The 107,239-nt window shown below is 74.4% G+C and carries 93 protein-coding genes (1 of these 93 only partly in view); 21 read left to right on the top strand and 72 right to left on the bottom strand.

Annotated features, from left to right (window positions below; all coding sequences use genetic code 11):
- Positions 1 to 409 precede the first annotated feature (409 nt).
- The 17 genes from tyrS to infC all read right to left on the bottom strand — a co-directional run bounded on the left by tyrS (position 410) and on the right by infC (position 17,885).
- Positions 410 to 1,678, bottom strand: a complete 1,269-nt coding sequence (gene tyrS / locus AB0637_RS07265; protein ID WP_366170801.1) for a tyrosine--tRNA ligase — start codon at positions 1,676 to 1,678, stop codon at positions 410 to 412.
- A gap of 14 nt (positions 1,679 to 1,692) precedes the next feature.
- Entirely contained in the window at positions 1,693 to 2,319 is a 627-nt protein-coding gene (locus AB0637_RS07260) for a DNA-3-methyladenine glycosylase (RefSeq protein WP_366170799.1), read from the bottom strand.
- Complete coding sequence (gene argH / locus AB0637_RS07255) at positions 2,304 to 3,749, bottom strand: argininosuccinate lyase (RefSeq protein ID WP_366170797.1); 1,446 nt, start codon at positions 3,747 to 3,749, stop codon at positions 2,304 to 2,306. Before argH ends, AB0637_RS07260 begins: the two co-directional genes overlap by 16 nt.
- The gene (locus AB0637_RS07250) at positions 3,746 to 4,330 is read right to left on the bottom strand and encodes an arginine repressor (RefSeq protein ID WP_366170795.1); all 585 of its coding nucleotides are present in this window, start codon (positions 4,328 to 4,330) and stop codon (positions 3,746 to 3,748) included. The genes argH and AB0637_RS07250 overlap by 4 nt, the downstream gene beginning before the upstream one ends.
- Complete coding sequence (gene argF, locus AB0637_RS07245) at positions 4,327 to 5,247, bottom strand: ornithine carbamoyltransferase (protein ID WP_366170793.1); 921 nt, start codon at positions 5,245 to 5,247, stop codon at positions 4,327 to 4,329. The genes AB0637_RS07250 and argF overlap by 4 nt, the downstream gene beginning before the upstream one ends.
- Positions 5,244 to 6,503, bottom strand: a complete 1,260-nt coding sequence (locus AB0637_RS07240; protein WP_366170791.1) for an acetylornithine transaminase — start codon at positions 6,501 to 6,503, stop codon at positions 5,244 to 5,246. Before AB0637_RS07240 ends, argF begins: the two co-directional genes overlap by 4 nt.
- A gap of 17 nt (positions 6,504 to 6,520) precedes the next feature.
- Positions 6,521 to 7,423, bottom strand: coding sequence for an acetylglutamate kinase (gene argB / locus AB0637_RS07235; RefSeq protein WP_366170825.1), 903 nt, complete (start codon positions 7,421 to 7,423; stop codon positions 6,521 to 6,523).
- Between the two features lie 8 nt (positions 7,424 to 7,431).
- Positions 7,432 to 8,583, bottom strand: coding sequence for a bifunctional glutamate N-acetyltransferase/amino-acid acetyltransferase ArgJ (gene argJ, locus AB0637_RS07230; protein ID WP_366170789.1), 1,152 nt, complete (start codon positions 8,581 to 8,583; stop codon positions 7,432 to 7,434).
- Positions 8,580 to 9,638, bottom strand: coding sequence for an N-acetyl-gamma-glutamyl-phosphate reductase (argC, locus tag AB0637_RS07225; protein WP_366170787.1), 1,059 nt, complete (start codon positions 9,636 to 9,638; stop codon positions 8,580 to 8,582). The genes argJ and argC overlap by 4 nt, the downstream gene beginning before the upstream one ends.
- A gap of 59 nt (positions 9,639 to 9,697) precedes the next feature.
- Positions 9,698 to 10,555 carry an SDR family oxidoreductase gene (locus AB0637_RS07220; RefSeq protein ID WP_366170785.1) on the bottom strand — a complete coding sequence of 286 codons (858 nt, stop codon included), beginning with the start codon at positions 10,553 to 10,555 and terminating at the stop codon, positions 9,698 to 9,700.
- Positions 10,548 to 13,112 (bottom strand): phenylalanine--tRNA ligase subunit beta, encoded by a 2,565-nt coding sequence (pheT, locus tag AB0637_RS07215; protein ID WP_366170783.1) that lies wholly within the window; start codon positions 13,110 to 13,112, stop codon positions 10,548 to 10,550. Before pheT ends, AB0637_RS07220 begins: the two co-directional genes overlap by 8 nt.
- A complete protein-coding gene (gene pheS / locus AB0637_RS07210; protein ID WP_366170781.1) occupies positions 13,112 to 14,245 on the bottom strand; it encodes a phenylalanine--tRNA ligase subunit alpha in 1,134 nt (377 codons plus the stop codon). The genes pheT and pheS overlap by 1 nt, the downstream gene beginning before the upstream one ends.
- A gap of 71 nt (positions 14,246 to 14,316) precedes the next feature.
- Entirely contained in the window at positions 14,317 to 15,432 is a 1,116-nt protein-coding gene (locus AB0637_RS07205) for an ATP-binding protein (protein ID WP_366170779.1), read from the bottom strand.
- A 106-nt stretch (positions 15,433 to 15,538) separates the two neighbouring features.
- Positions 15,539 to 16,309 (bottom strand): RNA methyltransferase, encoded by a 771-nt coding sequence (locus tag AB0637_RS07200; protein WP_366170777.1) that lies wholly within the window; start codon positions 16,307 to 16,309, stop codon positions 15,539 to 15,541.
- Positions 16,310 to 16,401: 92 nt separating this feature from the next.
- Complete coding sequence (gene rplT / locus AB0637_RS07195) at positions 16,402 to 16,788, bottom strand: 50S ribosomal protein L20 (protein WP_366170775.1); 387 nt, start codon at positions 16,786 to 16,788, stop codon at positions 16,402 to 16,404.
- A gap of 114 nt (positions 16,789 to 16,902) precedes the next feature.
- Positions 16,903 to 17,097: a 50S ribosomal protein L35 gene (gene rpmI, locus AB0637_RS07190; RefSeq protein ID WP_366170773.1), complete on the bottom strand. Its 195-nt coding sequence runs from the start codon at positions 17,095 to 17,097 to the stop codon at positions 16,903 to 16,905.
- Positions 17,098 to 17,216: 119 nt separating this feature from the next.
- Positions 17,217 to 17,885, bottom strand: a complete 669-nt coding sequence (gene infC, locus AB0637_RS07185; RefSeq protein WP_366170823.1) for a translation initiation factor IF-3 — start codon at positions 17,883 to 17,885, stop codon at positions 17,217 to 17,219.
- A gap of 308 nt (positions 17,886 to 18,193) precedes the next feature.
- Here infC and AB0637_RS07180 point away from each other — a divergent pair, with 308 nt between their 5' ends.
- Positions 18,194 to 18,559, top strand: coding sequence for a DUF1844 domain-containing protein (locus tag AB0637_RS07180; RefSeq protein WP_366170771.1), 366 nt, complete (start codon positions 18,194 to 18,196; stop codon positions 18,557 to 18,559).
- Here the strand turns inward: AB0637_RS07180 and AB0637_RS07175 are convergent.
- Positions 18,540 to 19,769, bottom strand: coding sequence for an MFS transporter (locus AB0637_RS07175; RefSeq protein ID WP_366170769.1), 1,230 nt, complete (start codon positions 19,767 to 19,769; stop codon positions 18,540 to 18,542). The genes AB0637_RS07180 and AB0637_RS07175 overlap by 20 nt on opposite strands.
- A 133-nt stretch (positions 19,770 to 19,902) precedes the next feature.
- Here AB0637_RS07175 and AB0637_RS07170 point away from each other — a divergent pair, with 133 nt between their 5' ends.
- Positions 19,903 to 20,418 carry a DoxX family protein gene (locus AB0637_RS07170; protein ID WP_366170767.1) on the top strand — a complete coding sequence of 172 codons (516 nt, stop codon included), beginning with the start codon at positions 19,903 to 19,905 and terminating at the stop codon, positions 20,416 to 20,418.
- 39 nt (positions 20,419 to 20,457) lie between these two features.
- On the opposite strand, the gene AB0637_RS07165 is transcribed toward AB0637_RS07170, so the two are convergent.
- The 7 genes from AB0637_RS07165 to AB0637_RS07135 all read right to left on the bottom strand — a co-directional run bounded on the left by AB0637_RS07165 (position 20,458) and on the right by AB0637_RS07135 (position 26,709).
- Positions 20,458 to 21,153, bottom strand: coding sequence for an SseB family protein (locus tag AB0637_RS07165; protein WP_366170765.1), 696 nt, complete (start codon positions 21,151 to 21,153; stop codon positions 20,458 to 20,460).
- Between the two features lie 56 nt (positions 21,154 to 21,209).
- On the bottom strand, positions 21,210 to 21,965 hold the full coding sequence (gene priA, locus AB0637_RS07160; RefSeq protein ID WP_366170763.1) for a bifunctional 1-(5-phosphoribosyl)-5-((5-phosphoribosylamino)methylideneamino)imidazole-4-carboxamide isomerase/phosphoribosylanthranilate isomerase PriA: 756 nt from the start codon (positions 21,963 to 21,965) through the stop codon (positions 21,210 to 21,212).
- 309 nt (positions 21,966 to 22,274) lie between these two features.
- The gene (gene hisH / locus AB0637_RS07155) at positions 22,275 to 22,913 is read right to left on the bottom strand and encodes an imidazole glycerol phosphate synthase subunit HisH (protein ID WP_366170761.1); all 639 of its coding nucleotides are present in this window, start codon (positions 22,911 to 22,913) and stop codon (positions 22,275 to 22,277) included.
- Positions 22,910 to 23,509 carry an imidazoleglycerol-phosphate dehydratase HisB gene (gene hisB / locus AB0637_RS07150; protein ID WP_366170759.1) on the bottom strand — a complete coding sequence of 200 codons (600 nt, stop codon included), beginning with the start codon at positions 23,507 to 23,509 and terminating at the stop codon, positions 22,910 to 22,912. Before hisB ends, hisH begins: the two co-directional genes overlap by 4 nt.
- The gene (locus tag AB0637_RS07145; protein WP_366170757.1) at positions 23,506 to 24,618 is read right to left on the bottom strand and encodes a histidinol-phosphate transaminase; all 1,113 of its coding nucleotides are present in this window, start codon (positions 24,616 to 24,618) and stop codon (positions 23,506 to 23,508) included. Before AB0637_RS07145 ends, hisB begins: the two co-directional genes overlap by 4 nt.
- A gap of 88 nt (positions 24,619 to 24,706) precedes the next feature.
- Positions 24,707 to 25,720 (bottom strand): Gfo/Idh/MocA family oxidoreductase, encoded by a 1,014-nt coding sequence (locus AB0637_RS07140; RefSeq protein WP_366170821.1) that lies wholly within the window; start codon positions 25,718 to 25,720, stop codon positions 24,707 to 24,709.
- A gap of 8 nt (positions 25,721 to 25,728) precedes the next feature.
- The gene (locus tag AB0637_RS07135) at positions 25,729 to 26,709 is read right to left on the bottom strand and encodes a Gfo/Idh/MocA family oxidoreductase (RefSeq protein ID WP_366170819.1); all 981 of its coding nucleotides are present in this window, start codon (positions 26,707 to 26,709) and stop codon (positions 25,729 to 25,731) included.
- A 218-nt stretch (positions 26,710 to 26,927) separates the two neighbouring features.
- On the opposite strand from AB0637_RS07135, the gene sthA reads away from it, so the two are divergent.
- Positions 26,928 to 28,334, top strand: a complete 1,407-nt coding sequence (gene sthA / locus AB0637_RS07130) for a Si-specific NAD(P)(+) transhydrogenase (RefSeq protein WP_366170755.1) — start codon at positions 26,928 to 26,930, stop codon at positions 28,332 to 28,334.
- Positions 28,335 to 28,493: 159 nt separating this feature from the next.
- Here sthA and AB0637_RS07125 read toward each other — a convergent pair whose 3' ends face one another.
- Together AB0637_RS07125 and hisD are read right to left on the bottom strand one after the other, a co-directional pair.
- Positions 28,494 to 28,982 (bottom strand): hypothetical protein, encoded by a 489-nt coding sequence (locus AB0637_RS07125; RefSeq protein WP_366170753.1) that lies wholly within the window; start codon positions 28,980 to 28,982, stop codon positions 28,494 to 28,496.
- A complete protein-coding gene (hisD, locus tag AB0637_RS07120; RefSeq protein WP_366170817.1) occupies positions 28,979 to 30,265 on the bottom strand; it encodes a histidinol dehydrogenase in 1,287 nt (428 codons plus the stop codon). Before hisD ends, AB0637_RS07125 begins: the two co-directional genes overlap by 4 nt.
- 101 nt (positions 30,266 to 30,366) lie before the next feature.
- Between hisD and AB0637_RS07115 the strand changes: the two genes are divergently transcribed.
- Together AB0637_RS07115 and ybaK are read left to right on the top strand one after the other, a co-directional pair.
- On the top strand, positions 30,367 to 31,092 hold the full coding sequence (locus tag AB0637_RS07115) for an LON peptidase substrate-binding domain-containing protein (protein WP_366170751.1): 726 nt from the start codon (positions 30,367 to 30,369) through the stop codon (positions 31,090 to 31,092).
- Between the two features lie 12 nt (positions 31,093 to 31,104).
- Complete coding sequence (gene ybaK, locus AB0637_RS07110; protein ID WP_366170749.1) at positions 31,105 to 31,608, top strand: Cys-tRNA(Pro) deacylase; 504 nt, start codon at positions 31,105 to 31,107, stop codon at positions 31,606 to 31,608.
- Between the two features lie 110 nt (positions 31,609 to 31,718).
- Here ybaK and AB0637_RS07105 read toward each other — a convergent pair whose 3' ends face one another.
- Positions 31,719 to 33,131, bottom strand: a complete 1,413-nt coding sequence (locus AB0637_RS07105; RefSeq protein ID WP_366170747.1) for an OFA family MFS transporter — start codon at positions 33,129 to 33,131, stop codon at positions 31,719 to 31,721.
- A 189-nt stretch (positions 33,132 to 33,320) separates the two neighbouring features.
- Here AB0637_RS07105 and AB0637_RS07100 point away from each other — a divergent pair, with 189 nt between their 5' ends.
- Positions 33,321 to 34,196 carry a glycoside hydrolase family 16 protein gene (locus AB0637_RS07100; protein WP_366170745.1) on the top strand — a complete coding sequence of 292 codons (876 nt, stop codon included), beginning with the start codon at positions 33,321 to 33,323 and terminating at the stop codon, positions 34,194 to 34,196.
- Here the strand turns inward: AB0637_RS07100 and AB0637_RS07095 are convergent.
- The 3 genes from AB0637_RS07095 to AB0637_RS07085 form a co-directional block, all read right to left on the bottom strand.
- The gene (locus AB0637_RS07095) at positions 34,181 to 34,777 is read right to left on the bottom strand and encodes a hypothetical protein (protein WP_366170743.1); all 597 of its coding nucleotides are present in this window, start codon (positions 34,775 to 34,777) and stop codon (positions 34,181 to 34,183) included. The two genes, AB0637_RS07100 and AB0637_RS07095, sit on opposite strands and share 16 nt — an antisense overlap.
- Before the next feature lie 283 nt (positions 34,778 to 35,060).
- A complete protein-coding gene (locus AB0637_RS07090) occupies positions 35,061 to 35,669 on the bottom strand; it encodes a hypothetical protein (protein ID WP_366170741.1) in 609 nt (202 codons plus the stop codon).
- 89 nt (positions 35,670 to 35,758) lie between these two features.
- Positions 35,759 to 36,625: a glycosyltransferase family 2 protein gene (locus AB0637_RS07085; RefSeq protein ID WP_366170739.1), complete on the bottom strand. Its 867-nt coding sequence runs from the start codon at positions 36,623 to 36,625 to the stop codon at positions 35,759 to 35,761.
- A 482-nt stretch (positions 36,626 to 37,107) separates the two neighbouring features.
- On the opposite strand from AB0637_RS07085, the gene AB0637_RS07080 reads away from it, so the two are divergent.
- From AB0637_RS07080 to AB0637_RS07070, 3 genes are read left to right on the top strand one after another with little or no spacing between them, the layout of a single operon-like run.
- Positions 37,108 to 38,541: a glycosyltransferase gene (locus AB0637_RS07080; RefSeq protein WP_366170737.1), complete on the top strand. Its 1,434-nt coding sequence runs from the start codon at positions 37,108 to 37,110 to the stop codon at positions 38,539 to 38,541.
- Positions 38,538 to 39,539, top strand: coding sequence for a glycosyltransferase family 2 protein (locus AB0637_RS07075; RefSeq protein WP_366170735.1), 1,002 nt, complete (start codon positions 38,538 to 38,540; stop codon positions 39,537 to 39,539). Before AB0637_RS07080 ends, AB0637_RS07075 begins: the two co-directional genes overlap by 4 nt.
- Positions 39,532 to 40,770 carry a glycosyltransferase gene (locus AB0637_RS07070; protein ID WP_366170733.1) on the top strand — a complete coding sequence of 413 codons (1,239 nt, stop codon included), beginning with the start codon at positions 39,532 to 39,534 and terminating at the stop codon, positions 40,768 to 40,770. Before AB0637_RS07075 ends, AB0637_RS07070 begins: the two co-directional genes overlap by 8 nt.
- Before the next feature lie 83 nt (positions 40,771 to 40,853).
- On the opposite strand, the gene AB0637_RS07065 is transcribed toward AB0637_RS07070, so the two are convergent.
- From AB0637_RS07065 to rfbB, 7 genes are all read right to left on the bottom strand, one after another.
- A complete protein-coding gene (locus tag AB0637_RS07065; protein WP_366170731.1) occupies positions 40,854 to 41,855 on the bottom strand; it encodes a hypothetical protein in 1,002 nt (333 codons plus the stop codon).
- Positions 41,852 to 42,139 carry a hypothetical protein gene (locus AB0637_RS07060; protein WP_366170729.1) on the bottom strand — a complete coding sequence of 96 codons (288 nt, stop codon included), beginning with the start codon at positions 42,137 to 42,139 and terminating at the stop codon, positions 41,852 to 41,854. Before AB0637_RS07060 ends, AB0637_RS07065 begins: the two co-directional genes overlap by 4 nt.
- A gap of 40 nt (positions 42,140 to 42,179) precedes the next feature.
- Complete coding sequence (locus AB0637_RS07055) at positions 42,180 to 44,612, bottom strand: serine/threonine protein kinase (RefSeq protein WP_366170727.1); 2,433 nt, start codon at positions 44,610 to 44,612, stop codon at positions 42,180 to 42,182.
- Positions 44,613 to 44,796: 184 nt separating this feature from the next.
- Positions 44,797 to 46,281 (bottom strand): oligosaccharide flippase family protein, encoded by a 1,485-nt coding sequence (locus AB0637_RS07050; protein WP_366170725.1) that lies wholly within the window; start codon positions 46,279 to 46,281, stop codon positions 44,797 to 44,799.
- Positions 46,282 to 46,309: 28 nt separating this feature from the next.
- Entirely contained in the window at positions 46,310 to 47,080 is a 771-nt protein-coding gene (locus AB0637_RS07045; protein ID WP_366170723.1) for a family 16 glycosylhydrolase, read from the bottom strand.
- Positions 47,081 to 47,206: 126 nt separating this feature from the next.
- The gene (locus AB0637_RS07040; protein ID WP_366170721.1) at positions 47,207 to 48,409 is read right to left on the bottom strand and encodes a glycoside hydrolase family 16 protein; all 1,203 of its coding nucleotides are present in this window, start codon (positions 48,407 to 48,409) and stop codon (positions 47,207 to 47,209) included.
- A gap of 82 nt (positions 48,410 to 48,491) precedes the next feature.
- Entirely contained in the window at positions 48,492 to 49,463 is a 972-nt protein-coding gene (gene rfbB / locus AB0637_RS07035) for a dTDP-glucose 4,6-dehydratase (RefSeq protein ID WP_366170719.1), read from the bottom strand.
- A 29-nt stretch (positions 49,464 to 49,492) separates the two neighbouring features.
- Here rfbB and rfbA point away from each other — a divergent pair, with 29 nt between their 5' ends.
- Positions 49,493 to 50,371, top strand: coding sequence for a glucose-1-phosphate thymidylyltransferase RfbA (gene rfbA, locus AB0637_RS07030; protein WP_366170717.1), 879 nt, complete (start codon positions 49,493 to 49,495; stop codon positions 50,369 to 50,371).
- On the opposite strand, the gene rfbD is transcribed toward rfbA, so the two are convergent.
- Entirely contained in the window at positions 50,364 to 51,266 is a 903-nt protein-coding gene (gene rfbD / locus AB0637_RS07025) for a dTDP-4-dehydrorhamnose reductase (protein ID WP_366170715.1), read from the bottom strand. The genes rfbA and rfbD overlap by 8 nt on opposite strands.
- Before the next feature lie 121 nt (positions 51,267 to 51,387).
- Here rfbD and rfbC point away from each other — a divergent pair, with 121 nt between their 5' ends.
- On the top strand, positions 51,388 to 51,990 hold the full coding sequence (rfbC, locus tag AB0637_RS07020) for a dTDP-4-dehydrorhamnose 3,5-epimerase (RefSeq protein ID WP_366170713.1): 603 nt from the start codon (positions 51,388 to 51,390) through the stop codon (positions 51,988 to 51,990).
- Here the strand turns inward: rfbC and AB0637_RS07015 are convergent.
- Positions 51,941 to 52,984, bottom strand: coding sequence for a glycosyltransferase family A protein (locus tag AB0637_RS07015; RefSeq protein ID WP_366170711.1), 1,044 nt, complete (start codon positions 52,982 to 52,984; stop codon positions 51,941 to 51,943). The two genes, rfbC and AB0637_RS07015, sit on opposite strands and share 50 nt — an antisense overlap.
- A gap of 233 nt (positions 52,985 to 53,217) precedes the next feature.
- Here AB0637_RS07015 and AB0637_RS07010 point away from each other — a divergent pair, with 233 nt between their 5' ends.
- Genes AB0637_RS07010 through AB0637_RS06980 form a run of 7 tightly spaced genes read left to right on the top strand, consistent with a single transcriptional unit; the run spans position 53,218 to position 60,909 of the window.
- The gene (locus AB0637_RS07010; RefSeq protein ID WP_366170709.1) at positions 53,218 to 54,039 is read left to right on the top strand and encodes a CDP-alcohol phosphatidyltransferase family protein; all 822 of its coding nucleotides are present in this window, start codon (positions 53,218 to 53,220) and stop codon (positions 54,037 to 54,039) included.
- A gap of 44 nt (positions 54,040 to 54,083) precedes the next feature.
- The gene (locus tag AB0637_RS07005) at positions 54,084 to 54,533 is read left to right on the top strand and encodes an adenylyltransferase/cytidyltransferase family protein (RefSeq protein WP_366170815.1); all 450 of its coding nucleotides are present in this window, start codon (positions 54,084 to 54,086) and stop codon (positions 54,531 to 54,533) included.
- The gene (locus AB0637_RS07000; protein WP_366170707.1) at positions 54,530 to 55,579 is read left to right on the top strand and encodes a DUF6492 family protein; all 1,050 of its coding nucleotides are present in this window, start codon (positions 54,530 to 54,532) and stop codon (positions 55,577 to 55,579) included. The genes AB0637_RS07005 and AB0637_RS07000 overlap by 4 nt, the downstream gene beginning before the upstream one ends.
- Before the next feature lie 32 nt (positions 55,580 to 55,611).
- On the top strand, positions 55,612 to 57,120 hold the full coding sequence (locus tag AB0637_RS06995; protein WP_366170705.1) for a Wzz/FepE/Etk N-terminal domain-containing protein: 1,509 nt from the start codon (positions 55,612 to 55,614) through the stop codon (positions 57,118 to 57,120).
- The gene (locus tag AB0637_RS06990; protein WP_366170703.1) at positions 57,117 to 58,442 is read left to right on the top strand and encodes an O-antigen ligase family protein; all 1,326 of its coding nucleotides are present in this window, start codon (positions 57,117 to 57,119) and stop codon (positions 58,440 to 58,442) included. Before AB0637_RS06995 ends, AB0637_RS06990 begins: the two co-directional genes overlap by 4 nt.
- Positions 58,439 to 59,932: a lipopolysaccharide biosynthesis protein gene (locus AB0637_RS06985; protein WP_366170701.1), complete on the top strand. Its 1,494-nt coding sequence runs from the start codon at positions 58,439 to 58,441 to the stop codon at positions 59,930 to 59,932. The genes AB0637_RS06990 and AB0637_RS06985 overlap by 4 nt, the downstream gene beginning before the upstream one ends.
- Positions 59,929 to 60,909, top strand: coding sequence for a glycosyltransferase (locus AB0637_RS06980; protein WP_366170699.1), 981 nt, complete (start codon positions 59,929 to 59,931; stop codon positions 60,907 to 60,909). The genes AB0637_RS06985 and AB0637_RS06980 overlap by 4 nt, the downstream gene beginning before the upstream one ends.
- Here AB0637_RS06980 and AB0637_RS06975 read toward each other — a convergent pair.
- The 28 genes from AB0637_RS06975 to mraZ all read right to left on the bottom strand — a co-directional run bounded on the left by AB0637_RS06975 (position 60,864) and on the right by mraZ (position 96,503).
- The gene (locus AB0637_RS06975; protein ID WP_366170697.1) at positions 60,864 to 62,009 is read right to left on the bottom strand and encodes a glycosyltransferase; all 1,146 of its coding nucleotides are present in this window, start codon (positions 62,007 to 62,009) and stop codon (positions 60,864 to 60,866) included. The two genes, AB0637_RS06980 and AB0637_RS06975, sit on opposite strands and share 46 nt — an antisense overlap.
- Positions 62,006 to 65,236: a PKD domain-containing protein gene (locus AB0637_RS06970; protein ID WP_366170695.1), complete on the bottom strand. Its 3,231-nt coding sequence runs from the start codon at positions 65,234 to 65,236 to the stop codon at positions 62,006 to 62,008. The genes AB0637_RS06975 and AB0637_RS06970 overlap by 4 nt, the downstream gene beginning before the upstream one ends.
- A gap of 58 nt (positions 65,237 to 65,294) precedes the next feature.
- Complete coding sequence (locus tag AB0637_RS06965) at positions 65,295 to 66,047, bottom strand: hypothetical protein (protein ID WP_366170693.1); 753 nt, start codon at positions 66,045 to 66,047, stop codon at positions 65,295 to 65,297.
- A gap of 5 nt (positions 66,048 to 66,052) precedes the next feature.
- On the bottom strand, positions 66,053 to 67,423 hold the full coding sequence (locus AB0637_RS06960; protein WP_366170691.1) for a DUF1972 domain-containing protein: 1,371 nt from the start codon (positions 67,421 to 67,423) through the stop codon (positions 66,053 to 66,055).
- A 513-nt stretch (positions 67,424 to 67,936) separates the two neighbouring features.
- Complete coding sequence (locus tag AB0637_RS06955; RefSeq protein ID WP_366170689.1) at positions 67,937 to 69,973, bottom strand: alginate lyase family protein; 2,037 nt, start codon at positions 69,971 to 69,973, stop codon at positions 67,937 to 67,939.
- A gap of 209 nt (positions 69,974 to 70,182) precedes the next feature.
- Entirely contained in the window at positions 70,183 to 70,668 is a 486-nt protein-coding gene (locus tag AB0637_RS06950; protein WP_366170687.1) for a hypothetical protein, read from the bottom strand.
- Positions 70,665 to 74,219, bottom strand: coding sequence for a DNA polymerase III subunit alpha (gene dnaE, locus AB0637_RS06945; protein WP_366170685.1), 3,555 nt, complete (start codon positions 74,217 to 74,219; stop codon positions 70,665 to 70,667). The genes AB0637_RS06950 and dnaE (AB0637_RS06945) overlap by 4 nt, the downstream gene beginning before the upstream one ends.
- 91 nt (positions 74,220 to 74,310) lie before the next feature.
- Entirely contained in the window at positions 74,311 to 75,234 is a 924-nt protein-coding gene (locus AB0637_RS06940; RefSeq protein ID WP_366170683.1) for an RluA family pseudouridine synthase, read from the bottom strand.
- Positions 75,227 to 75,808 (bottom strand): signal peptidase II, encoded by a 582-nt coding sequence (lspA, locus tag AB0637_RS06935; protein WP_366170681.1) that lies wholly within the window; start codon positions 75,806 to 75,808, stop codon positions 75,227 to 75,229. The genes AB0637_RS06940 and lspA overlap by 8 nt, the downstream gene beginning before the upstream one ends.
- Before the next feature lie 89 nt (positions 75,809 to 75,897).
- The gene (locus tag AB0637_RS06930; RefSeq protein ID WP_366170679.1) at positions 75,898 to 76,344 is read right to left on the bottom strand and encodes a TraR/DksA C4-type zinc finger protein; all 447 of its coding nucleotides are present in this window, start codon (positions 76,342 to 76,344) and stop codon (positions 75,898 to 75,900) included.
- Positions 76,345 to 76,622: 278 nt separating this feature from the next.
- Positions 76,623 to 77,294 carry a DivIVA domain-containing protein gene (locus AB0637_RS06925; RefSeq protein ID WP_366170677.1) on the bottom strand — a complete coding sequence of 224 codons (672 nt, stop codon included), beginning with the start codon at positions 77,292 to 77,294 and terminating at the stop codon, positions 76,623 to 76,625.
- Between the two features lie 154 nt (positions 77,295 to 77,448).
- A complete protein-coding gene (locus AB0637_RS06920; RefSeq protein ID WP_366170675.1) occupies positions 77,449 to 77,754 on the bottom strand; it encodes a YggT family protein in 306 nt (101 codons plus the stop codon).
- 49 nt (positions 77,755 to 77,803) lie between these two features.
- Positions 77,804 to 78,382 (bottom strand): cell division protein SepF, encoded by a 579-nt coding sequence (gene sepF / locus AB0637_RS06915; protein ID WP_366170673.1) that lies wholly within the window; start codon positions 78,380 to 78,382, stop codon positions 77,804 to 77,806.
- 93 nt (positions 78,383 to 78,475) lie between these two features.
- Positions 78,476 to 79,231, bottom strand: coding sequence for a YggS family pyridoxal phosphate-dependent enzyme (locus AB0637_RS06910; RefSeq protein WP_366170672.1), 756 nt, complete (start codon positions 79,229 to 79,231; stop codon positions 78,476 to 78,478).
- Positions 79,228 to 79,965: a peptidoglycan editing factor PgeF gene (gene pgeF, locus AB0637_RS06905; RefSeq protein WP_366170670.1), complete on the bottom strand. Its 738-nt coding sequence runs from the start codon at positions 79,963 to 79,965 to the stop codon at positions 79,228 to 79,230. The genes AB0637_RS06910 and pgeF overlap by 4 nt, the downstream gene beginning before the upstream one ends.
- Positions 79,966 to 79,983: 18 nt before the next feature.
- Complete coding sequence (gene ftsZ, locus AB0637_RS06900) at positions 79,984 to 81,330, bottom strand: cell division protein FtsZ (RefSeq protein WP_366170669.1); 1,347 nt, start codon at positions 81,328 to 81,330, stop codon at positions 79,984 to 79,986.
- A gap of 341 nt (positions 81,331 to 81,671) precedes the next feature.
- Entirely contained in the window at positions 81,672 to 82,616 is a 945-nt protein-coding gene (locus tag AB0637_RS06895) for an FtsQ-type POTRA domain-containing protein (RefSeq protein WP_366170668.1), read from the bottom strand.
- Positions 82,616 to 84,016, bottom strand: a complete 1,401-nt coding sequence (murC, locus tag AB0637_RS06890; protein ID WP_366170667.1) for a UDP-N-acetylmuramate--L-alanine ligase — start codon at positions 84,014 to 84,016, stop codon at positions 82,616 to 82,618. Before murC ends, AB0637_RS06895 begins: the two co-directional genes overlap by 1 nt.
- Positions 84,013 to 85,113 (bottom strand): undecaprenyldiphospho-muramoylpentapeptide beta-N-acetylglucosaminyltransferase, encoded by a 1,101-nt coding sequence (gene murG / locus AB0637_RS06885; RefSeq protein WP_366170666.1) that lies wholly within the window; start codon positions 85,111 to 85,113, stop codon positions 84,013 to 84,015. The genes murC and murG overlap by 4 nt, the downstream gene beginning before the upstream one ends.
- Positions 85,110 to 86,471, bottom strand: a complete 1,362-nt coding sequence (gene ftsW / locus AB0637_RS06880) for a putative lipid II flippase FtsW (RefSeq protein WP_366170664.1) — start codon at positions 86,469 to 86,471, stop codon at positions 85,110 to 85,112. The genes murG and ftsW overlap by 4 nt, the downstream gene beginning before the upstream one ends.
- A 2-nt stretch (positions 86,472 to 86,473) precedes the next feature.
- Positions 86,474 to 88,051, bottom strand: coding sequence for a UDP-N-acetylmuramoyl-L-alanine--D-glutamate ligase (gene murD / locus AB0637_RS06875; RefSeq protein ID WP_366170662.1), 1,578 nt, complete (start codon positions 88,049 to 88,051; stop codon positions 86,474 to 86,476).
- Positions 88,048 to 89,139 (bottom strand): phospho-N-acetylmuramoyl-pentapeptide-transferase, encoded by a 1,092-nt coding sequence (mraY, locus tag AB0637_RS06870; protein ID WP_366170660.1) that lies wholly within the window; start codon positions 89,137 to 89,139, stop codon positions 88,048 to 88,050. Before mraY ends, murD begins: the two co-directional genes overlap by 4 nt.
- Positions 89,136 to 90,611: a UDP-N-acetylmuramoyl-tripeptide--D-alanyl-D-alanine ligase gene (murF, locus tag AB0637_RS06865; RefSeq protein ID WP_366170658.1), complete on the bottom strand. Its 1,476-nt coding sequence runs from the start codon at positions 90,609 to 90,611 to the stop codon at positions 89,136 to 89,138. The genes mraY and murF overlap by 4 nt, the downstream gene beginning before the upstream one ends.
- Entirely contained in the window at positions 90,608 to 92,161 is a 1,554-nt protein-coding gene (locus AB0637_RS06860; protein WP_366170813.1) for a UDP-N-acetylmuramoyl-L-alanyl-D-glutamate--2,6-diaminopimelate ligase, read from the bottom strand. Before AB0637_RS06860 ends, murF begins: the two co-directional genes overlap by 4 nt.
- A 112-nt stretch (positions 92,162 to 92,273) precedes the next feature.
- A complete protein-coding gene (locus AB0637_RS06855) occupies positions 92,274 to 94,175 on the bottom strand; it encodes a penicillin-binding protein 2 (protein ID WP_366170656.1) in 1,902 nt (633 codons plus the stop codon).
- 37 nt (positions 94,176 to 94,212) lie between these two features.
- Positions 94,213 to 94,686 (bottom strand): hypothetical protein, encoded by a 474-nt coding sequence (locus AB0637_RS06850; RefSeq protein WP_366170654.1) that lies wholly within the window; start codon positions 94,684 to 94,686, stop codon positions 94,213 to 94,215.
- Entirely contained in the window at positions 94,686 to 95,816 is a 1,131-nt protein-coding gene (gene rsmH, locus AB0637_RS06845) for a 16S rRNA (cytosine(1402)-N(4))-methyltransferase RsmH (RefSeq protein WP_366170652.1), read from the bottom strand. The genes AB0637_RS06850 and rsmH overlap by 1 nt, the downstream gene beginning before the upstream one ends.
- Positions 95,817 to 96,071: 255 nt before the next feature.
- Positions 96,072 to 96,503 carry a division/cell wall cluster transcriptional repressor MraZ gene (gene mraZ / locus AB0637_RS06840; protein ID WP_366170650.1) on the bottom strand — a complete coding sequence of 144 codons (432 nt, stop codon included), beginning with the start codon at positions 96,501 to 96,503 and terminating at the stop codon, positions 96,072 to 96,074.
- Between the two features lie 477 nt (positions 96,504 to 96,980).
- On the opposite strand from mraZ, the gene AB0637_RS06835 reads away from it, so the two are divergent.
- From AB0637_RS06835 to AB0637_RS06825, 3 genes are read left to right on the top strand one after another with little or no spacing between them, the layout of a single operon-like run.
- On the top strand, positions 96,981 to 98,000 hold the full coding sequence (locus AB0637_RS06835) for a MoxR family ATPase (RefSeq protein ID WP_366170648.1): 1,020 nt from the start codon (positions 96,981 to 96,983) through the stop codon (positions 97,998 to 98,000).
- A gap of 10 nt (positions 98,001 to 98,010) precedes the next feature.
- Positions 98,011 to 99,318 (top strand): DUF58 domain-containing protein, encoded by a 1,308-nt coding sequence (locus AB0637_RS06830; RefSeq protein ID WP_366170646.1) that lies wholly within the window; start codon positions 98,011 to 98,013, stop codon positions 99,316 to 99,318.
- Positions 99,315 to 101,615 (top strand): DUF3488 and transglutaminase-like domain-containing protein, encoded by a 2,301-nt coding sequence (locus tag AB0637_RS06825; protein WP_366170644.1) that lies wholly within the window; start codon positions 99,315 to 99,317, stop codon positions 101,613 to 101,615. Before AB0637_RS06830 ends, AB0637_RS06825 begins: the two co-directional genes overlap by 4 nt.
- Before the next feature lie 155 nt (positions 101,616 to 101,770).
- On the opposite strand, the gene AB0637_RS06820 is transcribed toward AB0637_RS06825, so the two are convergent.
- The 4 genes from AB0637_RS06820 to dnaE (AB0637_RS06805) all read right to left on the bottom strand — a co-directional run.
- Positions 101,771 to 102,169: a DUF3040 domain-containing protein gene (locus AB0637_RS06820; RefSeq protein WP_366170642.1), complete on the bottom strand. Its 399-nt coding sequence runs from the start codon at positions 102,167 to 102,169 to the stop codon at positions 101,771 to 101,773.
- Between the two features lie 212 nt (positions 102,170 to 102,381).
- Positions 102,382 to 103,608, bottom strand: coding sequence for a DNA polymerase IV (gene dinB, locus AB0637_RS06815; RefSeq protein ID WP_366170640.1), 1,227 nt, complete (start codon positions 103,606 to 103,608; stop codon positions 102,382 to 102,384).
- 42 nt (positions 103,609 to 103,650) lie between these two features.
- A complete protein-coding gene (locus tag AB0637_RS06810; RefSeq protein WP_366170638.1) occupies positions 103,651 to 104,472 on the bottom strand; it encodes a methyltransferase domain-containing protein in 822 nt (273 codons plus the stop codon).
- 88 nt (positions 104,473 to 104,560) lie between these two features.
- Positions 104,561 to 107,239, bottom strand: the 3' portion of a protein-coding gene (dnaE, locus tag AB0637_RS06805) for a DNA polymerase III subunit alpha (protein ID WP_366170636.1). It continues 1,335 nt past the right edge of the window; only the last 2,679 of its 4,014 coding nucleotides appear in the window; the start codon falls outside the window, past its right edge; its stop codon occupies positions 104,561 to 104,563.

Genomic DNA, 107,239 nt, shown 5'->3' with positions numbered 1-107,239 from the left:
TGACCCTTGGACTCCAAACCCCACCCCGAGCTGGCAAGCCGAGATGAGGGTAGATCCCAAAGGAATCCCCGATCCCCACCCACTGTGGAGTGAAGGACCATTGGGGGTTGATACATATGGCATCAACATATTTCTAGCGCACTGTTGAGTTCTCAAGAACCGGACGCACCCACCCCGACAAACCCACACCAAGCGGGCCAGCGGAAGAGGGGCAACTTTCCCACCTTAACCGAACACCAGGCCAAACCTCAACCCGACACCGATCAAGACTTCCGGCGCCACCACCTCGAGGCGCGGATCACCCTCGGCCAGAAGCTCCAGGTGTTCCGCCCCGCTCGGGGCGACATGAAGAACAGTACGCGGCGACCGGACCGAGAGGCAAATCCGCTCGGCGCCGGCCGCCGATCCCCTACTGCGGCAACGGAACAGCGACCGCAGCCAGGGACTTCTTGCCGCGGCGCAGCACGGCGTACCGCCCGTGCAGCAGCTCCACGTCGGCGAGCGTGGCCTCCGGGTCGGTCACCTTGACGTTGTTGACGTACGCCCCGCCCTCACCGATGGTCCGACGCGCCCCGCTGAGGCTCGGTGCGAGACCGGTGTCCGCGAACAGCTGGGCCAGGCGGACAGCAGGCTCGGTCGGGGCCGCGGTGGGCAGTTCCTCGAGAGCTCCCCGCAACGTCCACTCGTCGATGCCGTCCAGCTCCCCCCCGCCGAACAGGGCCGACGACGCCTGCTCGACGGCCACTGCGGCGGCCTCACCGTGGACGATCGCCGTCACCTCGTGAGCCAGGGCCCGCTGGGCGGCCCGAGCGCGCGGGTTCTCGGCCACCTGCCGGCCCAGCTCCTCGATCTCCTGCGGGCTGCGGAAGCTGAACGCCTTGAGGTAGTCCACGACCTTCGCGTCCTCGGCGTTGAGCCAGAACTGGTAGAAGGCGTACGGCGACGTCAGCTCCGGGTCCAGCCAGACCGCGCCGGACTCCGTCTTGCCGAACTTCGTCCCGTCCGCCTTCGTCAGCAACGGCGTCGCCAGGGCGTGCACCGTCTGCTGGTCCACGCGGCGCACCAGTTCGCAGCCGGCGGTGATGTTCCCCCACTGGTCGGACCCGCCGAGCTGCAGCGAGCAGCCGTGCCGGCGGTGCAGCTGGAGGTAGTCGTTGCTCTGCAGCAGGACGTAGCTGAACTCGGTGAAGGAGATGCCCGTCGTGGCCAGCCGCTTGCTGACGGCCTCGCGGTCGAGCATCCGGTTGACGCTGAAGTGCTTGCCGACGTCGCGGAGGAACTCGATCGTCGACATGGACTGCGTCCAGTCGAGGTTGTTCACCATCGTGGCCGCGGCCGGTCCGTCGAAGTCGAGGAACGGCGCGATCTGCGCCTGCAGACCCGTCACCCAGCCGGCGACGACGGACGGGTCGTTCATCGTCCGCTCCGCCGACGGCCGCGGGTCCCCCACCAGACCGGTCGCGCCGCCCACGAGGATGAGCGGCCGGTGCCCGGCCTGCTGGAGCCGGCGGGCGGTGAGGACCTGGACGAGGTGCCCGACGTGCAGGCTCGCGGCGGTCGGGTCGAAGCCGACGTAGTACGTGAGCGGACCCGTCGCCAGAGCCTCCCGCAGCGCGGCCTCGTCGGTGGAGTGCGCCACCAGGCCTCGCCACTGCAGTTCGTCCCAGACGTCGTTCACGACTCGTCGGCTCCTCAGGTTGTCCGTGTGGGCGACCGTCGCCCGCCGACACGGTACGCGGACACGGTGGGCTCGTTCACGAGGAAAACGCGCCAGGGGGTGGGAGCGCCGGCCCCCGCCACGCCCACCCGCGGACCCCACGCGACCTCGGCGTCGCCGACGGGCGCACCCGGCAGCACCGTCAGGGCTCCCCCGGAGCAGACGTCGACGCCGTCCTGGGCGCGGTCGACGCCGAGGGCCTGCGTGAGCCGCGCCGGCCCCCGGGCGAGGTCGACGTCGCGCCGGGCGGCGGTCCGCCGCGCCCGGGCGAGGTCCAGCCCGTCGACGACCTCCCCCGCGCGCAGGAGCACGGCCGAGGCCGTCCCCGCCGGCCCGCACACGAGGTTCATGCACCAGTGCATGCCGTAGGAGAAGTAGACGTAGGCGTGGCCGGGCGGTCCGAACATCACGCGGGTCCGCGGCGTCGGCCCCCGGAACGCGTGGGAGCCGGGGTCGGACTCCCCCGCGTACGCCTCCACCTCGGTGAGGCGCACGGCCACCACGCCGTCGGCCGTCTCGTGGCGCACCACCCGGCCGAGCAGGTCGCGCGCCACCACGAGGACGTCGCGGTCGAAGGACGACCGCGTCAGGGGCGCGCCCACGCCAGGTGCTCCGCCAGCGCGTCCTGGGCCGCCTCCAGCTGCTCGGCCACGCGGACCGGGGCGGTGCCCCCGATGCCGTCCCGCGAGCTCAGGGAACCCTCCGTGGAGAGCACGTCCTTGACCGCCGGCGTCAGGTGCGTCGAGATCCCGGCGAGGTCCTCGACGGTCAGGTCCCACAGTTCGACGCTGCGCCCCTCCAGCACCGAGCGCTCCTCGCACCGCCGGACGCAGGCGCCGGAGATCTGGTGCGCGTCGCGGAACGGGACGCCCTGCCGCACGAGCCACTCCGCGATGTCCGTCGCCAGGGCGAACCCCTGCGGGGCGAGGGAGGCCATCCGGTCGGTGTGGAAGTGCAGGGTCGCCACCATCCCGGCGACGGCGGGCAGCAGGAGTTCGAGGGTGTCGACGGCGTCGAACACCGGCTCCTTGTCCTCCTGCAGGTCGCGGTTGTAGGCCAGCGGGAGGCCCTTGAGCGTGGCCAGCAGACCGGTGAGGTCACCGATGAGGCGTCCGGCCTTGCCCCGGGCCAGCTCGGCCACGTCCGGGTTCTTCTTCTGCGGCATGATGCTCGACCCCGTCGACCAGGCGTCGTCGAGGGTGACGAAGGAGAACTCCTTGGTGGCCCAGGCGATGACCTCCTCGGAGATGCGCGACAGGTCCACGCCGATCATCGCGGCGACGAAGGCGAACTCGGCGGCGACGTCGCGCGAGGCGGTGCCGTCGATGGAGTTCTCGACGCTGCGGGTGAACCCCAGTTCGCGGGCGACGGCCAGCGGGTCCAGGCCGAGCGAGGACCCCGCCAGCGCACCCGAACCGTAGGGGGAGACCGCGGCGCGGGCGTCCCAGTCGCGCAGGCGCTCCACGTCGCGCAGCAGCGGCCACGCGTGCGCCATGAGGTGGTGCCCGAGGAGGACGGGCTGGGCGTGCTGCAGGTGCGTGCGACCGGGCATCGCCGCGGTCGGGTGGGCCGCGGCCTGCGTCAGCAGCGCCTCGACGACGTCGAGCACGAGACCGGCGACGACGCGCGCGTGGTCGCGCAGGAACATCCGCAGGAGCGTCGCGATCTGGTCGTTGCGGGACCGGCCGGCGCGCAGCCGGCCGCCGACGTCGGCGCCGACCCGTTCGACGAGCGCGCGTTCGAGGGCCGAGTGGACGTCCTCGTCGTCGGGGGCCGGGAGGAAGGCGCCGGAGACGACGTCGGCCTCGAGCACGTCCAGACCCGCCAGCAGCGCCTGCAGCGTCGCGTCGTCGAGGAGCCCGGCAGCGTGCAGGACGCGGGCGTGGGCGCGGGACCCGGCGAGGTCGTAGCGCGCGAGCCGGAAGTCGAAGTGCGTCGACTTCGACAGCGCGGCCATCGCCTCGGCGGGGCCGGTCGCGAAGCGGGCGCCCCACAGGCCCTTCTCGCCCTGCTGCGGGGGGTTCTGCGTCATGGCACGTCCACTTCGGTCTCGGGGGCTGGTGCGGTCTCAGGATCGTCGAAGGCGGCGGTCCGGCGCGCGAGGGCCAGGAACCGGGCGGCGACGGCGTCCCCACCGAGGGGGTCGCGGGTGATGACGAGGACGGTGTCGTCCCCGGCGATGGTGCCGAGCAGCGAGGGGATCACCGAGTGGTCCACCGCGCTGGCGAGGAACTGGGCCGCGCCCGGCGGAGTGCGCAGGACGACGAGGTTCGCCGACGCCTCGGCGCTCACGAGCAGTTCCTCGCACCAGCGAGCCAGCCGGGCGTCGAGGACCTCCTGCCCGATCCCGCTGCGCGGCGTCCGGTCGCCGCCCTCGGCGGGCAGCGCGTAGACGAGGCCGCGGTCGCCGTCGCGCACCTTGACGGCCCCCAGTTCGACGAGGTCACGCGACAGCGTCGCCTGCGTCACCGCGACGCCCTCCTCGGCCAGGTGGGTGGCGAGCTCGGTCTGCGAACGGACCGGGTAGCGGGCCAGGACCGCGGCGATCCGGTCGTGGCGGAAGGCCTTCGTGCCCGCCCCCGGACCGGGGGCCGGGGTGGGGACGGAGGTCACCGGGACTTCTCGAGCAACCAGACGAGCAGCGCCTTCTGGGCGTGCAGCCGGTTCTCGGCCTCGTCCCACACGACCGACTGCGGACCGTCGATGACGTCGGCGTCGATCTCCTTGCCCCGGTAGGCGGGCAGGCAGTGCAGGACGACGGCGTCGGGGGCGGCCTGGGCGAGCAGGGCGCTCGTGAGGGAGAACGGCCGGAACCGTTCGTACTCCTGCCCCTCCTGGCCCATGGAGATCCACGTGTCGGTCGCGACCACGTCGGCCCCCGCGACGGCTGCCGCGGCGTCGGACGTCACCGTCACGGAGCCACCGGTCGTCGCGGCCACGGCCTGGGCGCGCGCGATGACGGCGGCGTCGGGCAGGTCGGAGGCGGGGGTCCCGATGCGCACGTGCATCCCCGCCGTCGCGCCCCCGAGCGCGTAGGAGTGGGCCATGTTGTTGGCCCCGTCCCCCACGTACGCCAGGGTCAGACCGGCGAGGGTCCCCTTGTGCTCGGCCACCGTCTGCAGGTCGGCGAGGATCTGGCACGGGTGGTAGAGGTCCGTGAGGGAGTTCACGACGGGCACCCGCGAGTTCGCGGCCATCTCGGCCAGGGAGTCCTGGGAGAACGTCCGCCAGACGATCGCGGCGACCTGGCGTTCCAGGACGCGCGCGGTGTCGGCGACGGGTTCCCCGCGGCCCAACTGGGACCCGGCGGCGTCGACGACGAGCGGCACCCCGCCCAGGTCGGCGACGCCGACGCTGAACGAGACGCGGGTCCGCGTCGAGGGCTTGTCGAAGAGCAGGGCGACGGTCTGCGGACCGGCGAGGGGCTTCTCGGCGAACCGGTCGGCCTTGAGGCGGGCGGCGAGGGCCAGCACCTCGGCCTGTTCGGCGGGGCTCAGGTCGTCGTCGGCGAGGAAGTGCCGGACGGTCACGGGGTCGCTCCCTTCAGCGCGGTGTCGAGGATCTCGGGCAGGGCGGCCACGAACGTGTCGGCCTGGGCGGCGGTGAGCACCAGGGGCGGCGCCAGCCGGACGGTGTCGGGACGCGCTGCGTTGACGATGAACCCGCGCTCCAGCGCCGCCCGGACGACGTGCGCGCCGACGGGCTGCGTCAGCGCGATGCCGAGCAGCAACCCCTCCCCGCGCACGCCCTCGACGAGGGGGTGGCCCAGGGCCTCGACCGCCGTGCGCAGGTGCCGGCCGACCGTGCTCACGTCGTCCAGCAGGCCGTCGCGGGCGATGGCGTGCAGGACGGCCAGCCCCGCCGCCGACGCCACGGGGTTCCCGCCGAACGTGGACCCGTGCTGGCCCGCCCCGAGCAGCGCCGCGTTGCGCGGGCCGAAGGCGATGACCCCGCCCACGGGGATGCCACCGCCGAGCCCCTTGGCGACCGTGACGACGTCGGGGACGACCCCGGCGTGCCGGGGGTTCTGGAACGCGAACCACTCCCCCGTGCGCCCGATGCCGCTCTGGACCTCGTCGAGGACGAGGAGCGCGCCGTGCTCGGCGGTGATGCGCCGGGCGGCCGCCAGGTACCCGTCGGGCGCGGGGACGACACCGTTCTCGCCCTGGACGGGTTCGAGGAACACGGCGGCCGTCGCACCGTCGACCGCGCGTCCGAGGGCCCCGACGTCGCCGTAGGGGACGAACTCCACGCCGCCGGGCAGCGGTTCGAAGGGCGCCCGGTAGGCCTCCTTGGCCGTGAGCGCCAGGGCTCCCATCGTCCGGCCGTGGAACGCGCCGTACGTCGAGATCACCTTGGTGCGGCCGGTGCGGCGCGCCATCTTGAACGCGGCCTCGTTGGCCTCGGTGCCCGAGTTCGCGAAGAACACCGCGGACCCCTCGGGAGCACCGGACACCTCCAGCAGCCGTTCGGCCAGGGCGACCTGCGGGGCGGAGGCGAAGAAGTTCGACACGTGGCCCAGCGTCGTCAGCTGCGTCGTCACCGCGGCGACGAGCAGCGGGTGGGCGTGGCCGAGGGAGTTCGTCGCGATGCCGCCGAGCAGGTCGAGGTAGCGGTGGCCGTCGGCGTCCCAGACGTAGCAGCCCTCACCGCGGACGAGGACGCGCTGCGGGGTCCCGAACGTCTGCATGACCGAACGGGTGTAGCGCTCGATCCAGGCCTGGCCGCTGCCGTCGGTGAGGGGCAGGGCCTCGGCCCCGCTCGCGCTCGTCGTGGCGAGTTCCATCGGTTCTCCCTGCTGCATCACGGCACGACCATCGTGCCGTTGCCGGAGGTCGTGAAGACCTCCAGCAGGACCGAGTGCGCCTGCCGGCCGTCGATGACCGTCGCCCGCGGAACCCCGCCGCGGACGGCGCGCAGGCACGCCTCCATCTTCGGGACCATCCCCGACTCCAGCGAGGGCAGGAGGTCGGCGAGGTCGGTGGCCGCGATCTCCCGGACGAGGGAGTCGGTGTTCGGCCAGTCGCGGTACAGGCCCGCGACGTCGGTCATGACGACGAACTTCGCCGCGCCGAGGGCGACGGCGATCGCCGAGGCCGCCGTGTCCGCGTTCACGTTGAGGACCTGTCCGGGGACGAGGTTCCCGTCGTCGTCGACCTCGGGGGCGACGGTCGAGATCACGGGGATGCGACCGGCGTCGAGGATGTCGACGACGGCCCGCGGGTCGACGCCCACGACGTCGCCGACGAGCCCGACGTCGACGAGTTCGCCGTCCACGAGGGCCCCGCGCCGGGTCGCGCGCAGCAACCCCGCGTCCTCCCCCGACAGCCCGACCGCGAGTGGTCCGTGGGCGTTGAGCAGACCGACGAGTTCCCGGCCGACCTGCCCCGTGAGCACCATCCGGACGACGTCCATCGTCTCCGGCGTCGTCACGCGCAGGCCGCCGCGGAACTCGCTGCGGATGTCGAGCTTCTTCAGCATCGTCGAGATCTGCGGGCCGCCGCCGTGGACGACGACGGGGCGCAGACCGGCGGTGCGCAGGAACACGACGTCCTCGGCGAACGCCCGCTTGAGCTCGTCGTCGACCATGGCGTTGCCGCCGTACTTCAGGACGACGAGGGCGCCGTGCCACTTCTGCAGCCACGGCAGGGCCTCGACGAGGACGGCGGCCTTGTCCTGGGCGCTGAGTCCCACGAGGTCGCTCACGGGGTCGCTCACGAGGAGTACGCGCTGTTCTCGTGGACGTAGGCGTGGGTGAGGTCGTTCGTCCACACCGTCGCCGTCGCCGGACCGGCCTTGAGGTCGATGCGCACCCGCACCTCGCGCGGGTTCAGGTCGACCGTGGCCGGGTCGGCGTGCGGGGTGCCGTCGACGCACACGGCGACGCCGTTGAGGCTGACGTCGAGCGTCTGCGGGTCGAACTGCGCCGACGTCGTCCCGACGGCCGCCATGACGCGACCCCAGTTCGGGTCCTTGCCGAACACCGCGGCCTTGAAGAGGTTGTTGCGCGCGACGGAGCGGGCCACCTCGACGGCCTCGTCCTCGCTCAGCGCACCGACGACCTCGATGGCGATGTCGTGGTCGGCACCCTCGGCGTCGCCCACGAGCATCCGGGCGAGGTCGGCGCAGACGTGCCGGACGGCCTCGTCGAACGCGGCCGGGTCCGGGGTCGTGCCGCTGGCGCCGGAGGCGAGGAGCACGACGGTGTCGTTGGTGGACATGCACCCGTCGGAGTCGACACGGTCGAACGTCGTCCGCGTCGCCGCACGCAGCGCGCGGTCGAGGTCGGCGGCCTCGACCGCCGCGTCGGTGGTCAGCACGACGAGCATCGTCGCGAGGCCGGGGGCGAGCATGCCGGCGCCCTTGGCCATGCCGCCGACGACGAAACCCGCACCGCTGGCGATGGCCTGCTTGGAGACCGTGTCCGTCGTCATGATGGCCGTCGCGGCCGCCGTCCCGCCGTCGGTCGACAGTGCGGCGGACGCGGCGCGCACCCCGTCGAGGACCTTCTCCCGGGGCAGTTCCACGCCGATGAGACCGGTCGAGCAGACGACGACGTCGGCCGCCCCGGACCCGAGGAGCTCCCCGACGAGTTCGGCCGTCGCGTGCGTGGTCTGGAAACCCTGCGGGCCGGTGAAGCAGTTGGCGCCGCCGGAGTTCAGGACGACCGCCTTGAGGTGGCCGTCGGCGCTGGCGCGTTCGCTCCACAGCACCGGGTGCGCCTTGCAGCGGTTGGAGGTGTAGACGGCGGCGCCGGCGTCGAGCGGACCGTCGTTGACGACGAGGGCGACGTCGGGGCGGCCGGAGGCCTTGAGGCCGGCGGTGACCCCCGCGGCGCGGAAACCCTTGGCGGCGGTGACGCTCACGGGGCCACCCCCACGGCGGTCAGACCGGCGTCCTCGGGCAGACCCAGGGCGATGTTGACGGACTGCACGGCTCCTCCGGCGGTTCCCTTGACGAGGTTGTCGATGGCGGCGACGACGAGGACGCGACCGGCGTGCTCGTCGACGGCGAGCTGCAGGACGCAGGCGTTGCTGCCGTGCACCTGCGCCGTGGAGGGCCACTGCCCCTCGGGCAGGAGGTGGACGAACTGCTCACCCGCGTAGGCGTCCACCCACGCGGTGCGGACCTGCGCGGCGCTCACGCCGTCGGCGAGCCGCGCCGTGCAGGTGGCGAGGATGCCGCGCGACATGGGCGCCAGCGTCGGGGTGAAGGAGACCGTGACGGGGGTGCCGCCCGCGAGGCCGAGGTTCTGCTCGATCTCGGGGGTGTGCCGGTGGCCGCCGCCGACGCCGTAGGGGCTCATGGACCCCATGACCTCCGACCCCAGCAGGTGGGGTTTGAGCGCCTTGCCCGCCCCCGACGTGCCGGAGGCCGCGACGACCACGACGTCGTGCGGTTCCAGGAGCCCGGCGGCGAAACCGGGCGCGAGGGCGAGGCTGACGGACGTCGGGTAGCACCCCGGGACCGCGATCCGCCGCGTCCCGACGAGGTGCTCGCGCTGACGGGCACCGCCGGCCAGCGGCAGTTCCGGGAGGCCGTAGGGCCAGGTGCCGGCGTGGGCGCTGCCGTAGAAGCGCTCCCACGCGGACGGGTCGAGGAGGCGGTGGTCCGCACCGAGGTCGACGACGAGGACGTCGTCCCCGAGCTCGGCCGCGACGGCCGCGGACGCACCGTGCGGCAGGGCCAGGAAGACGACGTCGTGCCCCGCGAGGACCTCCGTCGTCGTCGGCTGCAGCACGCGGTCGGCCAGGGGCAGCAGGTGCGGCTGCAGCTCCCCGAGGCGCGTGCCCGCGTTGGAGGCGCCGGTGAGGGCGCCGATCTCGACGTGCGGGTGGTCCAGCAGCACCCGCAGGACCTCGCCACCGGCGTAGCCGCTGGCCCCTGCGACGGCGACCGAAAGCCGCTTCCCGGGTTCCATGTGCATGACCATACACCTGCTCGGCTAGCCATGCAGCGCCCGGGGCGGACCGCGCGGCGTCAGGCGAGCGGGTCGTCCGGGCCGTAGGGGGTGACGACGAGCTTGCGGGTCGTCGGGCCGAGGCGGGGTTGCGCGGCGCGCAGGGCGGCGGGCGTGTCGACGCCGACGCGCAGGAACCGGCCCGACCAGGCGTCGAGCTGGCCCGAGGCGATGACGCGCACCATCTCCACGACCGCGTCGGGGTCGGTCCACTCCGTGCGGTCGGCGTGCCGGCTCATGCTCGTCGACATCGCCGTCCGCACGACCCCGGGGGACAGCTCGAACGCCAGCACCCCGAGGGGAGCGCCGGCGGCCGCGACCGCCCCGCCGAGGCGGAACAGCGCCGCCTTGCTCGCCGCGTAGGCGAAGTACGTCCCCGAGTCCTGGGACGCGGCACCGGAGCTGAGGTCCACGACCCGGCCCGCACCGCGCGCCACCATGCCCGGCACGACGGCGCGCACGACGTGGAACGGGCCGAGGACGTTGGTCTCCAGGACCGCGCGGACGTGCGCCGGGTCGGCCTCCCACGGCGGCACCTCCTGCGGCTCGATGCGGCCCGCGGCCTGGACGAGGAGGTCGAACCCGCCCACCTCGAGCTCGAGCGCGTGCACCCCGGCCGCGACGGCGGCCGCGTCGGTCACGTCGAACGCCGTCGCCACCGCCCGGCCGCCGTCGGCCGTGATCTCCTCGACGAGCTCGTCGAGGGCGCGGGCGCTGCGGGCCACCGCGGCGACGGTGAACCCCGCCTGCGCCAGGCCCAGGGCGACGGCGCGGCCGATGCCCTGGCTCGCGCCCGTGACGAGGACCCGCACGGGCTGCACCTGCGGGAGGTCGTCGCGACCGGGCACCAGGTGGTCGGGCACGCTGTCGTCAGGCACGCTGCGTCGCTCCCGTCCGCTCGGCGGCGAGGGCGACGGCCGCGTCGCGGGCCGCGCTGGCCTCCTCCGCCGTCAGGGTGCGGTCCGGAGCCCGGAAGCGCAGCGCGAAGGCGAGGGACTTGCGGCCGTCCCCGACCTGGGCGCCGGTGTAGACGTCGAACAGGTGCACGTCCTCCAGGAGCGGGCCGGCCCCCTCCCGCAGCGCCTCCTGCACGACCGACGCCGGGGTGCCCACGTCCACGACGAGCGCGACGTCCTGCGTCGCGGCCGGCAACCCCGACAGGGACTCGACCTGGGGCGCCGCCCCGACGAGGGCGAGCAGGACGTCGAGGTCGAGTTCGAAGGCCGCCGCCCGGGCGGGCAGTTCGAGCGCCGCGACCGCGGAGGGGTGCAGCTCCCCCGCGTACCCGACGAGGTGCCCCTGGGCGGTGAGGACGCGGGCGCACCGGCCGGGGTGCCAGGGGGCGTGCTCGCCCGCCTCGACGACGACCTCCACGCCGACGGCCGCCGCGACCGTGCGGGCCGCCTCGACGGCGTCGGCCCAGCCCGCGGGTTCGGCGGTGCGGGCGAACCCGTCCGCGGCCGCGCCGGGCCGGCGGCGGACCCCGGTGAGGACCCCGGCGACGTGCAGCGGCTGGGCGGGGACCGCCGCCTGCAGCGCGGCCAGCTCCTCCTCCGACGGGCGTCGCTCCACACCGAGGACCTCCGCCCGCGCGGCACCGGACCGCGGGTGGGTCACGGACCCCAGCTCGACCAGCGCCAGGTCGCGCAGACCCCGGGACACGTTGCGCCGCACCGTCTCGACGAGGGAGTCGAGCAGGCTGGTGCGCATGACCGGCTGCTGCTCGGACAGCGGGTTCGCCAGGCGCAGGGCGCTGCGGCGGGGGTCGTCGGCGGGCAGCTGCTGGGCGTCGAAGACCGAGGCCGCGACGAACGGGTAGCTGAGCACTTCGACGAAGCCGTCGTCCGCGAGCGCCCGGGCGACCGAACGGCGCGCGCGCTGCCCCGACGTCAGCCCGGTGCCGGCCGGGGCCGGCGGCAGGACCGACGGGATGGCGTCGTACCCCGTGAGGCGGGCGACCTCCTCGACGAGGTGGACGCGCCCGGTGAGGTCGGGACGCCAGCTCGGCGGCGTCACCGTCAGGGTCGAACCGTCGACCGTCACGGAGCAGCCGATCTCCGTGAGCGTGTCCACGACGACGTCGGCGGCGTACCGGACCCCGACGACCCGTTCGGGGAACCCGGCGTCCATCGAGAGCGGCTGCGGCGCAGCGGGGGCACCGACGTCGGTGGCCGCGGTGTCGGCCGTCCCGCCACCGTGCTCGACGAGGAGGCGGACGGCGAGCTCGGCGGCCTGTGCGCACACGGCCGGGTCGGTGCCCCGCTCGAAGCGCTTGGCCGCCTCCGAGGGCAGCCGGTGCCGGCGGGCCGTGCGGGCGACGGTGACCTGCGCGAAGTGCGCGGCCTCGACGAGGACGTCGCGGGTCGAGGCGGAGACCTCGCTGGCGGCGCCGCCCATGACCCCGGCCAGGCTCAGCACGCGTGACGTCGACGGGTCACCCGGCACCTCGTCGGTGATGAGCAGGTCCTCGGGGTGCAGCACGCGCTCGACGTCGTCGAGCGTCGTCAGCCGCTCCCCGGCGCGGGCCCGGCGGACGACCAGCTCGCCCTGCAGCTGTTCGAGGTCGTAGGCGTGCAGCGGCTGACCGGTGGCGAGCATGACGTAGTTCGTCACGTCGACGGCCAGCGAGATGGGCCGCATCCCGCTCTGCCGCAGACGGTCGGCGATCCAGGACGGCGTCGGGCGAGAGGGGTCCACCCCGCGGACGACACGCGCCGTGAAGCGGTCGCAGCCGACCGCACCGCGCACGGGGGCGTCGTCCTCGAGGCGCACCGGGTACCCCGGACCCGACGGCAGCGGCACCTCGACGTCGACGGGGTCGCGCAGGACCTCGGCGACGGGCCGGCGGGTGCCGTGGGCGTACTCGCGGGCGATGCCGCGGATGCTGAAGCAGTAGCCGCGGTCGGGGGTGACGTTGACCTCGACGGTCTCCTCGGCCAGGCCGAGCAGCGCGAGCGCGTCCTGTCCGGGGGTCACCTCCACCCCGGGGAGGTGCTGCGAGAGCACGATGATGCCGTCGTGGTCCTCGCCCAGACCCAGTTCGCGGGCCGAGCAGATCATCCCGTCCGAGACGTGCCCGTAGGTCTTGCGGGCGGCGATGCCGAACCCGCCCGGCAGCTCGGCGCCGGGCAACGCGACGACGACGAGGTCGCCCGCGACGAAGTTGTGGGCACCGCAGACGATGCCGCGCGACCCCTCGGCACCGTTGTGCTCGGGCCCGACGTCGACGTGGGTCCAGTTGATCGTCTTGCCGTTCTTCTGCGGCTCCTGGACGAGGTCCAGGACCCGGCCCACGACGACGGGTCCGGTGACCCCGGCCGTGTGGATGCCCTCCTCCTCCAGGCCCACGCGGACGAGGGACGCCGCGACGTCGACGCCGCGCGCCCCGGGTTCGAGGTCGACGTGCTCGGCGAGCCAGCTCAGGGGGATGCGCATCAGAGGTCGCCCTCCCCCGCGGCCACGGCCGGGACCGCGACCCGCGCCACCCCGGACGCGGACAGGTCCTCGACGCCGAACGCCCGGCTGAACCGCACGTCACCCTCCACCAGGTCTCGCATGTCCGTCACCCCGTTGCGGAACATCAGCGTCCGCTCGATCCCCATGCCGAAGGCGAACCCCTGGTAGCGGTCGGGGTCGATGCCCGCGGCCCGCAGCACGTTCGGGTTGACCATCCCGCAGCCGCCCCACTCGATCCAGCCGCGTTCGGCGTCGCGCCCCAGGGAGAAGCGCAGGTCCAGTTCCGCGCTGGGCTCGGTGAACGGGAAGAACGCCGGCCGCCAGCGCGTCTCGACGCCGTCACCGAACATGGCCCGCGCGAAGTGGTCGAGCGTGCCCTTGAGGTTGGCCATCGTCAGGCCCTCGTCGATCGCGATGCCCTCGAGCTGGTGGAAGACCGGTGTGTGGGTCGCGTCCAGCTCGTCGGTGCGGAAGACCTTGCCCGGGCAGACGACGTACAGCGGCACACCGCGGTGCAGCAGCGACCGGCTCTGGACCGGGGAGGTGTGGGTCCGCAGCACGAGACCGGACTCGGCGCCCCCGGCCGGGTCGGCGACGAAGAACGTGTCCTGCATCTGCCGCGCGGGGTGGTCCGCGTCGAAGTTCAGGGCGTCGAAGTTGAACCACTCGGCCTCGACCTCGGGGCCTTCGGCGACCTCCCAGCCCATGGCGGTGAAGACGTCGCTCACGCGCTCGACGAGCAGCGGGATCGGGTGCCGCGCACCACGGTCGGGCCGGGCGACCGGCAGCGTGACGTCCACGACCTCCTCGCGCAGCACCCGCTCGACGTGCTCGGCCTCGAGCACGGTCGTGCGCTGCGCCACGGCCGCGTTGACCCGGCCCCGGGCCTGGCCGACGCGTTTGCCGGCGGCGGCCTTCTCGGGTCCGGGCAGGGCACCGATGGCACGGTTGGCCAGGGCCAGCGGGCTGCGGTCACCGGCGTGCGCCAGGCGCGCGGCCTTGAGCTCGTCGAGGTCGGTGGCCGCGGCCACCGCGGCCAGGGCGGCGTCGAGGGCGGCCTGCACGCTCGCCTCGTCCACCGCGCCCTCGGGCACGTCGGGCTGGTCGGACATCGGGGGTGCGCACTCCTCGGTCGTGGATCGGTGGATCGTCCCGCCCGATCTTCCCAGACGCGGTGCCGGGCTCAGGCGACGGTGGCGACCGGCTCCCCCGCCGGCAGCCGGACGGTGAACCGGGCACCGCCGGTGGGGGCGGCGTCGACGTCGACGTCGCCGCCGTGGGCCTCCACGAGACCGCGGGTCACGTACAGCCCCAGGCCGGTGCCGCTGCGGGTGCCGCCGTGCCAGAACTTGGAGAAGACGTAGGGGCGGTTCTCGACGGGGACGCCCTCGCCGTTGTCCTCGACGGTGAGCACGATCCAGGACCCCCCGTCGGGTGCGGTCTCGGCGCTGACGCCCACGGCCACCGTGCCCGCCCCGTGCCGCACGGCGTTGTCGACGAGGTTCGTCACGACCTGCGCCATCCGGTCGGGGTCGGCCCACAGCTCCGGCAGGTCGGCGTCGACGGTCAGCTCGAACCGCTCGTCGTCGTACCCGGCGAACCGCAGCCGGTCCACGTGCTCGCGCACGAGGGTGGCGAGGTCCATGGGCCGGCGGTGGACGGTGAGGCGCCCGGCGTCGACGCGGGCCACGTCGAGGAGGTCGCCGACGAGCCGGCTGACGCGGTCGGCGTCGGCCTGGACGGTGGAGAGCATGAGCCGCTTCTGGTCGTCGCTGAAGCGGTCCCAGCGGCGCAGCAGGCTCGCGGTGAACTGCTTGACGGAGGTCAGCGGCGACCGCAGCTCGTGGGCGACGGTGGCGATGAGGCTCGCGGTGTCGGTCTCGGCACGGCGTCGTTCGTCCGGGGTGCGCAGGGCGAGCACGGCGCGCAGCAGCGTCCCGGTCTCGTCGCGGTGGAAGCGCGCGGTCACGAGGAGCTCGGTGCCGCCGGGCAGCAGGAGGAGGCGTTCGCCGTGCCCGTCCTCGCTGACCCCGACCGGTCGGCGCGCGGTGTCGAGCAGGACGTCCCACCAGCGCCGGCCGGAGGTGTCCTGCAGGGGCAGCGCCCGCCGCAACGGGGTCCCGAGCAGGTCGGCCCGTGGCCGGTCCAGCAGGCGTTCGGCGGCGACGTTGAGGTCGGCGATCGCGCCGTCGCCATCGGTGACCACGATCCCGTCGGGCAGGTCGTCGAGCACGAGCGGGGGCAGCACTCGGGGACGGGCCGACGACGCGGCCCCGGCGCTCCCCCTCGCCTCGGGCACGGGGGCGACATTAGGGCATCGGATGAGCGCATCGCGCGCTCAACCCGGACCCGGCGACGGGTCGGGGCGTGCGTCCTGCGGGACGGGTGGGGCGTGCCCGGTCGCCTCAGCGGTGGGCGCGGGCGCTCGCGTAGAGGCACACGACGGCGGCCGTCGCCAGGTTCAGGCTCTCCGCGCGACCGTGCAGCGGCACCCGCACGACGGCGTCGGCGAGGGCGCGACCGGTGTCGTCCAGCCCGGCGGCCTCGTTGCCGAAGACCCACCCCGTGCGGCGGCGCAGGTCGATGCGGCCGGTGTCCCCGCGCGCGGCCTCGTCGGCGAGGTCGTCGAGGTCGAGGTCGCCCGTCCCGTCCGCCGCCAGGACGGTGGACCCGCTGCGCTGCAGGCCTTCGACGACGTCCTGCAGGCTGCGCCCGACGACGACGGGGAGGTGGAACAGGCTGCCGGCGGTGGACCGGACGCACTTGGGGTTGAAGACGTCGACGCTGCTCGTCGTGAGGACGACGGCGTCCGCACCGGCGGCGTCGGCGGCCCGCAGGACGGTCCCCGCGTTGCCGGGGTCGCGCACCCGGTCCAGGACGGCGACGAGGCGCGGCTGGCCGGCCAGGACGTCGTCGAGCTCGGCCGTCGTCGTCGGGCACACGGCGACGAGGCCCTGCGGGGTGACGGTGTCGCTCATGGCCGCGAGGACCTCGTCGGTGACCGTCCACACCTTGGGCGCGCCGTCGACGACGTCGGGGTGGCGCTCGGCGGCCTCGGCCGTCGTGTAGAGCTCCAGCGCCGCGCCCGCGGCGACGGCCTCCCGGACGGCCTGGGGGCCTTCGGCGAGGAAGCGGCCGTGCCGCTGGCGCGCCGAACGCCCGGTCAGGGCCCGCACGGCGCGCACCCGTTCCGCTCGAGGGTTCGAGAGGAGGGGGGCGTCGACGTGGGGCACTGCCGGGCGTCCGGGGTGTTCGGTGGGTCTGCGGATCAGGCCGCGGAGCCCTCGGCCACCGGGGCGGCCGGGAGGGAGGCCTTGGCCGTCGCGACCAGCGCCGAGAAGGCGGCCGGGTCGGACACGGCGAGCTCGGCCAGCATGCGGCGGTCGACCTCGATCTCAGCGGCCTTCAGGCCCTGGATGAAGCGGTTGTACGTCATGCCGTCGGCACGGGCCGCAGCGTTGATGCGCTGGATCCAGAGGCGGCGGAAGTCGCCCTTGCGCGCCTTGCGGTCGCGGTACGCGTAGACGAGGGAGTGGGTGACCTGCTCCTTCGCCTTGCGGTACAGGCGCGAGCGCTGGCCGCGGTAGCCGCTGGCCTGCTCGAGGACGGTGCGGCGCTTCTTCTGGGCGTTGACTGCGCGCTTGACGCGTGCCACGGGTACTCCTTGAAAGTCGGGCGCGGGCGGCCGGGTCGATCGGCGGTGACCAGGTGGTCACGCACCCGCTGGGTTCGGTCGAGGGGTGCCGGCCCGCGAGGGGCCGGCCGCGGATCAGATGCCGAGGAGCTTCTTGATCTTCTTGGCGTCCGCGGGCGAGACGACCTGGTCGACCGAGAGGCGGCGGGTGCGCTTGCTCGACTTGACCTCGAGCAGGTGGCGCTTGTTGGCCTGCTCGCGCATGACCTTGCCGGTGCCGGTGGTGCGGAACCGCTTCTTGGCGCCGGAGTGGGTCTTGTTCTTGGGCACGTCTTCTCCTGTGATCAGAGCCGGAGGGGGTGCCCTCCGGCGTGGTCTGGCGTGCGGCCCGCGGGAGCGTGCCTCCCACGGGCCGTGTCAGTCGTGCGTCCGTCGTGCGACGGCCGACGTCAGGACGCCGTGGCGGCCGTCTCGTCGGTGGTGCTGTCGACCGGCGCCGCCTCGGTCGGGGCGGCAGCCGCCTCGTCCTGGGCCGGGACCGGTGCGGAGGTGCCGGCGGCTTCCGCCTCGGCGTCCTTGCGGCGACGCTCCTCGGCCTTGGCCTCGGCCTTCTTCTTGTGCGGGCCGATCACCATGACCATGTTGCGGCCGTCCTGGCGCGGCGAGCTCTCGACGCTGCCGAGGTCGGTCACGTCCTCCGCGAGGCGCTGCAGCAACCGGAAGCCCATCTCGGGGCGGGACTGCTCACGACCACGGAACATGATCATGACCTTGACCTTGTCCCCCGCCTTGAGGAACCGCTCGACGTGGCCCTTCTTGGTGGCGTAGTCGTGCGGGTCGATCTTCAGACGGAAACGGATCTCCTTGAGGATCGTGTTCGTCTGGTTCTTGCGGGCTTCGCGGGCCTTCATGTCGGACTCGTACTTGAACTTGCCGAAGTCCATGAGCTTGCAGACCGGCGGCCGCGCCGTCGGAGCGACCTCGACCAGGTCGAGACCTGCTTCGTCCGCCAGCCGCAGCGCGTCTTCGACGCGCACGATGCCGACCTGTTCGCCGTTGGGGCCCACGAGCCGCACCTCGGGAACACGGATGCGGTCGTTGATGCGGGGCTCGCTGATGTGCTGCTCCTTCGTCGTCGTGTGGGGCCGCCGGACACGAGGAAGGCCCCCGTGCTCGGACGCGCAACGGGGGCCACCAAGTCCGACGACGCACCCACCACGGCCCGTCCGCGAGGACGAGCACGACGAGGGTCGTCGCGTGCACCCCTCCGGGGAGGAGCGCGGACCAGGAACCTGCGGTGCCGTGGGCACCGAGGTGGGAGGAGGCCTCCGCTTCACGTGCCGGCCCTGTGGACGCCGGGTCCCGCGGTGCTGCTGGAGCGGGATCCGGTGACGTGTGCCGGTCGGTCGCCTGACAGGGTATCAGCATGCAGTCACAGACCCCTCCCGACGCCGTCGACCCCGGCGCGCTGGCCGCGCGCGACATCGCCGACGTGCCGGCGGCCGAGCTCATCACGACGACCGCGGTCCACCTCATGAGCGCCGCCGCCGTCAAGTGCGGGCTGGCCGAGGGACCGGACGCGGCCGACCACCTCGACCTCGCCGAGGCGCGCATCCTCATCACGGCCCTGGCCGGGCTCGTCGTGACGTCGGCCCCCGACATCGGCGGTCAGCACGCCCGGTCGCTGCGCGACGGCCTCCGCTCCCTCCAGCTGGCCTTCCGCGAGGCCTCCGACGTCCCGGACGAACCGGGCAAGGGCCCCGGCGAGCGCCTCACGGGAAGCGTGGTCTGAGGTCGGTCCGGGCGGCGACCACGGCGGTCGCCGCCCCGCCCACCGCGCCGAGGGCTCCGACGACGAGGAAGGGCGTGCCCACCCCGGCCGCGTCGCTCACGGCACCCGCCAGCGGGGCCCCGAGCGCAGCACCCACCGTGGTCGCCGCGGCGTGCCACCCCATCGCGCGACCGCGGACCGACTCGTGGACGCCGTGGGCGACGAGGTCGACGGTGGCGCTGATGACGGGTGCGCAGAACAACCCCGCGACGAAGGTCCCGACGGCCAGGGCCACGGGTCCGCTCAGCAGGGCCAGCGGGGTCGTGGCCAGGCCGAGGCAGACGACGAGCAGCCACGGCGGGACCGGCCGCGGCAGCACGCCGTGGACCAGTCCCCCCACGACCGAGCCGGCCGCCCAGACCGCCAGGACGAGCCCGGTCCAGCGGACCTGCCCCTCCTCACGCAGCTGCGCGACGACACCGAGGTCCGTCGCCGACAGGACGAGGTCGGCGGTGAAGGCGCACGCCATGGCCAGCAGGAGCGCGCTCGTCCACACGGCGTGCCGCTGCGGGGGCGCCGCCCCCGGCACCGCGTCCGCGCCGGCCGCGGGCTCGCTGCGCAGGGGCGGGTCGAGGACGAACATCGCCACCGCGGCGAGGCACTGGCAGACGCCGACGACGACCATCGCGGCCGTCGTCGACCACGCGAGGGCCACGGCCGTCCCGGCCGCCGGGCCCACCATGTAGGAGAACTCCACGAGGACCGCGTCGAGGGAGAAGGCCGTCCGGCGACGGTCGGCCGGGACCACGACGGCCAGCGACTGCCGGACCACGGTGAAGACCGGCGGGCCGAGGGCGCCGGCGACGAACGCCGTCACGAGCAGCCCCTGGTAGGGCAGGAACGGCGCGATCGACCAGCACACCGCCTGGGCCACGATCGAGGGGACGAGGGCGCGCCGCAGGCCGTACCGGTCCACGACCCACCCGCGCCAGGGCGAACTGACCGCCGTCCCGACGGTGGCCACGGCCCCCACCAGACCCGCTGCGCCGTACCCCATCCCGAGGTGCTGGACGACGTGCAGGATGCAGACGATCCCGGCCATGAAGGCGGGGACCCGCCCCAGGGACCCGACCAGCTCGAGGACGAGGACACCGCGGACGGCCAGGACGTCGCGGTAGGGACCGAAGGCGCGCAGGAGCCGGGGACCCGGCCGGGGTGGAGCGGTGGACACGCCCTGCACTCTGGCAGCCGGCACCGACACGACGCCGCCCGGTTCCCCCGACGAACCACCCGCCGTGGCCGAGGTCGGAGCGGAGTGGTCGAATGGCCCACGACCTTGAAGTCGCAAGCACTGGAGGACACTCGTGGCGAACAACGACCTGGGCCTGCTGGCCCTGCGCCTGGGCATCGGCGGCACCCTCGTCGCCCACGGCGCGCAGAAGCTCTTCGGCGCGTTCGGCGGCGGCGGGATCGAGGGCACCGCGGGCGCCATGCACGCGATGGGCTTCCGCCCCGGCAAGCGCAACGCCGTCCTCGCGGGCCTGTCCGAGGCGGGCGGCGGTGCGCTGCTCACCCTCGGGCTGGCGACGCCCGTCGGCGGGGCCTCGGCCGCCGCCGCGATGGCTGCGGCCTCCGTCGTGCACAAGCCCAACGGGTTCTTCGTGACCTCCGGCGGGTTCGAGTACCCCGCCGTCCTCGGGCTGGCGTCCGTCGCCCTGGCGATCGGCGGCCCCGGCCGCTACAGCCTGGACGCGGCCACCGGGCACGTGTTCAACAAGCGCTGGACGACCGCCCTCGCGCTGGCCGCGGCGGGCGTCGGTGCGTACGCGACCATCAAGGCCCGTCAGGAGACGGTGGCCGCCGAGGCCGAGCAGGACTGATCCGCGGCCCGGACCGCCACCGGGCGGTCCGGGCCGTCCTCACGCCGGCAGGACCTGGAACTCCAGCGACTCGGCGCGTTCGGCGACGACGCCGGCCGCGAGGCGCTCCCCGACCGTCCGGAGCAGGCCGTCGAGCCCCTCGCGGTCCAGGCCCGGGCTCACCCCGAGGACGACGCGCAGCTCGGCCCCCCGCCCCGGTTCGCAGCGCGTTCCCCGGACCACCGGCAGGTCGCGGACGGCGTCGGCGACGGCGGCCGCCAGCGTCGCGTCCAGGGCCGCCGGGATCCACGACTCCCCGCGGGCCAGGGCCCAGAAGGCGCTGCGGCGCACGACGAAGCGCACGGGTCCGGCAGGGTCGAGGACGAGCACGTCGCACTCCTCCTGAGCTCCCGACAGCGCCGCCTGCGCGGCCGGCACCGGCACCGGTCGGGCGTCCGGGCGCCACGCGGTGAGCGCCGCGAGGTCGGTGAACAGCGGCAGCCCGCGGCGGCCGTCGGGTTGGGTGAGCAGGGCGAGGGCCATGTCGGCGCTCTTGTCACCGCCGTCCGGGCCCACCTCCCCCAGCTCGGCGACGACGGGGGCGAACACCCGGCCGCCCGCGAGCGCGGCGACGACGGCCCGTTCGGCGTGGACGCGGGCGACCGGGTCGTCGCCGACGGCGTCCCACGCACGCAGCGCCTGCTCCAGCTCCGGGGACCGGGACCCGTCGTCCCCCGTGAAGGCGTTGGGTTGCAACGTGCGCCCCGCCCACGGGACCCCGGCGGAGTCGCTCGTGCGGGGGTCGTGGGCGGTCAGGGCCGGCCGGCCACGTCGAGCGCCTGCGGCAGCGTGAAGTTCCCGGCGTACAGGGCCTTGCCGACGATGGCGCCCTCGACGCCCGTGTCGACGAGGTCGCGCAGCACGCGCAGGTCCTCGAGGCTGGAGATCCCGCCGGAGGCGACCACCGGGGCCTTCGTCCGCGCGCAGACCTCGCGCAGCAGGTCGACGTTGGGGCCGCGCAGCGTTCCGTCCTTCGTCACGTCGGTGACGACGTAGCGGGAGCACCCGTCGGCGTCCAGGCGCGCCAGCACCTCCCACAGGTCACCGCCCTCGCGGGTCCAGCCGCGCGCCGCCAGCGTCGTGCCGCGGACGTCGAGCCCGACGGCGATGCGGTCGCCGTGCCGGGCGATGGCCGAGCGCGTCCAGTCGGGGTCCTCCAGCGCGGCGGTGCCGAGGTTCACGCGGCGGCAGCCGGTGGCGAGGGCCGCTTCGAGGGAGGCGTCGTCCCGGATGCCACCGGACAGCTCGACGGCCACGTCGAGACGGCCGACGACCTCGGCGAGCAGCTCCCGGTTCGAGCCGCGACCGAAGGCGGCGTCGAGGTCGACGAGGTGCACCCACTCCGCGCCCGCCTCCTGCCAGGCGAGCGCCGCGTCGAGCGGTGCGCCGTAGAAGGTCTCGCTGCCGGCCTCGCCCTGGACGAGGCGGACGGCCTGGCCGTCGGCCACGTCGACCGCGGGGAGGAGTTCGAGGCGGCGCGCGGCGGTGGAGGTGTTCTCGCTGGTCACGGGGGGCGAGTCTACGAGGGGTCGCGGGGTGGGTCGGGGCGGCGGGAGCGGGTGGGTCCGGTCCCGTGTCGGACCAGGTGCGGGGACGGCGCGGCGGGGGTGGGGACGACGCGTGCGCCGGTCCCACGGCCGGTCCGACGTGGGACCGGGCGTGGGGACGGGCGTGGGACCGGGCGTGGGACCGGGCGCGGGGACAGGTGTGGGTGTCCCGGGGGCGACGCGACGGGGACACCCACGGGTGTTCCCACGTGGTGACACCGATGGGTGTCCCCGTGGGTGTTCTCGTGGGAGTCCCTGGCGTGCGGGCTCTCAGGTGAGGGAGTCGACCCAGTTCCGCAGGAGCTGGGCGCCGGCGTCGCCGGACTTCTCGGGGTGGAACTGCGTCGCGGACAGCGCGCCGTTCTCCACGGCCGCGACGAAGCGGGCGCCGTGCTCGGCCCAGGTGATCTGCGGCAGCGGCACGCGTCCGGCGGTGGTGTCGAGCATCTCGAAGCGCTGCACGGCGTAGGAGTGCACGAAGTAGAACCGTTCGTCCTCGACGCCGGCGAAGAGCCGGGACGCCGCGGGCGGTTCGACGGTCGACCAGCCCATGTGGGGCACGACGTCGGCGGGGAGCCGCTCGACCGTGCCGGGCCACTGGGCCAGGCCGTCGGGCAGCCCGTCACCGGGTTCGGTGGACGTCTCGAACATCACCTGCAGCCCCACGCAGATCCCGAGCACGGGGCGGCCCCCGGCGAGGCGTCGGTCGACGATCGCGTCGCCCCCGATGGCCTTCAGCCCCGCGTTGACGGCCGCGAACGCGCCGACCCCGGGCACGAGGAGACCGTCGGCCTCCAGGGCCTTCTTCCGGTCCGACGTCAGCTCGACCGAGGCGCCGACGCGCTCGAGGGCGCGGACGGCGGAGCGGACGTTGCCGAAGCCGTAGTCGAGGACGACGACGGACGTCACAGCGCGCCCTTGGTCGAGGGGATGCCGACGACGCGCGGGTCGGGTTCGACGGCGTACCGCAGCGCCCGGGCCAGCGCCTTGAACTGCGCCTCCACGACGTGGTGCGGGTCTCGGCCGGCGAGCACGCGCACGTGCAGGCAGATCTGGGCGTGGAACGCGAAGCTCTCCAGCACGTGCCGCGTCAGCGACCCGGTGAAGTGGCCGCCGATGAGGTGGAACTCCTGACCCGCGGGTTCCCCCTCGTGCACGCAGTACGGGCGACCGGAGACGTCGACGACGGCGTGCGCGAGTGCCTCGTCCAGGGGCACCGTGGCGTCGGCGAAGCGGCGGATGCCGGACTTGTCGCCGAGGGCCTGCCGGAACGCCTGACCCAGGACGATGGCGGTGTCCTCGACGGTGTGGTGCACGTCGATGTGGGTGTCACCGCTCGCCCGGACCGTCAGGTCCATGAGCGAGTGCTTGCCGAGCGCCGTGAGCATGTGGTCGTAGAACGGCACCGTCGTGTCGATCTGCGTGCGGCCCGACCCGTCGAGGTCGAGTTCGACGAGGACGGAGGACTCGCTCGTGCTGCGCTCGATGCGCGCGGTGCGGCTCACTTGTCTGCCACCACTTCCTGGAGTGCGGTTCGGAACTGCTGCATCTCGTCGGCCGTGCCGATGCTCACCCGGAGCCAGCCCGCCGGACCCGTCTCGCGGATGAGGACACCCCGGTCGAGCAACCCCTGCCAGACCGCGTGCCGGTCGGCGAAGCGGCCGAAGAGGACGAAGTTCGCGTCGGACTCGGCAACGTCGAAACCGTTGTCGCGCAACCAGACGACCGTCTCGTCGCGGCGGGTGCGGAGTTCGTCGACGGTGGAGAGCAGGGCCGCGGAGTGCGCGAGGGCGGCCCGGGCCGTGGCCTGCGTGACGGCCGACAGGTGGTAGGGCAACCGGACGATCCGCAGGGCGTCGACGAACGCCCGCGACGCGGCCAGGTACCCGACGCGCGCCCCGGCGAGGGAGAACGCCTTGCTCATGGTGCGGCTGACGGCGAGGTTGCCGTGCCGCGGCAGGAGTTCCAGGGCGCTGGGCACGCCGGCCCGGCGGAACTCCCCGTACGCCTCGTCGACGACGACGATCCCGCCGACGGCCGTGACCTCCTCGAGCACGCCCTCGACCGTCGCGAGCGGCAGGGCCGTCCCCGTCGGGTTGTTCGGGCTCGTCAGCAGGACCACGGAGGGCCGGTACCGGCGGACCTGCTCGCGCGCGTGCTCCACGTCGACGGTGAAGTCCTCCTCGCGCCGGCCGGTCACCCACGTCGTCAGGGTGTCCCGCGCGTACTCGGGGTACATCGAGTACGTCGGCGCGAAGCTCAGGGCCGTCCGGCCGGGCCCGCCGAAGGCCTGCAGCACGTGCAGCATGACCTCGTTGGACCCGTTCGCCGCCCACACCTGCTCGGGTTCCAGCACGGCGCCGGACTCGGTGCGCAGGAAGGCTGCGAGGTCGGCGCGCAGGTCGAGGAACTCGCGGTCGGGGTAGCGGTTGAGCCCGACCGCGGCCTGCGCGACGGCGGCGGCGATGTCGGCGACGACCTCGGGCGCGACCGGGTAGGGGTTCTCGTTGACGTTGAGGACCACCGGCACGTGCAGCTGCGGGGCGCCGTAGGGGTGCTCGCCCCGCAGGTCCTCGCGCAGCGGCAGGTCGGCCAGCGTGGTCGTCTCGGTCACGGCAGCAGTGTCCCAGACGCGCGGGACCGCCCGCCCCACCCCGGCGGGGGTGGGACGGGCGGTCCGGGTGGTGCGGGGTGGGCAGGCGTCAGACGCTGAGGACCTTGGCGATCGTCCCGGTCCGCGCCCCCTCGTAGGCCGCGAGCAGGACACCGAGGACGGCGATGCCCTCGGTCTCGGTGTGGATCGGGCGGGTGCCCTCGCGCAGGCAGTCGGCGAAGGCGCCGATCTCCTCGACGAAGGAGTCCACGTCCTCGAACGAGAACGTCTCCTCCTCCCCCGTGCGCAGCCGGTAGGTCACCGAGTTCGCCGTGCCGGTCAGCGAGCCCAGCTCGCCGACGACGGAGAACTTCTCGGTGCCCGGGGCCGGGTCGTAGGCCCAGCTCGTGACCATCTGGCCGACGACGCCGTTCTCGAAGCGGACGAGGACCTGCGCGGAGTCCTCGCCCTCCATGAACTTCAGGCGGTGCGTGGAGAGGAACGCCGTCGCCTCGGTGGGCTGGGCGTTCGCGAGGTGGAGCAGCAGGTACGTCGGGTGGTACCCCGTGTCGATGAGTTCGCCGCCGCCGGACGTCTTGGCCGAGGCGCGCCACCCCATGTTCGAGGGGTCGAAGTCGTTGTGGAAGCTGTCCGTCGTGCGGACCTCGTAGACGGTGCCGAGGATCCCCGAGTCGAGGAGTTCCTTCGCCTTGGCGACGGAGGGGAAGAACAGCTGGTTGTGCGCGCACATCAGCGTGACCCCGGCCGAGCGCACCGCCGCGGCGACCCGGGCGGCCTCGTCCGCGGTGAGGCACAACGGCTTCTCGCACAGGACGTGCTTGCCGGCCTCGGCCGCCGCGATGATCGCGTCGGCGTGCAGGTGGTGCGGCAGGCAGATGTCGACGGCGTCGATGTCGGCGGTGGCGAGCATCTCGCGGTAGTCGGTGAAGGCCTGCGCCCCGAGTTCGGCCGCGCGGGTGTTCGCCGCCTCCTCGACGACGTCGGCGACCGCGGTGACGCCGATCCTGGCGGCGTGCTCGCGGTACCCCTTGACGTGGGCGCGGGTGATGCCGCCCCCGCCGATGAGCCCGACCTTGACGGTTCCCTCGACGCGCTGCGTCATGGTGGCGTTCACTCCTTCGTCCCTGCTGCGTGGTTGGCCCGCACGACGAGGCGGGTGAGGTCGACGGCGCGCTGGAGGTTCTCCGTGGCCCGGGTCCCGGCGGTCGCGTGCTGCACCCACTGCGCGAACGCGTCGGGGGCGTCGGCGGGGACGGTGAGGTCCTCCGTGCGGCCGTCGGGGTGGCGGCGCCACAGGCGGTGGCCGGAGTCGGTGTAGTGCACGGAACCCTCGGTGCCGTGCACGTCGATCGTGAAGGCGTCGTTGCTGACGAAACCCGCCTCGACGACGCCGATGCGGCCGTCCTCGTAGCCGACCGTGACGACGGCGTGGTCCTCGACGTCGCGGGGGGTGACGTTCGCGTAGACCGCGCGGACCGTCTGCGGGTCGGTCCCCAGGAAGAGCTGCGTCAGGTAGACGGGGTGGCAGCCGAGGTCCGTGAGGGCGCCGCCGACGGCCGGTCCGGGGTCGAAGAACCGGTCCGGCAGCCAGCCCCCGCCGCCGCTCGCAGCACCGCGCCCGTGGACGGCGCCGTCGTGGGAGAGGCGGACCCGGCCGTAGGTGAGGGTGCCGAGCTCGCCGGAGTCCAGCAGCTCGCGGACGGCGAGGGTGTAGCCCGCGTACAGGCGCGGCAGGGAGACGACGAGGGCCAGCCCGGCGTCGGCGGCCTGGGCGACGAGCCGCTCGCACTCCTCGACGGTGGGGGCGAGCAGCTTCTCGGTGAAGACGTGCTTGCCGGCGGCGAGGGCGCGGGAGATGACGTCGGTGTGGGCCGTCGTCTCGGTGGTGACGGTGACGCCGTGGACGTCCTCGCGCGCCAGCAGCGCGTCGAGGTCGTCGGTCAGCTCGACGCCGAAGTCGTCCGCCAGGGGCCGGCCCAGCGTCGGGTCGGGGTCGTAGGCGGCGACGAGGGTGGTGTCGGGGTGGGCGGCTGCGGAGCGGGCGTAGTCCTTGGCGTGGACGTGCCAGCACCCGAGCACGGCCACGTTCATGGCAGGCACGAGGGGTGTTCCTCCGGACGCTTCATCGGGTCGTGACGGTCCTCACGCTAGGACATCCGGATGTCGGTGCGGAAGGTCTGGGGGGTCCCGATCTGGGAACGTTCGCAGGGTGGGGGCGGCACGTTGCCGGGAGGTGACGTCACCCAGCGTCGTGTGACGTTCATGTGACACGGCTGCAGAATCGCGGTCAGGGTGCCGAAGATGTGACCATGCGCGACCACTACGACCTCCTGGTCCTCGGTTCCGGCCCCGGCGGGCAGAAGGCGGCCATCGCGGCGGCCAAGCTCGGCAAGCACGCGGCCCTCGTGGACGGCGGCTCGATGATGGGCGGTGTCTGCGTCAACACGGGGACGATCCCGTCCAAGACGCTCCGCGAGGCGGTCGTGCACCTGACGGGCATGAGCGTGCGCGACGTCTACGGCGCGAACTTCCGCGTCAAGCAGGACATCACGATGGCCGACCTGTCGGCCCGCACCACCCACGTCGTGCGCCGCGAGGCCGAGGTCGTGCGCGACCAGCTCTCGCGCAACCGCGTCGACCTGTACGACGGGATGGCCCGCTTCACCGGCCCGAACAGCGTCGCCGTCGAGGCCCCGGGCCTGCCGGTCCGCCACCTCACCGCCGACAAGTTCGTCATCGCCGTCGGCACCCGCCCCGCCCGCCCCGCCGACGTCGACTTCGGCTCCGGCCGCGTCGTCGACTCCGACGGTGTGCTGCAGCTCGCCGAGATCCCGCAGACCCTCGTCGTCGTGGGCGCCGGTGTCATCGGCATCGAGTACGCCTCGATGTTCGCGGCGCTGGGCACCAAGGTCACCGTCGTGGAGTCGCGCCCGAACTTCCTGGACTTCTGCGACTCCGAGATCGTCGAGGCCCTGAAGTTCGAGCTGCGCGACCTGCGCGTGGCGTTCCGCCTCGGCGAGTCCGTCGTCAAGGTCCAGGCCGACGGGCAGGGCACCGTCACGACCCTCGCCTCGGGCAAGCGGATCCCCGCCGACACCGTCCTGTACTCCGCGGGCCGCCAGGGTGCGACGGACTCCCTCGACCTCTCCGCCGCCGGCCTGGAGGCCGACAAGCGCGGCCGGCTCGTCGTCGACAAGCAGTTCCGCACCGAGGTCGAGCACATCTACGCCGTCGGCGACGTCATCGGCTTCCCGGCGCTGGCCTCCACCTCCATGGAGCAGGGCCGCCTCGCCGCGTACCACGCGTTCGGCGAGCAGGTGAACTCGCTCATCGAGCTGCAGCCCATCGGGATCTACTCGATCCCCGAGATCAGCTACTGCGGTCACACCGAGGACGAGCTGACCCGCGCGGCCGTCCCCTACGAGGTCGGGGTGGCCCGGTACCGCGAGCTCGCGCGTGGCGCGATCGTCGGCGACTCGCACGGCAAGCTCAAGCTGCTCGTCTCGACGGAGGACCGCAAGCTGCTCGGCGTGCACGTCGTCGGGACGTCGGCCACGGAGCTCGTGCACGTCGGGCAGGCGGTCATGACGTGCGGCGGGACCGTCGACCACCTCGTCGACACGGTCTTCAACTACCCGACGCTGTCCGAGGCGTACAAGGTGGCCGCGCTCGACGTGACGAACAAGATGCGGGCCGCCGCGCGCTTCGACTCCTGACGCCCGACCCCACCCCGTCACGCTCCGTCACCTCGGAGGCGTCGCCGGGTGGACTCGTCGACGCTACGAGCCGAACCTACCGGCGCGTGGCGTCAACGATCCCCCCAGGGACCGGGGCCGCGGTGACGGAGGGTCAGGGGCGGCGGGTGCGGGTGGCGGTCAGGCGGGGTCGTCGTCGCGACCGCGTCGCCGCTTCCAGAACGCGCCCTTGCGGGGTTCCTCGTCGGGGACGGCGTGCTCGGCGGGGTCGGCCTTGCCGAGGACGAGGTCCTGGACGAGGTCCGGCCACACCGACAGCAGCAGACCCGGCTTCGGGTCGTCCCCACGGGTGCCGCCCGTCCACGTCTGCCCCTCGATCGACTCCTCGCCGACGGTGAACAGGACGAACTCGGCCTGCGGGACGGCGGTGGACAGCGTCTGCACGTCCTGCTCCCCCGTGCCCGGGTCGTGGGTGACGAGCACCGTGCCGATCCCCTTCACGGCCACGACGTGCGCGTGGACGTCGTGGGCCGGCAGGAGGTCGGCGAGCGCCCGCGCCTGCGCGATGCCCGCGACGATCACGGAGCGGACGGGCTTCTTCGGGCCGAAGGCCTTGGCGAACTCGGCGTCGAAGTCGAACTCGGGGACGTCGGGGGTCTCGTCGGTCACGGGGCGGTCCCCTCGAATCGGGCGCTGACGGCCTCGCCGTGGGCAGGCAGGTCCTCGGACTGCGCGAGCGCGACGACGTGCGGCGCGACCTCGCGCAACGCCCGCTCGTCGTACTCCACGACGTGGATGCCGCGCAGGAACGTCTGCACGCTGAGACCACCGGAGAACGAGGCCGTCCCGCCGGTCGGCAGGACGTGGTTGGAGCCTGCGCAGTAGTCGCCGAGGGAGACCGGCGTGTGCGGCCCGACGAAGACCGCGCCGGCGTTGCGCACCCGGGCCGCGACGGCGGCGGCGTCGGCGGTCTGGATCTCCAGGTGCTCGGCGGCGTAGGCGTCGACGACGGCCAGGCCGGCCTCGACGTCGTCGACGAGGACGACCGCGGACTGCGGGCCGCGCAGGGCCTGCTCGATGCGCCCGGCGTGCTTGGTCGCCGCGACGCGGCCGACCAGGGCGGCGTCGACGGCGTCGGCGAGCTGCGGGGAGTCGGTGACGAGGACGGCGGCGGCCATCGGGTCGTGCTCGGCCTGGCTCACGAGGTCGGCGGCGACGTGGCCGGGGTCGGCCGTGGCGTCGGCGAGGACGGCGATCTCGGTGGGGCCGGCCTCGGAGTCGATGCCGACGGTCCCCTGGACGTACCGCTTGGCCGAGGCGACGTAGATGTTGCCCGGCCCGGTGACGACGTCGACGGGTTCGACGACGACGGTCCCGTCGGCGTCGCGCGCCCCGTAGGCGAACATCGCGATGGCCTGGGCCCCGCCGACGGCGTAGACCTCCTCGACGCCCAGCAGCGCGCACGCGGCGAGGACCGTCGGGTGGCCGGACCCGCCGAACTCCTTCTGCGCCGGGGTGGTCACGGCGATCGAGCCGACCCCCGCGACCTGCGCGGGCACGACGTTCATGACGACGCTGGAGGGGTAGACGGCCCGGCCGCCGGGCACGTAGAGCCCGACCCGGCCGACGGGCACCCAGCGCTCGGAGACGCGACCGCCCGGGACGACCTCCGTCGTGGTGGTGCCGCGCAGCTGGTCGGTGGCGACGAGGCGCGCACGGCGGATCGACTCCTCCAGCCCCGCGCGGACGTCGGGGTCCAGGGCGGCGAGCGCGTCGGTGAGCGCCTGCGCCGGCACCCGGACGTCATCGGTGCGGACGCCGTCGAAGCGCTCGGTCAGCTCCAGCAGGGCGGGAACACCGCGGGCGCGGACGTCCTCGCAGATCGGGGCGACGCTCGCCAGGGCGGCCGCGACGTCCACGTCGGCGCGCGGGACGACCGCGCGCAGCGACATCGCGTCCAGGACCTGCCCGCGCAGGTCGATGCGGCGCAGGAACGGGGCGGGGGTGCTCACGGGGCAGGAGTCTACGAGCCGGAGGTCCTAGGGTGGCCCGCGTGCCGCAACGCCTCCCGCTGTTCCCGCTGGGCAGTGTCCTGTTCCCCGGACTGGTGCTGCCCCTCAACGTGTTCGAACCCCGGTACCGGGTGCTCGTCCAGGACCTCGTCGGTGACCTCGGCGACGACGCCGGCCCGGACACGGGGCTCGCGCCCGGCGAGGACGCCGAGGACGCGGACGTGCGGGGCTTCGGCGTCGTCGCCATCAAGTCCGGTCACGAGGTCGGGACAGGCAACCTGCAGGCCCTGCACACCGTGGGGTGTGTGGCTCTGGTCCGGGAGGTCTCCGAGACCGAGGACGGGCGCTACGAGATCGTCACGGTCGGGGCGAGCCGCTTCCGGCTCGTCGGCATCGACGAGTCCGCGGGGACGCCGTACCTCACCGGCCTGGTGGAGCCGTTCGGCGACGACGACGTCGAGGACGACGACAGCGACGGCCGGCTGACGGTGCTGGCCGACGCGGTGAGCCGCTCGTTCGACGAGTACCGGGACGTGCTCGACATCGGCGGGGCCGAGGCGCCCGACGACCCGCGGGTGCTGTCCTACCTCGTCGCGGCCGCCGCGGTCCTCGACGTCGACCAGCGGCAGCGGCTCCTGGAGGCGCCCGACACCGTCGCCCGGCTGCAGGCCGAGCTCGAGCTGCTGCGGCGCGAGACCTCGCTCATCAGCACGTTCGGCGCGGTCCCGGCCACGGAACTGCCCGTCTGGCCCGTGAACTCGAACTAGGGAGGGTCCGCGGTGGCGAAGCGGGCGGACGCCGGGACCCCGGCGCTGAAGGTGCTGGCCGACCGCGGCGTCGCGCACACGGCGCACCCGTACGCGACGGGTGCGCACGCCGGGGACGGCTTCGGTGACGACGCGGTGCGGGCGTTGCGGGCGGGCGGTCTGGACGTCGACGAGCACCGCGTCTTCAAGACGCTGCTGGCCGACGTCGACGGGCACCTGGTGTGCGCGGTCGTCCCCGTCGCGGGGATGCTCGACCTGAAGGCCCTGGCGGCGGCCGCGGGCGGCAAGAAGGCCGCCATGGCCGATCCCGCCCGGGCGCAGCGCAGCAGCGGGTACGTCGTGGGCGGCATCAGCCCGCTCGGGCAGCGCACGGCCCTGCCGACGTTCCTCGACGACTCGGCGCAGGGTTTCGCCACCGTCCTCGTCAGCGCGGGCCGGCGGGGGTTGCAGGTGGAACTGGCCCCCGCCGACCTCGTCGCGGTGACGGGGGCCCGGACCGTCCCCCTGCGCCGGTGAGGACCCTCAGCCGGTGAACAACCGCGAGGCCCGCACGAGGGTCTCCACGACGCCGTAGGCCAGCGGGATCCCGACGAGCGCCCAGCCGGCGACGACCCGGCCCCGGGCGTTCACCGGGTCCCCCGTCCGCTCGGACGCCGGTCCTGCGCAGGCTCGTGGAAACGTTCCGAGACCGGGCGGACGAGGAGGTTGGCCACGAACCCCACGGCCAGGACGGCGACCATCGTCAGCAGCGCCGGGCGGTACGCGGCGGCCGTGAGGCTGCCGGGGTCGCCCTGCGCGTCGAGGAACCCGTTGACGATGAGCGGACCGGCGATGCCGGCGGCCGACCAGGCGGTGAGCAACCGGCCGTGGATCGCGCCGACCTGGAAGGTGCCGAACAGGTCGCGCAGGTAGGCCGGGACGGTCGCGAAACCCCCGCCGTAGAACGACAGGATGACGACGGCGAACAGCACGAACAACGCGGTGCTGCGCTGCCCGAACGTCGCGAGGAGGAAGTACGCGACGAGCCCGATGCCGAGGTACCCCATGTACACGGGTCTGCGCCCGATGACGTCCGACGTCGAGGACCACACGAACCGCCCGGCCATGTTCGCCATCGACAACAGGCCGACGAAACCCCCGGCGGCGGCGACCGACACGGCGGAAGCGCCGCTGCCGGAACGGAAGAAGTCCTGGATCATCGGTGAGGCCTGTTCCAGGATCCCGATGCCGGCGGTGACGTTGCAGAACAGGACGACCCACAGCAGCCAGAACTGCGGGGTCCGGACGGCGTTGCGCGCCGAGACGCTCGCTGTCGTCACGAGCGCCTTGCCGCGGACCGAGGCGGGGTCGAAGCCGTCGGGGACCCACCCCGGCGCGGGCACCCGGATCGTCGCCGCGCCGTAGGCCATGAACAGCGCGTGCACCACGGCGAAGGTGAGGAACAGCAGGGCCACGGCCGATCCCGCGGGGGCGCTGCCGGTGACGGTGGAGTCGTAGGCCGGGTCGTAGAGCGACAGCAACCGCGTCGAGAGCGGGCTGGCGATGAGCGCACCGCCGCCGAACCCCATGATGGCCATGCCGGTGGCGAGCCCGGGCCGGTCGGGGAACCACTTGATGAGCGTCGAGACGGGCGAGATGTAACCGATGCCGAGGCCGATCCCGCCGATGACGCCGTACCCGAGGTAGAGCAGCCACAACTGCCCGGTCGCGATGCCGAGCGCGCCGACGAGGAACCCCGTGACCCAGCAGGTGGCCGAGGCCGCCATGGCCTTGCGGGGGCCGCTGCGGTCGACCCACGTGCCGCACACCGCGGCGGACAGGCCGAGCATGACGATGGCGATCGAGAAGACCAGCCCGATCCGCGTCTGGCTGACGTCGAAGTGGCTGACGAGGGCGGTCTTGTAGACGCTCGTCGCGTACACCTGACCGATGCAGAGGTGGACCGCGAGGGCGGCCGGGGGGACGAGCCACCGGTTGAACCCCGGCGGGGCGACGGTGCGCTGCCGGTCCAGGACGGCCGGGGCGGCGAGAGGCGACACCAGGAGCTCCTTCGCTGTGGGTGTGCTGTGTCCAAGCTGTTCGCTCGGACGGACCACACCGTAGGTGAGGACCTGAGGCACCGACACCCGGAGCACCGGAGTCCGCCGTTGTCACGCCTAGCAACACCTCGGACACGTAGAGTTCTGAGCGCGCGCTCGGCCGTGAGCGCCGGGACCCCGGGAGGACCGATGCGCCCTCGCACCTCCCCCCGCTCGGTCGCCGGCGCCGCCCTCCTCGCCGCGACGGTCGCGGTCGTGGTCGCCGCTCCCGCCGACGCGGGCGGTGCAGGCCGCCCGGCGACGGTGACCCGCGGACTGCGCGACGTCCGCACGCCGGCTCCCGCCGGGGCACCCGCTGCGCCCGCGACCCCGCAGGGCACGGGGGCGCCCCGGGGAGACCTGCCCGGGTGGCGGCAGGTCCTCGTCGACGACTTCACGACCTACGTCCCCCTCGGCGGTTTCCCGGGCCCCGCCTACGCCGGCCGGTGGACCGGGTACGACGGGGCGCACGACACCAGCGGGGCCGGGACCTACCGCCCCGCGCGCGTGGTGTCCGTCGACGACGGCGTGCTCGACCTGCACGTGCGCACCGAGGGCGGGACACCGCTGGTGGCCGCCCCCGTCCCGCTGCGCGACGGGCAGTGGGGCGGCTGGACGTACGGCCGGTACTCCGTGCGCTACCGCGCCGACGCCGTCCCCGGGTACAAGACGGCCTGGTTGCTGTGGCCGGACTCCGACGACTGGTCCGACGGCGAGGTCGACTTCCCCGAGGGCGACCTGGACGGGACCGTGCACGGCTTCGTGCACCGACCCGGCGCCCCGGAGCAGAACGCGCTGGCCGTCGACACCGGGGTGCGCGCGACGGACTGGCACGTCGCGACGGTCGAGTGGCGACCGGAGGGGGTGCGGTTCCTGCTCGACGGGGTGCTCGTGGGGTCGACGCCCGTGTCCCCGGACCGGCCGATGCACCTGGTCCTGCAGACCGAGACCTCCGGCGGGACTCCCCCGGCCGGCGCCGCCGGGCACGTGCAGGTCGACTGGGTCGCGCTCTACCGCCTCGTCTGAGCGACCCGCGCCGCGGGCACCACCGGGGCGGCCGGCAGCGGCGGCTGCGGGGCCACGGGCTGGGACAGCTGCTGGGACACGGGCTGGGACACGGGCTGGGACACGGGCTGGGACACGGGCTGGGACACGGGCAGGGACACGGGCAGGGACACGGGCAGGGACACGGGCAGGTCGGCGGGGCTCAGGGGCGCGGGCACCACCGGGACGAACGGGGCCTGCGCGACGAGGGACGCCGGGAGCGGGGCGTCCGCGGACCGGGCGGGGCGGCGCAGCAGCAGCGCGGTCCACAGGGCCAGGGCGAGGGCCACGAGCGCGGGTCCCCCCTCGGTGCCGAGGCGCAGCCCCAGGTCCTCCCCCGCGAGGGCCAGCGCGGTGACCCCGGCGGCCACGACGGGCAGGACGGCGGGACCGCGGGACCGCCGCCCCACCGAGCGCACGTGGCCCGCGAGCGTCACGGCGGGCAGCAGGACGAGGACGGCGCCGACGGCCGCTCGGGCGGGCAGGCCGTCGCTGGCGAAGGACAACCAGGCGGCGCCGGCGGCGACGCCGGCCAGGGCGGTGCGGGTCCGCATCGGGTTCACGCTCCCAGTGAACGGGGCGGGACGGTGGGCGCGGGGGGTTTCGGCGACGGGTCCACCGTTCGGCGCAGGAGGTCGCTCGGCCGTCCGGGGTGGCCCGGAAGCACTGCGCGGCAGCGGGTCCCCCGGACGGCGATCGGCCACGGAACGACGACGGGCGCCGACCCCGTCCTGCATGCCCAGGAGGGGACGGCGCCCGCGTTCGCGCAGCGCAGCCCGGCGAGCGGGCGCCCACGCCCAGGGCGCCGGTCGCTGCACCGCGGCCCGCACCGGAGTGCGGGAGTTCTCAGATCTCGCCGCGCTCGAGGGCGTCGGCGAGTTCGGCCAGCAGGGCCAGCCGTGCCGGGACGATCCGGTCCACGCCCGTCGGCCCGTCCGGCGGCCAGGGCCCGACGAGGCTGACGGAGGTGTCGCCCACGGCGAGGAAGTCGCGTTCGCGGACCGCGACCGACGGTCCGGCCGACCGCAGCGCCCCGGCGAGGACCGCCAGCTGGGCCGTTCCGGACCGGAAGGGCACCGGCTCGCCGGAGGCGGAGAACCCGACGACGAGCTCGGTCGGCGCCCCGAGGGCCTCGACGCTCGTCAGCAGGAGCACGTCGTCCCGGACCCGCCGCACACCACGCCGCCCCGCGTCGGCCGGCCGCGCGAGGACGGAGGCCACGTAGGCCGTCCGGCCGGCGTAGGGACCGGTCAGGGCGAGTTCGGCGTGCGCGTGCTCGGCCAGGAGGACGTTGGGTGCGGGGAACCGGGTGGAGACCTCGACGAGGTGGCCCTCCACGCGCCAGTCCGCCGTGACCGGCAGGGCGCGCAGCCCGAGCAGCCGACGGTCGCGGGCCCGGCGGAACCCGGCGGCCGTCGTCCAGGGCAGCCGGGGACCCGGCGGACGCAGACCCACGGACGGCTCCTCGCGACGGGACGGACGGGCGGCCGATCCTCCCACGCGGACCCCGGCGGGTCCGGCTCCGCAGGTCCGGGCGCCCCGGTTCAGCCGGCGACCGCGGGGGCGTCGGCCAGGGACACGTCGGGCAGCACGACGACGCGCGGGCCGGCGCTCTCCACGACGGGAGCCACCACGGGGGCCGCAGCGATCGGGCGACGGGCGGGCACCTGCACGGGCGCTGCGGCGCGGAACCGCTCGGTGAGCAGCGCCCGCAGGACGCGGAACCCGTCGCGGAAGGTGTTGAGGTTGCTCTCGCCGTGGATGCGGTCGAACTCGTAGCTCGGCACCTCGGTGATCGTCAGCCCGGCCTTGGCGATGCGGGTGTTGATGATGGTCTCGATCTCGAAACCGTCGCCCCAGTGCTTGGCGTCGACCGCTTCACCGCTCGCGTCGAGGTCCAGGGCCGGGAGGCAGTCGCGCCAGAACGCGTTGTAGCCGTAGCAGAGGTCGGAGTACCGCGTGCCGAACAGCAGGTTGGCCGCCAGGTTCAGGCCGGCGTTGCCGACGCGGCGCAACCGGGTGATGTCGCTGCTGCCGCCGCCGGCCGCGAAGCGCGTGCCCTTGGCGAAGTGCGCGCCCTCCACGAGGGCCTGGACGAACGCGGGGATCTCCCGCGGGTCCGCGGACCCGTCCGCGTCGAGCATGACGATGACCTCGCCCGTGGCGGCGGCGAAACCGCACGCCATGGCGTTGCCCTTGCCGCGACGGTTCTGCAGCACGACCTTGACGTCGGGACGCAGGGCCCGGGCGGTCTCGACGGTCCCGTCGACGCTGCGGCCGTCGACGAGGACGACCTCGTGGACGTCGGGGAGGAGGGCGAACACGTGCGGGAGGTTCGCGGCCTCGTTGTAGGTGGGGATGACGACGCTGACCGTGGGTCCGGCCGCGACGGTGGGGAATGCGTTCGACATGATGCTCCCTGAGGAATCAGGGGCCCGGTTTCGCCTCTCGCTCCCCGCCGGGCCACGGCGACCAAGGACGCCCGGCGGATCTTCACGTGCCCTCACGGGCGGTCCCGTGGGCGGGACCGCTGTACGACTCCGCCGATCGTAGGAGGACGCGCACCGTCCGGACACGGACCTGACACGACCGGCGCACCCGGCCACCCGTCCGGCGCACCCCGAACGCCTCCTGACCACGCTGCGTGACGAACGGCACCGCGACGGGCAGCGTTCCGGACCCGCCTGCCCGGGGTCCCCGCAGCCAGCACCGCCACCGATCCGTTGCGGTGCGCGGCGTCCCGCCGCTCCCCGCTGTCACCAACGGCCCAGCGCGTTCGTCCGTTCCGGTTCCCCACACCCCCTCGGGATGCCCGTCAGCCCTACCGTGAGTGAGGAGACGTCCCCGCGCGAACGCGACGGGACGCACGCGCAGGAGGAGGGAGGAACCCACCGTGACCACCACCGGGACGGCCGTGCTCGTCACCTCCGTCGACCTCGACGAGGAGTTCACGCCGGGAACCACCCCGGACCTCACCACGGCCGTGGCCGCCGCCGTGTCCACCGCTGTGCACGGGGATCTCGCCGCCCGCCCGGATCCCGAGCGCTGCACCGCCGCGTGGGTCCTGGTGCGGTGCGGGGGCCGCCCGGTGGCGACCGCGGAACTCCCGCTCCCCCTCGACCCCCACGACGCGCGGTGGCGGGAACTGACCACCGCGGTGCACACCGCGCGGGTGTCCGACCCCGAACCCGTCGCGGTCCCCGCGGGGCTGCCCACGGTGAGCGTCGTCGTCCCGACGGTCGTGCAGCGCGTCGAGGACCTCGACCGGTGCCTGTCCGCTCTGGAGGCGCTGCAGCACCCGGGGGGTTCGGGGGCGGTGGAACTCCTGCTCGTCGACAACCGGCCCGTGGTGCCCGCCGACGACCCGCTGCCGGGGTTGCTCGCCCGCCACCCGCGCGTCCACCGCGTCCCCGCGCCCCGGCCCGGGATCTCGCAGGCCCGCAACGCCGGACTGGCGGCGGCCCACGGCGAGGTGGTGGCCTTCACCGACGACGACGTGCGGGTCGACCCGGGATGGCTCCTGGCCCTGGGCGCCCGGTTCGCCGCGCACCCCGAGGAGGACGTCGTCACCGGGCTCGTCGTCCCGGCCGAACTCGAAACCCCCGCGCAGCGCGCCTACGAGGCGCACTACGGGGGTTTCGGGGGGACCCGACGGCTCTCCCCCGTCCAGGTCGCGCCCGTCCCGGGCCGGCCGGGCCGCGTCCGGGAGCTCGACGGCACGGGGACCGTCCTCCGCGAGTTCCCCGTCTACGGGATCGGGGCCTTCGGGGCCGGCGCCAACATGGCGTTCCGCCGCACCGCGCTGCCGCGGGGTTTCGACGTCCGCCTCGGCACCGGGACCCCGACCCGCGGTGGCGAGGACCTCGCCGCCCTCGTCGAGGTCCTCTGGCGCGGGGGCCGCCTCGGGTACGAACCGGCGGCCGTCGTGCACCACACCCACCGGCGGGACCTACCGGGTCTGGAACGGCAGCTGCACGGCAACGGGGTGGGTTTCACCGCGATGCTCACAGCCCTCGTGCGGCAGGACCGCCGACACCTGCACGCCCTCGCGGCCCTCGTCCCCGCGGCCGCCGTCGAGAAGCTCCGGTGGGCGCGCTCGCGGGCCGCGACCCGTTCCGTCGCACCCCCGACCGTCCAGCCCTCGCGGGACCCCGCCGCCGACGTCGCGCCCGTCGAGGTGGTGGACGCCCGCCGGCTCGTCCGGCGCGAACTGCTCGGCATGCCCTGGGGTCCGCTCGCCTACGCCCGTGCGGGAGCCCGTTCCCGGAGCACCACCGGGAGCACACCCGAGAACCCCACCCGCCCCGTCCCGCAGGAGATCTCGTGAGCGACGTCCTGGCCGGTCCCGCCCCCTGCTCCGGCGACCGGACCGCCCCGCCCAGCGTGACGGTCGTCGTCTGCGCCTACACGCTCGACCGGTGGGAGGACCTCGTGGCCGGCCTCGCCGCGCTGCGCACGCAGACGCGCCCGGCCGAGGAGGTGCTGCTCGTCGTCGACCACGCCCCGGACCTGCTGGACCTCGCGCGCACGGCCCTGGGGCCGGGCACGACGGTGCTGGAGAACGTCTTCGAGCGCGGTCTGTCGGGCGCGCGGAACACCGGGGCGGCCGCCGCGGCCGGTGACGTCGTGCTGTTCCTCGACGACGACGCCCGCCCCGACGCGGACTGGGTCGCCGCGGGCGTCGCCGCGTACGCCGACACGGACGTCGTCGGCACCGGGGGCAGCGCCGTCCCGGTCTGGGACTCCCCCGGCCGGCCGGACTGGTTCCCCGAGGCGTTCCTCTGGGTCGTCGGCTGCAGCTACGAGGGCCTGCCGGGCGACGGTGCGGCGATCCGCAACCCCATCGGCGCGAGCATGGGGTTCCGGCGGGCGGACCTCCTGGCCGCCGGGGGTTTCACCTCGGGGATCGGCCGGGTCGGCCGCCACCCGGTCGGCTGCGAGGAGACGGAACTGTCCATCCGCGTGCGCCGCCGCCGCAGCAGCGCCCGGATCGTCCACACGACGACCGCCGTGGTGCACCACCGGGTGCGGCGGGACCGCGCCACCGTCGGCTACTTCCTGCGCCGGTGCTTCTGGGAGGGCTGGTCCAAGGCCGTCGTGGCGGCGGCCGTCGGTCCGCAGGACGCCCTGTCCTCCGAGCGGTCGTACGCGACCCGGGTCCTGCCCCGGGCCGTGCTGCGGGGTGTGGCCTCGACCGCCCGGGGGCGCGGGTCCGCCGGGCTGCAGCAGGCCGCCGCCGTCGTCGCCGGGTTCGCCACGACCGCGGTCGGCTACGGGTACGGGCTCCTGTCCCGCAGCACGGGAACGGGAGCGGGCCGTGGCTGAGCTCCCCGTCCTCCCCGTCTGGTGCACGGAGGTCGACCTCGCGCCGGGCCGCGAACCCCTCGGGGCCGCCCCCACCACGGCGGCCACCTCCCGCGTCCTGGTCCGCCTCGACGGCAACCCCCTCGGGTACGTCACGGCCCCGGCCCACCCGGGACCGGACGACGCCGCCCTCCTGGCCGCCCTCCCCGCGGGGGCGCGCGACCGGGTCCGGGCGCGCCGGGCCGGGACGCCCGCGAAGGACGCGCTCGCCGACGTCCCCACGGACGTGAAGGTCAGCGTCGTCGTCTGCACGCGCAACCGCCCCGAGGTGCTCGCGCGCTGCCTGGAGCACCTCGGCCGGCTCGTCTACCCCGACCTCGAACTCCTCGTCGTCGACAACGCCCCCGCCGACGACGCCACGCGCGACGTCGTGGCCGCGGCGGCCGCCCGCGACCCGCGGCTGCGGTACGCGCGGCAGGACGTGCCGGGGTTGTCGCACGCCCGCAACCGCGGACTGGAACTGGCCACGGGTGACGTCGTGGCGTACACCGACGACGACGTGCGGGTCGACCCGTGGTGGGTGCACGGACTGGTCCGGGGTTTCGCGCGCCGCCCCGACGTCGCCTGCGTCACGGGTCTGGCCGTCGCGGCCGCCCTCGACACCGAGGTCGAGGCGTACTTCGACGCGCGCGTCTCCTGGTCGACGGTGCGGGCCCCCCGGGTCTTCGACCGGGCGACTGGGCGGGCGGAGAACCCGATGCACCCGTACGCGGCCGGGGTGTTCGGCACGGGGGCCAACGTGGCCTTCCGCCGGGCGGACCTGTTGCGGCGCGGCGGGTTCGACGTCCTCCTCGGCGCCGGGACGGCCACCCGCGGGGGCGAGGACCTCGACGCGTTCGTGCAGACCCTGGTGCACGGCGGGGCCCTGGCGGTCGAACCCTCCGCCGTGGTCTGGCACCACCACCGGAGCACGGCCGCGGAACTCGCGGACCAGATGTACGGCTACGGGACGGGGCTGACGGCGTTCTACGCGAAACTGCTCCTGGACCCCGTGACGCGGCCGGGGGTGCTGCGGGCGGTGCCCGCCGGTCTGGTCCGGCTCGCCGGGACCGTCGCCGGGGTCCGCGGGCGGAACCGGGCGACCGCGCACGAGAGCGCGTCCGGCCCGGTCCCGGGGTTGCTGCGCCGCGAACTCACGGGGATGCTCGCCGGCCCCGCCCTGTACCTGCGCGCCCGCAGCGCCCGGGCCTGAGCGGAACCCGGCCGGAACCCGGCAGGAACCCGGCAGGAACCCGGCAGGAACCCGGCATGGGTCGGGCCGGGCTCGCGCCGCGGTCAGCCGGGGGAACCCACGGCGGACTGCGCCGGGCCGGTCGCGACGTCGAGGGCGTCGAGCACGGGGTCACCCGGGGTGAACTTGCGGGCGAGGAACCGCCCGGACCCCAGCAGGTGCGGCAGGTCGGCCACGCCGAACTCGTCGGGCCGGCCGCTGCCCGGGTCGCTGAACCGGATCTCGTGCAGCGCGGCGCGTTCCACGACGAGGCCGGGTTCGGCGGCGAGCAGCGTCGGCACGACGGCCTCCGTCGGGATGACCGTGTGGTCGAAGAAGTCCAGCAGGGCCTGGCCCTCGGGGGTCTCGAACCGCTGCAGGAGCGCGGCGACGGCGCGCCGGGACAGGGCGAACCAGGCCGAACCCCACCAGAGCTCGCACCCCGCGACAGGCGGTGCGGCGCGCCGGCCCACCTTCGGCGGGAGCCCCGTCCCGACGGGCAGCAGGTACAGCCGCACGAACGGCTGGGTCCGCTCGAGGACCTCCGCCAGCAGTTCGCCCGCGCGGCGCAGGGCCCGCGGTGACCGGCGACCGCCGGGCCACGACGGCAGGGTCGCGTACCGGAACCCGTAGCGCCGCCGCAGGTCCCGGGCCACGGCCGGGTCGCCCGTCGCGGCCACGGGGTGCGCGTCGAGGACCGCGTCGGCCGGGGTGTCGCGCAGTCGCGCGTGCAGGTCGGCGGCGGGGGCCACCGGGTAGTCCTGCTCGGACAGGGTCACGACCCAGTCGACGTCGAGCTCGGCCAGGACCCAGCGCAGCACGCGGTGCCGTTCGCGTTCCAGGCTCGCGTCCCCCCAGACGACCGGTGCGGTCGTCAGGTGCAGGTGCCCGTCGACGGCGTCGACGACGGCGGGGTCGAGCGGGTTCTCGAAGCCGTTGTGCAGCAGCACGATCTCGGCGGCGGGGTCGTTGCGTCGCAGGGTGCGCAGCAACCGCGCGAGCTGCTCGCCGGACCGGTAGGAGGAGACGAGGTACGCCAGTCGCAGCGGACGCGGGACCCCCGTCACGACGACAGCGCCAGCGAGAACCGGACGAGCGTGGCCAGGGCGGCCAGCAGCCCGCAGCCGACGACGACGGTCAGGAGGACCGGGGTGAGGAACCGGCCGGCGCCGGCGGACGCGGCCGGACCTCCCGCGACCACCGGCCGCCGGCGGAGGTCGAGGGCCAGGGCGCCGGCACCGGCGACGGCGAGCAGGACCAGACCCAGCCAGGACGCCAGCGCCCGGGTCACCCCACGCGGGAACAGCGCGGCGAGCGAGCCGTCGAGGATCGGTTCGACGAGGTGGTGCACCGGGTCCTCCAGGACGTGGGTTCGTGGTTCGGCGGGTGCGTCAGGCGCTGCGCTGCAGCAGGAGCGCGTCGGTCCAGCGCCCCACGACGTGGTAGCGGCCCGAACTCGTGAGGCGGTCGCCGAACTGCCACAACCACCCCGTGGAGCGGCCCTGCTGCAGCTCCCCGAGGGCCTCCTGCTCCGAGCTCAGCAGGACGAACTCCGGCGGGTCGTCGCCGAAGCAGGACGCGAGCCCGTCGGACAGGCAGGCGTCGACGTCGAGGAGCCGTTCGTTCGGCGACGCGACCGGGTACCGCGGGGCCAGGCCGGACCCCTCGAGCGTCGTGGCGACGGCGTCGTGCGGACCGGCCAGGGCGAAGTACCGCTCGGAGGCCGCCACGAGTCCGGGGGTCGTGCGTTCGAAGGACGTGTTGAGGCCACGCGTGCCCACGAGCAGCAACCCCGCCACCACGGCGAGCGCCACGGCACCCGCGACGACCGCGGACTCCGTGACCACGGGACGCACGGCGTGGTGCCGGTGCCGACCGCGGCTGGGACGGGCGGCGCCGGGCGCGACGAGGTCGCGCAGCGCCACGACCGCGAGCGGTGCGAGCACCGGGGAGGCGAAGAGGAAGCAGCGGATGACGACCTCGCCGCCGTAGCTCTGCACGGCCATGAGCCCGAAGGGGGCACCGGCCAGTCCGGCGAGCAGCAGCGCGCCGGGCCGGCGGCGCCCCTTGACGAGGCCGCCGAGGGCGAGCAGGAAGAGCAGCCCCGACCAGGCCATCCGCACGTACTGGGCGTGCTGGTACGTGGGGTCGCCCGTGAGCCGGTCGGCCACCCCGGCCCCCAGGGACGACCCCACCTGCCCGACGTCCCCCAGCACCATCGCGAGGTGCCCGCGCCAGAAGTCGGTGGCGCCGTAGCTGAACCACCCGGCGAACAGGACGGCGGCGACGACCCACAGGAACCGGAACCGGGCGTGCCCGGTCGCGGTGAGCACGCCGAGGGTCAGCAGCAGCGTCAGCGGCGTGAGCTGGTGGGCGGCGACGATGCCGGCCGTCACGAGGACGAGGGCGAGGAGAAGGGCGCGCAGGGACGCCGGGCTCGTGCCCGACGGGTCGGCGGGCGTCCGGTGCAGGGCCACGGCGACGCGACGGCGCCAGGTCCCGGCGGCCGCGGCCGGGGACGTCCCGGCACCCGGCAGCCGGGCCAGCCACAGGCAGGTCGCGAGGACGGCGAGGTAGCACGTGAGGGCCGTGGCCTGCGGGGAGAAGTAGTCCTGCTGGTACCAGTTCGTCAGCATGCCGGCGAAGACGGCGGCCCACGCCCAGCGCCGCGACCCCGTCACGACCCGGCCGACGAGCAGCAGCGCGGGCAGGTCCACGAGGGCCGAGAACAGCGGGGCCAGGACGAGGAAGGTCCGGGCGTCGGGGACCCCGGCGAGCGCGACGAGCTGCGCGCCCGCCCCCCAGAACGCCGGCCAGCTGAAGCGCGCGTCGACCCCGGCCGGGACCGCGCCGTGGGTGGAGACGTACTCGATGAACCCGACGTGGACCCACGCCGTCGGGACGCTTCCGTACCCGTCCGCGGCCGACACCGTGGTGTAGCCGACGAGGGCGAGCAGGACGGTCGCCCCGACGAGGACGAGCTGGTCGGGGGCGCGGCGGCGCAGCGCCAGCACCGTGACGACGGCCGTCAGGACGAGGGCGGCGACGATGCGCCACCCGAGCACGGGCAGCAGCCCCAGGGACGAGACGCGGTCCAGGGGAAGGTCCCGGGTCCCCCACCACCACAGACCCGCCGCCGCCAGCAGCAGGGCCAGCGCCAGGACCCGGAACCGCCCGCCGCGCAGCCGCCGGCCGGGGGTGGCGGGCCACCCGACCGCCTGCACGCGGGCACGGGCGGAACGGCTGCGGCGCAGCAGGACCGCCGTGGCGGCCAGGGCGAGGACCGTGCCGGACCAGGCGGACCCCACGGGGTGCCAGAACCCGGTGACGAGCGCGGCCGTGCCCTGCACGAGGGCCCAGGAGAAGCTCAGCGCGACCGCCAGGGCGGCCGTCACGAGGAGGTTCGGCAACCGCAGGGCGAGCGCCAGCGGCAACCCCGGGACGAGCGTGACGAACAGGACCGCGGCGAGCGCCCGGCCGGGCGGGTGCAGCCCGAGGGCGGCGAGGGCCGGGACCGCGACGGCCAGGACGAGCGAGACGACGAGCGGGACCCGCAGGAGGTGCAGGACGCGCAGGGCCCGGACGTCGGGCCGGCCCCCCGCGGTACGTGCCACCGTCCCTGCCGACGGGTTCCTGGACGGGACCGGGCGCGTCCGCAGCCGGGTTCCACGGCGCGAGGGCACCGGTCCGGGACCGGTCGTCGTCCCGTCGGCGGGCGCGACGGGACCGTCGGGTCGCGGCTCGTGGGCCCGGCGCAACGACAGCCCGCCGCGCAGGGGCAGCGTCGCGACCGCCGTGGCGCCGGCGCGCAGACGTCCGTCCACGGCTCCCCCTCCCCCGTCGTCCGGACCCGGTGGCACCGGGTCCTCCTCGATCGTCACGCTCCGCAGCCGTCCTGGGCACCTCCCGCCGGGCGGGGGTGGGCCGTCCGGGGCGCCGCGGCCGGATTGCGACCCGGCGGGGTGCACCCGTCCGTGTCCGGCCCCGGCCGGGCCCCGGCCGGTGAGGTCACAGCACCCGTCGGGCCCGCCGGAGCAGCACCAGGCACCACGGCAGGCAGGCCAGGGCGAACGCGAAGCGCACCGCGTTCGTCGTCGTGTCCTGCGGCAGCAGCACCGTCGCCCCCGCCACCGCGCTGACGAGGAGGATCTCGGCGTGCAGCCGCCGGGACGCCCGGGGGAAGGTGCCCAGGCCCCGGGCGCACCAGCGCTGAGCGGCGCTGAGCGCGCAGAACGCGACGAGCGTGGCGACGGCCGCCCCGAGGGCCCCCCAGTGCGGTACGAGGACGAGGTTCAGGCCGATGTTGAGCGCGGCCACCAGCATCGAGACGACGGCCAGCGGACGGGTGCGGCGCTCGATGACGAGCATGCGGCTCGTCGCCGTGCCCGCGGCGCCGGCGTAGGCGCTCAGCACGACGACGTAGACGACGGCCAGCAGCCCGGCCGGCTGGAAGCTCTCCGGCGCGATGACGCGCAGCGCCACGGGCGCGCCCAGGACGATGCCGAGCACGACCGGGGACAGCAGCCGGTAGATGGTGTCGCGGGTCGCGCCGACGAGCACCCAGCGCTCGGCGCGGTCGGCCACGGCGGCGAACCGCGGGGTCCACAGCGAGCTCGCCAGCGCGATGACCTGGGTCGCGACGTAGCCGAGCGTGTAGGCGATCTGGTAGCGGCCGACCTCGGCGGGCCCGACGAGCCGTTGCAGGACGATGCGGTCGCCGGCGTTGAGCACGTACCCGGACAGGGCGCTGAGGACGAGCGGGACGCCGAAGGCGAGGGCGGGGCCGACCGTGGGGCGGTGGAAGGCGCCGCGCCAGCGCGGCCGGGTGACGAGGAGCCCCGCGACCGCCCCCACGGCGTCCGCGACGACGAGCCCCGTGACGTAGCGGGCGACGCCCGTCGGACCGGCCGCCTCGACGTGGCCCAGGACGAGGCCGACGCCCAGCAGCTGTCCCCCGACCGTCGAGACGGCGGTGATGACGGTGTACGGCCGCAGGCGGTCGGCGGCGAGCAGCAGCCCGAGGGCGACGAACGCGCCCGCCGTCGGCACCGTCCACACGACGGTGAGGAACAGGACGGGCCGGTCGGTGAACCCCGTGAACGGCCCCCACCAGGCCGCGGTGGCCCAGACGACGGTCGTGCAGGCCGTCGCCAGCAGCAGCGCCGTCGTGGCCAGGCTGCGGGCCACCCGGTCGTCGCCGTCCTGGCTGGCGCGCAGGACGGCGGCCTGGTCGACCCCGAGCAGGACGAAGGCGATGAGCAGCTGGTGCACCGAGACGGCGAGGGCCAGGGTGCCCAGGGCCGCGGGGTCGCCGAGGACGTGGGCCAGGACGGGGGAGACGAAGGCGCTGGAGACGAGCTGCATGCCGGCGACGACGACGTAGAGGAGGCCGCGGCCGAAGAGCGTCGAGGACCCCGCGGGGCTCGTCGAGGGCGGTGCCGGCGGCGGCGCGGACTCCTCGGGGGCCGGCCGGGTGGGCGTGTCGGCGCTCACGCGCGCTCCTCGAGGGGGTGAGCGGGGGTCAGGTCCACGGGTGGCTCTCGATCCTCACGTCGGAGACCTCCACGAGCGCCTCCGCGGTGGGCAGTCCGCCGGGCCGGGTCGCGGTGCTGCCGGTCTCGGTCTGCAGGACGAAGTGCATGGAGGTGTCGGGCACCCCGGTCGTCGAGGACCCGACGAGGGTCCCGTCGAGCAGGAACCGGACGAGGCCGGGACTCCACTCCACGACGGCGGTGTGCCAGTCGTCGAGCCGGGCTCCGGTGGGGAACTCCTCGACCGTCCCCGCGGGGTCGGCGTGGTGCAGGAAGGCGCCGACGGTGTGCTGCAGGTCCGCGTCGGGGAAGTCGATCTCGCCGTCGTCCGGCCACCGCTCGCTGTCCGGCCAGAGCAGGAACGCGAGTTTCCAGCCCGGGACGGGATCGGCGCGCAGGCGGACGGTGTAGCGGCCGTAGCGCTGGCCGTAGTGGGGCAGGCGCGGGACGACGGCCGCGGACGCGGGTTCGCCGTCGACCTGCTGCAGCCGGAACCGCAACCGGCCGTCCTGCACCGACAGCACCTGGTCGGGCCGGTACACCCCGCGCTTGGACGTGTCCCGCCACCCCGTCGGGTAGACGTCGAACCGGTCGCCGTAGACGTGGCGGAACTCCCCCTCGGCGGCGTCGTCGGGGAACTCCTCGTGGAACAGGACCGGTCCGGCGGGGGTGGCCCCGTCCGAGCAGCCGGCGGTCACCAGGAGGGCGCTCGCACCGAGGGTCGCGAGGAACGACCGGCGGGTCCTGGACGTCCCGCTCACCCGGTGGTCCTCCCCTCCTCGCCGCACGTGTCGGTCCATCGTGCGGGGCGGGGCCGGGTGCGGGAACCGGGGTGAGCGCTGCGGCGCCCGTTCGGGCGAGCCGCGCGACCCACGTGGCGCAACGGGTCAGGACCGTTCCCAGGCGGCGACCCAGTCGACGAGGACGTGGGCCTGGGAGTCCGCGGGCGGCACCGTCTTGCCCGTGACGGTCTGCAGGACGAGGTGCAGGGGTTTCGTCGGGACGGTCGCGGAGCTCCCGGTGCGGCGGCCGTCGAGGAAGAACGTCACGGCCTGCGGGGTCCACTCGACGGTGGCCGTGTGCCACTGGTCCCACGTCCCGGGGGTGAACACCGACAGGGCGTTCGCGGCCGGGGTGGTGAGGTCGTGGTTGTGCGCGTCGACCGAGGTCGCCGTCGTCATCCCCTCGGCGAAGTCGATCTCACCGTCGTGCCAGTCGTCACCGTCGGACCACAGCAGGAACGCCGCCCCCCAGCCGGCACCGGGGTCGGCGCGGAAGCGCACGGAGTAGCGCCCGAAGCTGCGCCCGCCCCACGTGCCGTCACCGTTCACCAGGGCGACGACGCCGGCGCCCAGCGCCGTGCCGTCCTGCGTGCGCGTGTGCAGGTCCAGGACGCCGTCGTGGACGGAGGCGACGTCCTTCGTGGCGTACCGGAAGCTGCCGGAGGAGTCGGGGAACCCGTCGTACCCGGCCCAGTGGGCGGAGTAGGCCGGGCCGGGGAAGCCTCCCGGGGCGAGGTCGGTGTCGAAACCCTCGGCGAGCACCTGGCGCCAGCCCGGCAGGTCGCGGCGGGGCAGGTCGCCGGTCGCCGCCGACGGGTCGTCCGTGGCGACCGGGGAGGCGGTCTTGGCGGACGGGGACGCGCTCGACGGGGTCGTGGCCGTGCCGGCCGTGGTGACGGTGGTCGGCGCCGACCCGGCGGCCACCACGAGCCGGGCCTGCCGGCCGACGTCGGCCCAGACCCCGTCGACGCGCACGCACCCGCCGAAGGAGTACGTCCCGGCGGGCAGGGTCCCGGTGCTCGTCAGGTGCACGGCGTCACCGGAGACCTCGACGTGGCGGGTCAGCGGGAAGTCCACGCGCGCCCCCGCCGGGTCGGTGAAGCAGACGCCGGCGTAGTCCGCCGTCGTCGCCGCCGCGGCGGACAGCGTCGCCTGCGCCGACAGGTCCAGGCCCCGGGCGACGACGAGGGCCGACCCCGAGAACGGCGGCGCGGCCGTGCCCGTGGTCTGGAACCAGACGACGGTGACCGCGGACGCGGCGACGACCCCGGCGGCGAGGACCCGCAGCCGGGTGCTGGACCGGGCCACGCGCTCACCTCCCCCGGGTTCGTGGACCTCCAGGGGTGATCGGCGCGGTCGGGCTCCCGGTTGAGCGCCGGGAACCGGGCGGTCAGGCCGCGAGCAGCGGCCGCCACCAGTCGGTGCGCTCGCGGTACCAGCGGACGGTGTCGGCGAGCCCGGTCGCGAAGTCGTGCACCGGGGCGTACCCGAGCTCGTCGCGGATCTTGCGGCAGTCCACCGAGTACCGCAGGTCGTGACCCGGGCGGTCCGGGACGTGCCGCACGCGGCTCCAGTCGGCGCCGAGCGCGTCCAGCACCCGAGCGGTGAGCTCGGAGTTCGTCAGCTCGGTGCCGCCCCCGATGTTGTAGACCTCCCCGGGACGGCCGGAGCGGACGACGAGGTCGATCCCGCGGCAGTGGTCGTCGACGTGCAGCCAGTCGCGCACGTTCGCCCCGTCGCCGTAGAGCGGGACGGTCCCGCCGTCCAGCAGGGTCGTCACGAACAGCGGGACGACCTTCTCCGGGAACTGGTAGGGGCCGTAGTTGTTCGAGCACCGGGTCGTGCAGACGGGGACGCCGTGGGTGCGGCCGTAGGCGCGGACGAGCAGGTCCGAGGACGCCTTCGACGCCGAGTACGGCGAGTTCGGCTCCAACGGGCTGTCCTCGGTCCAGGAACCCCGCGGGATCGAGCCGTACACCTCGTCGGTCGACACGTGGACGAACTTCTCGACACCGCGCCGGGCGGCCGCCTCGAGCAGCACCTGGGTGCCGGCGACGTTGGTGCGCACGAAGTCGGCCCCGCCGGCGATGGAGCGGTCGACGTGCGTCTCGGCCGCGAAGTGGACGACGACGTCCGCCGCGGCGACGAGCGGGTCGACGACCTCGGCGTCCGCGACGTCGCCGGGCACGACGCGCAGCCGCGGGTCGTCGGCCACCGGGTCGAGGTTCGCGGGGTTCCCGGCGTAGGTGAACTTGTCGAGCACGACGAGTTCGGCGACCTCGGCGGACCGGGGCCCGGACAGCGCCGTCCGCACGTAGTGGCTCCCGATGAACCCCGCCCCGCCCGTGACCAGCACCTTCATGCCACCCAGGGTAGTGGCACACTCACGCCATGCGGGGGATCATCCTGGCCGGGGGTTCGGGCACGCGCCTGCACCCGATCACGCAGGCCACGAGCAAGCAACTGCTCGCGGTCTACGACAAGCCGATGGTCTACTACCCGCTGACGACCCTCATGCTGGCGGGCATCCGCGAGGTGCTCGTCATCACCACCCCGCAGGACGCCCCCCAGTTCCGGCGTCTGCTCGGCGACGGCTCCCGGTTCGGCATCCGGTTGTCCTACGCCGAACAACCCGAACCGGGCGGCCTGGCCCAGGCGTTCCTCATCGGCGAGGAGTTCATCGACGGCGGCGACGTCGCGCTCGTGCTGGGGGACAACGTGTTCTACGGTCCCGGGCTGGGGCAGCAGCTCGCCCGGTTCACCGGCGTGAGCGGGGCCACGATCTTCGCCTACCAGGTCCGCGACCCCAGCGCGTACGGCACGGTCGAGTTCGACGCGACCGGCCGCGTGGTGGGTCTGGAGGAGAAACCCGCGCGGCCCCGCAGCAGCTACGCCGTGCCAGGCCTGTACTTCTACGACGCCGACGTCGTGGGCATCGCGCGCGGTCTGCGACCGTCCGCGCGCGGGGAACTCGAGGTCACCGACGTCCACCTCGAGTACCTGCGCCGGGGCCGGTTGCACGTCGAGGTGCTCCCCCGCGGCACCGCGTGGCTCGACACCGGCACGTTCGACCAGATGCTCGCGGCCAGCAACTTCGTCGGAACCCTGGAATCGCGGCAGGGCCTGAAGATCGGCTGCCCCGAGGAGGTCGCGTGGGTCCAGGGCTGGATCGACGACGACGAGCTGCGCGAACGGGCGGCCGGCCTCGCCAAGAGCGGGTACGGCGAGTACCTGCTCGGGCTGCTCGACCGTCCGCGCCCCCTCAGCTGAGGGCGCCGGCCGCGCTCGCGCCCACCGCCTCCAGGACCTCCGGGGCCGCCACCGCCCACCGCTCCCGCCAGTCCCCCGGAGGTCGGATCCCGACGCGGGGCAACCCGTCGATGTCGAGCACGGAGAACTCCGGCCGCCGCGCCGCGGTCGGGAACTCCTCCGTGGTGACCGCACGCACCGGGACGTCGCCGACCCCGGCGCTCGCCAGCACCTCGCGGGCGAACGCGCACCACGTCGTCCGGCCCGCCGAGGTCGCGTGGTAGGTGCCCGCCGGGGCCCCGGCGGCGACGAGGTCGACGACCACCCGGGCCACGTCCGCGGTCCAGGTGGGTGCCCCCCACTGGTCGTCGACGACGGACAGCGCCCCCCGCTCCCGCGCCAGCCGCAGGACGGTCCGCGGGAAGCAGCCACCGGCCGCCCCGTAGACCCAGGCGGTCCGCACGACGAGGGCGTCACCGCCGGCGGCCAGGACCGCCTCCTCGCCCGCGAGCTTGCTGCGTCCGTAGGCCGAGACCGGCCCCGTCGGGTCGTCGACGCGGAGGGCGGGGCGGGTCTCCGGCACCCCGCCGGAGTTCCCTCCGAACACGTAGTCGGTCGACAAGTGGACCATCCGGACACCGCTCGCGGCGGCGGCACGGGCCACCGTCCCGGCCCCGGCGGCGTTGACGGCGTGGGCCGCGGGCTCGTCGGACTCCGCGAGGTCGACGGCCGTCCAGGCGGCGCAGTTGACGACGACGTCGGCGCCGGCGAGGACCTCGTGGCAGCGCCGCTCGTCCAGCACGTCGAGGTCCGCGCGGCGCAGCGGGACGACCTCGGCCGCGGGGTCGGCTGTGCGCACGGCGCGGACCACGTCGGGGGCCAACAGGCCACCGGCACCGGTCACCACCCAGCGCATCTGCTACCCCCTGTGACCATTTTCTAGATTCCTGTGAAGCGCCCAGCATACTGAGAGTCATCTGGCCTGATGCAGCCGTCGCTCACCAGAGGAGAACTCTCCGGAACCAAGGGGTCACAACGTGCACGTCGAAGAACTTCCCGTACCGGGGGCGTACGTCCTCACCCCGGTACAGCACGACGACGACCGCGGGACCTTCCTGGAGTGGTTCCGCGCCGACGACCTGCGCGTCGCGACGGGTCGCGACCTCACCCTCGCGCAGGCCAACTGCTCCGTCTCGGCGGCCGGCGTCGTCCGGGGCGTCCACTACGCCGACGTCCCACCGGGGCAGGCCAAGCACGTCTTCTGCGCGAGCGGTGCGGTCCTCGACGTCGTCGTCGACCTGAGGGTCGGCTCCCCGGCGTTCGGTCGCTCCGCCTCGGTCGTGCTCGACGACGTCGACCGACGAGCGGTCTTCCTGCCCGAGGGGGTGGGGCACGCGTTCGTCGCCCTGGCCGACGCCTCGACCGTCGTCTACCTGTGCTCGACGGGGTACGCGCCCGGGCGGGAGCACGGGGTGGACCCGTTCGACCCCGACCTCGCAGTGGCGTGGCCCGCCACGGGTCGCGACGGCGCCCCGCTCGAGCTGCGGTTGTCGGACAGGGACCGCCGAGCCCCCTCGCTGCAGGAAGCGCTCACGGCGGGGGCGCTGCCGACGTGGGCGCAGTGCTCGTCCTTGCGCTGACCCCGCTGCGGACGTACTCGGCGTAGGTCCACCCCCAGGCCCCGCCTGCCATCCCGATCCCGCGGGCGGCGGCCCGGGCTCCTCGGGCGTGCCAGCGCGGTCGGCGCAGCACCGTCCCCGCCACCACTCCGGCACCCCCCACCCCTGCGCGCAGGACCCCCGCCGCAGTCAGCCCGACCCGCCGCCGCCACCGCCGAGCGGGACGCCCGGCGAGCGCCAGCGACGTCCTCGACCAGCTGTTCCCGCTGCGCAACGCCCTGCGCAGCACCCACTCCCGAGTCGCTCGCGCGGCCGGGACGACGTCGGTGACCAGCGCCTCGTCGCACCACACGAGCCGTAGGCCGGCCCCGGTGAGGGACCGCGTGAAGAGGGTGTCCGACCCACCGCTGAGGCCGAACCGCTCGTCGAACGCCGAGCCCGGGTCGACCCCGGCTGCCCTCAGGACCCGCAGGTCCAGCAGCAGGTTGTTCGTGGCGGCGACCTCCACGGGGGTGCCCGTCGGGAGCCGGCGCCGCGTGAAGAAGCCGCCGGCGTCGATCCAGGGGTCGAGGGGGCCCTCGAAGGTGGAGACCACCGGGCCCACCACCCCGGCGAGGCGACCGGACGGGGCGTTGCGGCCGTGCTCGGCGAGCAGGGCGTCCAGCCAGCCGTCGCCGGGGCGCTCGTCGTCGTCGAGGAAGACGAGCAGGTCGACCGGGGTGACCTGCGGGCCACCGTGCGTCACCGGCGTACCGGGAGCGTCCGCCTCGACCAGTGCCCGGTTCCGGGCGGCGGCGATGCCGGGGCGCGGTTCGTGGACGTGCCGCAGAGGGGCCCCCGGGACGGCGGCGGCGGCCTCGACGATCTCGCGGGCGGACGCTGCGGGGTCGTTGTCGACGACCAGGACCTCGACCGGCAGCAGGGCGGCCGACGCCTGCGCGCGCAGCCGGGGAAGGAGGTCGGTGAGGTCGTCGGGGCGGCGGTAGGTCAGGACGGCGACCACGACGCGCGACACGCCGTTCAGCGGTCGGTCACCCTGCGCGGCAGCGGGATCGCGGTTGGTGACGCCCGCGGTCTCCCTTGTCGACTGCACAACGTGTACCGTCCGTCTCTCTCTGCAGTGTGCTCAACGAGGCCATCTTCACCCACGGGGACGCACCGTCACCAGAATGTCTAGCAAATCGCACACTCAGCGTCACCGGCATGACAGTCTGGACCAACGCACCAGAGGACCCGGGGGGGCCGCACGTGAACGCCGGAGGAGTGACCCGGGAGGACTCCCGGCACAGCACGCAGACGGACGCACCCGAGCTCGCGAGGCGTCGGCCGCGCTACGCCGACGCCGTGCGGCGGCTGTCCGGGGCACAGAAGAGCGCCCAGGGCGCACCCGCGTACTCCCGCTTCGTCAACCGTCCCCTCGGCCGGCGCCTCGCAGCCGCCGCCCACGTCCTGGGCCTCACGCCGAACCAGGTGACCGTCCTCTCCGGACTCACGACCGGAGCGGGCATCGCCGCGCTGGCGCTGCTGCCCCCGACGTGGTGGACCGGTGTCGTCGTCGCGGCCCTGCTGGTGCTCGGGTACGCCCTCGACGCCGCCGACGGCCAGCTCGCCCGGCTGCGGGGCGGAGGATCCAGCGCAGGTGAGTGGCTCGACCACGTCGTCGACGCCGCGAAGACGGCCACGATCCACCTCGCGGTGCTCGTGGCGGCCTACCGCGGCTGGGAGCCTCAGCCGGAGTCGTGGCTGCTGTTGCCGCTGCTGTTCAGTGCGGTCTCGTGCACCTGGTTCTTCACGATCATCCTCAACGACCACCTGCGGCGCCGTGCCGGAGCGCGCGACGGGCAGGCCACGGTGGTCGCCGGCGAGGCGCGGCAGCACTCGACGCTCCGGTCCTTGGCCTCGGTCCCCGTCGACTACGGCGTGCTGTGCCTCGTCACGGCCCTGTCCGGCCTGCCCGCCGTCTTCGGCTGGGTCTACGGCACCCTGGCGATCGGCTTCACCCTCGTCACGGCGGCCTCGATGGTGGCCTGGTACCGGCAGGTCTCGGCGCTCGACGGGACCACGCCGTGAGGGACGCGGCGGACGCGACCGCCGGGCCGGCGCGCACCCTCGACCTGCGCACGGCCCCGGGAACCGGGGGCCCGCGTCCGGTGACCGGGTACGTGCCGGGCGCGTGGGACCTGTTCCACGTCGGCCACCTGAACATCCTGCGGCGGGCCCGGGAGTCCTGTGACGAACTCGTCGTGGGCGCCGTTACCGACGAGGTGCTGGCCGCCACCAAGGGCCGTCGGCCCGTGATCCCGCTGGCCGAACGGCTGGAGATCGTCGCAAGCCTGAGCCTCGTCGACCGGGTCGTGGTCGACGACTGCACGAGCGACAAGATGCCCATGTGGCAGCGCCTGCGTTTCGACGTCCTGTTCAAGGGCGACGACTGGCGTGGAACCCCGAAGGGTGCCGTTCTGGAGGCGAGCATGGCCGCCGTCGGCGCCCGGATCGTCTACTTCCCCTACACGCACGGGACCACGTCGACGCTGTTGCGGCAGTTCATCGAGACGAACGGATGAGCGGCGTCCCCGTCGCCCCGGTCCCGCTGTCCCTCCTCACGGTGACCTACCCGGCGGAGTTCGGGCTGCAGCGGGTGCAGGCTCGGTCCGTGGAACGGTTCGTGGACCCCGACCTGCTGGACTCCGTCGTCGTCGTCGTGAACTCCAGCCCGGCGCTGTTCCGCCGCCACGCGACCGAACTGCTGGACGCCTACGGGGCACTCGCTCCCCGCGTGCGGGTCGTGCACCGCGACGAGGTCGCACGACTCCCCCGCACCACCGGCTGGCGTTCCCAGCAGGTGCTCAAGCTCCTCGCCGCGCGGTCGCTGCACGCCGAACGCGTCGTCGTGCTCGACAGCAAGAACCACTTCACGAACCGGTTGCGGCCCGACCACTTCACCACCCTGGACGGCCGTCCTCGCGTCTGCCTCACCGACTACCGGAACCACCCGCTCCGCCCCAACGTCGAGCGGGTGCTGCGCTACGTCGGGCTCCCACCCGCGGCGCACCTCCCGCGGTTCAGCTCCACCGTGACGCCTGCCGTGCTGGTCCCCGAACTCGTCCGAGACCTGGTCCGGGACGTGGAGGCCCGTTCCGGCCGGGCCTTCGCCCACGAGTTCATCGCCCGCGACCTCACCGAGTTCCCGTTGTACGCGGCGTGGATGACGGCGAACGGCCTGCCGACCGAGGAGGTCTACGACACCTCCCTGACCCGCTCGGCCACGGTCTGGCCCCGTGCGTGCGGAGCGGCCGACGTCGACGAGGCGTTCACCCGGGCGGACGCCGGCGTGCCCGTCGTCGGGGTCCACCGGCGGGCACTGGACCGCATGCAGGCTCCCGCGGTGGCCGCACTCGGCGCCCAGTGGGGGCGACGGGGGCTCGTGGACGACGTCGGGCGCGCCGCCGAGAGCGTCCTGGCCCTGCGGGCCGAGCAGCGGCGCGCAGCGTTCCGTCAGAGGCTCGGCGAGACGCCGCTGGCGGTCCGCGCCCGGATCCGGCGGGTGCTCACCGGGAGCGGGCCGCCCGGCCCGCCGGTCGCCGCGACCCCTGACCCCGCGACGTCCTGACGCCGAGACGCCCCCCCACCCCCGGAGACCCCGTGCACGACACCCACGACGAGCACCGCACCGCGCCGGCGGTGACCCCGGTCCGCCCCGGCGCCGGCGTCCAGCTGTCCCACCGACCCTGGTGGACCGCCAGGACGCAACCGCCGACCGTCAGCGTGAGGCCGGGTGGCACGGACCTGCGCGGGTTGGTCGACGTCCTGCGGCGCCGCTGGACCACGATCGCCGCCGGGTGCCTGCTCGGCGTCCTGGCCGCCGTGGGCCACGTCGCGCTGGCCACGCCCACCTACACGTCGACGGCGTCGCTGTTCCTCTCGCTCAAGGGGGGGCAGACGCCCAACGAGCTGGTCCAGGGCAGCACCTACACGCAGCAGCTCGTCCAGTCCTACGTCCGACTCACGACCACACCGGTGGTCCTGCAGCCCGTCGTGGACGGTCTGGGGCTCAGGACCAGTCCTGAACAGCTGGCGTCCTCGATCGTCGTCGAGGCTCCCGTCGACTCGACGTCGCTGGACATCCGGGTCACCCGCTCGGACCCGGAGGAAGCCGCCCGCATCGCGGCCGCCGTCGCGGCGCAACTGCCGCAGTCCGCCGCCGCGACCCTGACCCCCGCGGCCAACGGCCGGAACCTGCAGGTGGAGCTGACGACGGTCGCCCCGGCGCAGGTGCCGACCCAGCCGACGTCCCCCCGCCCCCGTCTCGAGCTGGCCATCGGCCTGGCGGCCGGCGGTCTGATCGGGCTCGTCGGCGCCGTCGCCCTGGAGGCGGTCCGCTCCCCGCTCACCGGGCGGGGCGCGGTGGCGTCGGTCACCGACCTGCCCGTCCTGGTCACCCTCCCGACGCCGGCAGAGCGCCGGCGCGGGTGCCGCCGCGGCCGTCCGGACCCGCTCGAGGAGGGCCACCGCACCCTGCGCGAAGCCCTCGGGCTCAGCGAGCCCGCACCCGTGCGGATCGTCCTGGCCGCGTGCCGGGCCACGTCGGCGTCCACCACCGTGGCCGTGGGGCTGGCCCGCGCGACCGCGGAGAGCGGACGCCGGGTCCTGCTCGTGGACGCGGACCTGCGCTCGGGCCCCCGGGACGACATCGCGCTCGCCACCGGGGCCCCCGCCGACGCCGGCCTGTCCACCGCCCTGCTCGGCTCGGAGGACTGGAAGGAGCTCGTCCAGCCGTGGGGTCACCGGGGGTTCGACGTCATCGCCGCCGGGCCTGCGACGGCGGACCCGGGCCGGCTGCTGTCCTCGGCCGTCATGGTGCGGATCCTGCAGGAGGCGTCGTTGCGCTACGACGTGGTCCTGGTGCGCACCGCGGAGGTGCTCAGCGCGGCGGACGCCGGCACGCTCGCACGCAGCACGGACGGCGTGGTCCTCCTGGCCGACACGCGCCGGACGTCGACCCGGGACCTGGAGGAGGCGCTGACCCGCCTGCAGTCCGTCGGCGCCGACGTGCCGGGCCTGGTCCTGAGCCGCTCGCCCGGGCGCCGGCCCACGCTGGACCCCGCCGGCTCGCGGCGGCACAGCCCCGCCCGGAGGCGGGCCGAGGTGTGAGGACCCCCTCGGTCCCCGCGATCCGGCGGCCGCCGGTCCCCCTCGTCCGTACCGGCCGTGGTCCGGAGGACGGGCACCCTCAGGACCGGCTCCACGGCCTCCTGGTCCTGCTGGCGACGGTCGCCCACGTCGTCGCCCCTCGGCTCGTCCAGTCGGCCACCGCCCCCAAGCACCGGGCCCTCGTGGGCAGCGACGACATCGCCACGAGCGCCGCCTCGGGTCTCACCTCGAGCGCCACCTTCCTCCTGCTCGTCACCGTGTGTCTGCTCGTCCTGCTGGTCCGTCTCGGGCGGCTGCCGGCGGACGGTCACGCCCGGCTGCTCGTGGCGCTGGCCCCGTGGTGCTACCTCGTGCTGCGCGACCTGGCCGCGGGCTCGGCACCGCAGAAGGTGGCACTGCTGTACCCCCTGCTGGTCGTCACCGTGTGGAGCCTGCAACCGCGGCTGGACGGACTGCGCGGGTTGGCGCACGTGATCGGCGGGCTGGCGGCGCTCAGCCTGGCCATGGGTGTGCTGACCCCGGAGATCGGCCTCTACCGGGCGAGCTCGGGCGAGCTCGTGGCCCCCGACAAGGTCATCGTGCCGTGGGGGGTCCTCGTGGGACCGTTCACCAACGGGAACAACCTCGGCCAGGTGCTGTCGCTGGGTCTACCCACGGTCCTGCTCCTGCGCCGCCGGCCCGTGGCGTGGGCCGTGGGACTGCTCGTCGTCGCCGCCCTCGTCTGGAGCGCGTCGCGCTCCTCGCTGGCGGCCGCCGCCGCGGCGCTCGGGTGCGCAGCCGCACTGCGGCTGGTGCCGACCGGACTGCGGGTGGCGGCGGGTGCCGCAGCGGTGCTGGGCTCCGTCGGTGCCGTCGTCCTCCTGCCCCTCGTGACCTCGAGCCCCACGGCCTTCTCCAACCGCGGGCTCATCTGGAACCTCAGCCTCGCCTCCGTGGAGACCTCGCCGCTGACCGGTCACGGGTCGTCGTACTTCTCCACCGTCGGGCAGTACGTGAACCCCCTGCCCCGCACCGCGTACCACGGCCACAACGAGTTCGTGCACGTCCTGGTGACCGGCGGCGTCGCCTACCTGCTGCTGCTGGGGGTCCTGGTGGCCGTGACGGCCGACCGGGCTCTGCGGCACCTCCGGACCGACGGGACGGGGTCCCTGTACCCCGTGACGCAGCTCGTCGCCGTGGCCGTGTCCTGCACCCTCGAGGTGTCCTTCGGGACCGTCGACCGCAGCTTCCTGCTGGCCGTCACCGTGCTCCCGCTGGCCTGGATCCTGTTCGCCCGCTCCCCCCGGGACACTGCGGTGGTCTCCGTCGCGGGCACCCGGTGAGCAGCGCTCCCGGAACGTCGACCTCGCCCCGGGTCGACCTGGCGAGGTCGGCGGCCCGGGGCGGGGGCGGCACGCTCCTCAGCCAGGCACTGCGCCTCGTCCTGCAACTCGGGTCCGTGGTCGTCCTCGCGCGACTGCTCGACCCGGCCGCCTTCGGCCTCGTGGCGATGGTCACGTCGATCATCGGCGTCGCCGAGCTCGTCCGGGACTTCGGGCTGTCCACGGCGGCGACCCGGGTCAAGGAGCTCGACCAGGACCAGCAGACCAACCTGTTCTGGACCAACACCGCGCTGGGGCTCGGCTGCTCCGTGGTGGCCGCGGCCCTCAGCCCCCTCGTGGCCGCCGTCTACGACCGGACCGAACTCGTCCCCGTCGTGCTCGCCCTGTCGGCGGTCTTCACGCTCAACGGCGTGAGCACGCAGTTCCGCGTGGACCTCACGCGGCAGCTGCGGTTCGGCCGGCTCATCGTCGTCGACGTCGCCGGACAGGTCGCCGGCATCGCCGTGGCCATCACCGCGGCCGTGCTGGGGGCGGGTCTGTGGGCCCTCGTCGCCCAGCAGTTGACGACCGCGGTGGTGGGGTGCGCCGGCGCCGCCGCGCTCTCCGGGTTCCGCCCGGGCCTGCCGCACCGACGGTCGTCGGTGCGACCCTTCCTGCACTTCGGAGGGCGTCTGCTCGCCACGTCCAGCCTCTGGTACGCGACGAAGAACGTGGACAACGTGGTCCTCGGCGTCGTCGCCGGTCCGGCGCCGCTGGGGGTGTACGCGAGGGCCTACCAGTTGCTGATGACTCCGCTGAACCAGCTGAACGCGCCCCTGACCCGCGTCGCGGTGCCGGTGCTGTCCGCCGTCCAGGACGACGGCCCCCGCTACGAGCGCTACCTGCGCACCGCCCAGCTCACGGGGTGCTACGTCACCGCACCTGTCCTGGCCGTCGCCGCCGCCCTGGCCTCACCCGTCGTCGAGGTCCTCCTCGGCCGGGAGTGGCACGCCGTCGCGCCCGTCTTCGCCGCCCTGGCCGTCGGTGGCGTCTTCCGCGCGGTCTCCCAACTGGCCTTCTGGATCTACGTCTCGCAGGGACGGCCGGGGGCGCAGTTCCGGATGCTGCTCGTCACGGCCCCGGTCATGGTGGCCCTCATGGTGGCGGGCTCGCCCTGGGGCGCCGTCGGCGTGGCCGTGGGGCACTCCGCGGCCCACTTCCTCTACTGGGCGGTCTCGCTGTGGCACGTGGGGCGGGTGACCGGGGTGCCCGTGGGGCCCCTGTTCACGACGGCCTCGCGCGCGGTCCTCGTGGTGAGCCTGCCGATGGCGGTCGTGGCGTCCACGGCGACCCTGCTCCCGATCGCGGCCGTGCTGCAGATCGTCGCCGGGGTCGCACTGGCCGTGCTGTACGCGGTGGTCGCCGCGCTCGTGCTTCCGTGGCTGCGGCGGGACGCGGTCGCCGTCGGCGAGCTGGTGCGCCGGGCCACGGGCCGGGCACGGCCGGCGTGACCGGGTCGACCCCACCGCCGCGGGTCCTGGTCGCGGTCCTGACGTTCCGCCGCGTCGAGGAGCTGTCGCGGCTGCTGCCCGTCCTCGTCGGTCAGGCGGAGTCGGCGACGGCTGCCCGGGCGCGCGTGCTGGTCGTGGACAACGACCCGGCCGGCAGCGCGGAACCTGTGGTCGGGGCCCACGTCGGGGACGTCCGGTACGTCCACGAGCCCCGTCCCGGCATCGCGGCCGGACGCAACCGCGCCCTGGCGGAGGGGGCGGGCTGCGACGCGGTGGTCTTCGTCGACGACGACGAGGTGCCCGCGCCGGGCTGGCTGGACGCCCTGGTCGACGCGTGGACACGGTGGGGGTGCGCAGGGGTCGCGGGCCCGGTCGTCTCGACGTGGGAGGGGACGCTGGACCCCTGGCTGGAGGCGAGCGGGACGTTCGCGCGCCCGCGGCGGACGACCGGCTCCGTCCTGCCCGGGGCTGCGACGAACAACCTCCTCCTCGACCTGCGGATCCTGCGCCGCACCGGGACCACCTTCGACGACGCCTTCGGGTTGACGGGCGGGTCGGACACGATGCTCACGCGAGAACTCGTGGCACGAGGGGAGCAGTTGCGGTGGTGCGACGAGGCGGAGGTGCTCGAGGCCGTCCCGGCCGACCGCCTCACGCGGGAGTTCGTGCTGCGCCGCCACCTGCGCACCGGGACCACGTGGAGCCGCGTCCACCTCGCGCTGCGGCGTCGGGGACTGCCAGGGGGCAGGACCCGCACGGGACTCGCGCTGCGCGGCGCCGCCCTCATCGGCCGGGGCGCCGCCCTGCTGGTCCGGCCCCGGGTGGCCGACCGCTCACGCGGGGCGTGCAGGCTGGCGAGCGGGGCAGGGGTGCTGCTGGGCGCCATCGGCCTGCGGTACACCGAGTACGCGCGGCCCCGCACACCGGGCGGTCAGCGCAGGACGTCCCCCACCCGCTGGACGAGCACCTCCCCGTAGCGCTGGGGCGCGTGCCGCCGCGCGGCCACAAGGGCGTCCTCGGCGGCGGCGGCGGTGAGCTCGTCGAGTTCCGCGAGGACCCCCCGCAGGCCGGCGGCCAGCGACTCCGCGTCCCCGGGGGGCACCAGGCGCGCGCTGCGGTACCCGGCCAGCGCCTCGGGCAGACCGCCGGTGTCGCTGGCGACCACGGGCCGCCCGGCCAGGACGCCCTCCACCGCCACGTTGCCGAACGGTTCGGGCAGGAGGGAGGGGACGATGAGCACGTCGCACGCCCTCAGGTGCGTCCAGACGTCCTCGTCGAACCCGTGCAGGACGACGTGTCCCGAGGCGACCAGCGACCGGGTCCGGTCCCGCAGCCGCTCGGCGAAGTCGGCGTGCTCGGCGAAGACGTCGCCGACCAGGTCCAGGCGGACGTCCACCCCCGTGGCCCGGAGGAGATCGAACGCGTCCAGGGCCACCAGGACCCCCTTGCGCTCGGACAGGCGCCCGACGTAGAGGAGCCGGGCAGGCCCACCCCCCTTCCTCCTGGCCCCGGGGCCCGCCGGAGGTCCGGCGACACCGTTGGGCACCAGCCAGGTGCGCGCCCGCAACCGGGGCCACGACGCGGCGAGCAGGTCACCGGCGAAGGTGCTGTTGACGAGCAGCGACCCCGCCAGCAGCAGGGGGGCGCTGAGCGCCCGACGCACGGGCCACGAAGCGGAACTCTCCGCCTCGTGCACGTGGCAGACGACGGGGACGCGCGACGCACGAGCGGCCAGGAGCCAGGTCGGCGTCGTCACCGTGCTGACGTAGACGACGTCGGGCCGGACCCGGCGGATCGTCCTCGCACCGCGGACCACGCCGGCGACGGACGCGGCGGCCAGCCCCAGGAGCCCCCGGGGTGAGAGCGCCGACTTGCGCAGCACGGGCACGGGACACCGGAGCACCGGCACTCCGGCCCGCCGCGCGGCGTCCACCAGGGCCCCCTCGCCGGTGGTCGCGAGCACGGGGTCCACCTCACCGGAGACCATGCCGCGCAACGCCTCGAGGACCATCCGGTCGGAGCCGTAGAGGCTGGCTCCAGGGTGCGTGACGAGGACACGGAGCGGGCGCCGGGTCACTGCTGTGCTCGGACCACGACCAGGTCGTCGTAGGACACCGTGACCGGGGACGTGGTCGCGGTCGCGGCCAGGGACGGGGTGAGGGCGACCGCACCGGGGGCCTGCAGGGCCGAGGACGTGTCCGTCAGCGACAGCTGCCAGTCGGCGGGCTCGAGACCACCCGCCGGCCAGACCTTCGCCTGGAGGGTCGTCGTCCCCGAACCCGTGACACGGGTGGCGACCTGCAGCCGGGACCCGGGCGTGACGGTCGTGCCCGTCTCCGGCACGGTCCCGAGCGTCGTCTCGGTCCCCCCCACACGACGGGAGAAGGACAGCGCCACCTGGCCGCCGGGCTGCACCGTCACGGTGCTGCGGTAGTCGTTCGTGGCGTTGACCCGACGACCGACCGTGGTGAGGGAGGCCGCGCCGCCCACCGGCACCCGGTCCAGAGCCGCCGAGTACCGCACGTCGGTGGAGAGGTCGGAGACCCCGGTGAGGATCCCGGCCGGAGCTGACCCGGAGGCGACGCGGACGCGGCCCGTCCCTGCGGTGACGCTGAAGTTCGAGGCGCCGCCGCTCACCGTCCAGGCGCCGCCGGGGCTGGTCGTGCCCCAGCCACCGGAGACGGTGCGCGAGAAGCTGTCCCGGGCCAGCACCAGCGGTTGCTGCGCTGAGGAGACCGTGACCTGGCGCGTCACCGAGCCCTGGGCCCCGTCGTCGTCGGTGACGGTCAGCCGGACCGGGTAGGTCCCGGCTGACGTGTAGGTGTGGCTCGGCGTGGGTCCGCTGCCCGACTGCCCGTCGCCGAAGCTCCAGTCGAAGGTCGACAGGGTGCCGTCGGCGTCCGACGACCCGGAGGCGTCGAAGGCGACGGCGAGGTCCTGCGCGGCGCTCGTGAACGACGCCGTCGGGGCGGAGTTCGGGCTCTGCCCGCGGGCCGTCGCGTAGTGGGCGGCCACCGTGGCGGCGCTCAGCGGGGCGGGGTAGACGGCCACCTCGTCGACGTCGCCGGCGAAGGCCGTGCTCGTCGGTGCTCCGACCCAGCCCGCGACCCGGTCGCCGCCGATGCGCCAGTAGCCGGTCACGGCCCGCGACGTGGTGGTCGAGGGGTCGGTCGCCACGAGGGAGCCGTCGACGAACAGCTGCAGGCCCGGGGCACCCAGTGAGGCGACGACGTGGTGCCACTGACCGTCGTTGTAGGAGGCCGCCGAGGTCACGGTCCGGAACGCGCCCGGGTAGACACCCCAGGTCAGGCGCCCGTCGTCACGCATGAAGACGTGCCGGTCCGCCGAAGCGCTGGTGCCCGAGGCCGCGCTGCCGAAGCCGATGACCTTGCCGCCCCTGGTGGTGGTCGTACGGATCCACGCCTCTACGGCGAAGGAGGTCGGGGCCGCCGACGGGATCTGGGTCGCCGCGGGAGCGGTGCTCGTCCCGGCGAAGGTCGAGGCGGATCCCGGGTCACCGACCACAGCGCGCCCGGAGCTGGGGGTGACCGTGCCGTCGACGGTGAGGTCGTCGGGACCGGCCCAGTCGTAGGCGCGGCCCGTCGTCCCCGCCCCGCCGAGGGGCCAGTAGTGCACCGCCCCGTCGGCGAGGACCGAACGGGAGTAGGTGCTCGTCGGCGCCGTCGGCAGGGTGACGCTCACCGACGGGCTCAAGGTCGCGTTGCCGTCGCTGTCGACGGCCTGCACCCGGTACGTGTGGGTGGACCCCGGGGCCAGACCGGAGTCGACGACACCCGTCCAGGGCCGGTCCCACCAGGTGGAGGACGCCGTGGTCGTGGCCACGGGTGAAGCGGTCAGACCGTCGCGGACCACGCGGTACTGCACGTCGCGGTCCTCGAGGTCCCACGTCGTCCGCCACCGCAGCCGGACGGAACCCGGGACCGTCGGCAGGGCCTCCGGGGCGAGGTCGCTCTGGAACCGCGGCCCCTCCAGGTTCGGCGCGATCGAACGGACCGCCATCCGCACCAGGCCCTGTTGCGCGACGCCGTTCACCCGGGGGAACTCACCGCCGAGCGAGATGAACCGGTCGTTGCCGGTGACCGACCAGGCCGCCTGGTTCTGGCCGGTGACCGATCCGATGTCCAGGACGGGCCACCAGTTCAGCAGGGTCGGTGCCGGCTTGCCGCTGAACCCACCGGAGGAGTTGTTCGCCCCGGGCGCCGCGGTGGTCGCGACGGCGCGCTGGAACGTCGCCGGCTGGGTCGCCGGCCAGCCGCCCATGGCGGAGCAGTCGTGGGCGTGGCCGACCGTGTAGACCACGTCCCCGATGGGCTGCACGGAGTAGGTGTCGCCCTTGCAGCCGGTGACCCACACGAGTTTTCCGGTCGTCGCGTCCGCCGAGAAACTGCCCTCGAGGTTGCCGCCGGCACCGTAGTGGTATCCCGTCCCGTACACCCGGGAACCCGCGGTGGCCAGGGAGTAGATCGCGGCGTCGGGGCCGGCGTTGCGGACCACGTCGGTTGCGGCCCAGGGCAGCGCCGCCCCGGTGGTCAGGTCCAGAGCGCCCATGCCGTAGTGGTCCTGGCCGGCCAGTTCCTGGAACCGTCCTGCGGCCACGAGCCGGGCACCCTGCGGCGCCACGAGGGCGAAGACCTCGCCGTCGGCCGCGGGAGCCCAGGACGTCAGAGAACCGTCTGCGGCGTTGAACGCGGCCAGCCGGGTGCGGGCGGTCTTGTTCGCGGACCCGAACTGTCCACCGACGTACACCGTGTCACCGACCTGCACGACGGCTCGCGCCCGGTAGTCGAGGCTGGGTGCGAACGAGTCCACGACGGCCCCGGTAGCCGCGTCCAGCGCGACGACGCGGTTGCGCGTCACTGTCGTCCCACCGGCCGTGACCTTGGTGAAGTTGCCGACGACGTAGATGCGGGAGCCGTCGGGGGAGGCCGCGATGCCCAGACCCTCGGCGTTCAGGGACGGAGCGAAGGAGGTGGTGAGCCTGCCGGTGGTCAGGTCGTAGGCAAGCAGGTTCCCGCGCGGGGTCTCGTTCGTCCCGGCCGCCGCACCCGCCGGTCGCGCCGAGGTGAACCGACCTGTCGCGTACACGGTGTTCCCGACGGTCGTCTGCGCCCAGACCACCCCGTCCACCTGGACGGTGGGCAGGACGTCGGCCGTGACCGTCTGGGGAAGGGTGGCCGCCGACGCCGGGGCGAGGGGCGCGGCCGAGACACCGAAGGACGCGAGCACGGCGACGAGCGCGCCCGCCAGCAGGCAGCGGAGACGGCTCGTGCGGGGGCTGGTCATGCGTTCCCCTCCTGGGTGGGACGGGTCGGACGACCCGCTCTCGGTGGGACGGTCGGGGTCAGTCACCGAGGACGATGACGTCCGTCGAACTGGTGGAGGTGATCTCCAGCGACATGGACGCGACGTCCACCGGGTCCATCGAGAAGACCGCGGTGGCCTCGGCGTCCGCTCCGGGCGGCAGGATCCCCGACGGGGGTCGTGCCGGGTCGCCTTCGAAGGACGGAGCGGGGGTGCCCGCGGCGTCGTAGGCGGAGATGCGCACGCCGTCGAGGTCGACGGGCGCCGCCGACCCGTTGTGGAACGACAGGGTGAGGACCACTCCCGGACCGCTGACCTCACCGGGATCGGTGGCCGTGACCTCCCGCGTCTCCCGGCGGGTGACGCGGACGGAGAGCCCTTCGCCGAAGGAGGCCTCGGCGGTGGGTGGGACCGGCGGCAGCGTGGTCCCGCCGACGACGACGGCCGTGGGGACGGCCGACTCGCCGACCGTGTACTGCCCCGTCGGTTCCGCCGGCGGTGTCCCGGTCGGTGTGCTGGGCGATGTCCCGGGCGGCGCAGGGACGACCGTCCCACCCGAGGTGACGGCGGGGGCCGGTGAGCCCGCCGGGGACACGGTGGACGTCGACGTCGGGGACGTCGAGGTCGGGGACGAGGTCTCCACGCCGGATCCCGCGGCCCGGGCGTCGGAGGTCTGCGCCGTGGAGACCGATCCCCCGCCTGAGCACGCCACGGTCAGCCCGCCGGTGAGACCGACGGCGAGGACCGCCGCCGCCACGACCCCGCGGCGGCGCGCCCCGGGACGCCGGCGCACGACGCTCACCGTGTCGCCCGGGCACCGGCCCGGTCGCCGAGCAGGAGCGACGCGGGCTGCACCGAGGCCTCGGGCCCGGCGATGTCCCAGACGGCGACCGGAGCCTCGGCAGGGGCTCCGGGATCAGCACCGTTCCCGCTCCGGGCGCTGCCCCGCAGGTCCACGGTAGGCCGCGTCGCGGGCTCGGGAGGCTGCCCCCGGCGACGCTCGGCGAGGTCCCGGCACAGGGCCTCGTAGTCGTCCGCCACCAGGTCCCAGTCGTAGACCCGGGCCCGGGCCCGACCGGCCCGGCCTCGCGCGTGGACCGCCGCCTCGTCGGCCTCGGCGTCCTCGACCAGTCGGCGCACGTCGTGGGCGTCCGTCCAGTAGCGCCCGGCGTCCTGCAGGACCTCACGGTTGAAGCCGACGTCGAAGGCGTCGACAGCGGCGCCGGCCCCGATCGCCCGCAGCAGGGACGGGTTGGTGCCGCCGACGGAGTGACCGTGCAGGTAGGTGTGCGCCCCGGCGTAGAGCTGGTCCAGGAGGTCCTGGTCCCAGACGCCACCGAGGAACCGCACGCGGTCGTCGGCGTGGGAACGGATGCGGGCGGTGTGGGCGGCGGCGTACGGAGCCGACCCGACGACGACGAGGGGTTTGCGAGCCGTCGAGGCCGCGTACCCCGCGACGACGACGTCGACGTGGTTCTCCGGTTCGAAGCGCGCCACCACCAGGTGGTAGCCCCCCGGGACCAGACCCAGCTCGGCGAGCCGCTCGGGATCGCCGTCTCCCGGCACCACCGGTGCGCCGTAGGAGATGAGGGACGTGGCCGCCGAGTACCGCTGCTCGTAGTAGTCGGCGATGCCGCGGGCGTCGGCGATGAGCGCGTCGGAGAACCGCACGGCCAGCGCCTCGGCCCGGCGGTAGTAGCGCTGCCCCACCGGTCCCCACTTGGTGCGCTTCCACTCCAGGCCGTCGACGTGGGTCGCGACGGGAACACCGAGGGCGCGCAACGCCGGCAGGAGGGGCGCGTTGGCGGCGTTGAACACGATCGCCGCGTCGACGCGGGCGCGTCTGGAACCCGCCCCTGCCGCGCGGACCTGCTCGAGGCCGACGTGGGCCGTACCGAGGGCGGACCGGCTCAGCGTCTCCAGCGATCGACGTCGGATGGCGGGCAGGTTCACGATGCGCATGCCCCGGTACCGGTCCGGGACGGGACCGTGGGAGTCCTGGTGCGCCCCGTACACGACGACCTCGTGCCCGCGAGCCGCGAGCCGGGCCCCCACCTCCTCGACGCAGGTCTCGAAACCGCCGTAGCGCGCCGGCACCCCCCGGGTGCCGAGCAGGGCGATGCGCAGTCCCCCCGGGACCCGCGCGTGCTCGTGCTCGTGCTCGGTCATGACATCGACCTCGTCCCCCATCACGTGTGCTTCCCCCCTGTCAGCACAGTGACAAACGGTAGACCAAACGTGACGGCTACGGAGGCATCTAGAAGAACGGGACCATGGCGGACAGGTCGACGCACGATCCCCGGCCGCCGCGGGACGCGACGACACCGGACGTCCCGCCGCGGGGCCACCCCGAGCAGGGGCGGACCGGGGTGGAGACGGGGCCGGACGCTCCCGTCCGTGCGTCGTCGCAGGTGGGACCGCCACCGAGGAACGCCGGCAGGACGTGCGCGGCGGCAGGTCGGAGGTCACCACACCTCCGCATGGGGAGGTCGTCGAGTGCCGGGCCGGGAGCGGACCCCGGCCGACGCTGAGGGTGTCCTGGATCACAGGGGTCGTTCCTCGTCGCCCACGCCCCGGGCGCGTCGGCGCGCTCCGTCCGGGAACGCCTCGACCCCTGTTCCTCGCCGCGCGGCGAGGAACAGGGGTCGGGTGCGGCGGTGGTCCGCCGGGGGGCGGGTCGGGTCAGGCGTTCGACCCGTGCGTGAGCGTCTCCCAGTTCACGAAGAGCATCGAGCCGGTCGGGCGGAGCGTCGACAGCAGACGCTTGGTCTCCGGCATCGCGATGCCCAGGTCCCCCGCGTAGTGGTTGTAGCCGACCTCCCAGGTCAGCTTGTAGGCCGCGCCGCCCCACTTCAGGGGAGCGGCACAGGGCCAACCGGCCGCGTTCGGGTTGTTGAGGAAACGGGCGTTGAACTCCATGCCCGTCACGAGGCGACGCCGCTGCTCGCCGTAGAGGTCGATGCCCTGGATGCTCGCGGTCTCGGCGGTGTCGAGGGCGGCGGCGAAACCCATCGCCATGTGGCCCGCGTCGCGGCAGGTCTCACCCTGCAGACCGTCGACCCAGCGGGTCGGGGCGTTCCAGTAGCTGTCGATCCGGGAGGTGGTGATGACCGTGCCCACGGGCAGCTTGGGCTGCGCCCCGTCGGAGGCGAGGTAGAAGGCCGACGTGACCTGCTTGCGCCAGTCGCCGACACCGTCCTCGAAGACCGCGCGGTCGTTGGTGAAGACACCGATCGCCGTCGTGGCGTCGGCCATCGAGAGCAGCCAGTTGTGGCCCCCACCGGTCCAGCCGTCCTTGACCATGGGCAGGAAGGCCGTCTTCAGGAGGTTCTCGAAACGCGCGACCTTGGCGGGTTCCCACCCGGCGCCGCTGTAGCGGACCAGTTCCGCCGCCTTGGTGAAGGTCTGCGCCGTCCAGGCCGCCTGCAGGCGCCCGTTGACGTAGACCTTCGTGTCGAACTTGTGGCCGGTCAGCGTGCCCGACCAGGCGTCGAGGATCCGCTTGGCCGTCTCGGCGTACGCCTTGTCCCCCGTGAAGTACCACATGAGGGCGTTGGCGTAGGCGGCCTGTGCGTCGTCCTTCTCCTCGGTGCAGCCCTCGTCCGGGGAACTGTTCGCACCGCAACCGACGACGGTGACCGGGTGCGGGGTCCAGGAGGACTTGGCGTACCCCGACTTCTTCAGGGCGGTGAAGGCGGACGCCCAGGGTTCCTTGCCCGCGCGGACGTTCGCGCGGACGTCCGCCAGGGAGGTCGCGCTGTTGAGGATGCCGGGGTGCTGGAAACCGTTCGTGGTCACCTGCTGCAGCGTCGGGAGGCCGGGCACGGCGGGCGTGGTCGGGGTCGGGGTCGTGGGGATCGGGTTGGGGCTCGTCGTCGGCCGCGGCTTGGGCGTGGTGCCGGGGACCGGCTTCGCGGGCTGCGGCGCGGGGAAGGCGGCCGGCGCAGTGGTGGTGGTGACCCGGTCCGCGGCGGTGAAGTCGTCGACCGACAGCGCGGTCGCCGTCCCGCCGGAGGAGAGGTAGCCGGTGAGGCCCACGGCACCTCCGGCCTTCACCGCGTTCCCCGTGCCGTCCTGGGCCACGGCCTGCCACTGCGGCACCGCCTGCCCCTCCTTCCAGACGCGAGCCTTCACCGTCACCGGCGAGGTCCCGGTGACCTGGGACTCGACGTTCAGCCAGCCTCCGGAAGACAGCTTGACTCCAGGGGTGACGCGCCCGATCACGGTCTCCTTGCCGTCGACGACGCGGTCCAGACGCAGGTCGAACGCTCCGCCGGCCCCGACGACGAGGGTCGCAGCGTAACGGTCGCCGTCAGCCTGGTGCCTCATGACCGTGGACTCGTAGAGCCCAATCCGGGCCCCGCCGACCGACGGCAGCTTGACGCTGTGCCGCACGGTGACGTCAGCGGCGCTGGCGGTGGGGAGGAGGGCCGAGAAACCGCCCCCACGGGGGATCGTCGGCACCGAGAGCAGTCCACCGCCGGCCGTCAGCGCCTTGCCGGCGGGGCCCTTGGCCGCCCAGGACCCGCCGACCTCGGCCGCACCCAGAGCGCGGTTGCTGCCGCCGAACGAGTCCTTCGCGACGACCTTGTCGGTCGTCGTGGTGGCGGCACCGGCGCTCTCGCCGGCCGTCACGAGGAAGGTGCAGGTGGCGGCCACGACGCCGAGGGCAGCGACGAGGCGACGAGAGGGCTTCGTAACGATCGTGGAGGGGGTCACGATGTAGGGATCGGGCCGGCGCCAGATCCGCTTGAGCGACGCGCGGGGTGATCACGGCCCGCTCACCGTCCCCCGCACCCCTGCGCAGCACGCTCCGTGACGGGATCCGGCCCGGATTCCGGCGGACGGTCCGCACGGCCGTCACACAGCGTGTGACCTGGGACGGGACCCCGGCGCGGTTGGGCCGAACGGGTGGAAACGGCCCGAGATCACGGGGTGCGGGTCCACCGGACCAGGACGTCGCCGAGTGTGACGAGAGCCACAGCCGCGGCGACCACGAACGGTTGCACGAGCACCACGATCCAGGCCGTCAGCGTCACGTGGGCGGCGTCGGCCACCCCCGTCGGGGGCAGCGCGCTGCCCGTGCCGGCCGCCAGCAGGCTCGAGGCGAGCGCACCGGCGAGGGCCGCGACGAGCACCGTGACGGGTGCCTGCCGGCCCCGTCGCAGCACCACGACGGCCGCCACCAGACCCACCAGACCCGTCAGGACGCTGAAGACCCCGTCCCGGGCCATCGGGTAGACCGACGCCGAGGTGACCACGGGCTCCCCCACGAGCAGAGCCGCCGATCGCCGCGTCAGCAGCCACCAGACGACCCCGACGACGACCCCGGCCACGGCCTGGCCGAACAGCAGCACGAAGCCCGTCCGGCGCGACGCGGCACCGGGGCCGAGGTCGCGCCCGCCGGGCCTCACCCGAGGCACGAGGCGCCGAGCAGCTGCTTCAGGTCGCCGAACAGCGCCGGGCTCGGCGTGACGCGCAGGGAGTCGTCCAACCGCATGAGCGTGCCGGTGCCGCCGCCGTTCTTCGTCAGCCGCAGCCGGACCTCCGTGGCGCCCTTGTGCGTCTCCAGCACCGTCTTGAGCTGCTCCACGATCCCGGTGGTGCACCGGGCCGTGGGCAGGGTGACGGTGACGGGCACACCGTCGGTGCTCGAGATGTCCGGCACCGTCAGACCCGAGGCGTAGATCGTCGGGACCTCGTCGCGCCGGTTGAGCCGGCCCTTGACGACGACCACGAGGTCCTCGGCCAGCAGCTGGGCGACGTCCGTGTAGGCCTGCGGGAAGAACAGGCACTCGATCGCGCCGGCGAGGTCCTCGACGGTGACGATCGCCCAGTAGTTGCCCTGCTTCGTCGTCTTCCGCTGCAGGCCGGTGATCATGCCGGCGATGGTGATCGTCGAGCCGTCGGGACGGGACTCGTCCTCCAGCAGCGACGAGATCGACATGTCGGAGGCGTTCTGCAGCAGCCGTTCCAACCCGAAGAGCGGGTGGTCGGAGACGTAGAGGCCCAGCATCTGCCGTTCGTGGGCGAGCAGTTCGGACTTCTCCCACTCGGGCAGGTCCGGGATGACGACCTCGAACCCGGCGCCCCCCGCGTCGTCCCCGCCGCCGAGCCCGGCGAAGAGGTCGAACTGGCCGATGGCCTCGTTCCGCTTGACGTCCACGACGGCGTCGACGGCGTCCTCGTGCTTGGCCACGAGGGCGCGGCGCCGGTGCCCGAGGGAGTCGAAGGCCCCCGCCTTGATGAGCGACTCGATGGTGCGCTTGTTGCAGACGACGGCCGGAACCTTCGTGAGGAAGTCCTGGAAGGACTCGTAGCGGCCCTTCTCCGTGCGCGCCTCCACGACCGCGTCGACGACGTTCGCCCCGACGTTGCGGATGGCGGTCAGCCCGAAGCGGATGTCGGTGCCGACGGCGGTGAAGTTCGCGCTCGACTCGTTGACGTCCGGCGGCAGGACCTTGATGCCCATGCGGCGGCACTCGTTGAGGTACAGCGCCGACTTGTCCTTGTCGTCGCGCACCGAGGTGAGCACGGCGGCCATGTACTCGGCCGGGTAGTTGGCCTTGAGGTACGCCGTCCAGTAGGAGACGAGGCCGTAGGCCGCGGAGTGGGCCTTGTTGAAGGCGTAGTCGGAGAACGGGACGAGGATGTCCCACAGCGCCTTGACGCACTCCTTGCTGAACCCGTTGTCCAGCATCCCCTTCTCGAAGCCGACGAACTCGGCGTCGAGGACCTCGCGCTTCTTCTTGCCCATCGCGCGGCGCAGCAGGTCGGCGGAACCGAGGGTGTACCCGGCGACCTTCTGCGCGATCGACATGACCTGCTCCTGGTACACGATCAGGCCGTAGGTCGTGCCGAGGATCTCCGCGAGCGGTTCCTCGAGCTCGGGGTGGATCGGGGTGATCGGCTCCTGGCCGTTCTTGCGCCGCGCGTACGCCGTGTGCGAGCCGGCACCCATGGGACCGGGCCGGTAGAGCGCACCGACCGCGGAGATGTCCTCGAAGTTGTCGGGACGCATGAGGCGCAGGAGCGAGCGCATGGGCCCGCCGTCGAACTGGAAGACCCCGAGGGTGTCACCGCGGCCGAGCAGTTCGAAGGTCGCCGGGTCGTCGAGGTCGAGCTTCTCGAGGTCGACCTCGTCCTTGCCGTTGGCCACGACGTTCTTCAGGGCGTCGTCGAGGATCGTGAGGTTGCGCAGGCCGAGGAAGTCCATCTTGACCAGCCCGAGCGTCTCGCACGTCGGGTAGTCGAACTGCGTGATGATCGCGCCGTCGGCTTCGCGCTTCATGATCGGGATGAGGTCGATGAGGGGGTCGCTCGACATGATGACGCCCGCCGCGTGGACGCCCCACTGGCGCTTCAGGCCCTCCAGGCCCCGCGCGGTGTCGACGACCTTCACGACCTCGGGGTCGGCCTTGTAGAGCTCGCGGAACTCCCCCGCCTCGGAGTACCGCTTGTGGTTCGGGTCGAAGATGCCCGACAGCGGGATGTCCTTGCCCATGACGGCCGGCGGCATCGTCTTGGTGATGCGGTCGCCCATCGAGAAGGGGAAGCCGAGGACGCGCGAGGAGTCCTTCACGGCCTGCTTCGCCTTGATCGTGCCGTAGGTGACGATCTGGGCGACGCGGTCGCTGCCGTACTTCTCCACGACGTACTGGATGACCTCACCGCGCCGGCGCTCGTCGAAGTCGACGTCGAAGTCGGGCATCGACATGCGCTCGGGGTTGAGGAACCGCTCGAAGAACAGGCCGTGGCGCAGCGGGTCCAGGTCGGTGATCTTCATGGCGTACGCCGCCATCGACCCGGCGCCGGACCCGCGGCCCGGACCGACCCGGATGCCGTTGGCCTTGGACCAGTTGATGAAGTCGGCGACGACGAGGAAGTACCCGGCGTACCCCTTGGAGGTGATGACCTCGATCTCGTAGTCGGCCTGCTTGCGGACGTCGTCGGGGATCGCGCCGTCGTAGCGCTGGTTCAGCCCCGACCAGACCTCCTTGACGAACCAGCTCTCCTCGTTCTCCCCCTCCGGGCAGGGGAAGCGCGGCATGTACGCACCGGTGGACTCGGTGAACTCGACCTCGCACCGCTCGGCGATGAGCAGGGTGTTGTCGCAGGCCTCGGGGTGGTCGCGCCACACGTGCCGCATCTCGGCCGGGCTCTTGAGGTAGAACTCGTCGGCGTCGAACTTGAACCGCTTGGGGTCGGCCAGCGTCGAGCCCGACTGCACGCACAGCAGCGCCGCGTGGGCGGCCGCGTCACCGGCGTGCGTGTAGTGCAGGTCGTTCGTGGCCAGCAGCGGCAGGTCGAGGTCCTTGGCGAGCTTGAGCAGGTCGTCCTGGACGCGGCGCTCGATGTCGAGGCCGTGGTCCATGAGCTCGCAGAAGAAGTTGTCCTTGCCGAAGAGGTCGCGGTACTCGCCCGCGGCCTTGCGCGCCTCGTCGTACTGACCCAGGCGCAGGCGCGTCTGGACCTCCCCCGAGGGGCAGCCCGTCGTGGCGATGAGCCCGGAGGAGTACTGCGACAGCAGCTCGCGGTCCATCCGGGGCTTGTAGAGGAAGCCCTCGAGGCTGGCCAGGCTGCTCATCTTGAACAGGTTGTGCATGCCGGTCGTGTTCTCGGCCAGCATCGTCATGTGCGTGTACGACCCCGCACCCGACACGTCGTCGCCGGAGCGGCCGTTCGGGTCGCCCCACTTCACGCGCGTCTTGTCCTGGCGCGCCGTGCCGGGCGTGAGGTACGCCTCGACGCCGATGATCGGCTTGACCCCGTGCTTCTTCGCCGTCTTCCAGAAGTCGTAGGCGCCGAAGACGAAGCCGTGGTCGGTCGTCGCGACGGCGGGCATGCCCATCTCGGCGGCGGTCCGGAAGAGGTCGTCCACCTTGGCCGCGCCGTCCAGCATCGAGTACTCGGTGTGGACGTGCAGGTGGACGAACGAGTCCGCTGACGAGGACGGGGACGCCATGGGGCGGGCCTCCAGTGGGGGTGGGCCGAGGTGCGGTGTCGATGGTAGGCGTCGGGTCCGACACGGGCCGGTCCCGACACCCGGTGGGGCGTCAGTCGGCCAGCCGCTCCAGCGCCGTGGCGAGGTCGGCCGGGTAGGTGCTCGTGAACTCCACGGCCTGCCCCGTGCCGGGGTGGACGAAGCCGAGGCGCACGGCGTGCAGCCACTGCCGCGTGATGCCGAGCCGCGCCGCCAGCGTGGGGTCTGCGCCGTAGGTGAGGTCGCCGACGCAGGGGTGGCGCAGCGCGGCGAAGTGCACGCGGATCTGGTGCGTCCGCCCCGTCTCGAGGTGGATCTCGGCCAGCGCCGCGGCGCGGAAGGCCTCGAGGACCTCGTAGTGCGTGACGCTCGGCTTCCCCTCGGCGGTCACCGCGAACTTCCAGGCGCTGCCGGGGTGCCGGCCGATGGGGGCGTCGATGGTGCCGCGCAACGGGTCCGGGTGGCCCTGGACGAGCGCGTGGTAGACCTTCTCGACCGTCCGCTCCTTGAACGCGGTCTTCAGCGCGGAGTAGGCGTGCTCGCTCTTGGCCACGACCATGAGGCCCGAGGTGCCGACGTCGAGGCGGTGCACGACGCCCTGCCGCTCGGCCGAGCCCGACGTGGCGATCCGGTACCCCGCGCCGGCGAGGCCGCCGACGACGGTCGGTCCCGTCCAGCCCGGGCTCGGGTGGGCCGCGACGCCCACGGGCTTGTCGACGACGACGAGGTCGTCGTCGTCGTGCACGATCCTCAGCCCCTCGACGGTCTCGGCGACCACCCTCGGGGCGGCGGGCGGGTCGGGGACCTCCACCTCGAGCCAGGACCCGGCACGCAGCCGGTCGGACTTGCCGACCGCCGCGCCGTCGACGACGACGAGGCCGTCGGCGGCGAGCTCGGCGATGCGTGTGCGGGACAGGCCCAGCAGGCGGGACAGGGCGGCGTCGACGCGCTCGCCCTCGAGGCCGTCGGGGACGGGGAGGCTGCGGACCTCAGGCACGGTCGGCCTCGCTCGGGGTCGAACCCTCGCGGGTCTGTCGGCTGCCGTCGAGGCCGACGCCCCGCACGGCCAGGACGGCGATGAAGACCGCGGCCACGCAGATGCTGGCGTCGGCGACGTTGAAGATCGGCCAGTGCGGCAGCTGCAGGAAGTCCACGACGTGGCCGCGCGCGAACCCCGGCTGGCGCAGCAGGCGGTCGGTGAGGTTCCCCGTCGCGCCGGCCAGGAGGAACCCGAAGGCCAGGGCCCACGGCAGGCTCCGCAACTTGCGCGCCATCCGCACGACGACCACGACGACCACGGCCGCGAGGACCGTGAAGATCCAGGTGGCCCCGGTGGCGAAGCTGAAGGCGGCGCCTGGGTTGCGGATGAGGTGGAACTGCAGCACCTGCCCGACGAACGGGCGCACGACCCCCGGTTCGAGGTGGGCCACGGCGAGGACCTTGGTGACCTGGTCCAGTGCGTACACGACGGCCCAGACCACGAAGGTCCAGAGGGCTCGGCGGGGCCGGGGACCCCGCTGGTCCGGGTCGTGGTGCGGCTGCTGCTCGGGGGGTGTCTCGGCTGGGCTCATGGCGGCCCCAGTCTCCCACGGCCGGGTTCCCCTCCCGGGCCCGCCGGAGGTGGCGGACGGCCGGGAGGGGGTCCCGGATCAGCCCCGGGTCAGCGACGCTCGCCGCGGGACTTGCAGGGCATGCACAGCGTGACGCGCGGGAACGCCTGGAGCCGGGCCTTGCCGACGGCACCGCTGCAGGACTCGCAGACGCCGTAGGCCCCCGAGGACATCCGGACGAGCGCGCGCTGCGTCTGCTCGAGCAGGTCGCGGGCGTTGTTGACGATCGTCATCTCGTGCTCGCGACCGGCGGTCGTCGCGCCGTGGTCGACCTGGTCGTCCCCCGAGCCCTCGGCGCTGGAGCGCACGAGCGCGGTGAACGACGACGTCGCGTCGTCGAGCTGGCGCGTCAGCCGGTCGACCTCCGTCAGCAGCTCGGAACGGACCTCCGCGAGCTCCTCGGGGGTCCACGCCTCCTCGGAGGCCTTGACCGGCAGTTCGCGGACGGCCGCCGCCCGGGCAGCCCTGCCCGTCAGCCCCGTGGTGGTCTCCCCCACCGCCGCTCCCGCCGTCGCGGTCGGCTCCGTCGTCCCCGCAGACACTCCGTGCACCGTGGTCCCCCCTCTCGTCGTGTGCGGCCGTGCTGCCGCGTGCGGGAGACACTAGGGACTATCACCCTCCGTGAGCAACAGGAAACAGAAAGTTGCTGAAACTGATCCGTCCGGGCGGCGGGACCACCACCCCCGCACGGGCCCGGGACGACGACAGCCGCCACCCCGGTGGGGTGGCGGCTGTCGGTGGACCGGCAGTGGTCCGGCGGTGGGGCGGGGTGCCGTCAGCGCGTGACGGCGTCGTCCGGCACGACCCGCGCGACGCGGCGCAGGTCCTCGAGCTGGGTCGCGATGAACTGCTCGAGCTGCTCGCGGTAGGTGGTCTCGCGGCCGTGCAGCTGCGTGATGACCTCCTCGAGGGCGACGCGGCGACCCTCGAGCTCACCCAGGGTGCGGTCGCGACGGGCCTCGGCCTCGGCGACGACGCGCTCGGCCTGCTCCTGCGCGGCCAGCACCAACGAGTCGCGCTGGGACTCGCCCTCGCGCACGTACTCGTCGTGCAGGCGCTGCGCCAGGGCGATGACCCCGGCGGCGCGGGTGGCGGCGTCCTCCCCCGCGGGCTGGGCGGCGGCCGCGGCCACGAGGGCCGGCTGCGGCTCGGGAGTGGGCTCCGGCTCGGGGGTGGGCTCGGGCTCGGGGGCCTTCTCCAGCGAAGGCGCGGGCGCCGCCTCGACGACCTCCGCGGGGGCCGGCTGGGCACCCGCCCGCGTGAGCTCGGCGACGCGGGTCTGGCACTGGTTCAGCTGCCCGCGCAGCTCGGAGTTCTCGGCGTTGAGGCGGCGCAGCTCTGCGACGACCTCGTCGAGGAAGTCGTCGACCTCGTCCTGGGCGTACCCCTCACGCACGCGTGTGGGGTTGAAGCGCTTCTCGACGACGTCTTCCGGAGTGAGCGGCATGGTGAACACCTCTGCTGACGAGCGGGATCCGACAGGGCCGCCCGAAGGGGACGGTGAGCCACGTCTCACCGTAGCGGACGTGGTCGGGCCCGCCCCGGACGGCGGGTGACCGGGCCACCCGTCCGGGCGCGCCGGTCACCCTGCGGGACGAACCTCAGGACAGGGCGGCCCGTTGGGACAGCCCGTCGAAGGTGGGCATGAGGATGGAGCACAGGATCGCCAGCACGAGGAACGCGAGGTCCAGCTGGACCGCCCCCAGGCGCAGCGGCGGCAGGAGCTTGCGCAACGCCTTCAGCGGCGGGTCGGTGACCGTGTAGACGACCTCGGCGAGCACGAGCACGACCCCCCGGGGCCGCCACTCGCGCGACAGGGCCTGAACCCAGTCGAGGACCAGCCGCCCGATGAGGCAGATGAAGAAGAGCAGGACGACGATTTCGAGGAGCTTGAAGACCACGGCCACGGAGTCATCCTGCCTGATCGCGACGGCTACCGCGGTGCGCGACCACCCGTCAGGACTGGTTGAAGAAGGTCCGTTCCACCGGACGCTCCTCCTCCTGGGTGGCGACCTCGACGTTCTGGGGCGACAGCAGGAAGACCTTGTTGGTCACGCGCTCGATGGCCCCGTGCAGGCCGAAGACCAGACCGGCGGAGAAGTCGACGAGGCGCTTGGCGTCGGAGTCGTCCATGTCCGTGAGGTTCATGATGACCGGCACGCCCTCGCGGAACGACTCGCCGATGATCTTGGCCTCGTTGTAGGTCCGCGGGTGGATCGTCGTGATGCGGTGCAGTTCCGACGACGCCGAGGAGGTCGGGGAGCTGGAGGTCTGGGAGACCACGTGGGCCACCTGCTTCCTGATCGGGGTCACCTGGGCCGTGGTCGCGGCGCGTCGGTCGGCCGCAGGCTCCGGACGGGGGTCGTGCCGCACCTCCAGGCGCGGCTCGGGACGCGGCTGCTCCCGCGGTTCGGGACGGGCCGTGGCGGTCGTCTCGACCCGGGGCCGGGTCTGCTCGACCTCGGCGTCCTCGGCGTAGCGGTCGTCCTCGGCGAGGCCGAGGTAGACCATCGCATTGCGCAGCGCGCCGGCCATCGCAGGCTCCTCGGGATCGTGCTCGTGGGTCGTCGGTGGGTGCTCGTGGTGCGGGCGGCCGCGCCCTCGCAGGACGCGACCTGGACTCGGACGCTACCGCGCAGCCGGGCGAGATCCGAGGATCGCGCTGCCGACACGCAGGTGTGTCGCCCCCGCCGCGACGGCCTCCTCGAGGTCACCGCTCATGCCCGCCGAGACCTCGACGGCCCCGGGGTGCTCGGCCCGCAGGCGCTCCGCCGTGCGGGCCAGCTCGGCGAACGCGCGGGCGGGGTCGACGTCGCGGGGGGCGACCGCCATGACGCCCCGCAGGTCGAGGTCGTCACCCGCCGCGACGGCGTCCGCCACGCGCAGGACGTCGTCACCGGCGGCCCCGCCCCGCCCGCCGTCGACGTCGAGGCCGAGCCCGGCGGCGAGGTCGACCTGGACGAAGCAGCCGACGCGCCGGCCCGCGTGCGCGGCCCCGGCCTGCAGGGCGGCGGCGAGCCGCGTGCGGTCGACCGAGTGCACGACGTCGGCGTAGGCGGCGACGGACCGCGCCTTGTTCGTCTGCAGCTGACCGATGAAGTGCCAGTGCAGGTCGAGGTCCGCCAGCTCCGCCGCCTTGGCCGCCGCCTCCTGGTCGCGACTCTCCCCCACGTCGCGGACGCCGAGGCCCGCGAGGCGGGCCACGTCGTCGGCGGGGAAGAACTTCGTCACGACGACGAGGGTCAGCTCGGCCGGGTCGCGCCCCGCGGACCGGGCGGCCGCCTCGGTCCGCGCGGTGGTGCGGGCCAGCGCCGCGGCGAGCTCCGCGGTGCGGTCGCCTGCCCCCGCGCCGTCGCCCACGCCGTCGCCCACGCCGTCGCTCACGCCAGCACCACGACCCCGGCCGACCGTCCGGTCGCCCCGTCGCGGCGGTAGGAGAAGAGGTCGTCGTGCTCGACCGTGCAGCGGGCGACGTCGAGGGCCGGGACGCCGAGCGCGGCGAGCTGCGAGCGCACCCCGGCGGCCACGTCGACGGCCGGGGTGCCCCAGCGCGTGCGGGCGCGGGCGGCCGGGACGCGGGCGGCCACGTCGTCGGCCATGGCCGCGGGGACCTCGTAGCACCCGCCGCAGACGGACGGCCCGAGCGCGGCGGTGAGGTCGCGGGCACCGGCGGCCCGCAGCGCGGAGACGAGGGCCGGGACGACGCCGGCGACGAGGCCGGGCCGGCCGGCGTGCGCGACGCCGACGACCCCGGCCGCGCGGTCGGCGACCAGGACGGGGACGCAGTCGGCCACGACGACGGCCACGGCGATGCCGGGGACGCGGGTGAAGAGGGCGTCGGCCTCGGGGGCCGTCGCAGGCGGGCTGACGACCTCGACGACGGTCGCGCCGTGGACCTGCCGAGGCACCACGAGGGCGTCGGCGGACACGCTGCGACGCAGGGCTTCACGGTGCGCCGCCACGACGACGGGGTCGTCGCCCACGTGGTCGCCGAGGTTGAGGCCCGCGTAGGGCGCGCGCCCGTCGCCGCCGGCGCGGGTGGTGAACCCGCCGCGGACGCCGGCCGGGAGGCCGGCGTCCAGCAGCGGGACGGTGCTCAGGGGTGCGTCGGTGCCCACCTCAGGAGACCGTGAGACTCACTTGAGGAAGTCGGGCACGTCCAGGTCGTCCTCTTCCGGCCGGGGCCGGCTCGGACGACGGGCCGCCGCGGTGTCCTGCGGCAGCTCGATGATGCGGGGCACCTGGACCGGGTCCGGCGACGGCACGACCTGCGGAGCCTGCTGGGCGTACTGCGGCTGCTGCTGGGGCTGCTGCTGCGCCGGGGCGGGCGGCGGGGCCTGCGTGTACTGCGGCGCCGGGGCGGGCGCCGCGTAGGTCGGAGCCGGCTGCTGCGGCTGCGCCTGGGTGTACTGCGGCTGCTGCCCGTACGTGGGCTCCGGGGTCGCCGGACGTGCCGTGCGCGGGGGCACGGCGCTGGCCGGGACCGGACGACCGGAGACCTGGCCGAGCGCGCGCTCGTCGCGGCGGCTCTTGGGCGTGCCCGCGTCGAAGCCCGCGGCGATGACGGTGACGCGCACCTCGTCGCCGAGGGCGTCGTCGATGACGGTCCCGAAGATGATGTTGGCCTCGGGGTGCGCGGCCTCCTGGACCAGGCGCGCGGCCTCGTTGATCTCGTAGAGACCGAGGTCGGAACCGCCCTGGATCGACAGCAGGACGCCGTGGGCGCCGTCGATGCTCGCCTCGAGCAGCGGCGAGTTCACCGCGGCCTCCGCGGCGTGGATGGCCCGGTCGTCACCGCGGGCGGACCCGATGCCCATGAGAGCGGACCCGGCACCCTGCATGACCGACTTCACGTCCGCGAAGTCGAGGTTGATCAGACCCGGGGTGGTGATGAGGTCGGTGATGCCCTGGACGCCGGAGAGCAGGACCTGGTCGGCCGACCGGAAGGCGTCGAGGATGCTGACCGACTTGTCGGAGATCGACAGGAGCCGGTCGTTGGGGATGACGATGAGGGTGTCGACCTCGTCGCGGAGCTCGGCGATGCCGCTCTCGGCGGAGTTCGCACGGCGGCGACCCTCGAAGACGAACGGCCGCGTCACGACACCGATCGTCAGGGCGCCGAGGCCCCGGGCGATGCGGGCCACGACGGGCGCGCCGCCGGTGCCGGTGCCGCCACCCTCGCCGGCGGTGACGAAGACCATGTCGGCGCCCTTGAGCACCTCTTCGATCTCCTCGGCGTGGTCCTCGGCCGCCTTGCGGCCGACCTCGGGGTCGGCGCCTGCGCCGAGGCCACGGGTGAGTTCGCGGCCGACGTCGAGCTTCACGTCGGCGTCCGACATCAGGAGCGCCTGCGCGTCGGTGTTGACGGCGATGAACTCGACGCCCTTGAGGCCGACCTCGATCATCCGGTTGACCGCGTTCACACCACCGCCGCCGACGCCGACGACCTTGATGACCGCTAGGTAGTTCTGCGGAGCTGCCACGGTGGTTGCCTCTCGCCTCTTTCGCCTGGTCTGTCCGTGCTGCGAAACCCTGACCCTCAAGTAGAGGGTCAACGTTATGTCACGTTCTGCTGAGTCGTGACCGTAGGGAGCGGGACGGGACAAAGGCAACCGATGGCGCGGCGTGTCGCGAGAACACGTCGATCGGAGGCCTGTCCGGAGGCAACTACCACGAAGCGTGACCAGAGCCTGACTCTGCGTCGTCGCCGGACGCCCCTCGTTCCGGGTCGTCGACGCGAAGCACCGGTAGGTCCGGCCCACAGCGTCGACGAGCCCCCACCCGGGGCGGACGGCGGGGCGGATCAGGGTGGGTCAGGGGTGGGTCAGGGGGTGACGGCGGGCGCGTCGGGCGCGGACACGTCGACGCTCTTGGCGCCGGCCACCGTCGGGTCGGCGAGCATCCGCAGCAGCACCTCGACCTTGCGCTCGGGGCGGTCCGGACCGCCCCACACCACGGCGGGGCCCTTCGTGAGGCGCAGCGTCACGCCGTCCTCGCCCGTCGCGGTGATGGACGCCACCTGGGCGCGCAACTGGTCACCGAGCGAGGCGTTGACGGCGATCGCGGCCTGCAGCGCGCCGGCACCGGCCTTCGCCACGTCGACGTCGAGCGTCGGGACCCCGGCGGGCGCGGCGGGGGCGTGGACGAGGACGTTGCCCGCCCCGTCGACGAGGTCCACTCCCCCGGTCGTCGACGGCACGGCCGCCACGGCCTGCCGCTCGTGCACCGCGACGACGAGGGTGGACGGCCAGGACCGGGAGACGTCGACGCTCTGCACGAGCGGCAGCGCGGTGAGCTCGCGGCGCAAGCCGCGGACGTCCACCCGGGCCAGCGGCGTCCCGTCGACGCCCTGCAGGATCCGTTGCACGGCAGCCGGATCCGTGCGGGCGACCCCCGTGGTGCGCACCTGCTCGACCCGCAGCCACGGCGAGGCCAGGAAGACCCAGCCGACCGCCACGACGACGACGAGCAGCGCGGCCAGCACGAGGGCCGAGCGACGGCCCGGACGCCACCGGCGGGCCCGCCGGGCCCCGGCGAGGTCGGCGACGCGGGCGCGCGCCGCGGCGCCGGCGGAGGAACCCCCCGACGTCCTCTGCCGCGGTGGAGCGGGCGGGCGGGGGGCCGGCGCCTGCCGGGCGGGACGCACCGGACGGGCGGCGGGCGCGTCGGCGGCACGGACCGCCCGGCGCCGCTGGGGCGCTCCGGTCACCTTGGGCGGCAGCTCCACGGGCGGCGGGACCGGCTGCCGGGGACGGGTCGGACGAGCCATCAGCGCCTCCCCAGCGCGTCGAGGACCTGCGGGCCCAGGGTCGTCACGTTCCCGGCCCCCACGGTCAGGAGCAGGTCACCGGGACGCACGAGGTCCACCAGCACCCCGGTCGCGTCCTGCAGGTCCGGGACGAACCGCACGTGCTCGGCGCCCAGGGGGACGGCGTCGGCGACGAGAGCGCCCGTCACCGCGGGGTCGGGGTCCTCGCGCGCCACGTAGACGTCGAGCACGACGACCTCGTCGGCCAGGGCCAGGGCCTGGCCGAACTCCCGGGCGAACGTGCGGGTACGGCTGACGAGGTGGGGCTGGAAGACGGCGACGACACGCCCGTCCCCCGCGACGGGGCGGGCCGCCCGCAGCAGCGCCTCGACCTCGGTCGGGTGGTGGCTGTAGTCGTCGACGACGCGCACACCCCCGGCCTCGCCCTTGAGCTCGAACCGGCGGCGCGCCCCGCCGAACGTCGCCAGCCCCGCGAGGACGGCGTCGGGGTCGGCGCCGAGCTCGACGGCCGTCGTCCACGCGGCGGCGGCGTTGCGCAGGTTGTGCTCGCCGGGCACGGCGAGGTGCAGCGACCTCGCCCCCGTCCCGTCGTCCAGCGTCGCCGAGGGGGCCGTCCCGAGCCGGACGTCGCGCAGGACGACGTCGGCCGTGGCGCTCGTCCCGTAGGTCCGCACGCGGACCCCCCGGGCCCGGGCGCGGTCGGCGAGCGCGGCCGACCCGACGTCGTCGGCGCACGCGACGAGCAGGCCACCGGGCTGCAGACGGGCGACGAACTCGTCGAAGGCCGCCGTGTAGGCCTCGGCCGTGCCGTAGTGGTCGAGGTGGTCGGGTTCGACGTTCGTCACGACGTCGACGAGGGGGGCGTACTCGCGGAAGGAACCGTCCGACTCGTCGGCCTCGGCCACGAACGGCCCCGAACCGTCGCGGGCCCCGCCGTCGGTACCGCCCGTGATCTCCCCACCGATGGCGTAGGACGGGTCCAGACCGGCCGCGACGAGCGCGACCGCGAGCATGGACGTCGTCGTCGTCTTGCCGTGCGTGCCGGCCACGGCCACCCCCCGGCGCCCGGCCATGAGCGCGGCCAGGGCCTGCGAGCGGTGCAGCACGCGCAGCCCCCGCTCGCGGGCCGCGACGAGCTCGGGGTTGCCGTCCCGGACCGCGGAGCTGACGACGAGCGTGTCCCCGGGGCCGAGGTCGGCGAGGTTCGCGGGGTCGTGCCCCACGCAGGTGCGGATCCCCAGCTCGGCGAGCCGGTGCAGCGTCGGGGAGTCGACGGCGTCGGTGCCCGAGACCTCGACGCCGCGCGCCGCCAGGAGCCGGGCGACACCGGACACGCCGACACCCCCGAGCCCCAGGAGGTGGACGCGTCCGAGGTCGGTCAGGGCCAGCGGGGCCGTCACCGGGCCGCCGCCCCGGCCGCGCGGACGACGAGGTCCACGAGTCGCTCGTCCCCGTCCAGCACGCCGAACCCGGCCGCGGCGCGGGCCGCGTCGGCGAGGGCGGCGCGGTCGGACAGCAGGGGCAGCACGCGGTCGCGGACGAAGGCGGCGTCGAGGTCGGCGTCGGCGACGAGCACCCCGCCACCGGCCGCGACCACGGACTCGGCGTTGCGGCGCTGCTCGCCGTTGCCGATGGGCAGCGGCACGTAGACGCCCGGCAGGCCCAGGGCGCTGAGCTCGCTGACGGTCCCGGCGCCGCTGCGGCCGACGACGAGGTCGGCCGCCGCGTAGGCCGTGTCCATGCCGTCGAGGTACTCGCGCACGACGTACCGCGACGGGTCGGTGCCCTCGGGCAGCGGCACGGACTTGCCGCGCCCGCAGGCGTGCAGCACCTGGAACCCCGCGCCGAGCAGGTCCGGCGCGCAGGAGCCGAGGACGTCGTTGATGCGCTGGGCGCCGAGGGACCCGCCCGTCACGAGCAGGGTCGGGGTGTCGGGGTCGAGCCCGAGCTCGGTGCGGGCGGTGCGGCGCAGGGCCTCGCGGTCGGCCGCGAGGGCCAGGGCGACGACCTCCGAGCGCAGCGGCATCCCGGTGTGGACGGCACCGCGCAGGGGCGTGCCGGGGAAGGTGACGGCGGTGCTCCGGGCCCAACGCGCACCGAGGCGGTTCGCCACCCCCGGGAGGGCGTTCTGCTCGTGCACGACGACGGGCACCCCGGCCCGGCGGGCGGCGAGGTAGGCGGGGACGGCGACGTAGCCGCCGAACCCCACGACGACGTCGGCCTGCACGTCGCGGATCGCCCGCGCCGCACCCGCGACGGCGGCGCGCAGCCGTCCGGGGAGCCGCAGCAGGTCGACGGACGGCTTGCGCGGCAACGGGACCCGCGGCACGACGGCCAGCTCGTAACCGCGCTCGGGAACGAGCCTGGCCTCGAGGCCCTGGGCCGTCCCGAGCACCAGCACACCCGTCGTGGGATCGCGCCGGCGCAGGGCGTCGGCCGTGGCGAGCAGGGGCGCGACGTGACCCGTCGAACCGCCCCCGGCGAGGAGGACGTTCACCGGCGACCCTTCCGTCCACCGGTGCGGGCCACGCGCGGACCGCGCTGCGGGAGCACCGCGAGGGACCGGGCGACGACGGACTCCCGGGCGCGCAGCGCCTCGGGCGCCCCGGGTTCGGACCGTGCGAAGGACAGCAGGATGCCGATGGCCAGCAACGTGAGGACCAGCGCCGACCCGCCGGCCGAGATGAGCGGCAGGGGGACCCCGATGACCGGCAGGAGGCTCAGGACGACACCCATGTTGAGCAGCGCCTGCCCGAGGATCCACGCGCCGAGACCCGCGACCGCGAGCTTGGTGTAGAAGTCCTGCGACCGGCGCACGAGCCGCATGACCATGAGCGCGACGACGGCGAAGAGCACGAGGATCGTCAGCGTCCCGGGCAGGCCGAGCTCCTCGCCGATGATGGCGAAGATGAAGTCGTTGTGGGCCTCGGGCAGCCAGGACCACTTCTCCCGGCTGGCCCCCAGGCCCAGGCCCCAGAACCCGCCCGAGGCCAGCGCGTACTGCCCCTGGACGGGTTGCCAGGCCAGACCGCGGATCGCCTCGTGGGTGTCCGGGGTCCCGGACAGCCAGTCCGCGACGCGGTTCATCCGGTTCGTGCTCGTCACCACGGCCAGCACCGCGGCGACACCCGCGACGCCACCGGCCAGGAGGAACCAGCGGCCCGGGATCCCCGCCACCCAGAGCATGACGATGACGACGGCCATCATGATCATGGCCGTCCCGAGGTCCTGGGTCAGCAGCACCAGACCGGCCGTCAGCCCGACCGGCAGCGCCATCGCCCCGACGAGCTTCACCGGTTCGCGCAACGCGTCCCGGCGACGGGTCAGCGCGAGGGCCAGCGACAGGACGAGGGCCACCTTGGCGGCCTCGGACGGCTGCGCCGAGAAACCCCCGAGGACGATCCAGTTCCGGTTCCCGTTGACGGTCTTGCCGATCCCCGGCAGGAACACCAGGAGTTGCAGGAACGCCGACCCCAGGAGCGCGGGGAGCGCGAGCCGCTGCCACGTCCGCGCCGGGATGCGGCTGGCCACGACGAGGACGACCGCGCCGAAGACCGCGAACATCGCCTGGTTCTTGAAGACGGCGTAGGGACTGCCGTACTCCGTCAGCGACTCGACGCTGGAACTGGAGAGCACCATGACGAGGCCGATGACGACGAGCACGGACGTCGTCGCGAGGAGCACGTGGTGCGTCGCGAGCGGGGAGTCCAGCAACCGGGTCCGCTCCCGCACCCACTCCCCCGTGGCGTCCAGCCACGCGGGCCGGCGCCAGCGGTCGCTCCAGCGTGCGGCCCTGCCCGCGGTCCCGCCTGCGGTCCGGCGCGGGACGTGCTGCCGCGCTTCGTCGACGGCCACGATCAGGCCTCCGGGAGGAACCGCCGCGAGATCGCGGCGGCGAACTCGTCGCCGCGGTGGCCGTAGGACCGGAACTGGTCCCAGGACGCGCAGGCGGGGGCGAGCAGGACGGTGTCACCGGGCGCGGCGAGGTCCGCGGCGCGCGCCACCACCACGTCCATGAGGTGGGCGGTGTCGGTGGTCACGTCCCCATCCTGCGCGAGGTCGACCTCGACGACGGGGACCTCGGGTGCGTGTCGCCGCAACGCGTCCGCGACGAGCGCCCGGTCCCGGCCGATGAGGACGGCGGCCCGCAACCGGCCCGCGTGCGCCTGCACGAGGTCGTCGAAAGAGGCCCCCTTGGCGTCGCCGCCGGCGATCCACACGACGTGCTCGAACGCGGCGAGGGAGGCGTTGGCCGCGTGCCCGTTGGTGGCCTTGGAGTCGTCGACCCAGCGCACGCCGCCCGTGCGCTCGGGGTCCAGGACGGTCGCGACGCGGTGCGGCGCAGGGCGGAAGGCGAGGACGCCGTTGCGGACGGCGACCTGCGGGACGCCGTGCGCGCGCGCGAGCGCGGCGGCCGCCAGGACGTTCTCGACCGTGTGCGGGGCGACGGGGTCGGTCGTCCCCTCGGGCCGCAGGTCGGCCAGGGAGCACAGTTCCGCGGCGTGCGACTGCCGCTGCTCGACGAACGCGCGGTCGCACAGCACGTCCTCGACCAGGCCCAGCATCGACAGCCGCGGGGCGCTGCGGGTGAAACCCACCGCACGGGCGCCCTCGACGACGTCGGCCTCGCGCACGAGGTCCTCGGTGCGGGGATCGGCCACGTTGTAGACGCAGGCGACCTCGGTGTTCTGGTAGATCCGGCCCTTGGCCAGCGCGTACGCCTCGAGGGAACCGTGCCAGTCGAGGTGGTCCGGCGCGATGTTCAGCACCGCCGCCGCCAGGGGCCGCACCGAGTTCTCGAGGTCGGTGGACAGCCAGTGCAGCTGGTAGCTCGACAGCTCCACCGCGAGGACCTCGAACGCGTGCGGGTGCCGCAGCGCCTCCACCAGCGGGGTTCCGACGTTGCCCGCGCTCGTGGCCCGCAGGCCGGCCGCGCGCAGCATCGAGGCGAGCATCTCCACGACCGTCGTCTTGCCGTTCGTACCCGTCAGGGTCAGCCAGGGCGCGGCCCCCGTCTCGGGGCGCATCCGCCAGGCGAGTTCCACGTCTCCCCACACGGGCACGCCGGCGAGCGCCGCGGACACCAGCAGCGGGGCGTCGGGGTGCCAGCCCGGGGAGGTGACGACGAGGTCGAACCCGTCCCACGGGCGCGGCGGGGAGACCACGTGCTCGGGCCCGAGGAGCACGGTCGCCCCGAGGACCTCGAGCAGCTGCGCCTTCTCCCGCTGGGAGTCCCCCGTCGCGGAGTCGACGACGACGACCTCGGCCCCGACCTCCAGGAGGGCGTCGGCGGCCGCGAAACCCGACAGGCCGATCCCGGTGACGAGGGTGCGCAGACCCGACCAGCGGGACGTGATGTGCCGCAGTTCCCGGACACGGTCGGTGTCGTCGGCGCGCGGGTTGGGGTTGCCCAGCCAGCTCTCGAACACGGTCATCCGCCCGTCACCCACTGCGCGTAGAAGACCCCGAGGCCGAGGGAGACGAACAACCCGGCGATGATCCAGAACCGGATGACGATGGTGACCTCACCCCAGCCCGCCAACTCGAAGTGGTGCTGCAACGGGGCCATCCGGAAGAGGCGCTTCCCGGTGAGCTTGAACCCCCCGACCTGCAGGATCACCGACAGCGTGATGAGGACGAACAACCCGCCCAGCAGGACCAGCAGGATCTGGGTGCGGGACAGGATCGCCAGCCCGGCCAGGGCACCGCCGAGGGCCAGGGACCCGGTGTCGCCCATGAAGATCTTCGCGGGGCTGGCGTTCCACCAGAGGAACCCGAAGCAGGCACCCATGACCGCGGCCGCGACGACGGCGAGGTCGCGCGGGTCGCGCACCTCGTAGCACCGCGCCTCGACCTCGCGCAGCGTGTAGCAGCTCTGGTTGGACTGGAAGGTGCAGATGAGGACGTAGGCGGCGAGCACCATCGTCGTCGCACCGGTCGCGAGGCCGTCCAGACCGTCGGTGAGGTTCACCCCGTTGCTGACCGCGGAGGTGATGACCAGCGCCCAGACGACGAAGAGGACGGTTCCGCCGACGGCCCCGAACACGGCGAGGTCCAGGGGGGTGTCGCGCAGGATCGAGATGTGCGTCGAGGCCGGGGTGGCGCCCCCGCGCGAGGCCGCCGGGAACTGCAGGGCGAGGACCGCGAAGACGATCCCGACGATCCCCTGGCCGGCGAGCTTGGCCCGGGCCGTCAGTCCGAGGCTGCGCTGCTTGGAGATCTTGAGGAAGTCGTCGAGGAAACCGACGATCCCCAGCCCGGTCATGAGCAGCAGGACGAGCAGTCCCGACGCCGTCGGCGTCCACCCCGTGAACAGGTGCGCCGCCCCGTAGGCGAGCAGCGCGGCCAGGATGATGACGGCGCCCCCCATGGTGGGGGTACCTCGCTTGGTGTGGTGGCTCGTCGGCCCGTCGTCGCGGACGAACTGGCCGTACCCGCGCCGGACGAGCCAGCGGATGTACAGCGGGGTCCCGAAGAGGGAGACGACGAGGGAGAACGCTCCCGCGATGAGGACGGTCCTCACGAGTCCGACGCCTCCGTGGTCTGCGGGGTCCGACCCTGGGCGGTGTCCTGCACGAGTTCCTCCGCGAGCCGGGCGAGCCCGGCTCCGTTCGACGACTTCACGAGCACCACGTCACCCGGTCGCAACCGGGGCCGCAGGAACTCCAGGGCGGCGTCCACGTCTGGGGCGAATGCGGCCTCCTCCCCCCAGGAACCCTCCATCACGGCCCCCGTGTAGATGGGCCGGGCACCGGCGCCGACGACGAGGAGCTGGTCGACGTCGAGGCGCACCACGGTGCGGCCCACGACGTCGTGCTCGTCGCGCGAGGCGGCGCCGAGTTCGAGCATCTCCCCCAGCACGGCCCAGGTGCGCCGGGGGGCGCCGTCGGCCCCGGCCTCGGCGGCCATGCCGACGAGGGCCTTGAGCGCGGCGCGGACGGAGTCGGGGTTGGCGTTGTAGGCGTCGTGGACCACGGTGACGCCGTCGGGACGTTCCAGGACCTGCATCCGGCCGGGACTGGCCGGTTCGGCCCGGGACAGCGACGCGGCGACGTCCACGACGGAGGCGCCGGTGCTCAGCGCGACGGCGGCCGCCGCGAGCGCGTTCGTCACCTGGTGCTCCCCGTGCAGGCGGAGCCCGACGTCGGCGGCGGCGCCGTCGTGCTCGAGGCGGAACCGCGCGCGGGCCCGGCCGTCGAGGACGACGTCGACGGCGCGGACGTCGGCGTGGGCGCTGCGGCCGAACGTGAGGACCCGGGCCCGGGTGCGGCCGGCCATCGCGGCGACGCGGTCGTCGTCGGCGTTGAGGACGGCGAGGCCGTCCGCGGGTAGCGCCTCGACGAGTTCGCCCTTGGCCCGGGCGGTCGCCTCGAGGGAGCCGAACTCCCCCGCGTGGGCTGCGCCGACGACGAGCTCCACCCCGACGTCGGGGCGGGCGATCGCGCACAGGTGGGCGATGTGGCCGATGCCGCGGGCCCCCATCTCGACGACGAGGGCACGAGTGGCGCCGTCGGCGCGCAGGACGGTCAGCGGGGCACCGACCTCGTTGTTGAAGCTGCCGCGCGGGGCCACGACCGGTCCGTCGAGGACGTCGCCGAGGACGGCGGCGAGCAGGTCCTTGGTCGTCGTCTTGCCCTGGGAGCCGGTGATCCCCACGACGAGCGGACCCGTCCCGTCGCGGCGCAGGCGGTCCAGGACGGTCGTCGCGAGCCGCCCGAGGGCGGCGACGCCGTCCTCGACGAGGACGAGCGCCGTCCCGGCCGGCAGCTCGACCTCCCGCTCGGCCACGACCACGCTCGCCCCGGCGGCGGCCGCGGCCGCGGCGTAGTCGGCCCCGTCGACCCGTTCCCCGGGCAGGGCGACGAACAGCGCGCCGGGCACGGCGGCGCGGGAGTCGACGACCACCGGTCCGTCGGCCGACACGTCCTGCGCGTCGGCGGGCAGCAACCGGCCTCCGGTCGACTCCGCGACCTCGGCCGCGGTGAGCGCGATCACTGGGCACCTCCCCGGGCGCCGGGCGCCCCGTTCGTCGTCCGGGCCCGGTCCAGCCAGACCCGCAGTTCCTCCTCGGCCACGGCCCGGTCGTCGAAGGGGGTCACCACCCCGGCGACCTCCTGACCGGTCTCGTGGCCCTTGCCGGCGAGCAGCACGGTGTCGTGCGGCCCCGTGCAGCGCTCCAAGGCGACGGCCACGGCGGCGCGGCGGTCGGCGACCTCCACGACCTCGCCCGCGCCGTCGGCGGCGCGGGCGCCCGCGAGCACCTGGGCGCGGACGGCCGCGGGGTCCTCCGAGCGCGGGTTGTCGTCGGTGACGACGGCGACGTCGGCCAGCCGCGCGACGGCGGCCCCCATGAGGGGGCGCTTGCCGCGGTCGCGGTCCCCGCCGGCGCCCACGACGGCGACCAGCCGACCGGGGGTGCTCCCGCGCAGCGTGGCGAGCACGCGTTCGAGGGCGTCGGGGGTGTGCGCGTAGTCGACGACGACGAGCGGGGCGCCGTCGCGGGCGACCGCCTGCATGCGGCCCGGGACGCCCTCGGCGCGGGCCAGACCCCGCTCGACCTGCTCGGCGCTCAACCCCAGCCGGAGCGCGGAGACGGCCGCCACGGCCGCGTTGGCGACGTTGAACGCCCCCGGCAGCGGGCACGTCAGCCGCAGGTCCGCGGCCGGGCCCGTGAGGCGGAAGGCGCTGTCGGCGCGACCGGGGCGGACGTCGTCGACCGACCAGTCGGCACCGGCCCCCGCGGGGCCGACCGTCTCCACGGGCACGGTGGCCCGCTCGACGACGCGGCGGCCCCAGCGCTCGGGGTCGGCGGGATCGGTCCAGACGACCCCGCGACGGGAGTGCTCGGGGGTGAAGAGCCGGGCCTTGGCCGCGAGGTACTCCTCCATCGACCCGTGGAAGTCCAGGTGGTCCTGGGACAGGTTCGTGAACGCGGCGACGTCGACGACGAGACCGTCGACGCGGTGCTGCGCCAGGGCGTGCGAGGAGACCTCCAGGGCGCACCCGCGCACCCCGGCCGCGACCATCCGGGCCAGCAGGGCGTGCAGGTCGGGGGCCTCGGGCGTCGTGCGCACGCTGGTGACGCGCTCGCCCGCGATGCGGGTCTCCACCGTGCCCAGCAGACCCGTCGTCCAGCCCGCGCAGCGCCAGAGCGACTCCACGAGGTAGGCCGTCGTCGTCTTCCCGTTGGTCCCGGTGACGCCGAAGGTCGTCAGGCGCGCCCCCGGGTCGCCGTGGACGCGGCGGGCGAGGTCGCCCAGGACGGCACGCGGCTGGTCGACGACGAGCACGGGCACCCCGGTCGCTTCGGCGTCGGCACGCCCGGCCGGGTCGGTGAGGACGGCGACGGCCCCCGCCGCGGCGGCCTGCGCGGCGAAGCGGGCGCCGTGGACGTTGGCCCCGGGCAGCGCGGCGTAGAGGTCACCCGGCGCGACCCGACGGGAGTCGAGCGTGACGCCGGTGACGGGGGTGCCGGGCTGCGCGGGGGTGAGGGTGCCGAGGACCCGGGCCAGGTCCGCGAGGGTGGGGCGTTCGCCGTCGGTCATCGGCACGGTGGGAGGCTACCCGCCCGAGGCGTCCGGTCCGAACCGCCCGGACCGGGTGTCGTCGGTGTCGGGCGGGCCGGGGCGCGGCCCTCGGGACGGGCGGTGGGGAGGCTCACTGACCGGCCGTGTCCGCGACCGCGCCGGTGCTGATGTCCTGCTGGGCGCTGTCGTCCCCGCCCCACGTCAGCGGGAGGTCGGCCGGGGGTTCGGCCGAGGGGGCCACCCCGCGCTGGGCCAGGGCGTACGTCATGACGTCCTTGAACACCGGCCCGGCCGCGGAACCGCCGTAGTAGTTGGTCTTGGGGTCCTGCAGGATCACGGCCACCACGAGTTCGGGGTCGTCGGCGGGGGCGAGCCCGATGAACGAGGCGGTGTAGCCGGAGTACCGGCCGAGGTCGACGTCGTAGCGGTTGGCCGTCCCGGTCTTGCCGGCCACGAGGTAGCCGGGGATCTCGGCGGCGGCCGCCGTGCCGGCCTCGCTGACGACGGCCTGCATCATGTTCCGCAGGGTCGTCGCGGTGGCGGCGCTGATCACGCGGGAACTGGCCCCGGCGGGTTCGGTGCGGTAGTTGCCGTCCGGGTCGGAGGTGCCCGCGATGAGCGTGGGCTCGACGCGCACGCCGTCGTTCGCGATCGTCGCGAACACCGACGCGGCCTGGACCGCGGTCACCGACAACCCCTGGCCGAACATCACCGTGTACCGCTGCGTCCCGGAGTACTTCGCGGGGTCGCCGAGGATCCCGCCGCTCTCGCCGGGGAACTTCAGGGTCGTCTTGGCGCCGAACCCGAAGGCGACGTGGTAGTCGTGCAGGATCGTGGACGTCGTGCGGAGGTCGGCGTTCAGCTTCTCCCCCGCCAGGATGGTCCCGATGTTGCTGGACTGGGCGAGGATTCCTGCGAGCGTGAGCTTCTCGTCGCCGTGCGGGTGCGAGTCGTGGAAGGTCTTGTCGTAGCGCGGGAGTTCGCCCGGGACGACGAACTGGCTGCCCGCCGTGACGACACCTTCCTCCAGGGCCGCCGCCATGGTGACGACCTTGGCCGTCGACCCCGGTTCGAACACCTTCGTCAACGCGGTGTTCTGCAGCTGGTCGTTGGTGAGGTTCACGAGGTTCGTCGGGTCCAGGCTCGGGGCGCTGGCCAGGGCGAGGAGCCGCTGCTCCTTGTCCATGATGACGACGGTGCCGGACTCCGCACCCGTCTCGGCCACCTTCGCGGCGATGGCCGACTGGGCCTTCCACTGCAGGTCGGAGTCGATCGTCAGGCGCAGGGACGTGCCGTCGACGGGTTCGACGGTCTCGCGGTCCCCGAGCGGGATCTCCTGCCCGCCGGCGCTGCGCTCGTAGCGCATCCAGCCGTTCGTGCCCAGGAGCAGGGAGTTGCGCGCCTCCTCCAGACCGGAGAGGGGTTTGTCGGTGAAGGCCTTGGTCTTCTTGTCCTGGTCGGGGGTGCCCAGGACACCGACGAGCGTCGAGGACGCGCTCCCCGTGGGGTAGATGCGCTGGGTCTGGCGCTGGGACGTGATCCCAGGGATGTCCAGGTCCGACACCTGCTGCCACAGCTCGGGGGTGATGCCGAGGGCCACGACGGCGTAGTGGGTGTTCCCGGTCAGCTTGGCCGTGAGGGTGGCCTCGTCGATGCCGAGCACGGGGGCCAGCAGCTTCGCGGCGCCGGCCGGTCCCGTGCCCAGGGCCTTCTTGTACGGCTTGCCGTTGCGCAGGTTGAAGCCGCTGATCGCCTTGGGGTCGGCGATGACGTCGCGCCGCTCGACCGAGGTGGCGAGCACGACGCCCTTGGTGTCGAGGATGTCGCCGCGCTTGGCGTACAGCGTCGTGACGGACGTGCGCTGCTCCAGCGCCCGGTCGGCGAGCTTGCTCGCGTCGGCCCCCTGCAGCTGGACGAGGCGGCCGCCGAGGACGGTCAGCCCGCCGAGCACCCCGAGGGTGTAGACGCGCATGCGCATGTCCGGGCGCGGGCGGGGGTCCAGCTCGTCGGGGCGGGTGCGGCGACGGGACACGCGGGTACCTCTTCGACCTCGGGGGTGGGCTGCGGCCTCAGCGGGCGGCCGGCGTCTGACCGTGAGGCTGGGGATCGGTGCTCGCGACCGGCGGGGTCGCCGCGGGGGTCGACGCCTTCGGAGCCGGGGTGGCCTTGCCCACGGCGCCGGCCGCGGTGAGGTGGACGGCGTCGGGGGCGGGGACCATGCCGAGCTGGCCCGCGCGGGTCGCCAGGTGCTCCGGGGAGGACTGCTGCGCGAGGTCCTCGGCGACGGCCTGCTGCTGGTCGGCGAGCCGGCCGCTCGTCACCTGCAGGTCGGTGATCTTGTACGCGTCGCCCGCGATGGCGATGTTCGTCATGAGGAGTCCGAGCAGCCCGAGGGTCAGCAGCAGGACGCACGCCACGGGCAGCGGCAGGCGCAGCCGGTGGGTGGCCGGGGGCGTGACGACCTGCAGCTCGGGACGGGGCTCGGCGGACGTCTTGAGCTGGCGGACCGGAGCGTTCCGGGCCGCGATCAGGGGCTGGCTCATCACGGCGTCCTTCCGTCGGTCGTGCCGTGGTCCGGCTCGAGCTGGCTGGTCTGGTGGGTGGTGCGGGGGGTGTCCTGCGGCCGGGGGTTCCGGGTGGCGGCGCGGCCGCTGGAACGGGACCGATCCTGCTCGGGCAGGCGACGCACGGCGCGGAGGCGCGCCGACGCCGCCCGGGGATTCTCGGCGAGTTCGTCCGGGCCGGCCTGTTCCCCACCCCTGGTGAGGAGTTCGGCGCGCGGCCCCGAACCCGCGGGGACGAACGGCAGGTCCGGCGGCGCGGAACTCGAGGACAGTTGCCGCAGAACATTCTTGGTGATGCGGTCCTCGAGGGAGTGGAACGTCAGGACGGCCAGCCGGCCGTCCGGCGCGAGGCGTTCGAAGGCCGTCGGGAGCGTGCGTTCCACGACCCCGAGCTCGTCGTTCACGGCGATGCGCAACGCCTGGAACGTCCGCTTGGCGGGGTTCCCGCCGGTGCGACGGGTGGCGGCAGGAACGTTGGCGCGCACCAGGTCCACCAGCCGCGCCGAGTTCGTGAACGGTTCGCGCTCGCGTTCGCGCACGACGGCCGAGGCGATGCGCGGGGCGAACTTCTCCTCGCCCCACGTCCGCAGGAGCCGCGTCAACTCGCTGTGCGAGTAGGTGTTGAGGACGTCGGCGGCCGTGAGGCCCGTCGTCGGGTCCATCCGCATGTCCAGCGGGGTGTCGCGGGAGTAGGAGAAACCCCGGTCGTCCTCGTCGAGCTGCAGCGAGGACACGCCGAGGTCGAGGAACACCGCGTCGACCGTCTCGAGACCGAGGTCGTCGAGGGCGTCGGCGAAGCGGTCGGAGACCGAGTGGACGAGGGTGACGCGGTCACCGAACTCGTGGAGGCGGTGCGCGGCGAGCTCGAGCGCCTGGGGGTCGCGGTCCATGCCGACGAGCCGCAGCCCGGGGTGGCTCCGCAGCAGCTCCGCGGCGTGACCGCCCATGCCCAGGGTGAGGTCCACGCTCACGGCACCGTCGTGCTCCAGGGCGGGCGAGAGCACCTGCGTGCAGCGCTCCAGCAGGACGGGCGCGTGCCGCTCGGCGGCCTCCGCGGCGCGCTCCCCCGTTCCCGTGGGGTCGTCGGAGGACGGGTGCTGTCCACCCACCGCCACCACCCCCTGCCCCGCTGTCCGTCGTGCCGCCCCGGCGCCCCGGCCGGGACGCCTCCACCTGTTCGCTCTGCTCGCTGCGCCTACCGGCCCCCGGTGCTCCCACCGGTCCCGCCGTCGGACCCGGTCCCCATCCGCTCGTGCCCGCCGGCCCTGGCGCCGGGGAAGTGGCGTCAGGACCCGTGGGTCCGGGCGGCTGGAGGCCGCGTCCGACGGATCCCCCAAGTCTCGACCTCGACTTGAGGGTGAGGATCAGAGGATCCCCGGGAGGACCTCCTCGCTGCGTTCGGCGAAGGCGGACTCGGCGCCCTCCAGGTAGGCCTCCCACGTGGGCAGGTCCCAGAGCTCGACGCGACTGCCGGCACCGATGACGGCGACGTCGCGGTCGAGGGCCGCGTACTGACGCAGCAGCGGGGGCACGGTGAACCGGCCCTGCTTGTCCGGCACCTCGCTCGAGGCACCCGACAGGAAGACGCGCTGGTAGTCGCGCGCCTCCTTGTTGGTGAGCGGCGCCTGCCGCAGCTCCTCGTGCATCCGGCTGAACTCCTGCATCGGGAAGAGGTAGAGGCAGCGGTCCTGCCCCCTGGTGATGACCAGACCGTCGAGCAACTGGTCCCGGAAACGCGCCGGGAGGATCAGTCGGCCCTTGTCGTCCAGACGGGGCGTGTGGGTGCCCAGGAACACCGCGCACCCCCACCCGATCGGTCCGTCGTCCGTGGTCGAGTCCTCGTGTCCGGGCCTCTGCGGACCGGACTCCTCCACGGTACTCCACTTTCCTCCACCGTCAACGTCAATCGACTCAGAGTGACCGGACATGTGCAGTGTCGCTGCAGGTCAGAGGCGGTGGAGCACAGTGGAGGGGCGCGAGGCCCCCACCTCGTCGTCACTGCGTGCACACGGCACCAGAACCCCCTCTGAGGGCCGTCCCGGGGCGCTTGGGGGGCGGGTGCGGCCGGCGGTGGAGGGAAGTGGGGAGAAGTCGCGGTCCCGGTGGCCCCAGGACCTCGCCCGTGAACGGGCGGAGGGGGTGCCCCGTGGGGCAGAGTGGGGGCGATCGGCAGCGGAGCCCGGTCGCAGGTCCGCTCGCGGCCCTCGTCCCGGGCACCGGTCGCCGGGTCCGGACGTTCGAACTCGCGACGTCCACGAACGAGACGAGGGCACGTGACCACGACGAGCGCACTTCCCGGTACCCACCCCGCCGAACCCCGGGCGCTGGATCCGGCGGAGCTGCCCGCCGCGCTCGAGAGGTTGCGCGGCGTCGCCGACGACCTCGCGACGACCGTGGACCGCGTCATCCAGGGCAAGGACGAGACGGTGCGCCTGGCGCTCACCGTCCTGTTCGCCGAGGGGCACCTGCTCGTCGAGGACGTGCCCGGTGTGGGCAAGACGATGCTTGCCAAGTCGCTGGCCAGGGCCATCGACGGGACCGTGCGGCGCATCCAGTTCACCCCGGACCTGCTGCCCAGCGACGTGACCGGGTCGAGCATCTGGAACCAGGAGCGCGCGGCCTTCGAGTTCCGGCCCGGCGCCGTCTTCGCCAACGTCGTCATCGGCGACGAGATCAACCGCGCCTCCCCCAAGACCCAGTCTGCGCTGCTGGAGTGCATGGAGGAGGGCCAGGTCACCGTCGACGGCACGACGTGGAAGCTGGACCGCCCGTTCATCGTCTTCGCCACGCAGAACCCCGTCGAGATGGACGGGACCTACCCCCTGCCCGAGGCGCAGCGCGACCGGTTCACGGCGCGCATCTCGATGGGCTACCCGTCGGCGGACGCCGAGCTGACGATGCTCAGCGAGCACGGGGGCGCCACCCCGCTGGACGCGGTGACGCCCGTGGTCGACGTCGCCGAGGTGCGGGCCCTGGCCGGGGCCGTGCGCGGCGTGCACGCCGCCGAGGCGCTCAAGCAGTACGTGGTGGACCTGGTGCGGCGCACCCGGACCCACCCCGACCTCCGGCTCGGCGCCTCCCCCCGCGCCGCGCTGCACCTGCTGCGCACGGCCCGCTCGCGCGCCGCCCTGGAGGGCCGCGACCACGTCCTGCCCGACGACGTCCAGGCCCTCGCGGTCCCCGTCGTCGCCCACCGGCTGCTCCTGACGGCCGATGCGCTGCTGGCCGGCCGCGACGGTGGCGACGTCGTGACCGACGTGCTGCGCACCACGGCCCTCCCCTCGCCCCGGTGAGCGGGACCCCGTGACCCTCGGTGGCGCCCGACCCACCGCCCGCGGGTGGGCCTTCTCCGCGGTCGGCCTCGTGGCGCTGGTCGGCGGCCCGGTGTTCGGGCAGCGCGACATCCTCCGGATCGGCGTCCTCCTCCTCGTCCTCGTCCTCGTGGCGGTCTGGTCCACGGGCCGGGCCGTCCGCACCCTCGACCTGGTGTCGAGGTCGAAGGACGAGCTCGTGGAGGCCGGGGTGTCGAGCACGGTCCGCCTCTCCGTCGTGGGCCGGGCCCGGGCCGGGGTCCGCCTGACCGTGGAGGACGCCGCCCCGTTGGCCCTGGGCGGGACGGCGCGCCTGCCGGTCCCGCGGGTCCGGGAAGGGCAGACCCTCGACCTCGAGTACAAGGTCAGGTCCGAGGTGCGCGGGTCCTACCCCCTCGGCCCGGCGACCGTCGTCGCCTCTGACGTCTTCGGTCTCGTGCGCGCACGGCGGGTGCTGGGCAGCTCCGTCGTCCTCGACGTCCTGCCGCGGGTGCACCCCCTGACCGAGCTCACCCTCGGCGAGCTCGGCGGAGCGCGCGGGTCGTCCGCCAGCGCGTCCGCAGCGGCCGCCCCCGACGACGTGTCCATCCGGGAGTACCGCGTCGGCGACGACCTGCGCCGCGTCCACTGGCGCTCGACCGCCCGCCGGGGGGCCGTCATGGTGCGTTCCGACGAGCACCCCGGCCGACCCGACGTCGTCGTCCTGCTCGACACCCGCGAGGGCGCGCACCGCGGCCGCGGGGCGGGCTCGTCCCTCGAGTGGGCCATCAGCGCCGGTGCCTCCGCGGCGGCCCACCTCCAGCGCCGCCGGCACCGCGTCCGGCTGCTGCACGACGGGACCTACGACCCCCCGCGCGAACTGGACGAGACCTCCGCCGTCCGCGGCCTCATGCGGTCCCTCGCCCGGTTGCGTCCCGGTGCCCTCGACGGCCTGGCCCGCTCGGTGGCCGAGCTCGGCCGCGCCGAGGCGACCCTCCTCGTGGCCGTCCTGGGGGCCGTGGACGAGGACGACGTCGCACCCCTGCTGGCCGCCCGGCCCCTGGGGGTCCCCGCCCTCGCGGTGCTCCTGCGGACCGACGACTGGGCCGGGGCGGCCGCCCGGCGCACGGGCGACGACGCGACGCGGACCCTGCCGCCGGGTCTGGAGCGCGCCCGGCTGGTCCTGGCCCGCGCGGGCTGGCGCACGGCCGTCGCCGGGCCGGGTGACGCCGTACCCGATGTGTGGGCCCGGTTGACGCGCGTGGACGCCCGGGGCAACCATCCCTCGTCCACCCCCGCCCCCAGGGAGGTCCCGTCGTGACCCGCACCGCCCGGACCACCCTGTGGGCGGCGGCCGCCAGTGCGGCCGCCGTCCTCACGCTGCACCCGCTCGTCGTCTCCTCGGGCTGGCTCGTCGGAGCACTGGGGATGGTGTGCGCCGTGGCGGGGGCCGGTCTCCTCGTCCGCGGCCTCTTCCACCGGCCGGGTCTGGCCGTCGCCGTCCAGGCCGTCGTCGTGGTCCTCGTCCTCGTGCTGCTGTTCTCCGGCGGGACCGCCCTGGCTGGGGTCCTGCCGACCCCCGGCACGGTCGGGCGGATCGTCCAGCTGGCGACGGACGGGGTGCAGGTCATCCAGCGCTACAGCGTCCCCGCGGTGGACCTGCGCGGACTGCGCCTGCTCCTCGTCTCCGGTGCCGGGCTCGTCGCCCTCGCGGTGGACCTCTTCGCCGTCACCCTGCGCCGTCCCGCCCTGGCCGGCCTGCCACTCCTCGGGGTCATGGCCGTGCCGCTGGCCCTCGCGCCCGGCGGGTCGGGCGCCGTCGTCTTCGTCCTGGCCGGCATCCCCTACCTCGTCCTGCTCGCCGGTGAGCGCCGCTCCCCCGCCCGCCGTTCCCGCTCCGCGAGCGGTGGCCGGTCGGTCGCCGGGGTGACCGCGAGCGCCACGGCCGCCATCGCCCTCGTCGCCGCGGTGGCCGTCCCGGCGGCCGTCCCCGGACTGGACGAACGGCCGCTGACGATCAACACCGGGCCGGGCGACACCATCGCCGTCATCAACCCGATCCTCAACCTCAAGGCCTCCCTGGGGGCCCGCTCGGACGCGACCATCGTCACGTACACGACGGACGAACCGGACCCCGCTCCGCTGCGGATCGTGACGGCCGACGTCTTCGACGGTGAGACGTGGGCGCCGAGCACGGGCGCCGACATCCCCCGCCGGCAGCGCGTGCAGGACGGTCTGAGCCCGGCACCCGGGCTGTCCGACGCCGTGCGGGAGGCCTCCACCGTCCGGACCACGCAGATCTCGGTCCGCGGTCTGGACCAGACCTACCTGCCGCTGCCCTACCCCGCGCTGCGCGTCGACATCGCCGGTGACTGGCTGTACGAGACAGACAGCCTCAACGTCGTCGGCGACGGGGAGACGACCCGCGGTCGCTCGTACACCGTGACGCACCTCGAGGTGCAGCCGACCGAGCAGGAACTGCGGGCCGCGCCACCGGCGCCCGGCGACATCCAGGAGCGGTACACGAAGCTGCCGCAGATGCCGGCCGTCGTCGCCGAGACCGCCCGGCAGGTGACGGCCGACGGCCGGGACGCCTACGAGAAGGCGGCCCTGCTGCAGCGGTACTTCCGGTCCAGCGGCGGGTTCACCTACTCCACGACCGCCCCCAACGACGGCGGCAGCGACGCGGTCGCGACCTTCCTGTCGGAGAAGTCGGGGTTCTGCGTGCAGTTCGCCTCGGCCATGGCCGTCATGGCGCGGTCGCTGAACATCCCGGCCCGGGTCGCCATCGGCTTTCTTCCCGGTCAGGAGACGCGGACCGGGCAGAACGGGGCGCCGAGCCAGTGGCGGATCAGCGCGCAGGACGCGCACGCCTGGCCCGAGCTGTTCTTCGAGGGGGTGGGCTGGGTGCGGTTCGAGCCGACGCCCGCGACCCGCACCGGTCAGTCCCCCGGCTACTCCGTGCCGGCGATCGCCCCGACCCCTTCGACGCCGGGTCAGACCGGGTCGCTGGCGCCCGTGCAGCCCAGCGCGGCGCCGAGCGCGACCTCGAGCACGAGCACGACGAGCGCCACGGACGCGGCGACCACGACCGCGCCGACCGGCTGGGACCGCTTCCTGGCCCTGCCGTGGGGGTGGATCCTCGGGGCCCTGCTGCTCCTCGTCGCGGTGCTCACGCCGTGGGTGTCGACGGCGCTGCTCGTCCGCCGTCGGTGGACCCGGGTGGTGGACACCCCGTCGTCGGCCGAGGCGGCGTGGGCGGAACTGGACGACAGGGTCCACGACCTCGGGGTCAGCTGGCCCCCGTCGACGACACCGCGACAGCGGGCGAGCAGCCTGTCGGAGTTCACGGGCTCCGGCTCGGTCGCGGCCGGGCAGCTGACGCGGCTGCGTGCGGCGGTGGAGAGCGCCCGCTTCGGGTCGGGGTCCACCGCGGGCGGTGGTGGGGTCCTCGTGGAGCAGCGGACCGACCGGCAGGCAGGGCGGCTCGTTCGCGCGGACGTCGACGCCGTCGTCGCGTCCGTGGCCGCGGGGCGGCCGCGCTGGGTCCGGTGGCGGGCCCGGTACTTCCCGATGGCGGGCGTCCGCCGCCTGCTGGACTGGTGGGACCGGGACTGACGTCCCCCGCCACACCCAGGGCCCGTCCCCCCACGGGGGCGGGCCCTGCCGCTGTCCGGGTCCGGCGGGGCTGGTCCGGGACGCAGAACGGGCGCCGTGGGACTTCCCACGACGCCCGTTCCGAGCTCACCGTCTGGCTGGCGGTGAGGAAGAACTCACCACTGACCGCGTCGGCGGTCCCATCGCTGTTCGAGCCGTTCCATGAACGATCCGCTGCGCCGCGACTTCCCCGCTCGCGGCGGGCGCGGAGCGCCCGTGGTGGGAGGCTGCCCGCTGGCCGCACCGGTCGTCCCCCGTGCCGGTGAGAAGGCCCAGATCGTGCCGGCGAGCATGACGATGAATCCGCCCGCCCCCAGCCAGATCTGACTCGTGCTGGCCCCGATGATGAGGAGCACGAGCCCCACCACCACGGCAGCGATGCCGATGAGGAGGCGCCGTCTGGCGGCGCGTCCGTGGCGGGAGCCCTTCATGGCGTTGGCGAACTTGGGATCGTCCGCGGACAGCGCACGTTCCATCTGCTCGAGCAGACGCTGCTCATGTTCCGAGAGCGGCACCTGTACCTCCTGGCGTGCGCACGTTGTTGTCCAAGACTATGTCCCCGCGGCGATGGGCGAAACTCGACTTACCACATCGTCCCTCACGGGAGGGCGTGCTGTGGCGCAGTTGGCGTGTCTCGTCCCTCGAACGGGAGAACGACGCAGGGTCGCCGTCGGTTCCACCGCAGGTCAGAGGCGTGCGCCGTCCGGGTGAGGACCCCGGCGCCCCGTCAGCGGCGGGCCAGCAGGGTGGCCGGTCTCACACTCCCGGCACCGAAGCGGGCGCTCGCCCGGTCCACCGCCCCGTCGGCGTCGCGCCAGCCGTGGGCCCGCTCGCCCAGGACCAGCTGGCGGGGGGCGGTCGCGGACTCCGCCAGCCCTTCGAGCCGGACGCCCACGAGCCGCAGCCGGGCCCGGTCCAGGGCGAGACCGTCGAACAGGTCCCGGGCGGTGGCGTGGATCTCCCGGGTCACGTCGGTGCGTTCGCGCAGGGTGCGGGAGCGGGTGATCGTCGTGAAGTCGGCGAACCGGACCTTCAGGACGACCGTGCGCCCGGCCATCCCCTGGGACCGCGCCCGGGAGGCCGTCCGCTCGGCCAGCCGCAGCAGTTCGCGGTGCACGTACCGGGCGTCGTCGACGTCCCGGGGGAACGTCTCCTCCGAGCCGATGCTGCGTTCGGGCACCGAGGCGACGACACGGCGCTCGTCGCGGCCCCAGGCCAGGGCGTGCAGGTGCCGGCCCGTCGCCTCGCCCAACCCGCGGACGAGGGTGGTGACGGGGGTGTGGGCGATGTCGGCGACCGTGCGCAGCCCGAGCCGTCCCAGCGCCTCGGCGGTGCGCTCCCCCACGCCCCACAGGGCCTCGACGGGCAGGGCGTGCAGGAAGGCGACCGTCTGGGCGTGCGGGACGACGAGCAGTCCGTCGGGTTTGGCCCCGCCGGAGGCCAGCTTGGCGACGAACTTCGTCGAGGCCACCCCGACCGAGCAGGTGATGCCCTGCTCGTCGGCGACGCGGTCGCGCAGCAACTGCCCGATCCGGGCGGGGCTGCCGAGGCGGCGGACCGCACCGGACACGTCGAGGAACGCCTCGTCGAGGCTGAGCGGTTCGACGACGGGGGTGACCGAGCGGAACGCCTCCATGACCCCCGCGGAGATCCGCGCGTAGTCCTCGTGGTGGGGCACCAGGACCGTCGCCGTCGGGCACAGCCGGCGGGCGCGGGCCATCGGCATGGCCGCGTGGACGCCGTACCGGCGGGCCTCGTAGGTGGCGGACAGCACGACGCCGCGGTCACCCCCGCCGACGATGACGGGGGTGCCGACGAGGTCGGGCCGGCGCAGCAGTTCGACGGAGGCGTAGAACGCGTCCATGTCGACGTGCAGCACCGTGCACCCGGTGTCGTCGTCGTCCAGGCCCCACCCGCTCGAGGGATCGGGACGCACCAGCTGCCGGCGGCTCACCGGGTGCTCCCCCCGCCCGCCCGGGAGGCGGACGCGGTGGGGTCAGCGGGTGGCGTGCAGGTGCAGGTGCCCGGCCAGGCCGAGCAGCTCCTCGGTGCCCGCGGCGCGGGACTCCAGCTCGCGCAGGAGCGCCAGGGCGTCGTCGGACTCGGTGACGGCGGAGGGCACGACGTCGCTGAACGTGCGGGTGCCTTCGACCGCGGTGACGGTGAAACCGCCCTGCTCGGCGAGCGCCGTTGCCCCGGCCCGGTCGAACCGGCGGCACAACGGGTCGCTCGGACCCCAGCGGTGCTCCTCGGTGGACAGGACGTGCAGGGCCTGCGCGAGCTGACCGGCCAGGGCCCGGGCCAGGACGCTGGCGGGCCACTGGGCGACGAGGAGGCTGAGCCGCCCCCCGGGACGCAGCGCCTCGTGGGCGGCGCGCAGCGCGGCGGCCGGGTCGTCGACGACCTCGAGGACGCCGTGGCACAGCAGCACGTCGACGCTGCCGGGAGCGAGCAGGGCGGACAACTCGGTGGCGTCGCCCTGCAGCGGGCGGACCCGGTCGGACAGACCCGCCTCGGCGGTCCGGCGTTCCAGCGCGGCGAGCGCGTCGGGTGAGGGGTCGACGACCACGACGCGGTGCCCGAGGGCCGCCACGCGCACCGCGAGACCACCGGTCCCGCCACCGAGGTCGACGACGGTGAGCTCGTCGGTGCCCAGGTCCGCGCTCGCTGCGGCGAGCAGACGCTGGACCCCCTCCCAGAGGACCGTCGACGTGCGGGGGCGGCCCCGTTCCTTCGCCACTCGTTCCTCCAGCCTCGTGCGGGTCCCCGTGCGGATCCTCGCGCCGGTCGTGGTGCGCCCGGCACTGCGCGACTCCACCCTAGACACCCCGCCCCGACGTGCCCGTGCACCTGCACCGCCACCGTGTCCGCCACCGTGTCCGCCACCCTGCCCGTCACCGTGGTCCTCACCTCCCCGAACTGCCGGAACTGGAGTGCCAGAGCTTGCGCTCCGGCGCGCTGTCGGACGGCTGCGCCGCGGGGGCGCGGCCGATGGAGCGGGAGTTGCGGGAGTCCTCCCCCGCGGGTTTGAGGTCGGCGTACGGCGACTGCCGGAACCCGCTGGCGTGCACGAGGACCCGGCGCCGTCCCATCCCCCCGGCCGCCGAACCGTGCTCCTCGAGGTGGGTCGGCGGGTTCGCGGGCGCGGCGGCGACGACCGGTCGACTGGACCGGCTCGCGGCCGCCCCCGCCGTCGCGGCACCGGAGTACTCGGGGTTCGGGGCCGCCGCGATGAGCTCGTGGACCGCAGCCGTGCCGCCCGCGGTCCAGGCGTCCCACAGGGCCGGCAGCTCCCAGGCGCCGGTGGCCCGCAGCGAGACCCCGCGCGGACCGGTCCGGCGCAGGACCCCCCGCACGACGAGCAGCCAGGAGTGGAACACCGTCGCCGCGTACGGCCCCTGGGCGTCCTCGAAGAAGGTGGCGTCCAGCGGGCCGGTCGTGTCGTCGAGGGTGAGGAACACGACCCGGCGCCCGGAGCGGACGGGCGGGGTCTGGGTGGCGACCTTCACCCCCGCCACGAGCAGCTCGGCGCGGCTGCGCTGGGAGCGCAGGTCGCGGGCGGGGGTGACCCGCAGTGCCCGCAGCAACGGTGTGTAGAAGTCGACGACGTGGGCGCTGGCGTCCAGGCCGAGCACGTCGAGCTCGGCCCGGACGCGTTCGGGCCCGGTCATGTCGGGCAACCCGCTGAGCGTCACCTCCTCGGGGGCGTCGCCGAGGTCGAGGGCCAGCTGCACCGTCCGGGCGGAGTCGTCGACCGGGCGGGCGGCCTGCGACTGGGCCGCCGCGGCCGCCCGCACGTCCAGGGACCGGACGTCGGGCGGTCCGCCCGCCTGCCGGGCCGTCGTCCGGGCCGGGGTCCGTGGCGTCGTCCGGGCCGGCGCGGTGCCGGCGGAGCGGCTCCAGCGGTCCAGCTCGGCGACCTGCAGCAGCAGGTCCCGCCGGGTGGTCCGGCCGCGGCGCGCGACGGCGTCCCCCGCCCGGCCGACCGGGCGCATGCCGTGCAGGGAGTCCAGCGCCCCGGCGAGGACGAGGCGTTCGGCGACCGGGCGCGAGGGCCGGGCGCGCTGCCACAGGTCGGCGAGCGACCGGTAGGGCTGACCGGCGACGATGCGCGCCACCTCGGCCTCGGAGATGCCCTTGACGTCGGTGAGCGAGAGGCGGATGCCGAACCCGGTGCCGTCGGCGACCCCGGCGCCGAGTCCGTCGGGGTTGCGCACCCCCCGGCCGCCGAGCCAGGGGTCGAGGCTGTCCACGTCCTCGGCCGGGGGCGGTTCGGGCGGGTCGACGCGTTCCACCCGGTAGGTGTCGCCGGAGGCGTTGACGTCGAGCCCCAGCACGCAGATCCCGAGGTTGCGGGCGTCGTCGAGGATCAGCCGCTTCGGGTACATGCCAGGGTCGTGGGTCAGGACCCCGGCGAGGAACGCCGCCGGGTGGTGGGTCTTGAGCCAGGCCGACTGGTACGTCGGCAGGGCGAAGGCCGCGGCGTGCGCCTTGCAGAACCCGAAGGAGGCGAACGCCTTGAGGACCGCCCAGATCCGGTCCACCGTCTCCGCGGGGTAGCCGTGCTCGAGGGCGCGCCGGCGGAACTGCGGTTCCATCTCCTCCTGGCCGAGCCGGGTGCCGAGGTGGCGGCGGTACTCGTCGGACAGCGCGAGGTCGTGCCCGGTCGTGGCCTGGATGAGCTCGATGACCTGCTCGTGGAAGACCACGACACCGCACGTGGGTTCGAGGACGTGCTTGAGCCGCTCGTCGAGGTACTGCGGTTCGGTCCACCCCTGCCGGGCCTTGAGGAACGGTGTCACCATGTCCGACTTCACCGGCCCGGGCCGGAAGAGGGAGATGTCGATGATGATGTCGTCGAAGGTCTGCGGCCCGAACTTGCCGACGAGTTCGCGCTGGCCCGGGGACTCGATCTGGAAGCAGCCGAGGGTGCGGGTGGACTGGATCAGCTTGTAGGTCGCCGGGTCGTCGAGCGGGACCTGGGCGCGGTCGTCGAGGTCGACGGTGACGTCCTCCACGCGGGCGACCTCCTGCACCGCGTACGCCATCGCCGACTGCATCCGGATCCCGAGGACGTCGAGCTTGAGCAGCCCCATGTCCTCGACGTCGTCCTTGTCGAACTGGCTCATGGGGAAGCCCTTCCAGCTGGCCTCCACCGGGGTCCGGTCCATGAGCGCGGGGTTGGACAGCACGACACCGCAGGGGTGCAGGGCGATGTGCCGCGGGAGGCCGTCGAGGCGTTCGACGAGGTCGAAGAACACGTCGAGGCGTTCCTCGCCCAGCCCGCTGCGCTGGAGTTCGGGCAGTTCGGCGATGGCGTTGCGGGCGTCACGGGCCCGCAGGTGCGGGAACGCGGTGGCGATGGCGTCCACCTCCACGGGCGGCAGCCCCAGCGCCGCACCGACGTCCCGCACGGCGTGGCGGACCCGGTAGCTGTCCATCATCGACACGCAGGTCACGCGGTCGCCGCCGAACCGGTCGAGGACCGCCGCGTAGACGTCCTCCCGCCGGGCGGACTCGACGTCGAGGTCGATGTCGGGCAGCTGACCGCGTCGCGGGTTGAGGAAACGCTCCATGAGCAACCG

It is taken from the genome of Kineococcus sp. NPDC059986, assembly GCF_040702905.1.
GTDB lineage: Bacteria > Actinomycetota > Actinomycetes > Actinomycetales > Kineococcaceae > Kineococcus.
Note: the sequence above shows the minus strand (reverse complement) of the source record. Positions and strands in the feature narration are given on the sequence as shown.

Excerpts from the sequence above, each read along its gene's own strand:
- argH (WP_366170797.1), bottom strand. The coding sequence starts at position 3,749 with ATGACGCAGAACCCCCCGCAGCAGGGCGAGAAGGGCCTGTGGGGCGCC.
- AB0637_RS07240 (WP_366170791.1), bottom strand. The coding sequence starts at position 6,503 with ATGGAACTCGCCACGACGAGCGCGAGCGGGGCCGAGGCCCTGCCCCTC.
- argC (WP_366170787.1), bottom strand. The coding sequence starts at position 9,638 with ATGGAACCCGGGAAGCGGCTTTCGGTCGCCGTCGCAGGGGCCAGCGGC.
- pheT (WP_366170783.1), bottom strand. The coding sequence starts at position 13,112 with ATGCGCATCCCCCTGAGCTGGCTCGCCGAGCACGTCGACCTCGAACCC.
- pheS (WP_366170781.1), bottom strand. The coding sequence starts at position 14,245 with ATGTCCGACCAGCCCGACGTGCCCGAGGGCGCGGTGGACGAGGCGAGC.
- AB0637_RS07180 (WP_366170771.1), top strand. The coding sequence starts at position 18,194 with ATGCAGTCACAGACCCCTCCCGACGCCGTCGACCCCGGCGCGCTGGCC.
- AB0637_RS07140 (WP_366170821.1), bottom strand. The coding sequence starts at position 25,720 with ATGACGCAGCGCGTCGAGGGAACCGTCAAGGTCGGGCTCATCGGCGGG.
- AB0637_RS07135 (WP_366170819.1), bottom strand. The coding sequence starts at position 26,709 with ATGAACGTGGCCGTGCTCGGGTGCTGGCACGTCCACGCCAAGGACTAC.
- sthA (WP_366170755.1), top strand. The coding sequence starts at position 26,928 with ATGCGCGACCACTACGACCTCCTGGTCCTCGGTTCCGGCCCCGGCGGG.
- hisD (WP_366170817.1), bottom strand. The coding sequence starts at position 30,265 with ATGTCGCTGCGCGCGGTCGTCCCGCGCGCCGACGTGGACGTCGCGGCC.
- AB0637_RS07100 (WP_366170745.1), top strand. The coding sequence starts at position 33,321 with ATGCGCCCTCGCACCTCCCCCCGCTCGGTCGCCGGCGCCGCCCTCCTC.
- AB0637_RS07085 (WP_366170739.1), bottom strand. The coding sequence starts at position 36,625 with ATGTCGAACGCATTCCCCACCGTCGCGGCCGGACCCACGGTCAGCGTC.
- rfbB (WP_366170719.1), bottom strand. The coding sequence starts at position 49,463 with ATGAAGGTGCTGGTCACGGGCGGGGCGGGGTTCATCGGGAGCCACTAC.
- rfbA (WP_366170717.1), top strand. The coding sequence starts at position 49,493 with ATGCGGGGGATCATCCTGGCCGGGGGTTCGGGCACGCGCCTGCACCCG.
- rfbD (WP_366170715.1), bottom strand. The coding sequence starts at position 51,266 with ATGCGCTGGGTGGTGACCGGTGCCGGTGGCCTGTTGGCCCCCGACGTG.
- AB0637_RS07000 (WP_366170707.1), top strand. The coding sequence starts at position 54,530 with ATGAGCGGCGTCCCCGTCGCCCCGGTCCCGCTGTCCCTCCTCACGGTG.
- AB0637_RS06970 (WP_366170695.1), bottom strand. The coding sequence starts at position 65,236 with ATGACCAGCCCCCGCACGAGCCGTCTCCGCTGCCTGCTGGCGGGCGCG.
- AB0637_RS06960 (WP_366170691.1), bottom strand. The coding sequence starts at position 67,423 with ATGACCGAGCACGAGCACGAGCACGCGCGGGTCCCGGGGGGACTGCGC.
- dnaE (WP_366170685.1), bottom strand. The coding sequence starts at position 74,219 with ATGGCGTCCCCGTCCTCGTCAGCGGACTCGTTCGTCCACCTGCACGTC.
- lspA (WP_366170681.1), bottom strand. The coding sequence starts at position 75,808 with ATGAGCCCAGCCGAGACACCCCCCGAGCAGCAGCCGCACCACGACCCG.
- AB0637_RS06925 (WP_366170677.1), bottom strand. The coding sequence starts at position 77,294 with ATGCCGCTCACTCCGGAAGACGTCGTCGAGAAGCGCTTCAACCCCACA.
- sepF (WP_366170673.1), bottom strand. The coding sequence starts at position 78,382 with ATGGCCGGCGCGCTGCGCAATGCGATGGTCTACCTCGGCCTCGCCGAG.
- AB0637_RS06895 (WP_366170668.1), bottom strand. The coding sequence starts at position 82,616 with ATGGCTCGTCCGACCCGTCCCCGGCAGCCGGTCCCGCCGCCCGTGGAG.
- murD (WP_366170662.1), bottom strand. The coding sequence starts at position 88,051 with ATGACCGTGTTCGAGAGCTGGCTGGGCAACCCCAACCCGCGCGCCGAC.
- AB0637_RS06860 (WP_366170813.1), bottom strand. The coding sequence starts at position 92,161 with ATGACCGACGGCGAACGCCCCACCCTCGCGGACCTGGCCCGGGTCCTC.
- AB0637_RS06850 (WP_366170654.1), bottom strand. The coding sequence starts at position 94,686 with ATGAGCCAGCCCCTGATCGCGGCCCGGAACGCTCCGGTCCGCCAGCTC.